Annotated in this window: 120 protein-coding genes, 4 tRNA genes, 2 pseudogenes and 1 riboswitch (2 of these 127 only partly in view); of the genes and pseudogenes, 44 read left to right on the top strand and 82 right to left on the bottom strand. The window is 68.6% G+C overall.

The annotated features are described in order from the left end of the window. From secY to AC5DRG_RS31970, 23 genes are all read right to left on the bottom strand, one after another. Positions 1-921, bottom strand: partial view of a preprotein translocase subunit SecY gene (gene secY, locus AC5DRG_RS32080; RefSeq protein WP_491802958.1) — the 5' portion only. The gene continues 393 nt to the left of window position 1, outside the view; the window shows 921 of its 1,314 coding nt (coding positions 1-921); it begins with the start codon at positions 919-921; the stop codon falls past the left edge of the window. Positions 922-1,156: 235 nt separating this feature from the next. Next, positions 1,157-1,612 (bottom strand): 50S ribosomal protein L15, encoded by a 456-nt coding sequence (gene rplO, locus AC5DRG_RS32075; RefSeq protein ID WP_067437940.1) that lies wholly within the window; start codon positions 1,610-1,612, stop codon positions 1,157-1,159. Positions 1,613-1,614: 2 nt separating this feature from the next. Next, the gene (rpmD, locus tag AC5DRG_RS32070) at positions 1,615-1,797 is read right to left on the bottom strand and encodes a 50S ribosomal protein L30 (RefSeq protein WP_006376032.1); all 183 of its coding nucleotides are present in this window, start codon (positions 1,795-1,797) and stop codon (positions 1,615-1,617) included. Continuing rightward, entirely contained in the window at positions 1,797-2,402 is a 606-nt protein-coding gene (gene rpsE, locus AC5DRG_RS32065; protein WP_005313527.1) for a 30S ribosomal protein S5, read from the bottom strand. Before rpsE ends, rpmD begins: the two co-directional genes overlap by 1 nt. 40 nt (positions 2,403-2,442) lie before the next feature. After that, on the bottom strand, positions 2,443-2,826 hold the full coding sequence (rplR, locus tag AC5DRG_RS32060; protein ID WP_103549188.1) for a 50S ribosomal protein L18: 384 nt from the start codon (positions 2,824-2,826) through the stop codon (positions 2,443-2,445). A gap of 3 nt (positions 2,827-2,829) precedes the next feature. Beyond that, entirely contained in the window at positions 2,830-3,369 is a 540-nt protein-coding gene (gene rplF, locus AC5DRG_RS32055; RefSeq protein WP_491802957.1) for a 50S ribosomal protein L6, read from the bottom strand. Between the two features lie 25 nt (positions 3,370-3,394). Then, positions 3,395-3,793, bottom strand: coding sequence for a 30S ribosomal protein S8 (gene rpsH / locus AC5DRG_RS32050; protein ID WP_007384075.1), 399 nt, complete (start codon positions 3,791-3,793; stop codon positions 3,395-3,397). Between the two features lie 215 nt (positions 3,794-4,008). After that, the gene (locus tag AC5DRG_RS32045) at positions 4,009-4,194 is read right to left on the bottom strand and encodes a type Z 30S ribosomal protein S14 (RefSeq protein ID WP_035800856.1); all 186 of its coding nucleotides are present in this window, start codon (positions 4,192-4,194) and stop codon (positions 4,009-4,011) included. A 5-nt stretch (positions 4,195-4,199) separates the two neighbouring features. Further along, complete coding sequence (gene rplE / locus AC5DRG_RS32040) at positions 4,200-4,757, bottom strand: 50S ribosomal protein L5 (protein ID WP_491802956.1); 558 nt, start codon at positions 4,755-4,757, stop codon at positions 4,200-4,202. Beyond that, positions 4,757-5,080: a 50S ribosomal protein L24 gene (gene rplX, locus AC5DRG_RS32035; protein ID WP_003992365.1), complete on the bottom strand. Its 324-nt coding sequence runs from the start codon at positions 5,078-5,080 to the stop codon at positions 4,757-4,759. Before rplX ends, rplE begins: the two co-directional genes overlap by 1 nt. A gap of 2 nt (positions 5,081-5,082) precedes the next feature. Continuing rightward, complete coding sequence (rplN, locus tag AC5DRG_RS32030) at positions 5,083-5,451, bottom strand: 50S ribosomal protein L14 (RefSeq protein WP_006376015.1); 369 nt, start codon at positions 5,449-5,451, stop codon at positions 5,083-5,085. A 110-nt stretch (positions 5,452-5,561) separates the two neighbouring features. Next, positions 5,562-5,849: a 30S ribosomal protein S17 gene (gene rpsQ, locus AC5DRG_RS32025; protein ID WP_491802954.1), complete on the bottom strand. Its 288-nt coding sequence runs from the start codon at positions 5,847-5,849 to the stop codon at positions 5,562-5,564. Next, positions 5,849-6,073 (bottom strand): 50S ribosomal protein L29, encoded by a 225-nt coding sequence (rpmC, locus tag AC5DRG_RS32020; protein WP_003998824.1) that lies wholly within the window; start codon positions 6,071-6,073, stop codon positions 5,849-5,851. The genes rpsQ and rpmC overlap by 1 nt, the downstream gene beginning before the upstream one ends. Beyond that, complete coding sequence (gene rplP, locus AC5DRG_RS32015) at positions 6,073-6,492, bottom strand: 50S ribosomal protein L16 (RefSeq protein WP_004927269.1); 420 nt, start codon at positions 6,490-6,492, stop codon at positions 6,073-6,075. Before rplP ends, rpmC begins: the two co-directional genes overlap by 1 nt. A 5-nt stretch (positions 6,493-6,497) precedes the next feature. Then, complete coding sequence (gene rpsC / locus AC5DRG_RS32010) at positions 6,498-7,352, bottom strand: 30S ribosomal protein S3 (RefSeq protein WP_329255924.1); 855 nt, start codon at positions 7,350-7,352, stop codon at positions 6,498-6,500. Then, entirely contained in the window at positions 7,352-7,699 is a 348-nt protein-coding gene (rplV, locus tag AC5DRG_RS32005; RefSeq protein WP_003974262.1) for a 50S ribosomal protein L22, read from the bottom strand. Before rplV ends, rpsC begins: the two co-directional genes overlap by 1 nt. Before the next feature lie 41 nt (positions 7,700-7,740). Next, positions 7,741-8,022, bottom strand: a complete 282-nt coding sequence (gene rpsS / locus AC5DRG_RS32000) for a 30S ribosomal protein S19 (protein WP_003948639.1) — start codon at positions 8,020-8,022, stop codon at positions 7,741-7,743. Positions 8,023-8,034: 12 nt separating this feature from the next. After that, positions 8,035-8,871 (bottom strand): 50S ribosomal protein L2, encoded by an 837-nt coding sequence (rplB, locus tag AC5DRG_RS31995; protein WP_356560317.1) that lies wholly within the window; start codon positions 8,869-8,871, stop codon positions 8,035-8,037. A 38-nt stretch (positions 8,872-8,909) separates the two neighbouring features. After that, positions 8,910-9,329 carry a 50S ribosomal protein L23 gene (gene rplW / locus AC5DRG_RS31990; RefSeq protein ID WP_491802953.1) on the bottom strand — a complete coding sequence of 140 codons (420 nt, stop codon included), beginning with the start codon at positions 9,327-9,329 and terminating at the stop codon, positions 8,910-8,912. Continuing rightward, the gene (rplD, locus tag AC5DRG_RS31985) at positions 9,329-9,985 is read right to left on the bottom strand and encodes a 50S ribosomal protein L4 (protein ID WP_491802952.1); all 657 of its coding nucleotides are present in this window, start codon (positions 9,983-9,985) and stop codon (positions 9,329-9,331) included. The genes rplW and rplD overlap by 1 nt, the downstream gene beginning before the upstream one ends. Before the next feature lie 5 nt (positions 9,986-9,990). After that, positions 9,991-10,635, bottom strand: coding sequence for a 50S ribosomal protein L3 (gene rplC, locus AC5DRG_RS31980; protein ID WP_356249902.1), 645 nt, complete (start codon positions 10,633-10,635; stop codon positions 9,991-9,993). A 17-nt stretch (positions 10,636-10,652) separates the two neighbouring features. Beyond that, positions 10,653-10,961: a 30S ribosomal protein S10 gene (gene rpsJ / locus AC5DRG_RS31975; RefSeq protein WP_003948644.1), complete on the bottom strand. Its 309-nt coding sequence runs from the start codon at positions 10,959-10,961 to the stop codon at positions 10,653-10,655. 443 nt (positions 10,962-11,404) lie between these two features. Beyond that, positions 11,405-12,079, bottom strand: coding sequence for a Pr6Pr family membrane protein (locus tag AC5DRG_RS31970; protein WP_491802951.1), 675 nt, complete (start codon positions 12,077-12,079; stop codon positions 11,405-11,407). Positions 12,080-12,217: 138 nt separating this feature from the next. Here AC5DRG_RS31970 and AC5DRG_RS31965 point away from each other — a divergent pair, with 138 nt between their 5' ends. Beyond that, on the top strand, positions 12,218-14,497 hold the full coding sequence (locus AC5DRG_RS31965) for a hypothetical protein (RefSeq protein WP_491802950.1): 2,280 nt from the start codon (positions 12,218-12,220) through the stop codon (positions 14,495-14,497). Here AC5DRG_RS31965 and AC5DRG_RS31960 read toward each other — a convergent pair. After that, positions 14,476-14,676 (bottom strand): DUF397 domain-containing protein, encoded by a 201-nt coding sequence (locus AC5DRG_RS31960; protein WP_491802949.1) that lies wholly within the window; start codon positions 14,674-14,676, stop codon positions 14,476-14,478. The genes AC5DRG_RS31965 and AC5DRG_RS31960 overlap by 22 nt on opposite strands. Then, entirely contained in the window at positions 14,673-15,542 is an 870-nt protein-coding gene (locus AC5DRG_RS31955; RefSeq protein WP_491802948.1) for a helix-turn-helix domain-containing protein, read from the bottom strand. The genes AC5DRG_RS31960 and AC5DRG_RS31955 overlap by 4 nt, the downstream gene beginning before the upstream one ends. A 140-nt stretch (positions 15,543-15,682) precedes the next feature. Here AC5DRG_RS31955 and AC5DRG_RS31950 point away from each other — a divergent pair. The 3 genes and pseudogenes from AC5DRG_RS31950 (at position 15,683) to AC5DRG_RS31940 (ending at position 17,643) form a co-directional block, all read left to right on the top strand. After that, positions 15,683-15,972: pseudogene (locus AC5DRG_RS31950) on the top strand (ATP-binding protein). Between the two features lie 284 nt (positions 15,973-16,256). Beyond that, a complete protein-coding gene (locus AC5DRG_RS31945; RefSeq protein ID WP_491802947.1) occupies positions 16,257-17,093 on the top strand; it encodes a helix-turn-helix domain-containing protein in 837 nt (278 codons plus the stop codon). Between the two features lie 49 nt (positions 17,094-17,142). After that, on the top strand, positions 17,143-17,643 hold the full coding sequence (locus AC5DRG_RS31940; protein WP_491802946.1) for a Uma2 family endonuclease: 501 nt from the start codon (positions 17,143-17,145) through the stop codon (positions 17,641-17,643). 34 nt (positions 17,644-17,677) lie between these two features. Here AC5DRG_RS31940 and AC5DRG_RS31935 read toward each other — a convergent pair whose 3' ends face one another. The 9 genes from AC5DRG_RS31935 to AC5DRG_RS31895 form a co-directional block, all read right to left on the bottom strand. After that, entirely contained in the window at positions 17,678-18,919 is a 1,242-nt protein-coding gene (locus AC5DRG_RS31935) for an acyltransferase family protein (RefSeq protein WP_491802945.1), read from the bottom strand. A gap of 288 nt (positions 18,920-19,207) precedes the next feature. Continuing rightward, positions 19,208-20,401: an elongation factor Tu gene (tuf, locus tag AC5DRG_RS31930; protein ID WP_491802944.1), complete on the bottom strand. Its 1,194-nt coding sequence runs from the start codon at positions 20,399-20,401 to the stop codon at positions 19,208-19,210. Positions 20,402-20,543: 142 nt separating this feature from the next. Beyond that, positions 20,544-22,673 (bottom strand): elongation factor G, encoded by a 2,130-nt coding sequence (gene fusA / locus AC5DRG_RS31925; protein ID WP_491802943.1) that lies wholly within the window; start codon positions 22,671-22,673, stop codon positions 20,544-20,546. A gap of 39 nt (positions 22,674-22,712) precedes the next feature. Next, positions 22,713-23,183 (bottom strand): 30S ribosomal protein S7, encoded by a 471-nt coding sequence (rpsG, locus tag AC5DRG_RS31920; protein WP_003992340.1) that lies wholly within the window; start codon positions 23,181-23,183, stop codon positions 22,713-22,715. A 3-nt stretch (positions 23,184-23,186) separates the two neighbouring features. Then, positions 23,187-23,558 carry a 30S ribosomal protein S12 gene (rpsL, locus tag AC5DRG_RS31915; RefSeq protein WP_003948652.1) on the bottom strand — a complete coding sequence of 124 codons (372 nt, stop codon included), beginning with the start codon at positions 23,556-23,558 and terminating at the stop codon, positions 23,187-23,189. 329 nt (positions 23,559-23,887) lie between these two features. Continuing rightward, positions 23,888-24,484: a DUF1707 and DUF4190 domain-containing protein gene (locus AC5DRG_RS31910; RefSeq protein WP_491802941.1), complete on the bottom strand. Its 597-nt coding sequence runs from the start codon at positions 24,482-24,484 to the stop codon at positions 23,888-23,890. A 63-nt stretch (positions 24,485-24,547) separates the two neighbouring features. Beyond that, entirely contained in the window at positions 24,548-24,754 is a 207-nt protein-coding gene (locus tag AC5DRG_RS31905; protein WP_491802940.1) for a MerR family transcriptional regulator, read from the bottom strand. A gap of 32 nt (positions 24,755-24,786) precedes the next feature. Further along, the gene (locus AC5DRG_RS31900) at positions 24,787-25,458 is read right to left on the bottom strand and encodes a hypothetical protein (protein WP_491802939.1); all 672 of its coding nucleotides are present in this window, start codon (positions 25,456-25,458) and stop codon (positions 24,787-24,789) included. Further along, positions 25,451-25,750 carry a WhiB family transcriptional regulator gene (locus tag AC5DRG_RS31895; protein ID WP_491802938.1) on the bottom strand — a complete coding sequence of 100 codons (300 nt, stop codon included), beginning with the start codon at positions 25,748-25,750 and terminating at the stop codon, positions 25,451-25,453. Before AC5DRG_RS31895 ends, AC5DRG_RS31900 begins: the two co-directional genes overlap by 8 nt. Positions 25,751-25,979: 229 nt before the next feature. Here AC5DRG_RS31895 and AC5DRG_RS31890 point away from each other — a divergent pair, with 229 nt between their 5' ends. From AC5DRG_RS31890 to AC5DRG_RS31870, 5 genes are all read left to right on the top strand, one after another. Then, entirely contained in the window at positions 25,980-26,519 is a 540-nt protein-coding gene (locus AC5DRG_RS31890; RefSeq protein ID WP_491802937.1) for a helix-turn-helix domain-containing protein, read from the top strand. Between the two features lie 315 nt (positions 26,520-26,834). Then, positions 26,835-27,248 (top strand): phage tail termination protein, encoded by a 414-nt coding sequence (locus tag AC5DRG_RS31885; protein WP_491802936.1) that lies wholly within the window; start codon positions 26,835-26,837, stop codon positions 27,246-27,248. 158 nt (positions 27,249-27,406) lie between these two features. Beyond that, the gene (locus AC5DRG_RS31880; protein ID WP_491802935.1) at positions 27,407-28,009 is read left to right on the top strand and encodes a phage tail tube protein; all 603 of its coding nucleotides are present in this window, start codon (positions 27,407-27,409) and stop codon (positions 28,007-28,009) included. A gap of 100 nt (positions 28,010-28,109) precedes the next feature. After that, positions 28,110-28,400 (top strand): hypothetical protein, encoded by a 291-nt coding sequence (locus tag AC5DRG_RS31875; RefSeq protein ID WP_266435082.1) that lies wholly within the window; start codon positions 28,110-28,112, stop codon positions 28,398-28,400. Between the two features lie 65 nt (positions 28,401-28,465). Beyond that, entirely contained in the window at positions 28,466-28,867 is a 402-nt protein-coding gene (locus AC5DRG_RS31870) for a hypothetical protein (RefSeq protein ID WP_491813219.1), read from the top strand. A 36-nt stretch (positions 28,868-28,903) separates the two neighbouring features. On the opposite strand, the gene AC5DRG_RS31865 is transcribed toward AC5DRG_RS31870, so the two are convergent. After that, positions 28,904-29,794, bottom strand: coding sequence for a hypothetical protein (locus AC5DRG_RS31865; RefSeq protein WP_491802934.1), 891 nt, complete (start codon positions 29,792-29,794; stop codon positions 28,904-28,906). Positions 29,795-30,109: 315 nt separating this feature from the next. Between AC5DRG_RS31865 and AC5DRG_RS31860 the strand changes: the two genes are divergently transcribed. Together AC5DRG_RS31860 and AC5DRG_RS31855 are read left to right on the top strand one after the other, a co-directional pair. Next, positions 30,110-30,304, top strand: coding sequence for a hypothetical protein (locus AC5DRG_RS31860; protein ID WP_491802933.1), 195 nt, complete (start codon positions 30,110-30,112; stop codon positions 30,302-30,304). A 47-nt stretch (positions 30,305-30,351) separates the two neighbouring features. Then, positions 30,352-30,537, top strand: coding sequence for a DUF397 domain-containing protein (locus tag AC5DRG_RS31855; RefSeq protein WP_491802932.1), 186 nt, complete (start codon positions 30,352-30,354; stop codon positions 30,535-30,537). A 395-nt stretch (positions 30,538-30,932) separates the two neighbouring features. Here AC5DRG_RS31855 and AC5DRG_RS31850 read toward each other — a convergent pair whose 3' ends face one another. After that, on the bottom strand, positions 30,933-31,181 hold the full coding sequence (locus tag AC5DRG_RS31850; RefSeq protein ID WP_491802931.1) for a hypothetical protein: 249 nt from the start codon (positions 31,179-31,181) through the stop codon (positions 30,933-30,935). A gap of 95 nt (positions 31,182-31,276) precedes the next feature. Here AC5DRG_RS31850 and AC5DRG_RS31845 point away from each other — a divergent pair, with 95 nt between their 5' ends. From AC5DRG_RS31845 to AC5DRG_RS31790, 12 genes are all read left to right on the top strand, one after another. Then, entirely contained in the window at positions 31,277-32,002 is a 726-nt protein-coding gene (locus AC5DRG_RS31845) for a hypothetical protein (RefSeq protein WP_491802930.1), read from the top strand. Positions 32,003-32,027: 25 nt separating this feature from the next. Further along, on the top strand, positions 32,028-33,221 hold the full coding sequence (locus AC5DRG_RS31840; protein ID WP_491802928.1) for a phage tail protein: 1,194 nt from the start codon (positions 32,028-32,030) through the stop codon (positions 33,219-33,221). Next, positions 33,218-34,510 (top strand): phage tail family protein, encoded by a 1,293-nt coding sequence (locus AC5DRG_RS31835; RefSeq protein WP_491802927.1) that lies wholly within the window; start codon positions 33,218-33,220, stop codon positions 34,508-34,510. Before AC5DRG_RS31840 ends, AC5DRG_RS31835 begins: the two co-directional genes overlap by 4 nt. 24 nt (positions 34,511-34,534) lie before the next feature. Then, positions 34,535-35,455: a phage distal tail protein gene (locus AC5DRG_RS31830; protein WP_491802925.1), complete on the top strand. Its 921-nt coding sequence runs from the start codon at positions 34,535-34,537 to the stop codon at positions 35,453-35,455. Between the two features lie 58 nt (positions 35,456-35,513). Next, the gene (locus AC5DRG_RS31825) at positions 35,514-36,734 is read left to right on the top strand and encodes a hypothetical protein (RefSeq protein WP_491802924.1); all 1,221 of its coding nucleotides are present in this window, start codon (positions 35,514-35,516) and stop codon (positions 36,732-36,734) included. A 40-nt stretch (positions 36,735-36,774) separates the two neighbouring features. Continuing rightward, entirely contained in the window at positions 36,775-37,971 is a 1,197-nt protein-coding gene (locus AC5DRG_RS31820) for a hypothetical protein (RefSeq protein WP_491802923.1), read from the top strand. A gap of 27 nt (positions 37,972-37,998) precedes the next feature. After that, positions 37,999-39,093 (top strand): hypothetical protein, encoded by a 1,095-nt coding sequence (locus tag AC5DRG_RS31815; RefSeq protein WP_491802922.1) that lies wholly within the window; start codon positions 37,999-38,001, stop codon positions 39,091-39,093. Further along, positions 39,090-40,232: a hypothetical protein gene (locus AC5DRG_RS31810; RefSeq protein WP_491802921.1), complete on the top strand. Its 1,143-nt coding sequence runs from the start codon at positions 39,090-39,092 to the stop codon at positions 40,230-40,232. Before AC5DRG_RS31815 ends, AC5DRG_RS31810 begins: the two co-directional genes overlap by 4 nt. Continuing rightward, positions 40,232-40,933 carry a hypothetical protein gene (locus tag AC5DRG_RS31805; protein ID WP_491802920.1) on the top strand — a complete coding sequence of 234 codons (702 nt, stop codon included), beginning with the start codon at positions 40,232-40,234 and terminating at the stop codon, positions 40,931-40,933. Before AC5DRG_RS31810 ends, AC5DRG_RS31805 begins: the two co-directional genes overlap by 1 nt. A gap of 18 nt (positions 40,934-40,951) precedes the next feature. Next, positions 40,952-41,359: an ATP-binding protein gene (locus AC5DRG_RS31800; protein ID WP_491802919.1), complete on the top strand. Its 408-nt coding sequence runs from the start codon at positions 40,952-40,954 to the stop codon at positions 41,357-41,359. A gap of 80 nt (positions 41,360-41,439) precedes the next feature. Beyond that, a complete protein-coding gene (locus AC5DRG_RS31795; RefSeq protein ID WP_491802918.1) occupies positions 41,440-42,318 on the top strand; it encodes a peptidoglycan-binding protein in 879 nt (292 codons plus the stop codon). Further along, positions 42,311-42,574 carry a hypothetical protein gene (locus AC5DRG_RS31790; protein ID WP_491802917.1) on the top strand — a complete coding sequence of 88 codons (264 nt, stop codon included), beginning with the start codon at positions 42,311-42,313 and terminating at the stop codon, positions 42,572-42,574. Before AC5DRG_RS31795 ends, AC5DRG_RS31790 begins: the two co-directional genes overlap by 8 nt. A 70-nt stretch (positions 42,575-42,644) precedes the next feature. Here AC5DRG_RS31790 and AC5DRG_RS31785 read toward each other — a convergent pair whose 3' ends face one another. The 10 genes from AC5DRG_RS31785 to AC5DRG_RS31740 all read right to left on the bottom strand — a co-directional run bounded on the left by AC5DRG_RS31785 (position 42,645) and on the right by AC5DRG_RS31740 (position 56,060). Then, entirely contained in the window at positions 42,645-46,544 is a 3,900-nt protein-coding gene (locus AC5DRG_RS31785; protein WP_491802916.1) for a DNA-directed RNA polymerase subunit beta', read from the bottom strand. Positions 46,545-46,639: 95 nt separating this feature from the next. Then, entirely contained in the window at positions 46,640-50,125 is a 3,486-nt protein-coding gene (rpoB, locus tag AC5DRG_RS31780; RefSeq protein WP_491802915.1) for a DNA-directed RNA polymerase subunit beta, read from the bottom strand. 608 nt (positions 50,126-50,733) lie between these two features. Further along, positions 50,734-51,117 (bottom strand): 50S ribosomal protein L7/L12, encoded by a 384-nt coding sequence (rplL, locus tag AC5DRG_RS31775; protein WP_491802913.1) that lies wholly within the window; start codon positions 51,115-51,117, stop codon positions 50,734-50,736. A gap of 127 nt (positions 51,118-51,244) precedes the next feature. After that, positions 51,245-51,775, bottom strand: a complete 531-nt coding sequence (gene rplJ / locus AC5DRG_RS31770) for a 50S ribosomal protein L10 (RefSeq protein WP_491802912.1) — start codon at positions 51,773-51,775, stop codon at positions 51,245-51,247. Positions 51,776-52,078: 303 nt separating this feature from the next. Beyond that, positions 52,079-52,948, bottom strand: coding sequence for an SCO4651 family lipoprotein (locus AC5DRG_RS31765; RefSeq protein WP_491802911.1), 870 nt, complete (start codon positions 52,946-52,948; stop codon positions 52,079-52,081). Between the two features lie 259 nt (positions 52,949-53,207). After that, positions 53,208-53,933 carry a 50S ribosomal protein L1 gene (gene rplA / locus AC5DRG_RS31760; RefSeq protein ID WP_491802909.1) on the bottom strand — a complete coding sequence of 242 codons (726 nt, stop codon included), beginning with the start codon at positions 53,931-53,933 and terminating at the stop codon, positions 53,208-53,210. A gap of 84 nt (positions 53,934-54,017) precedes the next feature. Further along, the gene (rplK, locus tag AC5DRG_RS31755) at positions 54,018-54,452 is read right to left on the bottom strand and encodes a 50S ribosomal protein L11 (protein ID WP_263211552.1); all 435 of its coding nucleotides are present in this window, start codon (positions 54,450-54,452) and stop codon (positions 54,018-54,020) included. A 201-nt stretch (positions 54,453-54,653) separates the two neighbouring features. Beyond that, a complete protein-coding gene (gene nusG, locus AC5DRG_RS31750) occupies positions 54,654-55,514 on the bottom strand; it encodes a transcription termination/antitermination protein NusG (protein WP_491802908.1) in 861 nt (286 codons plus the stop codon). A gap of 80 nt (positions 55,515-55,594) precedes the next feature. Then, on the bottom strand, positions 55,595-55,879 hold the full coding sequence (secE, locus tag AC5DRG_RS31745) for a preprotein translocase subunit SecE (RefSeq protein WP_491802907.1): 285 nt from the start codon (positions 55,877-55,879) through the stop codon (positions 55,595-55,597). Positions 55,880-55,987: 108 nt separating this feature from the next. Then, a tRNA-Trp gene (locus AC5DRG_RS31740) sits at positions 55,988-56,060 on the bottom strand. A gap of 281 nt (positions 56,061-56,341) precedes the next feature. Here AC5DRG_RS31740 and AC5DRG_RS31735 point away from each other — a divergent pair. Further along, entirely contained in the window at positions 56,342-57,568 is a 1,227-nt protein-coding gene (locus tag AC5DRG_RS31735) for a pyridoxal phosphate-dependent aminotransferase (RefSeq protein WP_491802906.1), read from the top strand. A gap of 130 nt (positions 57,569-57,698) precedes the next feature. After that, positions 57,699-58,739, top strand: a complete 1,041-nt coding sequence (locus AC5DRG_RS31730; protein ID WP_491802905.1) for an adenosine deaminase — start codon at positions 57,699-57,701, stop codon at positions 58,737-58,739. 73 nt (positions 58,740-58,812) lie between these two features. On the opposite strand, the gene AC5DRG_RS31725 is transcribed toward AC5DRG_RS31730, so the two are convergent. From AC5DRG_RS31725 to AC5DRG_RS31690, 8 genes are all read right to left on the bottom strand, one after another. Next, the gene (locus AC5DRG_RS31725) at positions 58,813-59,868 is read right to left on the bottom strand and encodes a UDP-N-acetylmuramate dehydrogenase (protein ID WP_491802904.1); all 1,056 of its coding nucleotides are present in this window, start codon (positions 59,866-59,868) and stop codon (positions 58,813-58,815) included. Between the two features lie 121 nt (positions 59,869-59,989). Continuing rightward, complete coding sequence (locus AC5DRG_RS31720) at positions 59,990-61,477, bottom strand: MFS transporter (RefSeq protein ID WP_491802903.1); 1,488 nt, start codon at positions 61,475-61,477, stop codon at positions 59,990-59,992. 94 nt (positions 61,478-61,571) lie between these two features. Next, the gene (locus tag AC5DRG_RS31715) at positions 61,572-62,141 is read right to left on the bottom strand and encodes a TetR/AcrR family transcriptional regulator (protein WP_491802902.1); all 570 of its coding nucleotides are present in this window, start codon (positions 62,139-62,141) and stop codon (positions 61,572-61,574) included. Positions 62,142-62,333: 192 nt separating this feature from the next. Further along, positions 62,334-62,762 (bottom strand): MaoC family dehydratase, encoded by a 429-nt coding sequence (locus AC5DRG_RS31710; RefSeq protein ID WP_491802901.1) that lies wholly within the window; start codon positions 62,760-62,762, stop codon positions 62,334-62,336. A gap of 4 nt (positions 62,763-62,766) precedes the next feature. After that, positions 62,767-63,303, bottom strand: a complete 537-nt coding sequence (locus AC5DRG_RS31705) for an FAS1-like dehydratase domain-containing protein (RefSeq protein WP_491802900.1) — start codon at positions 63,301-63,303, stop codon at positions 62,767-62,769. A gap of 108 nt (positions 63,304-63,411) precedes the next feature. Further along, positions 63,412-63,576, bottom strand: a complete 165-nt coding sequence (gene rpmG / locus AC5DRG_RS31700; RefSeq protein ID WP_003948671.1) for a 50S ribosomal protein L33 — start codon at positions 63,574-63,576, stop codon at positions 63,412-63,414. An 88-nt stretch (positions 63,577-63,664) separates the two neighbouring features. Continuing rightward, positions 63,665-63,737 (bottom strand) — tRNA-Met (locus AC5DRG_RS31695). Between the two features lie 46 nt (positions 63,738-63,783). Beyond that, positions 63,784-63,856, bottom strand: a tRNA-Thr gene (locus AC5DRG_RS31690). A 267-nt stretch (positions 63,857-64,123) separates the two neighbouring features. Here AC5DRG_RS31690 and AC5DRG_RS31685 point away from each other — a divergent pair. The 3 genes from AC5DRG_RS31685 to AC5DRG_RS31675 all read left to right on the top strand — a co-directional run bounded on the left by AC5DRG_RS31685 (position 64,124) and on the right by AC5DRG_RS31675 (position 66,848). Beyond that, entirely contained in the window at positions 64,124-65,470 is a 1,347-nt protein-coding gene (locus tag AC5DRG_RS31685) for an amidohydrolase family protein (protein ID WP_491802898.1), read from the top strand. A gap of 318 nt (positions 65,471-65,788) precedes the next feature. Next, on the top strand, positions 65,789-66,445 hold the full coding sequence (locus tag AC5DRG_RS31680; protein ID WP_491802897.1) for an SDR family oxidoreductase: 657 nt from the start codon (positions 65,789-65,791) through the stop codon (positions 66,443-66,445). A gap of 25 nt (positions 66,446-66,470) precedes the next feature. Continuing rightward, complete coding sequence (locus AC5DRG_RS31675) at positions 66,471-66,848, top strand: nuclear transport factor 2 family protein (protein WP_491802896.1); 378 nt, start codon at positions 66,471-66,473, stop codon at positions 66,846-66,848. Positions 66,849-66,879: 31 nt separating this feature from the next. On the opposite strand, the gene AC5DRG_RS31670 is transcribed toward AC5DRG_RS31675, so the two are convergent. Further along, a complete protein-coding gene (locus AC5DRG_RS31670) occupies positions 66,880-67,092 on the bottom strand; it encodes a hypothetical protein (protein WP_491802895.1) in 213 nt (70 codons plus the stop codon). A 187-nt stretch (positions 67,093-67,279) separates the two neighbouring features. After that, positions 67,280-67,361 (bottom strand) — tRNA-Tyr (locus AC5DRG_RS31665). Between the two features lie 223 nt (positions 67,362-67,584). Between AC5DRG_RS31665 and AC5DRG_RS31660 the strand changes: the two genes are divergently transcribed. Continuing rightward, entirely contained in the window at positions 67,585-68,073 is a 489-nt protein-coding gene (locus AC5DRG_RS31660; protein WP_491802894.1) for a YajQ family cyclic di-GMP-binding protein, read from the top strand. Positions 68,074-68,187: 114 nt separating this feature from the next. Here AC5DRG_RS31660 and AC5DRG_RS31655 read toward each other — a convergent pair whose 3' ends face one another. Continuing rightward, positions 68,188-68,454 carry a GlsB/YeaQ/YmgE family stress response membrane protein gene (locus tag AC5DRG_RS31655; RefSeq protein ID WP_491802893.1) on the bottom strand — a complete coding sequence of 89 codons (267 nt, stop codon included), beginning with the start codon at positions 68,452-68,454 and terminating at the stop codon, positions 68,188-68,190. 196 nt (positions 68,455-68,650) lie between these two features. Here AC5DRG_RS31655 and AC5DRG_RS31650 point away from each other — a divergent pair, with 196 nt between their 5' ends. Next, a complete protein-coding gene (locus AC5DRG_RS31650; protein WP_491802892.1) occupies positions 68,651-69,907 on the top strand; it encodes an APC family permease in 1,257 nt (418 codons plus the stop codon). A gap of 105 nt (positions 69,908-70,012) precedes the next feature. Here the strand turns inward: AC5DRG_RS31650 and AC5DRG_RS31645 are convergent, their stop codons facing one another. The 14 genes from AC5DRG_RS31645 to AC5DRG_RS31580 form a co-directional block, all read right to left on the bottom strand. After that, entirely contained in the window at positions 70,013-70,579 is a 567-nt protein-coding gene (locus AC5DRG_RS31645; protein WP_491802891.1) for an SMI1/KNR4 family protein, read from the bottom strand. Between the two features lie 71 nt (positions 70,580-70,650). Beyond that, positions 70,651-71,169 (bottom strand): barstar family protein, encoded by a 519-nt coding sequence (locus AC5DRG_RS31640; protein ID WP_491802890.1) that lies wholly within the window; start codon positions 71,167-71,169, stop codon positions 70,651-70,653. 85 nt (positions 71,170-71,254) lie between these two features. After that, positions 71,255-71,647 carry a YccF domain-containing protein gene (locus AC5DRG_RS31635; protein ID WP_491802889.1) on the bottom strand — a complete coding sequence of 131 codons (393 nt, stop codon included), beginning with the start codon at positions 71,645-71,647 and terminating at the stop codon, positions 71,255-71,257. Beyond that, positions 71,644-72,507 carry a zinc metalloprotease HtpX gene (htpX, locus tag AC5DRG_RS31630; protein WP_491802887.1) on the bottom strand — a complete coding sequence of 288 codons (864 nt, stop codon included), beginning with the start codon at positions 72,505-72,507 and terminating at the stop codon, positions 71,644-71,646. The genes AC5DRG_RS31635 and htpX overlap by 4 nt, the downstream gene beginning before the upstream one ends. 239 nt (positions 72,508-72,746) lie before the next feature. After that, the gene (locus AC5DRG_RS31625; protein WP_491802886.1) at positions 72,747-74,282 is read right to left on the bottom strand and encodes an NADH-quinone oxidoreductase subunit N; all 1,536 of its coding nucleotides are present in this window, start codon (positions 74,280-74,282) and stop codon (positions 72,747-72,749) included. After that, positions 74,279-75,853, bottom strand: coding sequence for an NADH-quinone oxidoreductase subunit M (locus tag AC5DRG_RS31620; protein ID WP_491802885.1), 1,575 nt, complete (start codon positions 75,851-75,853; stop codon positions 74,279-74,281). The genes AC5DRG_RS31625 and AC5DRG_RS31620 overlap by 4 nt, the downstream gene beginning before the upstream one ends. A gap of 6 nt (positions 75,854-75,859) precedes the next feature. Next, positions 75,860-77,854 (bottom strand): NADH-quinone oxidoreductase subunit 5 family protein, encoded by a 1,995-nt coding sequence (locus AC5DRG_RS31615; protein WP_491802884.1) that lies wholly within the window; start codon positions 77,852-77,854, stop codon positions 75,860-75,862. After that, a complete protein-coding gene (nuoK, locus tag AC5DRG_RS31610) occupies positions 77,851-78,240 on the bottom strand; it encodes an NADH-quinone oxidoreductase subunit NuoK (protein WP_491802883.1) in 390 nt (129 codons plus the stop codon). The genes AC5DRG_RS31615 and nuoK overlap by 4 nt, the downstream gene beginning before the upstream one ends. After that, positions 78,240-78,950, bottom strand: coding sequence for an NADH-quinone oxidoreductase subunit J family protein (locus AC5DRG_RS31605; protein WP_491802882.1), 711 nt, complete (start codon positions 78,948-78,950; stop codon positions 78,240-78,242). The genes nuoK and AC5DRG_RS31605 overlap by 1 nt, the downstream gene beginning before the upstream one ends. Continuing rightward, positions 78,947-79,516, bottom strand: coding sequence for a NuoI/complex I 23 kDa subunit family protein (locus AC5DRG_RS31600; RefSeq protein ID WP_491802881.1), 570 nt, complete (start codon positions 79,514-79,516; stop codon positions 78,947-78,949). The genes AC5DRG_RS31605 and AC5DRG_RS31600 overlap by 4 nt, the downstream gene beginning before the upstream one ends. Further along, the gene (locus AC5DRG_RS31595; RefSeq protein ID WP_491802880.1) at positions 79,516-80,484 is read right to left on the bottom strand and encodes a complex I subunit 1/NuoH family protein; all 969 of its coding nucleotides are present in this window, start codon (positions 80,482-80,484) and stop codon (positions 79,516-79,518) included. Before AC5DRG_RS31595 ends, AC5DRG_RS31600 begins: the two co-directional genes overlap by 1 nt. Then, positions 80,481-81,968 (bottom strand): NADH-quinone oxidoreductase subunit C, encoded by a 1,488-nt coding sequence (locus tag AC5DRG_RS31590; RefSeq protein ID WP_491802879.1) that lies wholly within the window; start codon positions 81,966-81,968, stop codon positions 80,481-80,483. Before AC5DRG_RS31590 ends, AC5DRG_RS31595 begins: the two co-directional genes overlap by 4 nt. After that, positions 81,965-82,612: an NADH-quinone oxidoreductase subunit B gene (locus AC5DRG_RS31585; protein WP_491802878.1), complete on the bottom strand. Its 648-nt coding sequence runs from the start codon at positions 82,610-82,612 to the stop codon at positions 81,965-81,967. Before AC5DRG_RS31585 ends, AC5DRG_RS31590 begins: the two co-directional genes overlap by 4 nt. Beyond that, a complete protein-coding gene (locus AC5DRG_RS31580; protein WP_491802877.1) occupies positions 82,603-83,010 on the bottom strand; it encodes an NADH-quinone oxidoreductase subunit A in 408 nt (135 codons plus the stop codon). The genes AC5DRG_RS31585 and AC5DRG_RS31580 overlap by 10 nt, the downstream gene beginning before the upstream one ends. Positions 83,011-83,216: 206 nt before the next feature. Here AC5DRG_RS31580 and AC5DRG_RS31575 point away from each other — a divergent pair, with 206 nt between their 5' ends. The 5 genes from AC5DRG_RS31575 to AC5DRG_RS31555 all read left to right on the top strand — a co-directional run bounded on the left by AC5DRG_RS31575 (position 83,217) and on the right by AC5DRG_RS31555 (position 90,111). Beyond that, positions 83,217-84,407 carry a sensor histidine kinase gene (locus AC5DRG_RS31575; protein ID WP_491802876.1) on the top strand — a complete coding sequence of 397 codons (1,191 nt, stop codon included), beginning with the start codon at positions 83,217-83,219 and terminating at the stop codon, positions 84,405-84,407. A gap of 121 nt (positions 84,408-84,528) precedes the next feature. Further along, a complete protein-coding gene (locus AC5DRG_RS31570) occupies positions 84,529-85,905 on the top strand; it encodes a sensor histidine kinase (protein ID WP_491802875.1) in 1,377 nt (458 codons plus the stop codon). A gap of 248 nt (positions 85,906-86,153) precedes the next feature. Then, complete coding sequence (locus tag AC5DRG_RS31565; RefSeq protein WP_491802873.1) at positions 86,154-86,843, top strand: LuxR C-terminal-related transcriptional regulator; 690 nt, start codon at positions 86,154-86,156, stop codon at positions 86,841-86,843. Between the two features lie 267 nt (positions 86,844-87,110). Further along, the gene (locus tag AC5DRG_RS31560) at positions 87,111-89,039 is read left to right on the top strand and encodes a 2-oxoacid:acceptor oxidoreductase subunit alpha (RefSeq protein WP_491802872.1); all 1,929 of its coding nucleotides are present in this window, start codon (positions 87,111-87,113) and stop codon (positions 89,037-89,039) included. Continuing rightward, complete coding sequence (locus AC5DRG_RS31555; RefSeq protein ID WP_491802871.1) at positions 89,032-90,111, top strand: 2-oxoacid:ferredoxin oxidoreductase subunit beta; 1,080 nt, start codon at positions 89,032-89,034, stop codon at positions 90,109-90,111. The genes AC5DRG_RS31560 and AC5DRG_RS31555 overlap by 8 nt, the downstream gene beginning before the upstream one ends. Before the next feature lie 69 nt (positions 90,112-90,180). On the opposite strand, the gene AC5DRG_RS31550 is transcribed toward AC5DRG_RS31555, so the two are convergent. The 3 genes from AC5DRG_RS31550 to AC5DRG_RS31540 all read right to left on the bottom strand — a co-directional run bounded on the left by AC5DRG_RS31550 (position 90,181) and on the right by AC5DRG_RS31540 (position 91,860). After that, positions 90,181-90,417 carry a hypothetical protein gene (locus AC5DRG_RS31550; RefSeq protein ID WP_491813218.1) on the bottom strand — a complete coding sequence of 79 codons (237 nt, stop codon included), beginning with the start codon at positions 90,415-90,417 and terminating at the stop codon, positions 90,181-90,183. Positions 90,418-90,682: 265 nt separating this feature from the next. Continuing rightward, on the bottom strand, positions 90,683-91,174 hold the full coding sequence (locus AC5DRG_RS31545) for a DUF6082 family protein (RefSeq protein WP_491813217.1): 492 nt from the start codon (positions 91,172-91,174) through the stop codon (positions 90,683-90,685). 275 nt (positions 91,175-91,449) lie between these two features. After that, positions 91,450-91,860: a winged helix-turn-helix transcriptional regulator gene (locus AC5DRG_RS31540; protein ID WP_491802870.1), complete on the bottom strand. Its 411-nt coding sequence runs from the start codon at positions 91,858-91,860 to the stop codon at positions 91,450-91,452. 91 nt (positions 91,861-91,951) lie between these two features. Here AC5DRG_RS31540 and AC5DRG_RS31535 point away from each other — a divergent pair, with 91 nt between their 5' ends. The 4 genes from AC5DRG_RS31535 to AC5DRG_RS31520 all read left to right on the top strand — a co-directional run bounded on the left by AC5DRG_RS31535 (position 91,952) and on the right by AC5DRG_RS31520 (position 95,608). Beyond that, entirely contained in the window at positions 91,952-92,806 is an 855-nt protein-coding gene (locus AC5DRG_RS31535) for an SDR family oxidoreductase (RefSeq protein WP_491802869.1), read from the top strand. A 141-nt stretch (positions 92,807-92,947) separates the two neighbouring features. Continuing rightward, complete coding sequence (rarD, locus tag AC5DRG_RS31530; protein WP_491802868.1) at positions 92,948-93,952, top strand: EamA family transporter RarD; 1,005 nt, start codon at positions 92,948-92,950, stop codon at positions 93,950-93,952. Positions 93,953-94,035: 83 nt separating this feature from the next. Then, positions 94,036-94,506, top strand: coding sequence for a VOC family protein (locus AC5DRG_RS31525; protein WP_491802867.1), 471 nt, complete (start codon positions 94,036-94,038; stop codon positions 94,504-94,506). Positions 94,507-94,654: 148 nt separating this feature from the next. Next, a complete protein-coding gene (locus AC5DRG_RS31520) occupies positions 94,655-95,608 on the top strand; it encodes a M28 family metallopeptidase (protein WP_491802866.1) in 954 nt (317 codons plus the stop codon). 31 nt (positions 95,609-95,639) lie between these two features. Here AC5DRG_RS31520 and AC5DRG_RS31515 read toward each other — a convergent pair whose 3' ends face one another. Then, positions 95,640-97,025 (bottom strand): tetratricopeptide repeat protein, encoded by a 1,386-nt coding sequence (locus AC5DRG_RS31515; RefSeq protein WP_491802865.1) that lies wholly within the window; start codon positions 97,023-97,025, stop codon positions 95,640-95,642. A 260-nt stretch (positions 97,026-97,285) separates the two neighbouring features. Between AC5DRG_RS31515 and AC5DRG_RS31510 the strand changes: the two genes are divergently transcribed. Further along, positions 97,286-97,813 carry a DUF6668 family protein gene (locus tag AC5DRG_RS31510; RefSeq protein ID WP_491802864.1) on the top strand — a complete coding sequence of 176 codons (528 nt, stop codon included), beginning with the start codon at positions 97,286-97,288 and terminating at the stop codon, positions 97,811-97,813. Between the two features lie 93 nt (positions 97,814-97,906). Then, on the top strand, positions 97,907-98,491 hold the full coding sequence (locus tag AC5DRG_RS31505; RefSeq protein ID WP_491813216.1) for a flavodoxin family protein: 585 nt from the start codon (positions 97,907-97,909) through the stop codon (positions 98,489-98,491). Positions 98,492-98,494: 3 nt separating this feature from the next. Here AC5DRG_RS31505 and AC5DRG_RS31500 read toward each other — a convergent pair whose 3' ends face one another. From AC5DRG_RS31500 to AC5DRG_RS31480, 5 genes are all read right to left on the bottom strand, one after another. Then, positions 98,495-99,421: an ABC transporter permease gene (locus AC5DRG_RS31500; RefSeq protein ID WP_491802863.1), complete on the bottom strand. Its 927-nt coding sequence runs from the start codon at positions 99,419-99,421 to the stop codon at positions 98,495-98,497. Further along, positions 99,408-100,403, bottom strand: coding sequence for an ABC transporter ATP-binding protein (locus AC5DRG_RS31495; RefSeq protein ID WP_491802862.1), 996 nt, complete (start codon positions 100,401-100,403; stop codon positions 99,408-99,410). Before AC5DRG_RS31495 ends, AC5DRG_RS31500 begins: the two co-directional genes overlap by 14 nt. 65 nt (positions 100,404-100,468) lie before the next feature. Beyond that, complete coding sequence (locus tag AC5DRG_RS31490) at positions 100,469-101,686, bottom strand: LolA family protein (protein ID WP_491802861.1); 1,218 nt, start codon at positions 101,684-101,686, stop codon at positions 100,469-100,471. Between the two features lie 285 nt (positions 101,687-101,971). Next, complete coding sequence (locus tag AC5DRG_RS31485; RefSeq protein ID WP_491802860.1) at positions 101,972-102,874, bottom strand: CHRD domain-containing protein; 903 nt, start codon at positions 102,872-102,874, stop codon at positions 101,972-101,974. Positions 102,875-103,087: 213 nt separating this feature from the next. After that, positions 103,088-104,098, bottom strand: a complete 1,011-nt coding sequence (locus AC5DRG_RS31480) for a polyprenyl synthetase family protein (protein WP_491802859.1) — start codon at positions 104,096-104,098, stop codon at positions 103,088-103,090. A 207-nt stretch (positions 104,099-104,305) separates the two neighbouring features. Here AC5DRG_RS31480 and AC5DRG_RS31475 point away from each other — a divergent pair. The 3 genes and pseudogenes from AC5DRG_RS31475 to AC5DRG_RS31465 form a co-directional block, all read left to right on the top strand. Beyond that, positions 104,306-105,478: pseudogene (locus AC5DRG_RS31475) on the top strand (peptide MFS transporter); the annotation flags it as partial. 51 nt (positions 105,479-105,529) lie between these two features. Beyond that, positions 105,530-107,554: a CocE/NonD family hydrolase gene (locus AC5DRG_RS31470; protein WP_491813215.1), complete on the top strand. Its 2,025-nt coding sequence runs from the start codon at positions 105,530-105,532 to the stop codon at positions 107,552-107,554. 279 nt (positions 107,555-107,833) lie between these two features. Further along, positions 107,834-108,013, top strand: a riboswitch (cyclic di-AMP (ydaO/yuaA leader). A gap of 3 nt (positions 108,014-108,016) precedes the next feature. Further along, a complete protein-coding gene (locus tag AC5DRG_RS31465) occupies positions 108,017-108,499 on the top strand; it encodes a transglycosylase SLT domain-containing protein (protein ID WP_491802858.1) in 483 nt (160 codons plus the stop codon). A gap of 134 nt (positions 108,500-108,633) precedes the next feature. Here AC5DRG_RS31465 and AC5DRG_RS31460 read toward each other — a convergent pair whose 3' ends face one another. Together AC5DRG_RS31460 and AC5DRG_RS31455 are read right to left on the bottom strand one after the other, a co-directional pair. Next, positions 108,634-109,446 carry an HAD family hydrolase gene (locus tag AC5DRG_RS31460; protein WP_491802857.1) on the bottom strand — a complete coding sequence of 271 codons (813 nt, stop codon included), beginning with the start codon at positions 109,444-109,446 and terminating at the stop codon, positions 108,634-108,636. A gap of 89 nt (positions 109,447-109,535) precedes the next feature. Beyond that, positions 109,536-109,554: the final stretch of a carboxymuconolactone decarboxylase family protein gene (locus AC5DRG_RS31455; RefSeq protein ID WP_491802856.1), read on the bottom strand. Its footprint extends 443 nt past the window's final position; 19 of the gene's 462 nt are visible here — the last part of the coding sequence; its start codon lies beyond the right edge, outside the window; the stop codon is at positions 109,536-109,538.

The following is a 109,554-nucleotide window of genomic DNA, read 5'->3' as shown; positions in this document are numbered from 1 at the left end:
CTCGATCCAGGTCTTCCAGCCCGAAGTGCCGCTGGAGAACTGCGCGATCAGTGCCGGGATGTAGAGCAGCGACGAAGCGAAGATGACGGGAATCACACCCGCCTGGTTCACCTTCAACGGGATGTAAGTGGACGTACCGCCGTAGGAACGGCGGCCGATCATGCGCTTCGCGTACTGGACCGGGATGCGGCGCTGGGCCTGCTCGACGAAGACCACCAGGCCGACCATGACCAGGCCGACGGCGATGACGGTGCCGAACTCGATCCAGCCGTCGGCGAGGGTGCCCTGCTTCTTGATGGCCCACAGCGCGGACGGGAAGGTCGCGGCGATCGAGATGAACATGAGGATCGACATGCCGTTGCCGATACCGCGGTCCGTGATGAGCTCGCCGAGCCACATGACCACGGCCGTACCGGCGGTCATGCAGACGACCATCGTGATCGTGGTGAAGATCGCGCGGTCCGGGACGATGCTCGACGCGGCCGAGCAGCCGGAGAAGAGCGCGCCGCTGCGGGCGGTGGCCACCAGGCCGGTGCCCTGCAGGATGGCGAGCGCCACGGTGAGGTAACGCGTGTACTGCGTGATCCTCGCCGTACCCGCCTGGCCCTCCTTCTTGAGGGCTTCCAGGCGCGGGATCACCACGGTCAGCAGCTGGAGAATGATGCTCGCCGTGATGTACGGCATGATGCCCAGCGCGAAGATCGTGATCTGCAGCAGGGCGCCACCGCTGAACATGTTGACCAGACCGAACAGGCCCTGGTTGCCGGATGCTTCATCGACACACTGCTGGACACTCTTGTAGTCGACGCCCGGGATCGGTACATGCGTACCGACCCGGTAGACCACGATGATCCCGAGTGTGAAGAGCAGCTTCTTGCGCAGGTCGGGCGTCCTGAACGCCCGGGCGAACGCGGTGAGCACGGTGCCTCCTGCGACCCCCGCGCTACTGCGTCAGAGGTGACGGTCTTGAGGTTCGACAATTAGGTAACGGTCAACTGCCGCTGTGGGTGCCCCATGTGAAGCACCCGATGAAAGTGGGCAGTGCAGGCCACCTTACCGGCGGGACTGCCCCCCTTGGAACGACCAACCGGGGATACCCCATTTGTAGGGGTATCCCCGGTCGGGATCGCTCAGGTCATCGAGACGCCTATTGCGTTCAGAGGAGCTCGGTGACGGTACCGCCGGCGGCGGTGATCTTCTCCTTGGCGGAGCCGGAGACGGCGTCGACCGTCACCTGCAGCGCCACGGAGATCTCGCCCTGGCCGAGGACCTTGACGAGGCTGTTCTTGCGAACGGCACCCTTGGCGACGAGACCCTCGACGGTGACCTCGCCACCCTCCGGGTACAGCGCGCCCAGCTTGTCGAGGTTCACGACCTGGTACTCGGTCTTGAACGGGTTCTTGAAGCCCTTGAGCTTCGGGAGACGCATGTGGAGGGGCATCTGGCCACCCTCGAAGCGCTCCGGAACCTGGTAACGGGCCTTGGTGCCCTTGGTACCACGACCGGCCGTCTTACCCTTCGACGCCTCACCACGACCCACACGGGTCTTGGCGGTCTTGGCGCCCGGGGCGGGACGGAGGTTGTGGATCTTGAGCGGGTTGTTCTCCGCCATGATCAGTCGACCTCCTCAACCGTCACGAGGTGGCGGACGGTGTGCACCATTCCGCGGAACTCGGGGCGGTCCTCCTTGACGACCACGGTGTTGATCCCCTTGAGACCAAGGGACCGCAGGGTGTCACGGTGGTTCTGCTTGCTGCCGATGTACGACTTCGTCTGCGTGACCTTGAGGCGAGCCATTACGCACCCGCCCCGGCACGTGCACGAAGGAGAGCCGCGGGGGCGACGTCCTCGAGGGGCAGACCGCGGCGGGCCGCGATCTCCTCGGGACGCTGCAGGCCCTTGAGGGCCGCCACGGTCGCGTGCACGATGTTGATCGCGTTGTCGGAGCCCAGGGACTTCGACAGGATGTCGTGAACGCCGGCGCACTCGAGCACGGCACGCACCGGGCCACCGGCGATAACGCCGGTACCGGGGGACGCGGGCTTGAGCAGCACGACGCCGGCAGCCTTCTCACCCTGGATCGGGTGCGGGATGGTGCCCTGGATACGGGGGACCTTGAAGAAGTGCTTCTTGGCCTCCTCAACACCCTTGGCGATGGCGGCCGGCACCTCCTTGGCCTTGCCGTAACCGACACCGACGGTGCCGTCACCATCGCCCACTACGACGAGCGCAGTGAAGCTGAAGCGACGACCACCCTTCACAACCTTGGCAACGCGGTTGATCGCGACGACGCGCTCAACGTAGGCGGTCTTCTCGGCAGCAGCAGCGCCACCGTCGCGACCCTTCCGGTCCCGCCGCTCGCCGCCACCGGCACCGCTTCCACGGCGCTGGGGTCCAGCCATTGGATTACCTCTCTCTGTTTCCGCTAGCTACGGAAGCGGCTCAGAACTTGAGTCCGGCTTCGCGGGCGGCGTCCGCCAGGGCGGCGATGCGCCCGGCGTACTGGTTACCACCACGGTCGAATACGACAGCCTCGACACCGGCGGCCTTGGCGCGCTCGGCGACCAGGGCCCCGACCGACTTGGCCTGCGCGGACTTGTCGCCCTCGCCGCCACGGATCGTGGTGTCCAGGGTCGACGCCGACGCGAGGGTGTGACCCTTAACGTCGTCGATGACCTGGGCCACGATGTGGCGGTTGGAGCGCGTCACGACCAGGCGCGGACGCTCAGCCGTACCCGAGATGTGCTTACGGATCCGGATGTGACGACGCTTGATGGCAGCACGCTTGTAAGCGTCGCCCTTAGCAATCTTGACACCGTATGCCATGGCTTACTTACCCGCCTTTCCGACCTTGCGGCGGATGACTTCGCCTTCGTACTTGACGCCCTTGGCCTTGTACGGGTCGGGCTTGCGCAGCTTGCGGATGTTGGCCGCAACCTCGCCGACCTTCTGCTTGTCGATGCCCTCGACCGAGAACCGCGTCGGGTTCTCGACCTTGAAGCTGATGCCCTCGGGCGCTTCGACGGTGATCGGGTGGCTGTAGCCGAGAGCGAACTCGAGGTTCGATCCCTTGGCCTGAACGCGGTAACCGACACCACTGATTTCGAGCTTCTTCACGTAACCCTCGGTCACGCCGGTGATCATGTTCGCCACCAGCGTGCGGGACAGGCCGTGCAGGGCCTTGTTCTGACGCTCGTCGTTGGGGCGGGTGACGTTGAGAACGCCGTCCTCACCCTTGGCGATGTCGATCGGCGCGGCAACGGTGTGGCTCAGGGTCCCCTTGGGGCCCTTCACCGAAACCGTACGGCCGTCGATGGTGACGTCCACGCCGGCGGGAACCGTGATGGGGAGCTTGCCAATACGCGACATAGCTGTTTCCTCCTGTTCCCTTCCGCTACCAGACGTAGGCGAGAACTTCTCCGCCTACGCCCTTCTTGCCGGCCTGCTTGTCGGTCAGGAGACCGTGCGACGTGGAGATGATCGCCACGCCGAGGCCACCCAGAACCTTGGGCAGGTTGGTGGACTTCGCGTACACCCGGAGACCGGGCTTGGAGATCCGCTTGATGCCCGCGATGGAGCGCTCACGGTTCGGGCCGAACTTCAGCTCGAGAACGAGGTTCTTGCCGACCTCGGCGTCCTCGACCTTCCAGCCTGTGATGAAGCCCTCCTGCTGGAGGATCTCCGCGATGTGAGACTTGATCTTCGACGCCGGCATCGTCACGGAGTCGTGGTATGCCGAGTTCGCGTTACGCAGACGCGTCAGCATGTCTGCGATCGGATCAGTCATGGTCATGAATTGGCCTTCGGCCTCTCTCGCCGTGGTTTCCTGGTGCGCCATCCCTCTCCCCGATCCGAGACGGGGCGGGTGCGGCACGGTGGACCTACGGCGTAGTAAGTCGTATGGGCGACAGTCAGGCGCCCAACCCTCCTAGCCTAAGCCATGAAGGGGTGGGCACCTGACCGAGCCCTTTGCTTACCGAGAGCCCTGGGAGTCCCTGATTACAGGGATTACCAGGAGCTCTTGGTCACGCCCGGCAGCTCGCCACGGTGAGCCATCTCACGAAGGCACACGCGGCACAGGCCGAACTTGCGGTACACGGAGTGCGGACGGCCACACCGCTGGCAGCGGGTGTACGCACGCACGGCGAACTTAGGCTTGCGAGCAGCCTTCGCGATCAGTGACTTCTTCGCCATCTCGCTCACGCCTCCTTGAAGGGGAAGCCGAGGTGACGAAGGAGCGCGCGGCCCTCAGCGTCGTTGGTCGCCGTGGTGACCACGGTGATGTCCATACCCCGGACACGGTCGATCTTGTCCTGGTCGATCTCGTGGAACATGACCTGCTCCGTGAGACCGAAGGTGTAGTTGCCACGCCCGTCGAACTGCTTGGGGGACAGACCGCGGAAGTCGCGGATGCGCGGAAGCGCGAGCGACAGGGTGCGGTCCAGGAACTCCCACATGCGGTCGCCACGGAGGGTGACGTGGGCACCGATCGGCTGACCCTCGCGCAGCTTGAACTGCGCGATGGACTTGCGGGCCTTGGTGATGGCCGGCTTCTGACCGGTGATCGTGGTCAGGTCACGGACGGCACCGTCCATGAGCTTGGAGTCACGGGCGGCGTCGCCGACACCCATGTTGACCACGATCTTGACGAGGCCGGGAATCTGCATGACGTTCTCGTAGGAGAACTCCTCCTGCAGCTTCGCCGAGATCTCCTCGCGGTACTTCGTCTTGAGACGCGGAGTCGTGGTGGTAGCCATCAGATGTCCTCACCCGTCCGCTTGGCAACGCGGATCTTGTTGCCCTCGTCGTCGAAGCGGTAACCGACACGCGTGACGACCTTGTTGCCGTCCTTCTCAACGACCAGCTGGACGTTGGAGACGTGGATCGGCGCCTCGGTCGTGACGATGCCACCGGCCTGCGAACCGCGAGCGGTCGGGCCGGCCTTGGTGTGCTTCTTGACCCGGTTGACACCCTCGACCAGGACACGGTCCTCGCGGGGGAAGGCCGCGATGACCTTGCCCTGCTTGCCCTTGTCCTTACCGGTGATGACCTGGACCAGGTCGCCCTTCTTGATCTTCATGCTTACAGCACCTCCGGCGCGAGCGAGATGATCTTCATGAACTTCTTCTCGCGCAGCTCCCGGCCCACCGGGCCGAAGATACGGGTGCCACGAGGGTCGCCGTCGTTCTTCAGAACAACAGCGGCGTTCTCGTCGAAGCGGATGTACGAGCCGTCCGGACGACGGCGCTCCTTGACGGTGCGAACGATGACGGCCTTGATGACGTCACCCTTCTTCACGTTGCCACCGGGGATCGCGTCCTTGACGGTGGCGACGATGACGTCACCGATGCCCGCGTAGCGGCGACCGGAGCCACCGAGGACACGGATGCAAAGGATTTCCTTCGCACCAGTGTTGTCGGCGACACGCAGTCGCGACTCCTGCTGGATCACGTCTATCTCCTGTTTGTCTGCCGGTTCCCGGGGCGAGTCAGCTACTCAGTAAGCAACTGACTCGCCCCGAGCCTGGCGGAACTGACCTGCGGGGTTAGCCCCGCAGGAAATTACTTGGCCTTCTCGAGGATCTCGACGATGCGCCAGCGCTTGCTCGCCGACAGCGGACGCGTCTCCATGATGAGGACGCGGTCGCCGACGCCGGCAGCGTTCTGCTCGTCGTGCGCCTTGAGCTTGTTCGTACGGCGGATGACCTTGCCGTACAGCGCGTGCTTGACGCGGTCCTCGACGGCGACGACGACGGTCTTGTCCATCTTGTCGCTGACGACGAGACCCTCACGGGTCTTGCGGAAGCCGCGGGCCTCTGCAGTCTGCTCAGTCACGTTGTTCTCACTCATCAGGCGCTCTCCACCGTTTCGATGCCCAGCTCGCGCTCACGCATCAGGGTGTAGATCCGCGCGATGTCCTTGCGGACGGCCTTCAGCCGACCGTGGTTCTCGAGCTGACCGGTCGCCGCCTGGAAGCGGAGGTTGAACAGCTCTTCCTTGGCTTCGCGGAGCTTCGCGAGAAGCTCCTCGTCACCCAGTTCGCGCAGCTCGGACGCCTTGGTACCGGCCGACATCACGCTTCACCTGCCTCGCGCTTGACGATCCGGCACTTCATCGGCAGCTTGTGCGCTGCGCGAGTGAGGGCCTCACGGGCGATCTTCTCGTTGGGGTAGGACAGCTCGAACATGACCCGTCCCGGGTGCACGTTCGCGATCCACCACTCGGGAGAACCCTTACCGGAACCCATGCGGGTCTCGGCAGGCTTCTTCGTGAGCGGGCGGTCCGGGTAGATGTTGATCCAGACCTTGCCGCCACGCTTGATGTGGCGGGTCATCGCGATACGAGCCGCCTCGATCTGGCGGTTGGTCACGTACGCCGGCGTGAGGGCCTGAATGCCGTACTCGCCGAACGCGACCGTCGTACCACCCTTGGCCTGACCGCGGCGCTTGGGGTGGTGCTGCTTGCGGTGCTTGACCCTACGGGGGATCAGCATGTCCCTCAGGCCTCCGTTCCGGTGCTCTCAGCCGGAGCGGCAGCGGCGGCGGGAGCGTCGGCCTTGGGGGCCTCGGCTGCCGGCGCGGACTGCTGCTGCGGCTTGCGGCCGCGGCCGCCACGCTCGCCACCACGGCCACCACCACGGGCCGGGCGGTCGCCGCCGCCACCGGCACCACCACGGGCCGGGCGGTTACCCGCACGGGCCGCGGCGTTCTCGGCGCGGACCTCGGCGATGTTCTTGACGTCGCCCTTGTAGATCCAGACCTTCACACCGATACGGCCGAAGGTCGTCTTGGCCTCGAAGAAGCCGTAGTCGACGTTCGCGCGGAGCGTGTGCAGGGGCACGCGGCCCTCGCGGTAGAACTCCGAGCGGGACATCTCGGCGCCGCCGAGGCGGCCACCGCACTGGATCTTGATGCCCTTGGCGCCGGCCTTCATCGCCGACTGCATGCTCTTACGCATGGCGCGGCGGAAGGAGACGCGGGAGGACAGCTGCTCGGCGACGGCCTGGGCCACCAGCTGAGCGTCCGTCTCCGGGTTCTTGACCTCAAGGATGTTGAGCTGGACCTGCTTGCCGGTCAGCTTCTCCAGGTCGCCGCGGATACGGTCGGCCTCGGCGCCACGGCGGCCGATGACGATGCCCGGACGCGCGGTGTGGATGTCGACGCGGACGCGGTCACGGGTGCGCTCGATCTCAACCTTCGAGATGCCGGCGCGCTCCATGCCGGACGTCATCATCCGACGGATGGCGACGTCTTCCTTGACGTAGTCCTTGTACAGCTTGTCGGCGTACCAACGGGACTTGAAGTCCGTGGTGATGCCGAGCCGGAACCCATGCGGGTTAACCTTCTGGCCCATTACCGGGTTCCTTCCTTGCTGCTGACGACCACGGTGATGTGGCTGGTCCGCTTGCGGATCCGGTAGGCACGGCCCTGGGCGCGCGGACGGAACCGCTTCAGGGTCGGACCCTCGTCGACGTACGCCTCGGAGATGAAGAGGCTGTCGGCGTCGGTGTGGTCGTAGTTGTGCGCGGCGTTGGCGATGGCGCTGTCAAGCACCTTGCCGACCGGCACGCTCGCGGCCTGCGGGGCGAAACGCAGGACCGCCTGAGCCTCCGTGGCATCCATGCCACGGATAAGGTCCACCACGCGGCGGGCCTTCATGGGCGTAACGCGGATGTACCGCGCCTGGGCCCTGGCTTCCATGGTTGTCCTTCCAGTGTCTGTCATGGTCATTCCACCCCGCGTTAGCGGCGCTTCGACTTCCGGTCGTCCTTGACGTGACCCCGGAAGGTGCGCGTCGGCGAGAACTCGCCGAGCTTGTGGCCGACCATCGACTCGGTGACAAACACCGGAATGTGGGTCTTGCCGTTGTGCACCGCGATCGTGTGGCCGAGCATGGCCGGGACGATCATCGAGCGACGGGACCAGGTCTTGATGACGTTCTTGGTGCCGGCTTCGTTCTGGACATCCACCTTCTTGATCAGGTGGTCGTCGACGAAGGGCCCCTTCTTGAGACTGCGCGGCATCTAAACCCGCTCCTAGCGCTTCTTGTTCGTCTTGCGGCGGCGGACGATGTACTTGTTCGAAGCCTTCTTCGGCGAACGAGTACGACCCTCCTTCTGACCCCACGGGGAGACCGGGTGGCGACCACCGGAGGTCTTGCCCTCACCACCACCGTGCGGGTGGTCGACCGGGTTCATCGCCACACCGCGAACGGTCGGACGAACGCCCAGCCAGCGCTTACGGCCGGCCTTGCCCCAGTTGATGTTGGACTGCTCGGCGTTGCCGACCTCGCCGACCGTGGCGCGGCAGCGCTGGTCGACCAGGCGGATCTCACCGGAGGGCATGCGGAGGTGGGCCATCGAGCCCTCCTTCGCGAGCAGCTGCACGGAGGCACCGGCGGAGCGGGCGAACTTGGCGCCGCCACCGGGACGGATCTCGATCGCGTGGATCGTGGTACCGACCGGGATGTTGCGGAGCGCCAGGTTGTTGCCCGGCTTGATGTCGGCCCCGGGACCGTTCTCGACGCGGTCACCCTGCTGCAGGTTGCGCGGGGCGAGGATGTAGCGCTTCTCGCCGTCCGCGTAGTGCAGCAGCGCGATGCGCGCGGTGCGGTTGGGGTCGTACTCGATGTGCGCGACCTTCGCCGGCACGCCGTCCTTGTCGTGACGACGGAAGTCGATCACTCGGTAGGCGCGCTTGTGTCCGCCACCCTGGTGGCGAACGGTCACACGACCGGCGTTGTTACGGCCGCCCTTGCTGTGCAGCGGGCGGACCAGCGACTTCTCCGGCGTGGACCGCGTGACCTCGACGAAGTCGGCGACGCTGGAGCCACGACGGCCCGGCGTAGTCGGCTTGTACTTGCGGATTCCCATTTCTCAGTCCTCGTCCGATATCGGACGATCCGACCCGCTTACGCGGTCGGACCGCCGAAGATGTCGATACGGTCGCCCTCAGCGAGGGTTACGATCGCGCGCTTGGTGGAAGCGCGCTGACCGAAACCGGTCTTGGTGCGCTTGCGCTTGCCCTGGCGGTTGATCGTGTTGACCCCGGTGACCTTGACCGAGAAGACCGCCTGGACGGCCTGCTTGATCTGGGTCTTGTTGGCGCCGGGCGCGACGATGAAGGTGTACTTGCCCTCGTCGAGGAGCGCGTAGCTCTTCTCCGACACCACCGGCTTCAGCAGCACGTCACGGGGGTCCGTGTACGACTTGCTGATCGGGGTGACGACGGTGTTCTTGCCCTCGGCCTCGTGGCGCTTCGCCTTGGCGACGCGCGCGGCCTTGGCGGCCTTGGCCGCCTTGGAGGCGATGCTCGGGTGACGCGTAGCCATCAGGCTTCGCTCCCTTCGGTGTCAGCGGCCTGGGGGCCAGACACGAAGGACTCGAAAGCGGCCTGGGTGAAGACCACGTCGTCCGAGACGAGAACGTCGTACGTGTTCAGCTGGCCCGGCTCCAGGATGTGGACCTGGGGCAGGTTGCGCGCGGAAAGCAGCGCGGCCTCGTCGGAGCGCTCGATGACCAGGAGCACGTTCTTGCGCTCGCTGACCTTGCCGAGGAAGCTCTTGGCGGCCTTGGTGGAGGGGGTCTCGCCCTCGATCACGCCGGTGATGACGTGGATGCGAGCGTTGCGGGCCCGGTCGGTGAGGGCGTGGCGCAGGGCCGCGGCCTTCATCTTCTTCGGGGTCCGCTGCGAGTAGTCACGCGGCGTGGGGCCGTGGACGACGCCACCGCCGGCGAACTGCGGCGCACGGGTCGAACCCTGGCGCGCGCGGCCGGTGCCCTTCTGGCGGTAAGGCTTCTTACCACCACCGCGGACCTCGCCACGACGCTTGACCTTGTGCGTGCCCTGACGGGCGGCGGCCAGCTGCGCGACGACGACCTGGTGAAGCAGCGGAACGCTGATCTTCTCTACGTCGAAGATCTCGGCCGGGAGCTCAATGGTCCCGGCGGTGTCGCCGGAGGGCGACAGAATGTCAATGGTGCTCATAGTCCTCAGGCCCCCTTGGCCGCGGTGCGGACCAGGACGAGGCCGCCGTTCGGACCAGGAACCGCGCCCTTGATGAGGAGCAGGCCCTTCTCCGCGTCAACGGCGTGAACGGTCAGGTTCTGGGTGGTGACCCGCTCGTTGCCCATACGACCCGCCATGCGGAGGCCCTTGAACACACGGCCCGGGGTGGCGCAGCCACCGATGGAACCGGGAGAGCGGTGCTTGCGCTGGGTGCCGTGACCGGCGCCGAGGCCCTTGAAGTTGTGACGCTTCATGACACCGGCGAAGCCCTTGCCCTTGCTCTTGCCCGTCACGTCGACCTTGACGCCGGCCTCGAACACCTCAGCGGTGATCTCCTGGCCGAGCGTGTACTCGGAGGCGTCCGCGGTGCGGATCTCGACGAGGTGGCGACGCGGCGTGACATCGGCCTTGGCGAAGTGACCCTTGAGGGGCTTGTTCACCTTGCGCGGGTCGATCTCGCCGAAGGCGATCTGGACCGACTCGTAGCCGTCACTGTCGTTGGTACGCACCTGGGTCACGACGTTGGGGCCGGCCTTGACGACGGTGACGGGAACAACACGGTTGTTCTCGTCCCACACCTGCGTCATGCCGAGCTTCTCGCCCAGGATGCCCTTGATCTGCTTAGCCATTCTCAGATCACCGATCCCTAGAGCTTGATCTCGATGTCGACGCCGGCCGGGAGGTCGAGTCGCATCAGAGAGTCAACGGTCTTGGGGGTCGGGTCGAGAATGTCGATCAGACGCTTGTGCGTGCGCATCTCGAAGTGCTCGCGCGAGTCCTTGTACTTGTGCGGCGACTTGATGACGCAGTACACGTTCTTCTCAGTGGGCAGCGGCACCGGGCCCGCGACCGACGCACCAGTGCGCGTCACCGTCTCGACGATCTTCTTCGCCGAGGAGTCGATGACCTCGTGGTCGTAGGCCTTGAGCCGGATGCGGATCTTCTGTCCCGCCATGGCTACTCAGTAGTCCTTTGTCTAGTGAAAACGCTCTGGAACCTGGGGGTTCGCGTCCCGTCCTCCGACCCACGCGGTCGGGTGTGTCGCGCTCCTGCCGCACAGATATCCGCTAACGGATTTCCCTACGAGGGACGCGGCTCGCCCGAAAGCAACCGCAGGACCGGGGGCGCTGTATTTAATGAAACGCGTACCCACCGGGCGCCTGGCCGGTGCCCCGCTGACACTTCCCGAAAGATTCCCGTACGTCCGCCCCAGCGCTGCCAGCAGGCAGTTAGGGCGACGAGTACTGTGGGACTCGCTTCCGGTCCTCCCGGCGGGAGGCGCGCAACATTGACACTCGACCGAGCAACTCCGACAGTCTGCCATATGGGGCAGGGGGCTGGCCAATCGAGCCGGAGAGAATACCCCGGGAGTGACGCAGGTCAAACCCCGTGGGCCCCCTACGGGGTGTCGGCGCGCGGATCCAAGGCCGGCCCGACCCTCCCCATCGCCCGAGTCCCGAGCCGGTCAAGCCCCACGACGGCCGCCGCGATCACCGTGAACTCGACGGTCAGCAGGGCGACTTGGCCGAACACCCAGCCGTAACCCTTGCTGGTCGGATCCAGGAAGAAGTACGGGTACGCCGACGGGAAGTCCGGGAAGAGCGCGGCGCGCACGAGGACCAGAGCCGCGTAGCCGAGCGGGAAGCAGAGCCACAAGGGCACGTCCCTCCACCGCGAGGCGTTGCGCGGCTTCAGCAACAGCCAGTCGAGGAGCACGAGCACCGGAGTGGTGTAGTGCACGAAGAACAACGCCCAGTTCCGCCGCAGATCCGACCCTGAGACCAGCCCGGGCAGCGGACTGACCCCGTGATTCAGCACGAAGTGCGCGACGAGCCCGGTGATCGAGATGTACAGCACGGCAGCACCCCGCAGCCGGGGAGCGGGCGCCTCGGTCGTACCGCGCCGCAGCATCCAGTACACGGCGCCGATGAAGTAGCCGAGCACGATGACATTGCTCTCGACGGTGAAATACACGAGCGAACTGGTATCGAGCACCAGCCCGAGCCCGGCCGACAACACGATCGCCACACGCCACCACAACGCGGGCCGCCACCGGACGGACGCGACGGACATACGGCCTCCCTGCCGGCTCCGGGCCCTCTGCGCGGGCCACGAGGACAGTACCCGCCGGTAACGGAAGCAGAGGACTCTATGAGCGCCTCGTGATCGCTCTGTAGCCACACCCCGAAGCCCGGTGCTCTCATGGACCGTATGCGGAGATGGGGGACCCGCCCGAGCGGCTGGTGGCTGCTCGTTGGCGTCGCTGTCGGGGTGTCGACGGTGTCCGGGTTGTCCAGGCTGCTGCCGGGAGTGGTCGGCGGAGCGGTGGTCGCCATGGCCGCGACGGTGGGAGGGGTTCTGGCGCAGCGCGGGCAGCAACTCGTCGAGGAGGGGACACGCCGGGCCGCCGAGGTCCGGACGAAGCTCATGCTGGACCGGCGAGGCCGGGTGCCGCGGGTCGAGGACGTCGAGGATCTGATCGCGATCGGCGTCCACCCTGCGGCCCCAGCGGGCGCCACGGACGTGGCCGGCGCGAGGGTTCCGCCGTTCGTACGCCGTGACCGCAGCGCCGAGATCGAGGAGGCCCTGCGCACGCACCGCTTTGTACTGATCGTCGGTGAATCCACCGCGGGCAAGTCACGGGCGGCTTTCGAGGCGGCCCGCAGGGTGCTCCCCCGGGCTGCCTTCGTCGTCCCCGATCCCGCCGAGCCGACGGCACTCCGATCTGCGGCGGCCGCGCTGCGGGGCGAGCGCGACTCCGTCGTGTGGCTGGACGACGTCGAAAGGTACCTGGGCACCGGCGGCCTCACTCCCTACCTACTCCGCGAGCTCACCCGGACGGGAATCGTCCTCGCGACGATCAGGGCTCAGGAGCGGGCCCAGTACATGGACGTACAGCCCCTGGCGCGCGAGGGGACCGACGGCCCGCGCGGGCGGACCGGGCGGGACGTCCTGGCCCAGGCATACGAGATCCGGCTCGACCGGCGCTGGCGGGAGGGCGAGGTGGCGCGGGCCCGGGAGTACGGGCAGGACGACCGCCTGGTCCGGGCGGTCGGCAGCGCCGGGCGCTACGGCATCGCCGAGTTCCTGGCCGCGGGGCCGCAGTTGCTGGCGGCATGGCAGGACGCCTGGGCTCCGGAAGGGCGGCATGTGCGCGGGGCCGCGCTGGTCGCCGCGGCGGTGGAGGCCCGTTGGGCGGGGTGGCACCGACCGCTTCCGGCCGCGCTGCTGCGGGAGCTTCACGAGCAGCATCTCGCCGCGCGAGGCGGGGCCGCGCTGCGTCCCGAGGGGTGGGAGGAGGCGCTCGCGTGGGCGACCACGCCGCTGTACGCGACTAGCAGCCTGCTCCTGCCTCAGGACTCGCCGGAGGAGAGCTACTACGTCTTCGACTACCTGGCCGACGCCACCGAGGTGGACACACCTGTGCTGGAGGGCACGTGGGGGTTGCTGATCGCTGCGGCGGACCCGGAGCTGTGCGAGGACATCGGGTGGGCGGCGACCTACCGGGCCAGACCTTCGGCGGCCGAGGAGGCATTCCAGAAGGCATGGGACAACGGGGTGCGGACAGCAGCCATCGGCCTGGCGCGCGCCCTCGGGGACGCGCTGCGGCACGAAGACGCCTGCCGGTTGCTGCGTACCGCGCTCGGCTCGGCCCCGGCGGACACCGACCCGGAAGTCCTGTTCGCGTTGCGCTCGGCGCTGGCCTGGCGGACCGGACAGGCGGGGAACACGCAGGAGGCCCTCGACCTGGCCACCGCCCTGCACGACGAGGCCCGGCGAAAGTACGGGGACGACCACCGGGAAACCCTGGAGACAGCGCTGGGTGTAGTCCGGTGGACAGGTCACTCCGGGCGGCCCCAGGAGGCGTTGGACCTCGCCCTCGCCGCGCAGGAACGCTCCCTGCGTGTCCTAGGCTCCAACGATCCCATGACCCTCTCCTGGCGCTTCGAGGTCGCGGTCATGACCCAGCTGAACGGTCGGTTCGCCGAGGCCGTCCGACTCTGGAGCGCACTGGTCGGCGACGCGGAGCGGCTGCTGGGCGGTGTATACAGCGATCTCAGGCATGACGCCCGCTGGAACCTCTCGTCCGCCGTACGCGAGACCGGCGACATCCCAGCGGCGCTGGACCTGCTGTCCGAGGTCGTCGAGGTCCGGGGCCTCATCTACGGCCACGATCAAGCGTGGACCTTCACTGGCCGTCTTGAGCTGGCCGCATGGACGGGTACGGCGGGGCAGCACTCCGCCGCGCTGGCTCTTCTGTCACCTGCCGTCGAGGACATGACCCGGGCCCTGGGCCACGACCACGTCCTCACCCTCGCCGGCCGCCATCAGCAAGCGCTGTGGTCCGCCGAATCCACCGCGTCCTTCCGGGAGTTGGCCGCCGACTGCGAACGCTCACTCGGCCCGGACCACCCGCTGACCCAGGACAGCCGAGCCCGCATCGACGACCCGAACAAGGAGGTCTGGTACTACTTGCCACCGTCCTGGTGACCGGCGTACGACACGAAGTCCGCCCACGCGGCCGGGGCGAGGGCGAGGCGGGGGCCCTGGGTGTGCTTGGAGTCGCGGACGTGGATGGTGTGCGGGGTGGTGGCTATCTCGACGCAGTCGTCGCCTTCACTGCTGCTGCTGAAGCTGCTCTTGAACCAGTGCAGTTCGGAGGTGCTCATAGGGCTCCCAGCGCTTGCTGAATGAAGGCTCTCGACTCCGCTGGTGAGAGAGCCTGAGCTCGGATGATGCCATACCGAAGTTCAAGGATCCGGAGCTGCCTGAGGTCCGAGACCGGGCGCCCGTTGAACGCGCCGTCGGAGCGCCCCACCGCCGAGCCGTCCTTGAACTTCAGCAGCTCGATCAGCCCACTCATGCCCGGGTGTCCCTCGTGCTTTGTGGGCATCACCTGGAGCTCGACGTTCGACAACTTGCCTACCTCCAGGAGGTGTTCGAGCTGCCGACGCAGCACCATTGTGCCGCCGATCGGGCGCTCAAGCGTCGCCTGTTCCTGAATGAAGCTCAGTTCAGGCGCAGGTGACCGCTCGTAGATGGAATGGCGCTGCACACGTGCAGCGACCAGCCGATCCAACTCGTCCGGTGAGTACGCGGGCCGCCTCACACCCAGCAGTGCTCGCGCGTACTCCGGCGTCTGCAACAGTCCATGGATGTTGTGGTTGCTGTAAAGCAACACCTCGACCGCCTTGTCCTCCTGCTTCTTCAGGTCCCGCACCTTCTTCGGGTACTGGGCCTTCTCCACGTCCTTCATGAACGCCCGCAGATGCCCACCCGCGTTCAGAACATCGTCGGCGCGGTCCAGGAACTCCACCCGGGGAATCCGCTCCCCGCGTTCGATCTTGCGGATCATGTCCTCGCCGTACCCCATGACGTCGGCGAATTCGGCCACCGTCATCCGGGCCTGTTCCCGGCAGAACTTGACGAGCCGCCCCACGGCCTCCACTAACGGCGCGCTCTCGTCGCCGGGTTGGAGATCCCAGCCAGCTTCGTCGACACCGTCGTTCTCGTTGCTCACGCTTTCGTCACTCATGGCCACCCACCTCCAACGCGCACCCGTACCCGTACGTCGTCCGAGACAGCCGAGACAAGGCAAGACAACGACGAGACAGCGCGGATACGTACAGGCGTCATCGCACGTCAAGGCAAACACGGTCGGCCACGCTGAGTGACATGAATCAAGAAACCGTCGAGCCCGAGGCCCAACTCGCCAACCCCATCCGCAACTTCAGCGCACTCCTGCCACCCACACCCCGCGGAGCCCGTCAGGCCCGCCTGCTGGCAGTGCGACAACTCATCGACTGGGGCCTCCCGTCGGACCCGGCGGAGCACGGGGCGATCTCGGTCCTACGTCTCAACACCCCACCGCAGACACCGAGTCAGGCCGTGGTCTCCTCCTCGTCGACGCCCTGGCCGACCGCTGGGGAGTGGCCGAAGGACCGGCACCCCGCAAAACCGTATAGGCCGAGGTCGACCTGCCACCGGTCCCCAGAAACGCGTGCTCCGGTGCGAGGGGCGACCTTTCCCAAGGACCACGAGGGTTAAAGAACCCCGCCAAACCCCACCCCTCCCTCCCGCCCATGTCACCGCGTCACCCTCACGGGTGAACATCACCAACTCAGCTGGATTTCGGCCCGGTTGCTTGCCTTACGCTCGCCGCAACACAACCGCAGACATGCAACGGCCCTCGCCGGGACGGCAATCCCAGTGCGAGGGCCTGACCACCAAGGAAGAGCGAAGCTTCCCGATGGATACGCAAGACCTTAGCGTGCCCCCGCACGCCCAGCCCGGTGTCACGGGCAAAAACCACCCCCACGCGGGCGGCCTGGAACACGACCACACCCGCCACACCACCCGCTTCACGGTGATCGGCAACCACCTGGCCCAACACCCGTCGCTGTCGGGCCTCGCGATCGGACTGGCCGTCTACATCCAGTCCCTCCCCACAGGTGCCCGCGTCGACATCAAAACCCTCGCCGCCCGCTTCCCCGAGGGCACCACCCGCATCGCCGCCGCCCTGCGCGAACTCGAAACCCACGGCTACCTGCGCCGCGAACGGAAACGCACCCCCGGCGGCCGCATCATCAGCCGCACGATCTCCTGCAACCAACCCGGACGCCACCGCGACGAGGCCCCCACCGTCCGCAGGACGCCGAGGAAGCCCGCACCCCGCAAGGCCCTCCCCGCCGTACCGCAGCCCGCGTACCCCTCCCCCACCCTCCTCCAGCAGGCCACCGACCTCCTCGCCGGCCTCCGCCGCGACGCCCCCGGCCTCTTCCTCTCCACCACCGACGCGGAGCACCTGGCCCCCGGTGTGGCCGCCTGGCTGGAGCGCGACGTCAGCCCCAACGCCGTACGCCAAGCCCTGACCACGGACCTCCCGGAGCCCCTGTGCCGCCCGGCAGCCCTCCTGGCCCACCGCCTCGCCGCCCAGCTGCCACCCCCACCCCCGTTCCGGGCCCCGGCATCACCACCGCCCGCCCGACACCCACTCCGCAACTGCGACGCCTGCGACCGCGCCTTCCGCTCACCCGAACCCGGCCGCTGCCGCGACTGCCGATCCGATCTCCTGGGGGCCGCCTAGCATGAGCTCGCCCCACCTCTACCGAGCCATGCGGGATGCCGTTCAATCGATGGACGACACCCTCCCCGGCAGGTTCGAGATCACCAAGGAGGGGATCATCCACGACCTCCTGACGCCGAACGCCCCTCACGAGCTGACCCGGCTGACCCTCCGCAAACGGCTGGAGACAGTCATGCCGGAAGAGCTGGTCGCCCACTCCGGGACACCGGACGTGGAGGCCGAATCCGAGGGCATCATGCGCCGTCCCGACGTCGTAGCGATCGCCTGGTCAGACATGGATGTCCCTGGCTCCTTCGATCCGCGCACGCTGATCGCCGCCATCGAAGTCGTATCCCGCTCCAACCCGGACAACGACCGGGTCACCAAACTGCGCGACTACCCCCTGATCGGCATCCCGCTGTACGCGATCTTCGACCCCCGCACCGGCACAGGCGCCGTCCTCTCCGACATCCACCCGACCCCCGACGGCCCCCGCTACGCCACGCGCAAGGACTCGACGGAGGACGTGCCCCGCTACACGGCCGAGACCAAGGGCGGCGGACAGCCGTAGAGCTGGACCGGCCGTACGACGGGCCGCAGCCCGCCTAACCCCCCGCGTTCCGCAGCCGTGCGAACGACGTGTCCAGTCCCCTCTTCACCACCCGTGCCAGCGGCGCTTCCACGAAGCGGTGGACGGCCCAGCTCAGGGCCAGGAAGCCGGCGATCACGACCACGACCACCAGGCGGGCGTCCATCGTGTCCTTGAGGCGGTTGATCAGGGTCGTGCCGGCCGCGTAGTGCATCAGGTAGAGCGGATAGGTCAGCGCGCCTGCCGTGACCAGCCATTTCCACTGGATGCGGTCGGTGTAGCCCAGGGCGACGGCGACCATGAAGAGCAGGAACACCGTGAAGATCACCGTGGCTCCGCGCCAGCCCGACACGTGCTCGACCGTGTCGATCCGGTGGCCCAGTTCCATCTGGCCCATCAGCCAGGCCATGCCGAGGATGCCCCACAGGAGCAGGTCCTGGCCGAAGCGGTACATGAGGTAGAGGGCGAGGCCGGCGATGAAGTACCAGGCGCCGTCCGGGTTGGCGGCCAGCTCCAGCAGGTGCAGCTGTGACACCGGCGCGAGCATCGCGGCGGCGCCCCACACGCAGCAGAACGTGACGACCTTGCGGTACGTCAGCCCCGTCGCGACGACGACCAGGAAGAGGAGGTAGAAGCGGAGCTCCGACCAGAGCGTCCAGTAGACCGAGTCGACGTTGGCGACGCCCGAACCGGCTTGCAGCATCGTGAAGTTGAGCAGGACCTCGCGCAGCCGTAGCCGCTCCCACACCCCCGGCAGCGCGAACAGGACGGCCGTGGTGAACACGATGGCGAACCAGTAGGCCGGGTAGAGCCGGATCACGCGGGAGACGAAGAACTGCCGCGGGGTGCGCCCCCAGCACGACATGCAGATCACGAAGCCGCTGATCACGAAGAAGATCTCGACGCCGATCCAGCCGTAGGTCGCGACGTGGAACACCGTCGGCATGATCTCGGAGACGGGCCGCTCCCAGATCAGGTTGTGCGGCCGGTTGACCCTGGCGGTGCCCGCGTAGTGGTGTACGGCCACCATCAGGGCGGCGACCAGGCGTATGCCGTCGATGACGTACAGCCGGGGCCGCGCTTCCCGGCGGCGGGGCACGACGGAGCCCTGGGGTCGCTTCGGCCCGGACCCTGGTGGGCGGTCGGCCACCGCGACCCCGCCCGGCCGGCCCGCCGTCTCCGCGGCCACCGGCAACGGCTGCTGGAACCTGTCCGCACGCTGTACGGGAATCCACGATCGGCTGTCAAAGCCGCCCATCAACAAGCCATCCTCACGAGTCCGTCATCGGCCCCCCGGGCCCCGGAACGACTCAGACTACGGCCGTATCAGGCTTCTCATAGGAAACTTTGGGAAGGAATCGATCGACGACCACAGGACCTTCGCCGAGTTATTCCTGTGTGACCCATTGGCGTTTCCTGAACGTTCACTTGCCGTGCACTGTGCGTGATGGCCCCGCAGACTCGACAGCAAAAGGGCCCGTACGACCGAAGTCGTGCGGGCCCCTTCGAGACCTACCAGTCAGAGACCGGTCGGGTCAGTCCAAGATCACTTCGTGATCTTGATGACCTGGCCGGCGCCCACGGTCCGGCCACCCTCGCGGATGGCGAACTTCAGGCCCTCTTCCATGGCGACGGGCTGGATGAGCTCCACCTTCATCTCGGTGTTGTCACCCGGCATGACCATCTCGGTGCCCTCGGGGAGGGTCACGACGCCGGTCACGTCCGTCGTACGGAAGTAGAACTGCGGACGGTAGTTGTTGAAGAACGGCGTGTGGCGGCCACCCTCGTCCTTGGACAGGATGTAGGCCTGGGCCTCGAACTCGGTGTGCGGCGTGACCGAACCGGGCTTGATGATGACCTGGCCGCGCTCGACGTCCTCGCGCTTGATGCCACGGAGGAGCAGACCGACGTTCTCGCCCGCCTGGCCCTCGTCGAGCAGCTTGCGGAACATCTCGATGCCGGTGACCGTGGTGGTGGTCTTCTCCTGCTTGATGCCGATGATGTCAACGGTCTCGTTGACCTTCAGGACACCACGCTCGATACGGCCGGTGACGACCGTACCGCGACCGGTGATCGTGAAGACGTCCTCGACGGGCATGAGGAACGGCTTGTCGACGTCACGCTCGGGGGTCGGGATCGACTCGTCGACGGCGGCCATCAGGTTGAGGACCGACTCGCCCCACTCCTTGTCGCCCTCAAGAGCCTTGAGCGCCGAGACCTTGACGACCGGCAGGTCGTCGCCCGGGAACTCGTACTCGGAGAGGAGCTCACGGACCTCGAGCTCGACGAGCTCCAGGATCTCCTCGTCGTCCACCATGTCGGCCTTGTTCAGGGCGACGACGATGTACGGAACGCCGACCTGGCGGGCCAGGAGCACGTGCTCCTTGGTCTGCGGCATCGGGCCGTCGGTGGCGGCGACAACGAGGATGGCGCCGTCCATCTGCGCCGCACCCGTGATCATGTTCTTGATGTAGTCCGCGTGACCGGGGCAGTCGACGTGGGCGTAGTGACGCGTCTCCGTCTGGTACTCGACGTGCGCGATGGAGATCGTGATACCGCGCTGGCGCTCCTCAGGAGCCTTGTCGATCTGGTCGAAGGCCGAGGCCTCGTTCAGGTCCGGGTACGCGTCGTGCAGCACCTTGGTAATGGCGGCCGTGAGGGTCGTCTTACCGTGGTCGATGTGACCGATGGTGCCGATGTTGACGTGCGGCTTAGTCCGCTCGAACTTCGCCTTCGCCACTGGGTCCTCCTGTGGAGTGGTTCTGGTACGCCTTACTCATCGGCGCCAGGTGATCTTTGCTGGGATGCCGCCCGCCGGGGTTTTCCCTCCCGGGTCATCCCCGGCGGTCGGTGTCAAGCCTAAAGCGTGTAAACGGGGTGTGTTACTCGCCCTTGGCCTTCGCGATGATCTCCTCGGCGACGTTCCGGGGAACCTCGGCGTAGGAGTCGAACTGCATCGAGTAGCTTGCGCGACCCGAGGTCTTGCTGCGGAGGTCACCGACGTAGCCGAACATCTCCGAGAGGGGCACGAGGCCCTTCACGACGCGGGCACCGGCACGCTCCTCCATGGCCTGGATCTGACCACGGCGGGAGTTGATGTCGCCGATGACCTCACCCATGTAGTCCTCGGGCGTGGTGACCTCGACGGCCATCATCGGCTCAAGAAGTACGGGCGAAGCCTTGCGCGCGGCCTCCTTGAAGGCCTGCGAACCGGCGATCTTGAACGCGAGCTCGGAGGAGTCGACCTCGTGGTAGGCACCGTCGAGAAGCGTGACGCGGACGCCCGTCATCTCGTAGCCGGCCAGGATGCCGAACTGCATGGCCTCCTGCGCACCGGCGTCCACCGACGGGATGTACTCCCGCGGGATACGGCCACCGGTGACCTTGTTCACGAACTCGTACGCCGGACCGTCGGTCTCGGTGATCGGCTCGATCGCGATCTGCACCTTGGCGAACTGACCGGTACCACCGGTCTGCTTCTTGTGGGTGTAGTCCACGCGCTCGACGGCCTTGCGGATCGTCTCGCGGTACGCGACCTGCGGCTTGCCGACGTTGGCCTCGACCTTGAACTCACGGCGCATACGGTCGACCAGCACCTCGAGGTGCAGCTCGCCCATACCACCGATGATGGTCTGGCCGGTCTCCTCGTCCGAGTGAACCTGGAAGGAGGGGTCCTCCTCCGCGAGACGCTGGATGGCTACACCCAGCTTCTCCTGGTCACCCTTGGACTTGGGCTCGATGGCGACCTGAATGACCGGCGCCGGGAAGTCCATGGACTCCAGGATGACCGGGTTCTTGTCGTCGGACAGCGTCTCACCGGTGGTGGTCTGCTTCAGGCCCATGACGGCGACGATGTCACCGGCGCCCACCGACTCGATCTCCTCACGCTTGTTCGCGTGCATGCGGTAGATCTTGCCGATGCGCTCCTTCTTGCCCTTGACGGAGTTCAGCACGGCGGTGCCGGACTCCAGGCGGCCCGAGTAGACCCGGACGAAGGTGAGCTTGCCGAGGTGCGGGTCGCTCATGATCTTGAACGCCAGCGCGGACAGCGGCTCGTCGTCGGACGGCTTGCGCTTGACGACCAGCTCGGGGTCCTTCACGTCGTGGCCCTCGATGGCCTCGACGTCGAGCGGGGTCGGCAGGTAGCGCACGACCGCGTCGAGCAGGGGCTGAACGCCCTTGTTCTTGAACGCGGTGCCACAGAACACCGGGGTGACCGTGGTGTCGTTGGACTTGCCGGACGCGATGGTGATGCGACGGATCGCGGCGTACAGCTGCTCCTCGGTGGGCTCCTGGCCCTCCAGGTACAGCTCCATGATCTCTTCGTCGTTCTCGGCGACGCCCTCGATCAGCTTGCCGCGGTACTCCTCGGCAGCCTCGATGTGCGTGGCCGGGATGTCGACGACGTCGTACATCTCGCCCTTGGCGGCCTCGGCGGACCACACGAGCGCCTTCATGCGGACCAGGTCCACAACGCCCTTGAAGTCCATCTCGGCGCCGATCGGCAGCTGCATGACGAGCGGCTGGGCGCCCAGGCGGTCCGAGATCATGTCCACGCAGCGGTGGAACTCGGCGCCGGTACGGTCCAGCTTGTTCACGAAGCAGATGCGCGGCACGCCGTAACGGTCGGCCTGACGCCACACCGTCTCGGACTGCGGCTCGACACCGGCGACACCGTCGAACACCGTGACGGCACCGTCGAGGACGCGGAGCGAACGCTCCACCTCGACCGTGAAGTCGACGTGCCCGGGGGTGTCGATGATGTTGATCGTGTAGTCGTTGTCCTCAAGCGGCCAGTGACAGGTGGTGGCAGCAGAGGTGATCGTGATGCCACGCTCCTGCTCCTGCTCCATCCAGTCCATGGTGGCGGCGCCGTCGTGGACTTCACCGATCTTGTAGCTGACGCCGGTGTAGAAGAGGATCCGCTCGGTGGTGGTCGTCTTGCCCGCGTCGATGTGGGCCATGATCCCGATGTTCCGGACCCTGGCCAGGTCAAGTGAAGTGGTAGCCATAAGGCTTCAGTCTTCTCTCGGTCTCGATGTGGGTAGCGACTACCAGCGGTAGTGCGCGAAGGCCTTGTTGGACTCGGCCATCTTGTGGGTGTCCTCGCGCTTCTTCACAGCGGCACCGAGGCCGTTGGAGGCGTCGAGGAGCTCGTTGAGCAGGCGCTCCGTCATGGTCTTCTCACGACGGGCACGGGAGTAACCGACCAGCCAGCGCAGCGCGAGCGTGTTGGCGCGACCGGGCTTGACCTCGATCGGAACCTGGTACGTCGCACCACCGACACGGCGGGACTTGACCTCAAGGGTCGGCTTGATGTTCTCCAGCGCGCGCTTCAGCGTGATGATCGGGTCGTTGCCCGTCTTCTCACGCAGACCCTCCATGGCGCCGTAGACGATGCGCTCGGCGGTGGAGCGCTTGCCGTTCAGCAGCACCTTGTTGATCAGGGAGGTCACCAGAGGGGAACCGTAGACCGGGTCGATGATGACCGGGCGCTTCGGGGCGGGGCCCTTACGAGGCATTTTCTACTTCTCCTTCTTGGCGCCGTAGCGGCTGCGGGCCTGCTTGCGGTTCTTCACACCCTGGGTGTCAAGGGAACCGCGGATGATCTTGTAGCGAACACCCGGCAGGTCCTTCACACGGCCACCACGCACGAGCACGATGGAGTGCTCCTGCAGGTTGTGTCCCTCACCCGGAATGTAAGCGGTGACCTCGATCCCGCTGGTCAGACGCACACGCGCGACCTTGCGCAGGGCCGAGTTCGGCTTCTTCGGGGTGGTCGTGAACACACGCGTGCAGACGCCGCGACGCTGAGGGGAACCCTCGAGTGCGGGCGTCTTGTTCTTCTCGACCTTGTCCTGCCGGCCCTTCCGGACCAGCTGCTGGATCGTAGGCACTACTTCTCCGGTTTCTGTGTGCCGATGGTGAAGCTAACCTGGAACGTCGCCGACCCACGCGGTCGGGTGTGTCGAATCCCGCAGAATCCCGCCGCGAGGCGGGAAGGGCGCGGATTGCGGTGGCCAGTGACGGCTCCCAAAGTGCGGTTTGAAGGCACGCACGGAAGCCAGGGCACACCCCAGGCACAAGGTCTGAGCGTACCTACCGCAATGACTCCGGTCAAAACAAATGGGCGGCACCGGGTTTATCGAGCGGCGCATGCCGTACGTCCACTGCCCCGCCGCCTGCTATTCGGCCATCCCTGGCCCGCTCGTCACCCCGCTGCGCTTCAGCCGGACGCCGATGCGACCGCCGCCACGAAGAGGACCGCCAGGAACACGCCCCAGGCCGCGACGGACAGCCAGCCGAGGACGAGACCGGTCAACGCGAGCCCGTCACCGCCCTCGCCCTTGCGGCGTATCTCGGTGCGGGCCACATGTCCCAGGATCACGGCGGGCAGGCCGGTGAGGCCGAACGTCGCCATGGTGAGCACCCCGCAGACCAGCGAGCCGATGGCCTTGCCGTTCGTGGGCGGCGCCGGGGCGGGCAGGAACGTGTGGGGCACCGGCGCGTTCGCCGCGAGCAGCGGCGCGGGGCCCTGCGGCAGGTCGGCGACGAGGAGCGCCAGCTCACCCACCGTGCGCGCCTTGTACGCTCTCGCGGTCCGCTGCTCGAACTCGTCCTGCTCCAGCCGCCCTTCGCCGAAGCCCGCCCTGAGCACGTCAACGGTGCGCTCTCGGTCGGCGGACGAGGCGAGCATCGACGGGCTGCTCTGCCCCTGCTGGACATGCGGACGGTTCTGCCCTTGCCACGGCTGTCCTGCCTGGCCTGGCTGCCACTGCGACGGGTACGACACGGCCACCCCCCGGGCGCTGAATGCCTCCATAATGCTCCAACGCGCGCGAATCGGCACCGGTTCCCACAAGCGGTCACCGAGAGAGGTTCCCGGCTAATTCCGGTCGCGCCCCCGAGCGGCCCGCTCGGCGGCGAAGACATCCTCAAGGCGGAAGAGCTGCGCACGACCCGCCCGGCCGGCGGCCTTGAGATGGCCGAGCTGGACCCACTTGCGGATGGTGGCGGGGGCGACGCCGACCTCGCCGGCGGCCAGAGGGCCGGGTATGAGGGCGGGACGACCATCCCGGGACGGCGTACCCATCGGTGCATTCGTCGGTGCATTCATCGGCGTACTCATCGGTCGGCCCGCTCCCACTCCCCCTCGGCCCAGGTGTGCCGATGGGCGGGATCGTCGTGGCAGCCGCAGTCGGGGTCCGTGCAACGGCACGCCGGGTTGATACAGAGGACGGCTCGGCGATCGGGGAACGCCCGTAGAGAGACCGAGTCGCACCAGGGGCAGCGCCCGGACACCCGTACGACTGTTTCGGTGTCCCCCAATGTGCGCGCACAGCGGCGGGCCATGCGCCGGGTCTCGTCACGTACGTGCGCGGCCAGGGAGGCGTCGGCCGCGATGTCGTCGAGGAGAGCCTCGATACGACGCAACCGCTCGGGCACGGGGGAACGGCGCGGTCGGGGCAGACCGAGCCGGTCACACACGGCCTCCTCCAGTTCGATCACCCCGTCGGTGATGTCGCGGATGGCGTCGGAGACGTGCAGTCGGAGAGGGGCCGAGGTATGCCCGGGGGCTACGAGGCCGTGGCACTGCTGGAGGAGCAGGGCTTCCTCGCGCTCCTCGCGGAGGCGGGCGCCGAGGTCGGCGGGGACTGGGGTGGAGGGGCGGCGGGCGGGTGAGGTGCGGCCGGGGACGAGTTCGGCGGAGAGTTCCGGGAACTGCTGGAGCAGGGTGGTTATCCAGAGGGCGGCGTGGGCGGTGGGGCGGTCGCCGGTCGAGCGTTCCTCAGGCAAGTGAGTCTCCCCGGAGTGCGGCGAGCGCGGGCGGGAGCAGGTGTGCCGGTACGTCGACCGGGCGGCCTGAGCGCCAGAGGCGGCCGCCGCAGACGCCGTCGAACCCGTTCTCGGCCGGGGCCACCACCTCCTCGCAGGCACGACGGACGGGGCAGACCGCGCAGGCGGCCAGTGCGGGGGCGGCCTCCTTGGCCTTCTTGGCGAAGACGACCCGCGGGGAGAACCCGGCGCAGGCAGCCGCGGACTGCCAACCCGGCCGGCGAACCGGTGGGCAGGAACTGGCTAGGGACATGGAGCCTCCCTGTCGGCGTGAACGAGCCGTACGAAGTGAACGCCCCCTACAGTTACAGATTGCGTGCGCGCGCGCAATGCATTTCGATCACGCTCCGGATGCGCCCGACCACACAACCGCCCGAATCGCTCGAACCGCGGCGATTTTCCGCATTGCTTGCACGAGAGCACGTAATTCCGTGCGCGCAAGCAAGCTAAACTCGCCTCACCCCCGAAGAAAGCGAGCAGACATGACCAGCCAGGATCTGGACGCGTTCGCGGCGTGGGTCGAGGCCCTGATGCGCGACCGCGGCTACGACATCGACAGCCCACGCGGCGGCGGCAAGTCCAAGATCGCGGACGAGGCGGGCGTCCACCGCGCCGCCGTAACCCGTCTGCTCCAGCGCCAGAGCATGCCGGACCTCGAAACCACCCGCCGGCTGGCCCGCGTGCTCGGCGTACCGGTCCGCGACATGCTCATCCGCTCCGGCCGCCTGACCGCGGAGGAACTGGCCGATCCCCACACCTACTTGGCCGCCCCCGCCCCGAGCGCGGAGTTCGGCCGCCGCCCCACCCTGGAGGAGGTCGCGGACCTGCTGGGCGTACCGGCCGACCGACGGGACATGTTCGTCAGGGTGGTGGAGCAGTTCCTGCCGAACGAGACGGAGGCCGGGACGGGTGCCGGTGCCGGCACCGTCGCCGAGACCGCGGGTGTGAGGCAGAGCCACGCCCGCCCGGAAGCGCGGATGGCGGCGGAGGCGGCGACGGGGACTTCCGCGAGCTCCGACTGACGCTTCTCCGGCGGTACGTCGTTCAAGGGCACCCGTGGGCCGACGGGTGCGCGGAGTCGTATGTAGACCCCTCCCCCCCACTACTCCCCCACCTCCCCCGCCCTCGCTCTTCCCCCTCCCCTCACAATCACCTCGCCAATTTAGTTGCGTGCGCGCACGCTCATCTGTCACAGTTGGTGCAGCGGCGGAGCTGCGCCCGCAACGCGGGATCGCACCCGTCGCCGTACGCCGGGCCGAGGCGCCGCTTCCCCCCGCCGCCCCCTCGCGGCGCCCGCCCGGCGTCCTTCCCCCTTCTCACGACGAGGTGACTTCGGCATGACCACACCCACTCCACCGAGTGCCTTCCCCGACGTCGAGGCCCTGGTCGTCGACATCCTGGAGGCCGACTCCACCCTCTCCACGGCCCTTGTCGCCGTCGATCCGCCGTCGGACTTCGCCGGGACGACCGCCGCCGTCCTGGTCAACCGGCGCGGCGGTGCCTGGATCGGTGAGCTGCACGTCGACCAGCCGCTCATCGAGCTGGAGGTGTACGGCCCGACCAAGCAGGAGGCGCACGTGCTGGCCAACGCGGCCCGGCGCGCTCTGATGGCCGCGGCCGGCAACACGTACGGCACGAACGTCATCACCGAGGTGGAGGAACAGGACGGCCCGCGCTGGCTGCCCGACTACCTCTACTCCGCGGCGAACCGCTACGTGTGCGTGCTCAAGGTGTTCCTGAACGTGTACTGAAACGTGCACTGAGACACCGGCTGACGCACGACCCGATACAGCACTCGCCGCACCCCAGACCGAAGGCCCCGCCACCCACCCGGCGGGGCCTTCGCCGTACCCGGACCACCGGGGACGACACCTCGCACCACCAACCCCCTATATAAGGAGAACCCGCCATGGCAGGCACCAACTCCTCCGAGATCCGCATCGCCGGCGTAGGCCGCCTCTATGTCGCCACCGCCGACACCGACGTCCCGACCACCTTCTCCACCGACACCACCACCGACTGGGCGACCGGCTGGAAGAACCTCGGCTTCACCTCCGGTGAGGGCGTCACCTTCAGCAAGAAGGACAAGCTGGAGCCGGTCGACGTGTGGCAGGCCGTCAGCCCTGTGCACTTCGTGTACTCGGACCGGGACCTGACGCTGAAGTTCTCGCTGATGCAGTTCAACGAGGACACGCTGCCGTTCTTCATGGGCGGCGGCGCGGTCGAGGCCGTCACCGGTTCGACGGGCGTCTACAAGTACGACATCGCCGACCGCCCGTACGCCGACGTACGCGCCCTCGGCCTGGAGTTCACCGACGTCCGCGCCAGCGACGGCACCACCGTGACCTACCGCTTCGGCATCCCGCGCGGCCAGGTCACGGCGGCGGACGACATCAAGCTGGCCCGCAAGTCCGCGGCCCAGCTCGGCATCACCTACACGGCGATGGCGGCCGCCGACGGTTCGGCGCTCGCCAGCTTCGTGATGAAGGACGCCTCGTACGCGGCGGCCTGACCCACCGGGGTGGGGCGGGCGCCGACCCGCCCCACCCCGGGCCCCCGCACCATTCACCAGCCTTCAAAGACTTCACGGACTCCAAGGAGTACGCATCACCATGGCCCGATTCGACGTCAACGCAGCCCGCGCCCAGCGCCTCGAAGCCCTCGGCCGCACCTGGTCGTTCGAGCTCGACGGCGAGACCTTCACCCTGCCCACCGAACTGACCCGGGCCACCGCCCGAGCCCTGCGCAAGCTCGACGACAACGACGTGGACGGGCTGCTCGGACTGCTCATGGGTGAGCAGCAGTTCGCCCGCTTCGAACGGTACGAGATCACCATGCAGGACATCGCCGCCATCCTGGAGGCCTACGGCAAGGAGACGGGGCTCGGCCTGGGGGAAGGCTGAGCCTCGTCGGGTTCGTTGACGAACACGCCGAGGCCCTGGAGGCGGACCTGCTCCGCTACTACGGCATCGACCTCCTCGACTGGCACCGCGATCGGCTCTCCTCCCGCCGGCTCGCGGTGCTCGTCAAACACCTGCCGCGCGACAGTGCCCTCAACCGGGACCTGCACGGTGAGGCCGCCGAGTGGTCGGTGACGGACCATCTGCTGGCCGCGACCGTGGACCATCTGGCCGCCGCCAACTGGATGTTCATGTGCGTCAACTCATCCGAGGACGGTGACCAGCCGGAGCCCCCGGTACCGGTCCCGCGCCCGGGCGATGCGGCGGAGGAGGAAGGGGAGGAACGGGGAGAGGGAGAAGAAGGAGAACAGGGCGGGTTCGAGGTGGGGCGATCGCCGGCCGACGATCGGGGAACACCGGGAGACGGTTCGACGCCGTCCGCGGTCCAACTCGCCCGGTTCTTCGCCTGATTGGGGCGGGGCCCCGGCTCAACGGGGCCCTCGCGTCTATTCGTCCCGCCCGTCCCGCTCGTCCAGCGCACCCCGGTTCCGGCCCGTGGCCCTGCCCTTGCCTTCCAACTCGTCGGCGAGGACTCGGGCCTTGTCCGAGAGCCGGGGGCGATCCTCGTCCCGGGGCCCTGGCGCGTCGGGCTGCTCCTGCTGACGCCGGCCTTTGTCCCGTACGACGCCGCCGTCGCCGGCACGTGCCAGCGGGGGCACGCTGGGCCGCCCGTTGCGCCGCACGACCGGTCGCCGGTCGACAGGCGCCGAGCGCTTCTCCCGCACGTCGCGGGCGGAGATCAGGATGTCGGCCGGGGGCACGCTGTCGGGCCCGGGTCCCGGTTCGAACTCTGGCTCTACCTCGGGCCCAGGCTCGGGTGGCACAACCTGGGCGGAGTCACGCACACCCTCACCGGCATCGTCGTACGACGACTCCTCACGCCTGTTTCTCGGCGCCGGCACCCCGTCGACCACCGACCGCTCCCGCTCGCCCCGCTCCTCTACCCGCGTCATCTCCGAAGGAGGACGCAGGAGTTGGAGGTACGGCAGCGGGATGACCTCGCCGCCCCGCTCACCCTCGGGCCGCCTGGTGCGGCGCGGCCGGCGGCCGATGCGCGCGTCGTCGTGGCCCTGGACGTACGCGGCCGTGATCCGTTCCTCGTAGGCACGCCGTATGCCGGGGAGTTGCTCCGCGACCACGTCGGCCCAGGCCGCGCCGTAGGCGCCCAGTTCGCGCCGGTCGAGTTCGGCCCGGGGAAGGACGATGAGGTCCTGGGGGTCGTAACCGAGTCGGTGGACGAGTTCGGAGACCCGGGCGATGAGATGCGGCAGATCGGCGGACTGTTCCAGCCAGTCGATCACATGCTCGTGCCGCGCGTTGCTCGCGTCCGCATCCACCCCGTAGGCCTTGCTCTCGTCCCCTGCCCCATCGCGCCCCCCCGCCGCGAGAACGGCCGTCGGCAGCCGTCCACCGTCGTATGCCAGACCCTCAGTTCCCTTTGCGGGCCTGACTGTTCACGCTGCATTCACCGACGGCGAGAACGGCCGGATCCTACTCCACGAACCTGACAGAACCTTCACCGGTTCATGCATCACCGCAGGTCCGGACCGTGCGGGACGGAGACTCCTCGGCAAACACGGGACGGCACCACAGGATGACTCGTACACTAGTTCGAACACGCGTCCAGCGGACACACCGGAAAGCAGGCCGAAATGGCGACGACTGGCACGAGCAACCACCCGCAACAGCCGACGGACACCTACACCCGCCTCGCCCACCTCCTGCACGCCCCCACACCCAGCCGCGAGGTCCTGCTCGACCAGGTGTACGAGGAGCTGCTCACCCGGGAGTCCCGTGCCTACGCGGCCGGCTGGACGGACGCGCTGACGGAGGCGCGGCGGGCATAGCCCCTCACCAGGGCCGAGGGTGACACGGATCCGCCGCGAGGGCGAAGGTGCACCAGACCTGCTTCTCGTCGAAGCCAGTACGGTGCCACCCCCACCGCCGCGCCAACGCCGGACACCGCATCGCCATACGCGACTCCAAGCGCCCGGAACTGCCCTGTGCCTCGGTGGGACGAGAGGCGTGGACGGAGTTCACGGGCGCCCTGGGGACAGGCCGGCTGCGAAGGGAACCGTAGGAGTACGGCGGTTCAGGCGCGCCAACGCACCGCAGCAAACGGTCCCAGCGACTGCCGTGCCGATCACGCGAACTTTCAAAACCCAGCGGCCCGGCGTCGCAGCGGATCACCGGCGAAGATGGCCGAGGCCGTAACACGGCTGCCAAAGCCGGCAGCATCCGAGGAAGGCCCCCGAGAGCGTGGCCACCTTGCGCAGCTCCGCGAGAACGGACTCCGCTCCGCCGGCCACCGCACCCATCGTCGCCGGACTCCGCGAGAGGTCCTACGAGCCGTTCGCCTGTCCTCCGACTCCACTTTGGGTCAGCTTCGACAGAGCGGATTTCAGCAGCGGGTGGCAGCAACAACGGCTGCGATAACGACACCTGTCATTTTGTGCTGGATCACATCGAACCGCCTCACATGACCCACACATAGAAATCGGCACCAAGCAGAACAACGGCAAGCAGGGCAGAAATTACAGCCTGCTTACGCATCCGCGCCAGACCCTGCGGATCCTCCGCGACCTTGCGTTCTCTCGCCAAGAAAATGAACGCCCCGAAGAACACCACACAAAGAAATCCGACCGCCCCCAGAGCCAGGCCGAGGATTCTTGCCACCACCGTGGTGTCACTTGCTGCAACAACCGCGAGCATAAAGAGTTCCACCCCCCTGAACGGAAAACGCAACGCGCAGCACCATACACCACCAATTACCCCACGAAAAGGAAGTGCAGCAAATGGCCGGTCACACAATAGATGAGGTGTACGACAAAGCCGTATCTATCGATGAGAAGGTGGACAAACTTCCCAGTGGCGGCGGCTCGCAGGCCGTCACCACGAAAGAACTCAACGATCAGGTGGCCAAACTCAAGACAGCGATCGAGGAAGGTCCGAAGGAAAAAGCCAAGGACTGGAAGGACGCTCTCGGAGAGATTCCAATCTTCAAAGAGCTCCTTGCGCTTTTCAAAGCAATTGACGGATGGGTGGCCGGACTAATTCTCACCGTGGTCGCCGTGAAGGCCCTGTTCTCCGTCATCGGTCTACAGTTCCTCGACGTCAAGAAGGCGTTCGCCGCATTTACCCGTAACCGCACGGGCGGGAGAGAATTCACAACAAACGACGGTGGCCGCATGACCTTGGCGGCACCGGAGCAACCACTTCAAACAAATCTCCCCTCACTTGATGCCGTCAACCAGGTTAAGCGGGCCATACAGCAACTGAACGAGGAGGTTCACACATACAACTCCAACGCTCGCGAATTGCCGTCAGCCAGAACCATGAAGGCAACTTCTAAAGCTGCGGAGAAGCTTTCGCCAGCAATTGCCCGCCTCGGCGGCTCCCTGCGTGATTTCCCGCATAACAAGCTACCGGATGCGGAGAGGTTGAACGCAACCGCATCGGCCGCTCGCAATTTGACTACCGACATGGCAGGACTCCGACAGCGCCTGCAAGAGGCATCGCAGGCACTTTCTCCAGGTGCTGCGTGATCCGGCCGAGCAAGGGAGGATTGAAATGTCGCTCGTAGGTTCGTTGAAGAAGGCATCCGGATCCCTACAAGACTTCAAGTCCAAGGCATCCAGCGCCGCGACCGCCGCCAAGGGGATCGGAACCGCCGGTCAGGCCGGAGCCACCCAGCTCAAGGCCCTCAAGACAGCCGCCGACGGCTCCGGAAAGGAGCTCAAGGACCTCAAAACGGCCTCTGACCAAGCCGAGAAGTCCATCAGCAAGGCCGGTAAAACCGGCTCTACCGCCGGCAAGAACCTAGGCAAGTACGAGTCCGGGGCCAGCAAGGCGGCCAAGGGCCAGGACAAGATGAACAAGTCGATGAAGGGCAACTTCTTCGGCATGCTCATGGATCTGCTGATGCCGCTGATCGAGAAGGTCGTCGAGATGGCGACCAAGTCGAAGACCATGCAGAAGGTCCTCAAGACGGCGTTCGGTGCCATCAAGTCCGTGATCAGCAGCGTCATGAAGGCCATCGGGCCGATCATGAAGAACGCCGCCAAGCTGATCAAGTCGGTCTGGAGCGGGATCAAGAAGGCGATCTCGGCCGTCGTCAAGGCCGTGGCCACCGTCATCAAGACCTACGTCGGCATCTGGAAGAAGGTCATCAGCACCGCGCTGAAGGCCATCAAGACGGTCGTCTCAGGCGTGTGGAAGGGCATCAAGGCCGTCATCTCGCCCGTCGTCAACTGGATCAAGTCCGCGATCCCCAACGCCTTCCGCGCCGTCAAGGACAAGCTGTCCAGCGTCTGGGGCGGGCTGAAGGGCATCGCGAGCCGGGCCTTCGACGGCATCAAGAGTGCGGTGAAGGGCCCGATCAACGCCGTCATCGGCATCGTCAACTCCGCGATCGGCGCCCTCAACCGCATCAAGGTGTCCATCCCCGGCTGGGTCCCGATGGTCGGCGGCAAGACCTTCGGCGTCAGCCTGCCGAAGATCCCCGCGCTGGCGACCGGCGGTGTCGTCATGCCGCGTTCCGGCGGCGTGCCGGCGATCCTCGCCGAGGCCGGTGAGGCGGAGGCCGTACTGCCGCTGAGCAAGCTGGACCGGCTGCTGAAGCGGGCCGCGGCACAGGGTTCTGCGTACGGCGGCGCGGCCGGAACCGGAGGCGCACTGCACATCGAGCACTACTACGCCGCCGAGACCAGCAGCCCCCAGCGCACCGCCGACGCCCTGATGTTCCTGGCGAAGGCCCGCGGATGAGTGCCGCCTCCATATCGGCGGGCGGCGTGGCCCTGCCGGCCAATCCGTTCGCCGGAGTCACGCCGGTCATCACCTCCTTCCGGACGAAGGTGACCCAGACCCAGGCCGGCCTCCGCACCCTCACCGACCGCCTCAAGGGCGCCGCCACCGCCGTAGACCGCATCCGTCCCGCCGCCGACCAGGGCGCCGCCACCTTGCGCCAGGTCAAGACGAACGCCGACGCCGCCGCCCGTTCCGTCACCAAGGCCGGGCAGACCGCCACCACCGCCGCACCCGGGATCAAGGCGGCCGGCAGCGGCGCCAAGCGCTCCGGGAAGACCCTCGGCAGGCTCACGTCCACCGCCGGCGGCATCCTGGCGCTGGCCGCCGGTCTCATCGACATCGCCGGCATCGTCGGCGACCTCATGGGCGCCTTCGGCACCGCCATGACCATCGGCTCCGGCGTCATGCTCGTCATCAACGCCCTCACCCGCGCCAACCCCATCGGTTTCGTCACCGGCCTGCTGCTCCCGGTCGCCGCCTGGCTGCTGGACCTCGCGATGAACTCCGAGACCGGCCAGCGCCTCATGGAGCAGCTCGCCAAGCTCGTACTGACGTACGTCGAGGGCTACTTGACCCTCATGACCCCGCTGCTCAAAGCGATCGCGAGCGCGGTGAACACGTACGTCACCGGCTATCTGCTCCTCATCACGACCGCGATCTCCGCCATCAGCACGCTCCTCGGCACCGCCTTCGCCGCCGTCAGGGCGCTCGCCACCGGCGACACCCGCGCACTCAGCGGCAAGGTGTCGTCGCTGTGGCGGGGGTTCAAGGACGCGGTCAGGCCGGCGCTGGACTGGATCACCAAGGACATCCCCCGGATGTTCACCCGGATCAAGGAGGCGACCTCCAACACCCTGGGCGCGATAGGGAAGTTCGTCACCACGGGCGCGCAGACCGTCGCCGGTGTCGTCAAGGGCCCGATCAGCGGGCTCATCGCCTTCGCCAACCGGGTCATCGACGGGCTCAACAGCCTGAGCTTCTCGATCCTCGGCAAGAAGTTCGGCGTCGACCTGGACAAGATCCCGATGCTCGCCGAGGGCGGCGTCGCGATCCCCGGCGCCTCCCGCCGGGCGGGCCGGGTGCTGCCGCTCACCGCCCTGGAGCGGCAGCGGGCACTCGCCCGGCGGCACCGGTCCCGGTCCCAACTCCCTCACCACGTCCGGGAGTTCCACGAGAGCGCGGGCGCGGGCCCCCGAGGCACCGCCGAGGACCTTCTCTTCCTCGCGAGGGCATACGCACGTACCTGAACCCGAGAATGAGGTGACGGCCCCATGGCCGACATAACCACAACCGCATACACCGACGACGTACCCCCCGGCTCACTCATCACCCGCGACGGGCAGATGCAGTGGGCCGGACTGCTGCTCGGCCCCGGCACGCCGTACGAGATCGACCGCGGCGGCCTCAGCGGCTGGGAGGACCTGCCCGAGTACGACACCTCCGACGCCGACCACCCCACCGCGCACGGCGCCTGGCCGGGCACCCGCTACGCCAAGCCCCGCAAGGTCGCCGGCACCCTGTGGACCGTTCCGCCGGAGAACGGCACCGAGTCCTCGCTCGCCGCGATGCGCGTCCTGCGCCAGGCCCTGCTGCTCGGCGACGCGGAGCGCTGGCTGGCGGTGCGGCTGCACGGCGAGACGCTGGCCGTGCGGGCCCGGGTCAGCCAGCGCGTGCTGGCCGCCGACCGGACATACACCACACAGGGCGTGTCCAAGGCGTCCGTGCAGTGGTACGCCACCGACCCGCGCCGCTACTCGGTCACCGAACAGACCGCGGTCACCGGCGCCCCGCAGCCCGAGAGCGGCCTCACCTGGCCGCTGACCTGGCCGCTGTACTGGGGCCAGGCGTCCTCCACCGGAGACGTCAACGCCGACAACACCGGCTCGGCCCCCACCCACCCGGTGCTCACCTTCAACGGCCCCTGCGCCAACCCGACCGTCACCGACCGCACCTCGACCCGCCGCCTGCGCTACGACATCTCCCTCGCCGCCGGTGACGAGCTGGTCGTCGACACCGCGGCCGGCACGGTCACCCTCAACGGCACCGCCTCGCGCCGCCACACCGCGGCCGCCGACAGCAGCCCCGAGGAACTGTTCGCCTTCGAACCGGGCCGCGCGCAGCTGGCGTTCCGGCCGGACGAGTACGACACCGGCGCCCGGATGACCGTCCGCTGGCGCGACGCCGAATGGTGACCCACCCCGTGCCCCAGCCCGTGATCCAGCCCGTGATCCAGCCCAGAGGAGAACACGCATGAACCTGCGCAGCTCATGGGTGGCCGAGACCGGCCAGACCCGCGAAGACACCCGCCTCACCCAGCTGGGCGCGACGACCCCGAGCAACCCCATCGAGGTCCGCTCCGGCATCCTGCCCGGGTCCTACGACGGCCAGTACCGCGCCTCCGGCTTCTGGATGGAGGGCACCGCCGGCACCATGAAGGCGACCGTGCACGAGGGCCGGGCGGTCATCCAGGCCGACGGCAACCAGGGCGCCTACCCGGTCACCCTCCCCGAGACGCTGTCCCTCACCTTCTCCGACGGCGACGCCTCCAACGCCCGCTTCGACCTCGTCGTACTCCGTATCTACGACGACCTGTACGACGACTCCGGCTTCACCAAGGCCGCCGTCGAGATCATCAAGGGCACCCCGTCCGCGACCCCCGTCGAACCCGCGCTCCCGGACATCGCGCTGCCGATCTACCGGGTCACCGTGCGGGCCGGCATCAGCGCCGGCACCGGCGGCGTCAACTGGAACAACGACGTCGAGGACCTGCGGACGACCGTCGTCGCCATCGGCGGCATCCTCCCGGCGTACGGGGAGACCGGCAACGGCGCCTACCCCGGCCAGTACCGCGACTCCGGCGGCACACTGCAGCGCTGGGACGGGTCCGCGTGGGTCTCCTACCCGAGTGCCCTCGGCGGCATCGCCCCGGTCGGCGCGGTCACCACGGCCGGCTACACCGGCCAGTACCGGGACAGTTCCGCCGGGTACCTCCAGCGCTGGAACGGCTCGACCTGGGCGCTGCCGTTCCAGCCGGTGCCGACCTGGACCGACTACACACCGGTGTGGGGCGCGGAGGCCGGCACCGCGCCCGTCATCGGCAACGGAACGCTGGCGGGCTCGTACGTGAAGATGGGCACGCTCGTCCACGTGCGGATCTATCTGAAGATCGGCTCGACGACGAACCTGTCCGCCATGGACGCCAACGGGAACTGGTACTTCTCGCTGCCGGCGGCGCCGTCCGCCAAGGACTGGAAGCTGGACGGACGTGTGCTCACCGTCCTCGGCTTCGACAGCTCCGCGAGCCTCTTCTACCAGGGCAGCTCGCTGCTCTCGCTGAACAACGGCGGCGTGGCCCGTTCGCTGCGGGACTCCCTGAAGATCGCCGTCGACATCTGGGACAAGTCGTACCCCTTCGAGTGGGCCACCGGGGACGTGCTGTCGATCCACGGCACGTACGAGTCCGCCGCCTGAGCCGACACAGCCCGCAGACCGAGCGAAGGACTCTCCGACCATGACACTGCACTCCGGCTGGCTGAGCCCCACCGGCCAGACCAGACAAGCCACCCGCCACACCGCCCTCGGCGCCACCACCCCGGCCGGCCCTCTCCAGTCCCGCTCCGGCATCCTGCCGGGGACCTACGACGGGAAGTACCGGGTCGGCGCCCTGTGGATGAGCGGCAAGACGGGCACGATGTCCGCCGTCGTCTACCACGGCAGGGCCGTCATCCAGGGCACCACCACTCAGGGTGCCTACCCGGTCGCCCTCGACGAGGACATCACCATCACGTTCGCCGACGGCGACGCGCTGAACGGCCGTATCGACCTGGTGGTCCTGCGGGTCTACGACGACGCCTACGACGGTTCCGGCCGCACCGAGGCCGTCGTCGAGATCGTCCAGGGCACCCCGACCGCCACCCCCGCCGCACCGGCCGTCCCGAACCTGGCGCTGCCGCTGTTCCAGGTCTCCGTCCCGGCCGGAACCAGCGCGGGCAGCGGCGGCATCGCCTGGGCGACCGCCCTCACCGACCTGCGTACCACGCTGGTTTCGACCGGCGGCATCCTCCCGGTCTACAACAACGCGGCGGTGGCCGGGAGTTACCCCGGCCAGTACCAGGACGACGACAGCTCCGGTTACCTCCAGCGGTGGAACGGCACCGAGTGGGTCAGGTATCCGAAGGCGATCGGCGGCATCGCGCCCAACGGCGCGGTCACCATGGGCAGTTACACCGGCCAGTACCGCGACTCCGCCTCCGGCGTCCTCCAGCGCTGGAACGGCTCGGCGTGGACGACGGCGGTCATTCCTTTGCCGTTCGCGCAGTCCCTGGACGCCGGCTACACCACGTCCACCACCTACACGGCCGCCCTCACCGAGAGCGCCATCACCGCGCTCACTCTCACCTTCACCGCTCCGCCCACCGGCGCCGTACTGCTCCACTACGGCGCGCGCATGCTGACCCAGGGCAGCACCACCGCCACGGCGTTCATGGCCCCGCAGGTCACCCAGGGCAGCACTGTCGTGCTCAGCGCGGACGACGAGAACTGCGCCTCCCACGGAGGCACCGTCTACTCGTCGGTCTCGACGGTACGGCGGGTGGGCGCGCTCACACCCGGCACGAGCTACACGGTGACCGCCATGCACCGCTCCAGCGACGCGGCGGTCATCTGCCATTTCGACAACATCTACCTGCGCGCCGAGCCCGTCGGCTGACCCTCCCCTCCCGAAAGGAGTCACCCCATGGCCATACGTTCCGGCTGGCTGTCCCCGGACGGCCAGACCCGCGAGACCACCAGGCTCACCTCGCTCGGTGCCCTCACCCCGTCCTCCCCCGTCGCGACCCGCTCCGGCGTCCTGCCGGGGTCGGCCACCGGCCAGTACCGCATCTCCGGCTTCACCCTGACCGGCAGCACGGGCACCATGAACGCCTCGGTCAGCCCCGGCCGCGCCGTCATACAGTCCACCGACGCCCGAGGCGCCTACCCACTCGCGATGACCGAGTACCAGAACATCGTCTTCGCCGACGGCGACGCCCAGGGCCGGATCGACCTGCTCGTGCTGCGCGTCTACGACGACGCCTACGACGGCTCCGGCCGCACCGAGGCCGTCATCGAGATCATCAAGGGCACCCCGGCCGCCCTCCCGACCGTGCCCGCCGTCCCGGACCTGTCGCTCCCGCTGTACGAGGTCACCGTGCCGGCCGGCACGAGCGCGGGCACCGGCGGCATCGCCTGGAGCACCGCCCTCGTCGGCCGGCGCACCGCCACGGTCGGCGTGGGCGGCATCCTCCCCGTCACCACCGACACCGCCATCGGCTCCTACCCGGGCCAGTACCGCGATGCCAACGGCCAGCTCCAGCGCTGGAGCGGCACCGCCTGGACCGACTACCCGGTCCTGCCGACCTGGCAGAGCTGGACGCCCACGTGGACGACCAGCACGGGCAACGCGACGCCGTCGTACGGCGACGCCACGGTCGACTGCCGGTACGTGAAATTCGGTACGACCGTGCACGCCAGCTTCGTGATCCAGTTCGGCAGCACCACCAACTTCGGCACCAGCCCCACCGTCTCGGACAAGTGGCGGTTCTCCCTGCCGGTGGCCGCGTCGACGGCCCGCTCCTGCATCGGCTTCGCCGACCTCGGCGCGACCAACGACAACCGGGCCATCTCTCGGGTGCTCTGCGCCACCACCAGCACCTTCGGACTGATGATCTCCTCGGGCCAGCCCAGCGCCGTCGCGTTCACCAAGACCGGTGCCGTGGACGCCCTTTCGCCCTGGACCTGGGCCAGCAGTTACGCCATCCGCGGCACCGTCACCTACGAGGCCGCCGCATGAGCACGACCAGCACGAACACCCCGTACCGCGCGATCTTCTGCGACCTGCTCACCGACCGCCCCATCGACATCCTGCCCCTACGGGACGTCACCGTCGACGACTACATCGGCAAGGCCGGTTCCCTCTCCGGCACCGTCCCCCTCCCCAACGCCGAGCTGGCCGCCCGCGCCCGCCGCATCGAGGAGGGCCGCACCTCGGTCTATCTCCAGCGCGGCGACGACCTGTGGTGGGGCGGCATCATCTGGACGTCCACCCTGCAGAGCGACACCCGGGGCGTCCTCAGCCTCGGCATCCAGGCGGCCACCTTCGAGTCGTACGCGGGCCGCCGCCGCATCCGCGAGGATCTCGCGTTCAGCGGCGAGGACCAGCTGGAGGTGGCCCGCAAGCTGTGGCGGCACCTCCAGACCGGAACCGTCGACGCCGCCGCCGAACCCACCGAGGTCGGCGGCGACATCGGCGTCACGACCGGGGACGAGACCTCCGCGCAGACCGCCACCGTCTCCTACCGCGACGGCGACGAGGCGGTCTACTTGGAGGCGCTCGACGCGCTCGCCGCCGTGGACAACGGCTTCGAGCACCACATCGCCGTCTACCGCGACCCGTCCACCGGAGCGCGGGTGCGCCGGCTGCGGCTGGGCAGCCCGCAGATCCGGATCGGAACCACCGACCTCCTGATGGACCGGCCGGGGACGATCCTGTCGTACTCCTTTCCGCGCGACGCCACCCGCGGCGGAACCACCGCCCGGACGCGCGGGGCCTCGGTCAACGACAACCAGGCCGCGGAGTCCTACCCGCAGTGCTCCGACATACAGACCGCCGGCGACCTGATCACCAAGGCGGGCTACCCGCGCATCGACCTGTCCTCCGACCACACCGAGGTCACCAGCAAGGACACCCTGAACTCGCTGGCCAAGGCCGAACTGGCGTCGGCCACCGCGGCTGTGGTGATCCCGGAGATCAGCGTCCGCCTCGACGACCTGGTCCCGCCCGCCCTGCTCGGCCGGACCGTCCGTATCCGCATCGACGACGAGTGGTGGGCCGAGGGCCTGGACGCCCGCTACCGGATCATCGGCGTCAAGGTGAGCCCGGCCCAGCGCGGCCGCCCCGACACCGCCGATCTCTACCTGGAGGAGGTCTGATGCCCCAGCTCCCCGAGGACATCATCGACCGGCTCACCCAGATGGAACGCCGCATCCAGCAGCTGTCCACCGCCGTCAACGGCCTGCCCGCCCTCAACAAGGGCTCCGGCGCGGGCGGTTACATCTCCGTACGGACCCCGGACAACAGCTCCGAGGTGTTCCGGGTCGGCAAGTGGACGAACGACGAGTTCGGCCTCGCGATCCGCCGCCAGACCGGCAAGCTGGCCCTGAGCGTGTACAACGGCGACGGCACCAGCACCTCCCAGCAGCCGCTGCGGGTCCACGATGTCAACGGCCGCGAGATCTTCTCCGACGACATCGACACCGGCGGCCTCGCCCGGCCCTGGCTGGCGATGCTGCCCCCGCAGGATCTGACGCCGAGCCGCTGGCCGCAGACCACCTCGACCTCGTGGACGACGGTCGCGAGGTCGTACAACATCGTGTGGCAGCCGAAGATGCGGCTCATCGTCGCCACCTCGGTCAGTTCCGGCGCCACCGGCTCGGTACGGGTGCTCGTCGACGGCAGCCAGTGGGGCGACACCGTCGCCGCCGGCTCGGCTCTCGACCACAGCGACGCGATCCCCGGCGACTTCGCCACCGTCTTCGGCACCCGGCTCACGTTCGAGATCCAGGCCATGGTGACGTCCACCTCCGGCACGGTCTACGTCCAACCACAACTCATGTACGGCCGCCAGAGCTGACCCCGAGGAAGGCATCGCATGGACATCGACACGACACAGCCCTGGGGCATCGCCATCGACTACGCGGGCCGCGCCACGCTCGCCGAGGCCGGCCACACCATCCACATCAACATCACCGACGACAGTCTCAGCAACATCATCGAACCCGACTCGATGACCGGCAGGTACCCGACCGTCAGCGTCACCGCCCAGTTCACCGAAACCGGCGGCAACGGCGTTGTCCTGCGCGGATACGGCCGCGTCAGCATCTCCCCCACGGGCACGGACCCGGTCACCCCCGACCGGACCGCCGCGCAGACGGCCGTGACCACCGCGGTCGCCGACTTCCAGGCGAACACGGCGAAGTACGCGGCCCTGTGCGCCACTTGGACAAGCCCGAGCACCCCGGACCCGGAAACGGACACGGAAGCTGCCACCACCACCTGACGCACCGCCGCACCACATCGCCCCGAGCCGCTCCCGGCCGGGGTTTTCTCATGCCCGAACTCCCCCAGGAGGCACCGCCCATGGCCAACCCCCTCTCCGCCGACGCCCTCGTGTCCGCCTTGCGGGCCGAGGGCGTCACCGTCGTCGAGCACGCCGGCTGGCGCACCAACAACCGCAATCACAAGGGAAGTTGGGGTCCGGTCAACGGCGTCGTCGTCCACCACACCGTCACCTCCGGCACCACCGCCACCGTCAACCTCTGCTTCGACGGCCGCTCCGACCTGCCCGGCCCCCTCTGCCACGGCGTGATCGCCAAGGACGGCACGGTCCACCTCGTGGGCAACGGCCGCGCCAACCACGCGGGCAGCGGCGACGGCGACGTCCTGAACGCCGTCATCGCCGAGAGCGCCACCCTGCCCGCGCCCAACGAGAACGATACCGACGGCAACGTCCACTTCTACGGCTTCGAGTGCGTCAACCTCGGCGACGGCAAGGACCCGTGGCCGGCGGCCCAGCTGGAGGCCGTCGTGCGGGCCTCCGCCGCCCTGTGCCGGGCGCACGGCTGGAGCGCCCGGTCCGTGATCGGCCACAAGGAGTGGACCAGCGCCAAGATCGACCCACGCGGCTTCGCGATGGCGGACCTGCGCTCCCGGATCACGGCGCGGCTCGACAAGAAGGTCACCGCTTCCCCCGCCTACCAACCCTTCCCCGGCACAGCCTGGTTCAAAAACACCCCCAAGTCCCCCGTCATCACGGCGATGGGCAAGCGACTGACAGCCGTCGGCTGCTCCGCCTACGCGTCCGGCCCCGGCCCCCAGTGGACCGAAGCCGACCGCAAGTCGTACGCCAGGTGGCAGCGCAAGCTCGGCTACACCGGCACCGCCGCCGACGGCTGGCCGGGCGCCAAGTCCTGGGCCGCGCTCAAGGTGCCCTACGCCTCAGGAGGCGCGGATGGGTGACCCGGATCCGAACGACCCGATCGCCGTCGCCCTGGAACTGGAGCGGCTGCGCGGCACCTTGGAGGCGGGCTTCGCCCGCGTCGACGGCTCCCTGGCCCTCCTGGTGCAGCGCAGCGACCAGACCGACAGGCAACTCGCCGACCACGAACAGCGGTTGGACGCGCTGGAGCGCTCCCGCTGGCCCCTCGCCAGCGTCGGCGTCGTCGCCGCGCTCACCACCGCCGCCGTGGCCGTCGTAGAACTGACCGGCCGCTAGGAAGAGAAACGCCGAAGGGCGGCCACCCCGTACGAAACGGGGTGGCCGCCCTTCAACTCAGTTCAACCACTCACTGGTTGTACGGACCGTAGTCGTAGTCCTCCAGCGGAACGGCCTGGCCGGAGCCCGTGCCGAACGGCGAGTAGTCGATGTCGTCGTAGCCGACGGCCGAGTACATCGCGGCCTTGGCCTCTTCGGTCGGCTCGACCCGGATGTTGCGGTAGCGGGACAGGCCCGTACCGGCCGGGATGAGCTTACCGATGATGACGTTCTCCTTGAGGCCGATCAGGGAGTCGGACTTGGCGTTGATCGCCGCGTCCGTCAGAACCCTGGTCGTCTCCTGGAAGGACGCCGCCGACAGCCACGACTCGGTCGCCAGCGAGGCCTTGGTGATACCCATCAGCTGCGGACGGCCGGAGGCCGGGTGGCCGCCTTCCTGCACCACACGACGGTTCTCGGTCTCGAAGCGGCCGCGCTCGACGAGCTCGCCCGGGAGCAGCTCGGCGTCGCCCGACTCGATGATCGTCACTCGGCGCAGCATCTGCCGGATGATGATCTCGATGTGCTTGTCGTGGATCGACACACCCTGCGAGTTGTAGACCTTCTGGACCTCGCCGACCAGGTGGACCTGGACGGCACGCTGACCCAGAATGCGCAGCACGTCGTGCGGGTTGGTGGCACCCACGGTGAGCTTCTGGCCCACCTCGACGTGCTCGCCCTCGCTGACCAGAAGACGGGCACGCTTCGAGATCGGGAACGCCGTCTCGTCGCTGCCGTCGTCCGGGGTGACGACGATCTTCTTGGTCTTCTCGGTCTCCTCGATCCGGATGCGGCCCTGGGCCTCGGAGATCGGGGCGACACCCTTGGGCGTACGAGCCTCGAAGAGCTCGACGACACGGGGCAGACCCTGGGTGATGTCGTCACCGGCCACACCACCGGTGTGGAAGGTACGCATCGTCAGCTGGGTACCGGGCTCACCGATGGACTGGGCGGCGATGATGCCGACCGCCTCACCGATGTCGACCAGCTTGCCGGTGGCCAGCGAGCGGCCGTAGCACATGGCGCAGGTGCCGACCTGGGACTCGCAGGTCAGGATCGAACGGGTCTTGACCTCCTCGACACCGTGGTGCACCAGCTGGTCGATGAGGACATCGCCGAGGTCGACGTTGGCCGGCGCGATCACCTTGCCGTCGATGACGACGTCCTCGGCGAGCATGCGGGCGTAGACGCTGGTCTCGACGTCGTCCGCCTTGCGCAGCACGCCGCTGGCGTCCTTCGAGGCGATCCGCAGCTTCAGACCGCGCTCGGTGCCGCAGTCCTCCTCGCGGATGATGACGTCCTGCGAGACGTCCACCAGACGACGGGTCAGGTAACCCGAGTCGGCGGTACGCAGGGCGGTGTCGGCCAGACCCTTTCGGGCACCGTGCGTGGAGATGAAGTACTCCAGGACGGACAGACCCTCACGGAACGAGGCCTTGATGGGACGAGGGATCGTCTCGTTCTTGGCGTTCGACACGAGACCACGCATACCGGCGATCTGACGCATCTGCATCATGTTGCCTCGTGCACCCGAGTTCACCATCATGAAGATCGGGTTGGTCTTCGGGAAGTTCTCGTTCATCGCCTCGGCGACCTCGTTGGTCGCCTGGGTCCAGATCTGGATGAGCTCCTGTGTGCGCTCTTCCTTGGTGATCAGACCGCGCTCGTACTGCTTCTGGACCTTCTCGTCCTTGGCCTCGTACCCGGCGACGATCGCCTTCTTCGCCTCGGGAACGACGACGTCGGAGATGGCCACGGTGACGCCGGAACGGGTCGCCCAGAAGAAGCCGGCCGCCTTCAGGTTGTCGAGCGTCGCCGCCACGATGACCTTGGGGTAGCGCTCGGCGAGGTCGTTGACGATCTCGGAGAGCTGCTTCTTGCCGACCTCGTAGTCGACGAACGGGTAGTCCTCGGGCAGCAGCTCGTTGAAGAGCGCGCGGCCCAGGGTCGTCCGCAGCCGGAACGAGTCACCCTGCTGCCACTCCGGCTCGCCCTCCTCCTGCGTCGGCGGGGTCCAGCCGCGCGGCGGGATGGTGCCCACCGGGAAGCGGATGTCCACGCGCGACTGCAGCGAGAGCTCGCCCGAGTCGAACGCCATGATCGCCTCGGCCACGGAGGAGAAGGAGCGCTCTTCGCCCTTCACGTTCCGCATCTCGCCGTCGGTGGTGAGGAAGAACAGACCGAGGACCATGTCCTGGGTCGGCATCGTCACCGGACGGCCGTCGGCCGGCTTGAGGATGTTGTTCGAGGACAGCATCAGGATGCGGGCCTCGGCCTGCGCCTCCGCGGAGAGCGGAAGGTGTACGGCCATCTGGTCACCGTCGAAGTCCGCGTTGAACGCGGTGCAGACGAGCGGGTGGATCTGGATGGCCTTGCCCTCGACCAGCTGCGGCTCGAAGGCCTGGATGCCCAGGCGGTGCAGGGTGGGCGCACGGTTCAGCAGAACCGGGTGCTCGGCGATGACCTCTTCGAGGACGTCGTACACGACCGTGCGGCCGCGCTCGACCATGCGCTTCGCGCTCTTGATGTTCTGCGCGTGGTTGAGGTCCACGAGCCGCTTCATCACGAACGGCTTGAAGAGCTCCAGCGCCATCGCCTTCGGCAGACCGCACTGGTGCAGCTTGAGCTGCGGACCGACGACGATCACGGAACGCGCGGAGTAGTCCACGCGCTTGCCGAGCAGGTTCTGACGGAATCGACCCTGCTTGCCCTTGAGCATGTCGGACAGCGACTTCAGCGGACGGTTGCCGGGGCCCGTGACCGGGCGACCACGACGGCCGTTGTCGAAGAGCGCGTCGACGGCCTCCTGAAGCATGCGCTTCTCGTTGTTCACGATGATCTCGGGAGCACCGAGGTCAAGGAGTCGCTTCAGACGGTTGTTGCGGTTGATCACACGGCGGTACAGGTCGTTCAGGTCGGAGGTCGCGAAGCGGCCACCGTCCAGCTGCACCATCGGGCGAAGGTCCGGCGGGATGACCGGGACGCAGTCGAGGACCATGCCCTTGGGGCTGTTGGAGGTCTGCAGGAAGGCAGACACGACCTTCAGCCGCTTCAGCGCACGGGTCTTCTTCTGGCCCTTGCCGGTACGGATGATCTCGCGGAGGCGCTCGGCCTCCTCGTCCAGGTCGAAGGACTCCAGGCGCTTCTGCAGCGCCGCGGCACCCATCGAACCGTCGAAGTACGTGCCGAAGCGGTCACGCAGCTCGCGGTAGAGGAGCTCGTCGCCCTCCAGGTCCTGGACCTTGAGGTTCTTGAACCGGGTCCAGACCTCGTCGAGACGGTCGATCTCGCGCTGCGAACGGTCGCGCAGCTGCTTCATCTCCCGCTCGGCACCTTCGCGCACCTTGCGGCGCACGTCGGCCTTGGCGCCCTCGGCCTCCAGCTCGCCCAGGTCGCTTTCCAGCTTCTTGGCGCGGGCTTCGAGGTCGGAGTCGCGGCGGTTCTCGACCTGCTGACGCTCGACGGAGACGTGGGCCTCCAGCGAGGGCAGGTCGCGGGTGCGACGCTCGTCGTCGACGTACGTGATCATGTACGCCGCGAAGTAGATGACCTTCTCCAGGTCCTTCGGGGCGAGGTCGAGCAGGTAGCCGAGGCGCGACGGAACGCCCTTGAAGTACCAGATGTGCGTGACGGGGGCGGCCAGTTCGATGTGGCCCATCCGCTCACGACGCACCTTGGCGCGAGTGACCTCGACGCCGCAGCGCTCACAGATGATGCCCTTGAACCGGACACGCTTGTACTTGCCGCAGTAGCACTCCCAGTCCCGGGTCGGACCGAAGATCTTCTCGCAGAAGAGTCCGTCCTTTTCGGGCTTGAGGGTGCGGTAGTTGATGGTCTCGGGCTTCTTGACCTCGCCGTGGCTCCACTGACGGATGTCGTCAGCGGTGGCCAGACCGATCCGGAGCTCATCGAAGAAGTTGACGTCGAGCACTATGCGTCAATCCCTCTCAGGGTTGTAAGTCTTAGGGGTCTGATACGGGGGTCCAGGGGCCGGAGACCTGTGAGGCACAGGTCTCCGGACTCCCGTCAGACCTCTTCGACGCTGCTCGGCTCGCGCCGGGACAGGTCGATGCCGAGCTCTTCCGCCGCGCGGAAGACGTCCTCGTCGGTGTCGCGCATCTCGATGGACATGCCGTCCGAGGACAGCACCTCCACGTTGAGGCACAGGGACTGCATCTCCTTGATGAGCACCTTGAAGGACTCGGGGATGCCGGGCTCGGGGATGTTCTCGCCCTTGACGATGGCCTCGTAGACCTTCACGCGGCCGGTGACGTCGTCGGACTTGATGGTCAGCAGCTCCTGGAGGGCGTAAGCGGCGCCGTACGCCTCCAGCGCCCACACCTCCATCTCACCGAAGCGCTGGCCACCGAACTGGGCCTTACCACCCAGCGGCTGCTGGGTGATCATCGAGTACGGACCGGTCGAGCGGGCGTGCAGCTTGTCGTCGACCAGGTGGTGGAGCTTGAGGATGTACATGTAGCCGACCGAGATCGGCTCCGGGAACGGCTCGCCGGAGCGGCCGTCGAACAGCGGCGCCTTACCGGTCGGGAGCACCATGCGCTCGCCGTCGCGGTTCGGGATCGTGTGCTGCAGCAGACCCGCGAGCTCGTCCTCACGCGCACCGTCGAAGACCGGGGTGGCGACGTTGGTGCCGGGGGCGACCACGTCGGCCTCGATCGCCTGCAGGCGCTGCGCCCACTCGTCCCCGAGTCCGGAGACGTCCCAGCCGCGGCTGGCGAGCCAGCCGAGGTGGATCTCCAGGACCTGTCCCGGGTTCATTCGGGACGGGACACCCAGCGGGTTGAGGATGATGTCGACCGGGGTGCCGTCCTCCAGGAACGGCATGTCCTCGATCGGCAGGATCTTCGAGATGACGCCCTTGTTGCCGTGGCGGCCGGCGAGCTTGTCACCGTCCGTGATCTTGCGCTTCTGCGCCACGTAGACACGAACCAGCTGGTTCACGCCCGGCGGCAGCTCGTCGCCCTCTTCACGGTCGAAGACGCGGACGCCGATGACCTTGCCGATCTCACCGTGCGGCACCTTCAGCGAGGTGTCGCGCACCTCGCGCGCCTTCTCACCGAAGATCGCGCGGAGCAGGCGCTCCTCGGGCGTCAGCTCGGTCTCGCCCTTGGGCGTGACCTTGCCGACGAGGATGTCGCCGGCGACGACCTCGGCACCGATACGGATGATGCCGCGCTCGTCGAGGTCGGCGAGGACCTCCTCGGAGACGTTCGGGATGTCCCGGGTGATCTCCTCGGGGCCGAGCTTGGTGTCACGGGCGTCGACCTCGTGCTCCTCGATGTGGATCGAGGAGAGGACGTCGTCCTGGACGAGGCGCTGCGACAGGATGATCGCGTCCTCGTAGTTGTGACCCTCCCACGGCATGAAGGCGACGAGCAGGTTCTTGCCCAGCGCCATCTCGCCTTCCTGGGTGGCCGGACCGTCGGCGAGAACCTGGTTCTCGACGACCCGGTCGCCCTCGTCCACGACAACCTTCTGGTTGACCGAGGTGCCCTGGTTGGAGCGCGAGAACTTCGCGACGCGGTACGTGGTGTACGTGCCGTCGTCGTTGGCGACGGTGACGTAGTCCGCGGAGACCTCCTGGACCACACCCGCCTTCTCGGCCTTGATGACGTCGCCGGCGTCGACGGCGCAGCGGTACTCCATGCCCGTACCGACGAGGGGGGCCTCGGCGGTGATCAGCGGCACGGCCTGGCGCATCATGTTCGCGCCCATGAGGGCACGGTTGGCGTCGTCGTGCTCCAGGAAGGGGATCATCGCGGTGGCGACGGACACCATCTGGCGCGGCGAGACGTCCATGTAGTCGACGTCGTCGCCCGGGATGTAGTCGATCTCTCCGCCACGGCGGCGGACCAGGACGCGGGACTCCTCGAAGCGCATGTCGTCGGTGAGGATCGCGTTGGCCTGCGCGATGACGAATCGGTCCTCTTCGTCAGCCGTGAGGTAGTCGACCTCGTCGGTGACGACACCGCCGGTGACCTTGCGGTACGGGGTCTCGACGAAACCGAACGCGTTGACGCGGCCGTAGGAGGCGAGCGAGCCGATCAGACCGATGTTCGGGCCTTCAGGGGTCTCGATCGGACACATGCGGCCGTAGTGCGAGGGGTGCACGTCACGGACCTCGAAGCCGGCCCGCTCACGGGAGAGACCACCCGGGCCAAGAGCCGACAGACGGCGCTTGTGGGTGAGACCCGACAGCGGGTTGTTCTGGTCCATGAACTGCGACAGCTGGCTGGTGCCGAAGAACTCCTTGATGGAGGCGACGACCGGCCGGATGTTGATCAGGGTCTGCGGCGTGATCGCCTCGACGTCCTGAGTCGTCATCCGCTCGCGGACCACGCGCTCCATACGTGCCAGACCCGTACGGACCTGGTTCTGGATGAGCTCGCCGACATTGCGCAGACGGCGGTTGCCGAAGTGGTCGATGTCGTCGGTCTCGACGACGATCGAGTTGCCGTTGTCGCCAACGGTCTCGGTCTCACCGGCGTGCAGCTTCACCAGGTACTTGATCGTCGAGATGACGTCCTCGACGGTCAGGACACCGGCGTCCAGCGGAGCCTCGCTGCCCAGCTTCTTGTTGACCTTGTAGCGGCCGACCTTGGCGAGGTCGTAACGCTTCGGGTTGAAGTAGAGGTTCTCAAGAAGCGTCTGCGCGGCCTCGCGGGTCGGGGGCTCGCCCGGACGCAGCTTGCGGTAGATGTCCAACAGCGCGTCGTCCTGGCCCTGGGTGTGGTCCTTCTCCAGGGTGGCGCGCATGGACTCGTACTCGCCGAACTCCTCCAGGATCTGCTCGGTGGTCCAACCGAGAGCCTTGAGCAGGACGGTGACGGACTGCTTGCGCTTGCGGTCGATGCGGACACCGACCATGTCGCGCTTGTCGATCTCCAGCTCCAGCCAGGCACCCCGGGAGGGGATGACCTTGGCCGAGAAGATGTCCTTGTCGGACGTCTTGTCGATGGAGGAGTCGAAGTAGACACCCGGCGAACGGACCAGCTGGGACACCACGACACGCTCGGTGCCGTTGATGACGAAGGTGCCCTTGTTGGTCATGAGCGGGAAGTCGCCCATGAAGACCGTCTGGGACTTGATCTCGCCGGTCTCGTTGTTGGTGAACTCGGCGGTGACGAAGAGCGGGGCCGCGTACGTGAAGTCGCGTTCCTTGCACTCGTCGATGCTGTTCTTGGGAGGCTCGAAACGGTGGTCGCGGAAGGTCAGCGACATCGACCCGGAGAAGTCCTCGATCGGAGAGATCTCCTCGAAGATCTCCTCCAGACCGGACTTGGTGGGGACGTCCTGACCGGACTCCAGAGCCGCCTCGACCCGACTCTGCCAGGCGGTGTTCCCGAGCAGCCAGTCAAAGCTCTCGGTCTGCAGCGCGAGCAGGTTCGGAACCTCGAGGGGCTCCTTGATCTTTGCAAAGGAGATGCGCAGCGGGGCGGTGCTGGCGCCGTTGTTCATATTCGCGGTCGAGGCAGTGCGCGAGGCGGCCAAGAGGGGGTCCTTCCGAGGGCTCGGACTCACTACGCGCGTACCGGTCCCCATACTCGGACACAGAGACAGACTGCCCTGATTGGTCAAAAGGCCAGGTCAGGGACGGTTCGGTCGTCGGTGTTCAAGCGAGGGCATGCCCCTGGTGACGGGCAGGGGACAGCTAACAGGCAGCGCAAAGGGTCAGTGTAGCCACTCGGCACACTGATGTCCAGTGCGGGTTTTTCGAGACCCTCGTCGTTCTCGACACCTGCGCAAGCCCACGCCCTCAATGCACGTTGATACTGCCCTCTTCGTCGTCGATCCATGCCTCGGATCCGGATCGTTGTGACGACGCGTCCTGAGAATTGCGCGCTGACTGCGGTTCGTCAAGGCCTCTCTTGCCCAAACCGGGTGCTGCCATCGTCACGTGCAGCCGACTGCCAGGGGCCCTTGGAGGCACAACGAAGATCACGATACCCCCCGCGGCCGTCCCCGCAAGGGAGCCGCCGCGCCAGTCCCCGGAACGCCGAAGAGCGACCACCCAGATGGATGATCGCTCTTCGGTGCGTCAGCGTTACAGCCCTAGGGCCGCAACAGCGCGCGCCGGATCCATACGGACCCGAGAGGTGTTACTTGACCTCGACGGAGGCGCCGGCGCCCTTGAGGGACTCGGCAGCCTTCTCGGCGGCCTCCTTGGCGACCTTCTCGAGAACGGGCTTCGGGGCGCCGTCCACGAGGTCCTTGGCCTCCTTCAGACCCAGGGAGGTCAGCTCACGCACGACCTTGATGACCTGGATCTTCTTCTCGCCGGCACCCGTGAGGATGACGTCGAACTCGTCCTGCTCCTCGACGGCCTCGGCGGCGGCGGCCGGGCCGGCCGGGCCGGCGACGGCGACGGCCGCGGCGGCGGTGACGTCGAACTTCTCCTCGAAGGCCTTCACGAACTCGGAGAGCTCGATGAGGGTCATCTCTTCGAACTGCGCGAGCAGGTCATCCTGGCTGAGCTTCGCCATGGTGGGCGATCCTTCCACTAATTCGGCTGGTGCCGTGTGTACATGTCTGGCGGGCGTACGTTCGGGCCCGCTACGACCGTCGCTGCCTTCGTCGCCTCAGGCGGCCGCGGTCATTTCGAGCGCCGAATTACTCGGCACCGCCCTGCTCGGCCTGCTTGGCGCGAAGGGCGTCCACAGTGCGGACGAGCTTCGACGGGAGCGCCTGGAAGACCTGAGCAGCCTGAGTCTGCTTGCCCTTGAAGGCGCCCGCCAGCTTGGCGAGCAGAACCTCGCGGGACTCGAGGTCCGCAAGCTTCTTGATCTCGTCGGCGGACAGCGCCTTGCCGTCAAGGACACCGCCCTTGATGACGAGGTTCGGGTTGTCCTTGGCGAAGTCACGAAGACCCTTGGCCGACTCCACCGGGTCACCGGTGACGAAGGCGACCGCCGTCGGACCGTTGAACAGGTCGTCGAGCGTCGTGATCCCGGCCTCGTTGGCCGCAATCTTGGTCAGCGTGTTCTTCACCACGGCGTACTGGGCGTTCTCACCGAGCGAACGACGCAGCGTCTTGAGCTGCGCCACGGTGAGACCCCGGTACTCGGTCAGCACAGCAGCGTTCGAGCTACGGAACTGCTCCGTGAGCTCGGCTACCGCGGCAGCCTTGTCGGGCCTTGCCATAGAGCGTCGGCCTCCTTCCGGGTGATGAGGACCGCTCAGAAGGGGCTGGGACAAACAAAACGCCCCGGCGCAGGCGCACGGGGCGTGACTCGACCGGACGAACTCCGCGAGCGGAGCAGATCTGGGAGCAACTTCCACATTCACCTGCGCGGGTCGTCCGCAGTTCAGCGGATCCTTCGGTCACCGAGCCCTCTCACGAGCACACGGCAACGACCAGCGGTCTTTGGCTTCTGGGGAAGCGTACGCGAACGCATCACTGTCAAGCAAATCCGCCCGTACGGCTCACCCCTGGACGTCTCCGCCCTACGCGCCCGGCGTGGCTGTGGGCGTGCTTGTGGGCGTGACCATCAGGTCCTCGAAGTCGGCGGTGTCCGAGGCCTGGGGCCGCTCCACCACGACGCGCACGCCGTAGTCGCCGTAGTACGCCGTGGAGGACATCCGGCCGGTCGTGAACTCGCCCCTCTCGACCTTCTTGACCAGCAGGTCACGGCCGTCGACCCAGATGTCGACGGTCTCGGAGGTGACCCCGGCCTGCTCCAACTGTTGGCGCAGGGCGTCGGTTTCCTTGAGGTCGGCCACGTCCACCGTGCCGGTGTAGTGCGTGGTGAGCTTGCCACGCACCCGCTCCTCGCCGACCTTGTGGAGGTCCCCGGAGGCAAGCAGGAGTTTGACCGGCTGGACGGGCGCGGTGTTCTGCAACTGCTCCTTGAGGTACGTCCCCGAGCCGCCCGGGAGGCCGGCCAGGTCGGCGTAGGCGTACCTGACCCAGTGCTTGCCGCGCATCTGCTGGGAGAACCGGTCGCCGACCTTGGCGTAGTAGGCGTCGGGCAGCAGCCGGGCCTCCATCGAGGTGCTGCTCACCTTGCGCATGGCGTCGGCGAGTTGGCCGCCGGTGTAGGTGATGGTGAGCCTGCCGGTCGAGCCGTCGGCCCAGCCGAGGGTGCCGTCGGTCGTCATGGAGAGCATGTCGCCCATGACCGTCGTGGAGGTGATCCGGGCGGAGCCGGCCTTTCCGGTGGCGGTCCGGACGGCTCGGAGCGCGGCCACCGAGGCGGGGTCCGCGCTACCGCGCCTGTCGTCGTCATGCCCCTGCGAGCCGTCCGAGAGGGTGCACGCGGCCGCCGTCGCGAGCACGACCGCGAAGATCATCGGCCCCGCGATCCTGTGCGTCATCCGTACCCCCCTTGTGCGGCCCGTGATCGTCACGCTAACCCCGGGCCCGGACAAAGGCACCCTCCTCCCCGGAAAAGGCAACGGGCCCCGCACCTGGGAAGGTTGCGGGGCCCGTGCTCGTAAGACGCGTACGCGACGCGGCTACCGGGGTGAGCGCTTAGGGCCTGTCCGGCGGATCCTGTCGCAGACGCGGGGTCTGGCACGCACATCTGCCGCGTTGTCGCCTTCCTGCGACCTGATCCGCCGGACAGGCCCTAACTCAGACGGCGGCCGGGTCCTCCTCGACGAGGAGGTTGCGGGTGCGGTTCGGGTCGACCGGAATGCCAGGGCCGATCGTGGTGCTGATCGCGGCCTTCTTGATGTAGCGACCCTTGGCGGCGGACGGCTTCAGACGGAGGATCTCCTCCAGCGCGGCGCCGTAGTTCTCCACCAGCTGGGTGTCGTCGAAGGACGACTTGCCGATGATGAAGTGCAGGTTCGAGTGCTTGTCGACGCGGAACTCGATCTTGCCACCCTTGATCTCGGTGACAGCCTTGGCGACGTCCGGGGTCACGGTGCCGGTCTTGGGGTTCGGCATGAGACCACGGGGACCGAGCACGCGGCCGAGGCGGCCGACCTTGCCCATGAGGTCCGGGGTGGCGACGACGGCGTCGAAGTCCAGACGCCCCTTCGCGACCTCGTCGATCAGTTCGTCGGAGCCGACGATGTCGGCGCCCGCGGCCTCCGCGGCCGCAGCACGGTCACCGGTCGCGAAGACCAGGACCCGGGCGGTCTTGCCGGTGCCGTGCGGCAGGTTCACGGTGCCACGGACCATCTGGTCGGCCTTGCGCGGGTCGACACCCAGACGGAAGGCGACCTCGACGGTGCCGTCGAACTTGGTCGTGGAGGTCTCCTTGGCGAGACGGACGGCCTCGAGCGGGGCGTAGAGCTTGTCCCGGTCGATCTTGGCGTCCGCAGCGCGGAGAGACTTGCTGCGCTTGCTCACTACTGCTCCTGTGTGTTCTGAGGAGTCGTGGTACGGGCCGAGCAGGCCCTGCCACGTACTACCGAAGACTTACGAGGTTGGGGCTCAGCCCTCGACCGTGACGCCCATGGAACGCGCGGTGCCGGCGATGATCTTCGCGGCGGCGTCCAGGTCGTTGGCGTTGAGGTCGGGCATCTTGGTGGTGGCGATCTCGCGGACCTGCGCCTGGGTGATCTTGGCGACCTTGGTCTTGTGCGGCTCGCCGGAGCCCTTCTCGATACCCGCGGCCTTGAGGATCATCTTGGCGGCCGGCGGAGTCTTGGTCACGAAGGTGAAGGAACGGTCCTCGTAGACCGTGATCTCCACCGGGATGACCCAGCCACGCTGCGACTCGGTCGCGGCGTTGTAGGCCTTGCAGAACTCCATGATGTTGACGCCGTGCTGGCCCAGCGCGGGACCGACCGGCGGCGCCGGGTTGGCCGCACCGGCCTGGATCTGGAGCTTGATAAGCCCCGTGACCTTCTTCTTCTTGGGAGGCATTGCTCTCCGGGTCCTTTCGATTCGGGTCTACCCGCCTCCGGGTCGCGTCCCGGCTGCAGGCATACCGCACAACGATAACGGGTATTAGCGCGTGGCCAAAAACGAGAAAGGTCAGGGGGCTCCTTTGAGCCCGCCTGACCTGACCCACCCAGGGGCGCGGGGAACTGCGCGACCAGCCCCCACGCACCCGCGGCCGAAGTACTAGTTCTTCTGAATCTGATCGAACGAAAGCTCGACCGGAGTCTCGCGACCGAAGATCTCCACCAGACCCTTGACCTTCTTCGAGTCGGCGTTGATCTCGTTGATGGTGGCCTGCAGCGTGGCGAACGGGCCGTCGGTGACGGTGACCGAGTCGCCGACCTCGAAGTCCAGCACCTGGACCTCGACCTTGCGCTGCGGAACCGGCTTGCCCTCGGCCTCGGCGGCCTCACGAGCGGCCTTCTCCTCGGCCTCCGGGGCGAGCATCTTGACGATCTCGTCCAGGGTCAGCGGGTACGGGTCGTAGGCGTTGCCCACGAAGCCGGTTACGCCGGGGGTGTTGCGGACGACGCCCCAGGACTCGTTCGTCAGGTCCATGCGGACGAGGACGTAGCCGGGGAGCTTGTTCTGGCGGATCGTCTTGCGGTCGCCGTTCTTGATCTGGACGACCTCTTCCTGCGGCACCTCGGCCGCGAAGATGTAGTCCTCGACGTTCAGCGAGACGGCGCGCTGCTCCAGGTTGGTCTTCACACGGTTCTCGTAGCCGGCGTAGGTGTGGATCACGTACCACTCGCCGGGCAGCGTGCGGAGTTCCTCGCGGAGGGCGGTGACGGGGTCGACCGGCTCGGCCGGCTCTTCCTCGACGTCCTCTTCCGCATCCTCGACGGCCTCGATGTCTCCGCCGGACTCTTCCTCGGCGTCCTCGTCCTCGACGTGGAGTGCGGCTTCCTCGGCGGGCTCGCCCGCTTCGGCGTCGGCAGCCTCGACCTCGTCCAGGTCCTCGTCCGCGCCCTCGACGATGTCGAGCTCGTCATCCACTGACTCGTCCGGCTCGACGGCGTCGTTCAGGTTCTGGTCAGACACGGTGGCTGCTTCTTCCTGGATACATAGGGGTGGAACATGCGAAAGGGGCGCCGGTTACCTCGGCGCCCTTCGCTCTAGGCTCAGCCGAATACGTACTTGGCGGCGTGGTCGAGCCCATAGTCAATCACGGTCACCAGGCCGATCATGATGACGACGAAGACAATCACCACTGTCGTGTACGTCGTCAGCTGGTTACGCGTCGGCCAGACGACCTTGCGGAGTTCCGCGACGATCTGGCGGTAGAAGAGAGCAAGGCGCTTCAGCGGGCCCTTCTTGGCACGCTTGCCACCCTTGCGGGTCTTCTTCGACTCCGGAGCCTCATCTTGGGCATCAGGCATGTCGATGGAGCCCACGGCGTCCGTCACTCGTCCTCACCTGATTCCGGGTCGTGGCCGTGCCGCGCCCGGTCTGAGCCGCACGGCAGTGCATTGCTGGACGTACATGCGCACACATCCTGGCGAAGGTGTGTGTAGCAGGGCCGGAGGGACTTGAACCCCCAACCGCTGGTTTTGGAGACCAGTGCTCTACCAATTGAGCTACGACCCTTTGTGTGTCCCCCAACGTACCGCATCCGCCCGGGTGCACGGTGTGCACCGGATGGCTGTGGACTGTTGAAGGCCAACGAGGTGAGAGTGTACGTGCTTCGGGGCCGGTCGTCGAACAGAAAGCGCCCGTAGGGGCCTTGTTCACGGAAGATCGCCTGGCGGGCGGCGAAGATCGCGCAGGCCGCGGCCCGGTTCCGGACTGTTGTTCAGTGCTGTCCACGGTTCTGTTCAGTCTGTGAAACCGGTGTGCCGGGGGCGTTTCCGGTCTGAAACGATGGGCCCATGAGCCCTGCAACCCCTCCCACCGAGCGCCGGGTCTCCGCCCGAGTCGGCGCGATCTCCGAGTCCGCCACCCTCGCCGTGGACGCCAAGGCCAAGGCCCTCAAGGCCGCCGGGCGCCCGGTGATCGGCTTCGGCGCCGGCGAGCCCGACTTCCCGACGCCGGACTACATCGTCCAGGCCGCCATCGAGGCCTGCTCGAACCCGAAGTACCACCGCTACACCCCGGCCGGCGGTCTGCCCGAGCTGAAGGCCGCGATCGCCGCGAAGACGCTGCGCGACTCCGGCTATGAGGTGGAGGCGGCCCAGGTCCTGGTCACCAACGGCGGCAAGCAGGCCATCTACGAGGCCTTCGCCGCGATCCTCGACCCGGGCGACGAGGTCATCGTCCCGGCCCCGTACTGGACGACGTACCCGGAGTCGATCCGCCTCGCCGGCGGTGTCCCGGTGGATGTGGTCGCGGACGAGACGACGGGTTACCGGGTCTCGGTCGAGCAGCTGGAGGCGGCGCGGACGGAGAACACGAAGGTCCTTCTCTTCGTCTCGCCCTCCAACCCGACCGGCGCCGTCTACACGCGCGAGCAGATCGAGGAGATCGGCCGCTGGGCCGCCGAGAAGGGCCTGTGGGTCCTGACCGACGAAATCTACGAGCACCTTGTGTACGGCGACGCGGAGTTCCACTCGCTGCCGGTGGTCGTGCCCGAGCTGGCCGACAAGTGCATCGTCGTCAACGGTGTCGCCAAGACGTACGCGATGACCGGCTGGCGGGTGGGCTGGCTCATCGGCCCGAAGGACGTCGTCAAGGCCGCGACGAACCTCCAGTCGCACGCCACGTCCAACGTGTCGAACGTCGCGCAGGTCGCCGCCCTCGCCGCCGTCTCGGGTGACCTGGAGGCGGTCGCGAAGATGCGTGAGGCCTTCGACCGGCGCCGCAAGACGATCGTGCGGATGCTCAACGAGATCGACGGCGTGGTGTGCCCGGAGCCGGAGGGCGCCTTCTACGCGTACCCGTCGGTGAAGGGTCTGCTGGGCAAGGAGATCCGCGGGAAGCGTCCCCAGGACACGGTCGAGCTGGCCGCGCTGATCCTGGAAGAGGTCGAGGTCGCGGTCGTTCCGGGCGAGGCCTTCGGCACTCCGGGCTATGTGCGACTGTCGTACGCGCTGGGTGACGAGGATCTCGTCGAGGGCGTGAGCCGCATCCAGAAGCTCCTGGCGGAGGCCACGGACTGACGTTTTCGTGCCTCTACGCGCGCGTGCGGGCCGTTTCCCTTCGGGGAGGCGGCCCGCTTCTTCGTGCGAGCAAGACCACGATCGGGGAAAGCGGTACCGGGACGGCGGGAACGTACGGCAGGATCCTGGAATGGAGCGCGTACGTGATCTCTCTGAGCTGCCGAAAGCCCATCTGCACCTGCACTTCACCGGGTCGATGCGGGCCACCACCGTGCTGGAACTCGCCGACAAGTACGGCGTGAGACTGCCCGAGGCGCTCATCGAGGCGCTGACCAGCGGGGAGCCGCCGAGGCTTCGGGCGACCGATGAGCGGGGCTGGTTCCGCTTCCAGCGGCTGTACGACGCGGCGCGGTCGTGTGTGCGGCAGCCGGAGGACATTCAGCGGCTGGTGCGGGAGGCCGCGGAGGAGGACCTGCGAGACGGTTCGGGTTGGCTGGAGATCCAGGTGGACCCGACGTCGTACGCACCACGCCTGGGCGGTCTCATCCCGGCGCTGGAGGTCATCCTCGACGCGGTGGACACGACGGTGCGGGAGACCGGCCTTGGGATGCGGGTGCTGGTGGCCGCGAACCGGATGAAGCATCCGCTGGACGCGCGCACGCTGGCCCGCCTTGCGGTGCGGTACGCGGACCGGGGCATCATCGGGTTCGGGCTCTCCAACGACGAACGGCGGGGCATGGCGCGGGACTTCGACCGCGCGTTCGCGATCGCGCGCGAGGGGGGTCTGCTGGCGGCGCCGCACGGCGGCGAGCTGACTGGCCCGGCGTCGGTCCGTGACTGCCTGGACGACCTGCACGCCTCGCGCATCGGGCACGGTGTACGGGCGGCGGAGGACCCCCGCCTGATGAAGCGCCTGGCGGACCGGCAGGTGACGTGCGAGGTGTGCCCGGCGTCGAATGTCGCACTGGGCGTCTACGAGAAGCCGGAGGACGTCCCGCTGAGGACGCTCTTCGAGGCAGGTGTCCCGCTGGCCCTGGGCGCCGACGACCCACTGCTGTTCGGCTCCCGCCTGGCCGCCCAGTACGAGATCGCCCGCCGCTACCACGACTTCACTGACGCGGAACTGGCGGAACTGGCCCGGCAGTCGGTACGTGGGTCGGCAGCGCCGGAGGACGTGAAGGCGAAGCTGTTGTCGGGGGTGGATGCCTGGCTGGCGGGTGGGCCCGCGTAGGCGCCTCGGATTTCAGTGCCGGTCCAGGCAATAGAGCGGTGCCGTGAGTGGGCGACGAAGGCGAGCGGGCCCGCTAGAGGCTGACGCCGACCGTCACCGGTTCGTTGACCAGGGTGATCCCGAAGGCCTCGTGGACGCCGGCGACGACCTCGCGGGCCAGCGTGAGCAGGTCCTCCGTGGTTGCCGCGCCGCGGTTGGTGAGGGCGAGGGTGTGCTTGGTGGAGATGCGGGCGGGGCCGGTGCCGTAGCCCTTGGTGAAGCCCGCCTTGTCGATCAGCCAGGCCGCGGAGGTCTTGGTGTGGCCCTCCCCCGCCGGGTAGGCCGGGGGCTCCGCGCCGTCGCCGAGCCGCTCCCGCACGCGCGCGTGGAACTCGGTGAACTGGTCCTGGGTGAGGATCGGGTTGGTGAAGAAGGAACCGGCCGACCAGGTGTCGTGGTCCTCGGGGTCCAGGACCATGCCCTTGCCCGAGCGCAGCTTCAGCACGGTCTCGCGGGCTGCGGCGAGCGGCACGCGATCGCCGGCTTCCACGCCGAGTGCCCGGGCGGTCTCGGCGTACTTGACGGGGGCGGAGAGCCCTTGCGCGTCCTCCAGCTCGAAGCGGATGCGCAGGACGACATGGCGCTCGGGGTCGGCCTTGAAGCGGCTGTGGCGGTAGGAGAAGGCGCACTCGGCGTTCGCGAGGGTGACCGTCTCGCGGCTCTCGCGGTCGTAGGCGATCACCTCGGTGATCGTGGACGAGACCTCCTGGCCGTAGGCCCCTACGTTCTGGATCGGGGTCGCACCGGCCGAGCCGGGGATGCCGGCCAGGCACTCGATGCCCGCGAGCCCGGCCTCGACGCTGCGGGCGACGGCGTCGGTCCACACCTCGCCTGCCGCGAGCTCCAGCCGGGTGCCGTCGAGGTCGAAGCCCTTGGTGGCGATGACGAGCGCGGTGCCCGCGAAGCCCTTGTCGCCGATGACCAGGTTCGAACCGCCGCCGATGACCAGCAGCGGCGTCCCGCTGTCGTCGGCCTCGCGGACGGCGTCGATCACCTCGGCGTCGGTCGTCGCGGTGATGAGCCGGGTCGCGGGACCACCCAGCCGGAAGGTGGTCAGCGGGGCGAGGGGGGCGTCGTGGATTTCCTGCACGCGCCCAAGACTACGAGAAGCCACTGACACTCCCGGCACGCGCGCGAACGGCCCCGCCGGTCACTCTCCGGTCGGGGCCGTTCTGGTGGGTCGTAGCGGGATGTGGGCTGTCGTACGCGGTTCAGTGGGCGGCCGTCTCCAGGGCGGGCGCCGGGGCTTCCTCGGATTCGGTGACGAGTTGCGCCGCGCGGCGCCTGGTCGGGATCAGCAGGGCCGCGATCCCGGCGAGGGCCACCACGCCGGCCCCGGTGACCAGGGCGGGCTTCAGGCCGTCGACGAAGGTCTGGCCGGTCTCGTAGCCGCCCTGGGCCGCGAAGATCGACGCCATGACGGCGATACCGAGGGCGCCGCCGACCTCGCGCAGGGCGTTGTTGGCGCCGGAGGCGATGCCCTGTTCGCTGGGGCGGACGCTGGACATCACCAGGTTGGCGGCGGGGGCGAAGTAGAGGGCCATTCCGATGCCGCTGATGATCAGGCCGGGCAGCTGGATGGCGTAGGAGGCATCGGCGGTGACCACGGAGGCCATGTAGCCGAGGCCGGCGGCCTGGAGGAAGAGGCCGGCGGCGACGACCGGGCGGCCGCCGATGCGGTCGGAGAGGATGCCGGCGATCGGCGCGACGAGCATCGGCATACCGGTCCAGGGCAGCATCCTGAGGCCCGCCTCGGTGGGCGAGTAGCCGAGGACGCCCTGCATGTACTGGCTGAGCAGGAAGATCGAACCGAACATGCCGAGGAACATCAGCAGGCTGGCCGCGTTGATGCCGGCGAAGGCACGAGAGCGGAACAGCCGCATGGGCAGCATGGGGTTCTTGGCGTGCATGCCGTGCAGGACGAAGCCGGTGAGCAGCGCGCCGCCCGCGAACAGGCCGGTCAGGACAACGGAGTCGGTCCAGCCGTCGGCGGGGCCGCGGACCAGGCCGTAGACGATCCCGAAGAGGCCGCCGCTGGCGAGCAGGGTGCCGGTGACGTCGAGCGGGGCGCCGGTGCCGTGCGACTCGGCGAGGCGGAGGCGGGCCAGCGGCAGCAGGGCCACGCCCAGCGGCACGTTCAGCCAGAAGATCCACTGCCAGGAGATGTGCTCGGTGAGGCTGCCGCCGATGAGGGGTCCGGAGGCGACCGCGAGTCCGTTCACCGCGCCCCAGATGCCGTACGCCATCCCGCGCTTGGCGGCGGGAACCGCTGCCGTGAGCAGGGTCAGCGTGAGCGGCATCATGATCGCCGCGCCGACGCCCTGGACCGCGCGGGCAGCGATCAGGGAGTCGATCCCGGGCGCCATGGCCGCGGCGGCTGAGGCGCCGGTGAAGACGGTGATGCCGGCGAGGAAGAGCCGACGGCGCCCGAAGCGGTCGCCGAGCGCCGCGCCGAACATCAGCAGGACGGCGAAGGTGAGCGTGTAGGCGCTCACGGTCCATTCCAGGTCGTCCAGCGCTCCTCCGAGATCCTTGCGGATGGAGGGCAGGGCGGTGGTGACGACCAGGTTGTCGAGGGCCGCCATGAATCCGGCGACGCTTGTGATGACGAGGGCCCAGGCCATTCCCCCGCGACGGGTGGGACGCGCGGTCGGTTCTGACTGTCCGGGCTGTTCCGGGTGTGCGGTCTGCTGTGACATCTCTCCCCCAGAGGGTTCTCACCAGCGATGGTTAGTTATTGATTACTAACTTTCACGATCATGAAGAAGCGCGGAAATCCACTTCCCCGCTCCCCTACGCCTCCAGCCGACCCTTGAGCCGAGCCGACGGATACATCCCCTGCCAGACCTGATGCTCGGGCGGAAAACCCATGGCCATCAGGGTGTTGATGAGCATTCCGTACGCCAGGAAGGTCGTCGTCTCGTTGATGTCGGCCCCCAGCGGCAGATGCACGGTGTCCCAGAGCTTCATCCAGCCGGCCCGTACGACCTCACCGAACTCAGGCTCCCCTTCCGCTTCGGCGGCGGCGACCGCGATGTACGTCTGCATCTGCATCTGGAGCCTCTCGGGGTGCTCCGTGATCAGCTGTACGTACGCGTTCGCCATGGCATGCAGGGCTTCCTCGCCCTGCAGCCCCTCGGCCGCTTCCTCGAAGACCCGGCACGTGTCGTCCATGCACCTCCGCGAGGCTGCGGCGAAGATCGCCTTCTTGCCCGGGAAGAGCCGGAAGAGATACGGCTGCGAGACACCGACCCGCTTGGCGATCGCCTCGGTGGAGGTGCCGTAGTAGCCCCTCTGCGCGAACTCGGCGATCGCCGCGCGAATGACGCTCTCGCGCCTCTCTTCTGCGCTCATCCTGGCCATGTGAGTAAGTTAGTACTCAATCACTAACTACGTCAAGGGCTTACGGAAGGACTTACGGATGGGCTTACGGTGCCTTACGGAACCCAGCCGGCGCCGAGGACGTTGTGGCTGGTAGGGGACCTGATCCAAGTAAGGGGCACCCCACGATGGAGGGCACCCCTTACTTGACCCGAACCCGTTGGCCGGCCGCGCTCAGCCCAGCCGCACGACCGCCCGGGACATGCCCAGCACCTTCTGTCCGGCGCTCGTCGCCGTCAGGTCGACGCGGACCGTGTTGTCGTCGAGCTTGGCCGCGACCTTGCCGCTGACCTCGATGGTCGCGCCCTGGTCGTCGTTCGGGACGACAACCGGCTTGGTGAAGCGGACGCCGTACTCGATGACCGCGCCGGGGTCGCCTGCCCAGTCGGTGATCACGCGGACCGCCTCCGCCATGGTGAACATGCCGTGCGCGATGACGTCCGGCAGGCCGACCCCCTTGGCGAACTTCTCGTTCCAGTGGATCGGGTTGAAGTCCCCGGAGGCGCCCGCGTATTGGACGAGGGTGGCGCGGGTGACGGAGAAGGTCTGGGCGGGGAGTTCGGTGCCGACCTCGACGTCCGCGTACTGGATCTTGGCAGTCATCCGGTCACGCCGCCCCTTCCGCGGTCTTCGCCGCATCCTCGGTCGCCGCAGCTTCCTCAGTCTTCGCCGCTTCCTCAGTCTTCGCCGCTGCTTCGGTCTCCGCCGCGCGGGCCACGAGCTTGGTCCAGGCGGTGACGACGTGCTCGCCGGCCTCGTCGTGGACTTCGCCGCGGATGTCGATGATGTCGTTGCCCGCCATGGACTTGATGGCCTCGATGGTCGAGGTGACGGCGAGCCGGTCGCCCGCGCGCACCGGGCGGGTGTAGGCGAACTTCTGGTCGCCGTGCACCACCCGGCTGTAGTCCAGGCCGAGCTGGGGGTCCTGGACGACCTGTCCCGCGGCCTTGAAGGTGATCGAGAACACGAAGGTCGGGGGTGCGATCACATCGGGATGCCCGAGCGCCTTGGCGGCCTCCGGGTCCGTGTACGCGGGGTTGGCGTCCCCCACTGCCTCCGCGAACTCACGGATCTTCTCCCGGCCCACCTCGTAGGGGTCGGTGGGCGGGTAGCTCCGCCCCACGAAGGACTGGTCGAGCGCCATGGCCCGGCACCTCCTGATGTCTACTGCGGTTGACCGGCCGGTAACCGGGGCCGGAACGACGCGAGGCCGCCCCCCGACTGCGGGGGCGGCCTCGCGTACGAGCCTGATTTATCGCGTTTCGCGGTGCGCGGTGTGCGCATTGCAACGCGGGCAGTGCTTCTTCATCTCCAGTCGGTCCGGGTTGTTACGCCGGTTCTTCTTGGTGATGTAGTTCCGCTCCTTGCACTCCACGCAGGCCAGCGTGATCTTCGGGCGGACGTCGGTGGCAGCCACAGGAGTGCTCCTTGACGAACGGATGGGACGATGAACGCATAAAAGAGTAGCCGATCGAAGGACCGACCCCACAATCGGCTACTGTCAGTAGCGGTGACCGGACTTGAACCGGTGACACAGCGATTATGAGCCGCTTGCTCTACCGACTGAGCTACACCGCTGTGATGCGATCGGTTCCCACCTTGCGGAAGGAACCTCTCACACCAGAGCCCCAATACGGAATCGAACCGTAGACCTTCTCCTTACCATGGAGACGCTCTACCGACTGAGCTATTGGGGCGAGCGATGAAGACATTACACGCTCGGCCGCCGTTCACCCAAATCCGTTTCGTGGCACCGGGCCCGGCCTGTTCCGAGCTCCGTTCGTGCCTCGTTCCCCAAGTCTCACAGGGGCATCGGCCGCCACTCGCGCAGCGCTCGCAAGGCGAGGACCACACCGGTACGACTATTGCCTTCCTCCCCGCCACGCGCTGATCACCGCCCTAGGCTCGACTCACTCTGCGTGATCTTGCGTCCCCCGGCGCAGTCCCCGAGCCCCTGGAGCGCGATGCCCGACAGCCAGCCGCAGCCGCCCCATTCGTCCGGCTCCTCCCCCTCGTCGTCGTCCTCATCTGACTCATCCGGCTCATCCAGCTCATCCGGGTCGACAGGCTCGTCCGGGCAGATCGACCCGGCCGTCTTCGGACAGACCGACCCGGCCGCCCTCTTGCTGTGCGGAGCGCGGCTCACCGACGGCCGGACCGTGGACGTACGGCTGAGCGGCGGGCGTATCGAGGCGGTCGGCACGGCCGGCAGTCTGGCGGTGGGCGGGGCGGGTGGCAGTGGGGCCCGGGTGGACCTCCGCGGCTATCTCCTCCTGCCGTCCCCGGCCGAACCGCACGCCCACGGCGACACCGCGCTGTCGGCCGACGCCGACGGACCGGTCTCGTACGAACCCGATGACGTCCAGCGCCGGGTGACGGAGGCCGCGCTGGTCCAGCTCGCGCATGGGGCGACCGCGCTGCGGGGCCACGTGCGCGTGGGCGACGTCCAGGGGCTGGGCGCGCTGGCCGCCGTTTTGCAGGCGCGGCGTTCGCTGCGCGGGCTCGCCGAGTTGACGGCTGTGGCGATGCCTCGGGTGCTGACCGGGGTGGCGGGGGCCGACGGGCTGTCGATGCTGCGGGACGCGGTGAAAATGGGCGCGACCGTGGTGGGTGGTTGTCCTGATCTGGACCCCGATCCGACGGGCTACGTGGAGGCGGTCCTGGAGGTCGCCTCCGAACACGGCTGTCCCGTCGACCTGCACACGGACGCCGCCGACCCGGCCCGCCTGGCCCGGCTGGCGGCGATGGCGGGCGGTCTGCGCCCCAGGGTGACGCTGGGCCCGTGCGGCGGTCTCGACCGCCTGCCCGCCGAGGCGGCCTCGCGCATCGCCGACCAACTCGCGGCGGCCGGGGTGACGGTGGTGTGCCTGCCGCAGGGCGGCTGCGGGGCCGTCGACCGACGCGGCACGGCTCCCGTACGGCTGCTGCGCGCGGCCGGGGTACGGGTCGCGGCGGGCAGCGGGGCCCTGCGGGACGTGTCGAATCCGGTGGGCCGCGGCGACCCCTTGGAGGCGGCGTACCTGCTGGCCTCGCGATACGGGCTGCGTCCCGAGGACGCGTACGACGCGGTGAGCACGTCGGCACGGGCGGTCCTGGGCCTGCCCGAGGTACGGGTGGAGGCGGGCTTCCCCGCCGAACTGCTGGCGGTGCGCGGGGAGGGGTTGGCGGGGGCGCTGTCGTTGGGCTACAGCCGGATCGTGGTGCATCGGGGGCGCGTGGTGGCGCGGACGAGCGCGGTGCGGGAGTACTGCGACTCGGCGGCCGCGGCGGAGTTGGGGCTGCCTCGGCAGGGGCGTGGGGATGTGTCTTGAGGGGGCGTGTGGGACGGGCGCGTGAGACCGGCGTGTAGGGCGGCGCGCGAGACCGGGTGGGGGTGGTGGGCGCTGGAGTTGGGGTCGCGTGGTGCGGCTTGGGGCGCGTGGTGCTGGGGTGCGCTGGGGGCGTGTGCCTTGGGGCGTGGGAATTCAGATGTCCGCCGTCAGGCGCGCGCTGTGAGGCCTGAGCAGTGACGCGTGCGCCGTGGAGCGTGCGCCGAGAGGCTTGAACCATGGAGCGTGCGCCGCGAGGCGTGGCGAGGCGTGGCTGAAGTCGTGCGGCGGATGCGGTCGTCCGGGCGTACGGTCGAAGACATGCGCATTGTCATCGCCGGAGGTCATGGTCAGATCGCGCTGCGGCTGGAGCGGCTGCTCGCCGCGCGCGGAGACGAGGTTGCGGGGATCATCCGCCGTTCCGAACAGGGAGGCGATCTACGGGCGGCCGGCGCGGAACCGGTCCTGCTCGACCTAGAATCGGCCTCGGTCGAGGAGGCCGCGGCGCATCTCCAGGGCGCTGACGCGGCGGTTTTCGCGGCGGGCGCGGGCCCGGGCAGCGGCGTGGCCCGCAAGGACACGGTGGACCGGGGGGCAGCGGTGCTGTTCGCGGACGCCGCGGTCCGGGCGGGGGTACGGCGTTTCGTCGTCGTGTCGTCGATGGGCGCGGATCCTGCGCACGAGGGGAACGACGTCTTCGACGTGTACCTGCGCGCCAAGGGCGAGGCCGACGCGTACGTCAGCGCCCTGGACGCCCTGGACTGGACGGTCCTGCGCCCGGGTGCACTGACGAACGACGCCGGCACGGGCCTCGTACGTCTGGAGGCCCAGACCGGCCGCGGCGCGATCCCGCGGGACGACGTGGCGGCCGTACTGGCGGAGTTGGTGGACTCTCCGGCGACGGCCGGCCTGACGCTGGAGTTGATCGGCGGGTCGACGCCGGTGTCGGTGGCGGTGAAGTCGGTGGCCGGGAACTGAGGGTGCTGAAGGTGGCTGGGGATTGATGTCCGAGGGGGTACCGGCCGCGCGGGAGGCTTTGCTGCGGCGGATGTACGAGGTCTTCTCGACCGACGAGCGCGACGCCTTCGTCCCGCGCTGCCTGGCGCCGGACGTGGACTGGCCGAACGTCCTGGACGGCGTCCGGCTGCACGGCCGCGAGGAGGTACGGGCGTACTGGGCCCGGCAGTTCGCGGCCGGCCATCCGCTCGTACGACTGGAGGGCCTGCGCCTTGACGAGGACGGCGAGGCGGTGGTGGCGACCGTACGTCCTGGCCTGCGCGACGGCGCGGGCGACGACCTGTGGGCGGACCGGCCGGTCGAGCATGTGTACCGCTTCGACGGGGACGGGCTGGTGACGCGGATGGACGTCCGGGAGCCCTGAGCATCGGACGGTCGCGCCCCTCGTGGGCGCCTCAGAAGAGCGGCAGCTGCCCGGGAAACTCGGCGACGACATACCCGTCCAACGACGGCTGAGCAGCCCCGAGTTGCGCCTGCCTCCGCGACCCCGGGCAGGACACGAGCTCCCCGCTCTCCCGCGCCCCGGGCGGATCATGCCGCGCGAACCGTCCCGCGACGACAGCGATCTCGCGACGACATTCGGGGCAGAGTCTGCGACGAGTGGACATGGGGTCAGTGTGCCCCGGGCGGGGACATCTGCGGCGACGCCCTCTCGCGAGGCGCTGCGGACGGGCCGGGCCCCGCGCCGCATGATCCGCCCCGCTTCCGCCCACAGGGGATCAGCCCAGGTCCACGCAAACGAAGAGACCCCCTCCGCTCTGCGTTTCCGCAGTTCGGAGGGGGTCTTCCCCAGTGTGGCGGCGCCAGGATTCGAACCTGGGAAGGCGAAGCCGGCAGATTTACAGTCTGCTCCCTTTGGCCGCTCGGGCACACCGCCTGGGTTGATGCCCTTCGAACCGCTTTTTGGCGGTGCTCCGTGGCAACGACGTAAACGATACCTGATGCACCGGGGTGCTTCGCCACTCGATTGATCAGCACTCGGAGGGGAGCGGGTGGCTAGGCTTAGCCGGATGCGGCCCGGGACTACGCCGGGCTCGGCGGTCCCCCACGTACGCCGATACGCACCCCGATACGCACCCCGATACAAGGAGCCAAAGGACATGGCCGACTCCAGTTTCGACATCGTCTCGAAGGTCGAGCGGCAGGAGGTCGACAACGCCCTCAACCAGACCGCCAAGGAGATCTCCCAGCGCTACGACTTCAAGGGCGTGGGAGCCTCGATCGCGTGGTCCGGTGAGAAAATCCTCATGGAGGCGAACTCCGAGGACCGGGTGAAGGCTGTCCTCGACGTCTTCGAGTCCAAGCTGATCAAGCGCGGCATCTCCCTGAAGGCGCTGGACGCGGGCGAGCCCCAGCTGTCCGGCAAGGAGTACAAGATCTTCGCGTCGATCGAGGAGGGCATCTCCCAGGACAACGCGAAGAAGGTGGCGAAGATCATCCGTGACGAGGGTCCCAAGGGCATCAAGGCCCAGGTGCAGGGCGACGAGCTGCGCGTCAGCTCGAAGAGCCGCGACGACCTCCAGGCCGTGATCGCCCTTCTGAAGGGCAAGGACTTCGACTTCGCCCTGCAGTTCGTGAACTACCGCTAGGTCCGCGGGAACCGCTCGACGGTTCCGGCACGTTGCTCGTTGCGCGTACGAGGAAGGGTGGGCACCGCCGGGTGCCCACCCTTCTCGCCTGCTGGCTGCGGTCCGGGGGTGTGCTCAGTCGCGCGAGTTGCCGAACAGGAGGCGATAGGCGACCAGGAGGACGAGCGAGCCGCCGATCGCCGCCGCCCATGTGGTGCCGTCGTAGAAGTTCTTGGTGATCGGGTGGTCCAGCCAGCGGGCGGATATCCAGCCGCCGATGAACGCGCCCGCGATGCCGATGACGGTCGTTCCGATGAAGCCGCCCGGGTCGCGGCCCGGCAGCAGGAATTTGGCGATGGCTCCGGCCAACAGCCCCAGAATGATCCAGCCGATGATGCCCATGCCGTGAACCTGCCCTCCCACGCTGTGCCCGAACTGTCCCAGCACTGTGATTTCTGTCCGGGCAGGCTGTGCGGTTGTTGCTCGTCGGTCGCTGTCCTACGCGTCTTAGTGCCGTGCCGTGCCGTGTCATGGCGTGTCGTGAAGAAGGACGTCACGGCTGCGCCCTGCGGTTGCACTGATCAGTAGGGTGCGCCTCATGACACAGTCCGGTTCTGAACTGCGGCGCACTCTCGGGGTCGGGGACGCGGTGGTCATCGGGCTCGGTTCGATGGTCGGGGCAGGGATCTTCGCCGCCCTGGCACCCGCGGCACGCGCGGCCGGGTCTGGACTGCTGCTCGGGCTCGCGGTCGCCGCCGTGGTCGCCTACTGCAACGCCACGTCGTCGGCACGGCTGGCCGCCCTGTATCCGGCTTCGGGCGGCACGTATGTCTACGGGCGCGAGCGGCTCGGCGCGTTCTGGGGTTATCTCGCGGGCTGGTCGTTCGTCGTCGGTAAAACGGCCTCCTGTGCGGCGATGGCGCTGACGGTGGGGGCGTACGTCTGGCCGGAGCAGGCGCACGCGGTGGCGGTCGCGGCCGTGGTCGCGCTGACCGCGGTGAACTACGGCGGCGTCCAGAAGTCGGCCTGGCTGACGCGGGCGATCGTGGCGGTGGTGCTGGCGGTCCTCGCTTCCGTGGTCGTCGTATGTCTCGGGTCCGGGGAGTCCGACGCCGGGCGGCTGGACGTCGGGACCTCGGGCGGGGTGGGCGGTGTACTGCAGGCGGCCGGGCTGCTGTTCTTCGCGTTCGCCGGCTATGCGCGGATCGCGACCCTCGGTGAGGAGGTACGGGATCCCGCGCGCACCATCCCCCGGGCGATCCCGTTGGCTCTGGGCATCGCGCTGGCGGTGTACGTGTGTGTGGCGGTGGCTGTCCTTTCCGTTCTGGGGTCGGGTGGTCTCGGGCTCGCCGGTGCGCCGCTGGCCGACGCGGTGCGAGCCGCGGGCGTGCCGGGGTTGGTGCCCGTGGTGCGGGTCGGTGCCGCCGTGGCCGCGCTCGGTTCACTGCTCGCGCTGATCCTCGGCGTCTCGCGGACGACGTTGGCCATGGCCCGGGACCGGCATCTGCCCGGGGCGCTGGCCGCCGTCCATCCGCGCTTCCAGGTGCCGCACCGGGCGGAGCTGGCCGTGGGCGCGGTGGTCGTCGCGCTCGCCGCGACGGTGGACGTGCGGGGCGCTATCGGCTTCTCCTCCTTCGGTGTGCTGGCGTACTACGCGGTGGCCAACGCGTCGGCCTGGACGCTCGGTTCGGCTCCGGCGACGCGGGTGGTGCCGGCGGTGGGTCTTGTCGGGTGCGTGACGCTGGCCTTCGCGCTGCCGGGGGTTTCGGTCGTCGTGGGCGCGGGTGTGCTGGCGGTTGGCGTGGTCGCGTATGGCGTACGGCGGTGGGTGCTGGGGCGTCGCGGGGCGTCGTGAGATCGCCCGCCGGCTCCGGCTGGTTGGCGGGGCCTTCGTGGGATGTTCATCGGGAACCGAGAGGGTGGCGCATGCGGGACGCCACGGTTGCGGCCACCGTTATGGCTACGGCGCGTCCGCCTGGGCCGTGCGTATCCGGAAGTCGGCCCAAGGGGCCATCTCCAGTTCCTCGTTCATCTCCTCGTACCAGCCTCTGCCGTCGACCCATGCGCTCAGCCAGTCCTTGAGACAGGGCGCGTCCACCAGCCAGGCGTGGTCGGCGTCGTCGGCGTTCGGCTCGAAGAGCAGGACGGTGGGCTCCGGGGCGAGGCAGTCCACGCACGCGTACATGGCGCAGCCCCAGTGGGATATCGGCAGGACGCCTTCGGGCCAGGGCCACTCGGGGTCCCGGCGGCCGCTCTCGCGGTTGGCGAGGTACTGGCGGACAGCGGCGGGCTCGCCGGCGGGCGGGCTGTCGAGCAGGGGCAACAGGCCGTACTCCGGACCGAATCCGCCGTCCCCTATGCGGAGGTAGAGCTCGGCGAGCAACGGGGCCAGGCGGAAGCCCAGAGTGGCCTCGGCGACGGCCAGCGTGGCGGTGTCCACGGGCTCGGGAAGTGAAGGCCAGCCCCATGGACGGGTGTTGTGGGCCTTGGCCTCCACCCGTGTCAGCAACTGCTCGATCTCGGTCATGGATTCATCATGCAGGTCGGCACTGACACTCGGGCCGGCCTGTGGACAACCGACGGGCTGTGGACAACCCGTCACGCGAGGCGGACGTCGACGCCCTTCTCGGTGAGGACGGCTAGCAGTTCCTCGAAGACGGGCGGGCGGTGGTCGGTCTGCGGGGTGGCGCCGAGGCAGGTACGGGCTACCTCGGCGTCGTGCCAGATCAGGGTGAACGGCGGGGCGGCGCCCCAGTGCCCGCAGAGGCAGTCCCGCAGGGCGTCCAAGGCCCAGCCGAAGTAGCCGCCCGGTCCGTTCACGGCCTCGCCGATGGCGCAGAAGAAGCCGGGCTTGTCGGTGATGTGCCGGCCGTCGAGATGGAAGACGGTGCCCGGCGGTTGGTCCTGCTGGCCGTAGACGTGGTTCTCCCTGGCTGTGTGGAGCCAGAACTGGCGACCCTCGGCGTCGCACCCGGCCCAGCGGTTGGGTTCGCAGGGGCGGCCGTCCTCCCACAGGTTCCATACCCCGCGGGCCGCGAGCGGGGGTCTCTCCGACCACGGGTCGAGCGTGAGGTCGACGAGGCCCGGGCCGCGCGCGGAGGGGATCCAGGCCCGCAATTCGCCCTCCGTCGCCGTTGGACTCGGCCTCTCCGTCGTACGCCAGCAGGACGTACTTTGGCGCCGCCACCCCCCGAAGCCTCCGTCAGCGCGAGGCGAACGGCTGGTCCGTAGGCACGATTTCGCGGCCCAGCGGGAGCAGCGAGATCGGGATCAGCTTAAAGTTTGCGATGCCGAACGGGATGCCGATGATCGTGATGCACAGGGCGATGCCGGTGACGATGTGCGCGAGGGCCAGCCACCAGCCCGCGAGGACCAGCCACAGGACGTTGCCGACGCAGGAGGGGGCGCCCGCGTCACGGCGCTCGACGGTCGTGTACCCGAATGGCCACAGGGCGTATACGCCGATACGAAATGCGGCAATGCCAAACGGAATGCCGATGATCGTGATGCAGAGCAGCGCGCCCGCCAGCATGTATCCGAGGAACAGCCAGAAGCCGCTGATGACGAGCCAGATGACGTTCAGAATGGTTTTCACTGGTGGCGACCTGCCATCTTCTCGAGCCGGGCGATCCGCTCCGCCATCGGCGGGTGTGTCGAGAACATCTTGGAGAGTCCCTGCCCCGGGCGGAAGGGGTTCGCGATCATCATGTGGCTCGCGGTCTCGATACGGGGCTCGGGGGGCAGCGGGAGTTGCTTGGTGCCCGCTTCGAGTTTGCGCAGGGCGCTGGCGAGGGCGAGCGGGTCGCCGGTGAGTTGGGCGCCGGACGCGTCGGCCTCGTACTCCCTGGAGCGGCTGATGGCCAGTTGGATGAGGGAGGCCGCGAGCGGCCCGAGGATCATGATCATCAGCATGCCCAGGATGCCCGGGCCGTCGTCGTCGTTCGACCGGCCGATCGGGATCAGCCACGCGAAGTTGACCAGGAACATGATCACGGAGGCGAGGGCGCCGGCCACCGACGAGATCAGGATGTCGCGGTTGTAGACGTGGCTCAGCTCGTGGCCGATGACGCCGCGCAGCTCACGCTCGTCCAGGATCCGCAGGATGCCTTCGGTGCAGCACACGGCGGCGTTGCGCGGGTTGCGGCCCGTCGCGAACGCGTTGGGCGCTTCCGTCGGGGAGATGTACAGACGCGGCATGGGCTGGCGGGCCTGTGTGGAGAGCTCGCGGACTATGCGATACAGCGCCGGGGCCTCGAATTCGCTGACCGGGCGGGCGCGCATCGCGCGTAGCGCCAGCTTGTCGCTGTTCCAGTACGCGTACGCGTTGGTGCCCAGCGCGATCAGGACAGCGACGACGAGCCCCATGCGGCCGAAGAAGCTGCCGATGACGATGATGAGTGCGGACAGTCCCCCGAGGAGTACTGCGGTCCTGAGCCCGTTGTGCCGGCGGTGCACGGTACGCCCTCCAAGTCGTGCAGCAGGGGAACCCTTTGCTTGCTGATCTGTCATGCCACTGGTGCCGTGGTGTCACGTCCAGTGGACCCTCCCGTACTGGTCAACGCCAGGCGAGAGCCACTAGTTCCCTTGTGCGTGCGGGCGCCCGGGTGGGCCGTCCGGGTGACGGGGGTGCTGGCCTGCACGCGCGCGTGAGGGATCTACGGCTCACGCGCGCGTGAGGGAAGCGGCAGGCGGGCTCAGAACAGGCCGGTGTCGGCGAAGCGCAGGACCAGCTGGGGTGCTCCGGACAGGGCGATGCTGAGGACGCCGGTGAGGGCGATCGCGGCCGTGAGGGGGGCCGGGACCCGGTGCTTCGCGGGCTCGCCCTCGGGGGCGCGGAACAGTAGGGCCGTCCACTGGAGGTAGTAGAAGAGCGCGATCACGACGTTGACGGCCATGACCACCGCGAGCCAGCCCAGGCCCGCGTCGACGGCCGCGGAGAAGACGGTGACCTTCGCGAAGAGGCCGATGATGCCGGGCGGGAGTCCGGCGAGGCAGAGCAGGAAGAAGGCCAGGAGGAGGGCGGCCAGGGGGTTGGTCGCGTACAGGCCGCGGTAGTCGGTGATGCGGTTGAGGGAGCTCGTACGGCCCACCAGTGCGGCCACCGCGAAGGCGCCGAGGTTCACGGCGGCGTACATGAGGGCGTACGCGACGGTGGAGCCGATCGACTTCTCGGCGTCCTCGGAGTAGCCGGCGGCCGCGATCGGCACCAGGAGGTAGCCGGCCTGGCCGACGGACGACCAGGCGAGCAGCCGTACCGCGCTGTACGCGCGCGTGGCTTGCTGGCGCAGGGCTCCGACGTTGCCGACGGTCATGGTGAGGGCAGCCAGCACTGCCAGTGCCGGGCCCCAGACATCGGCGTACGACGGGAAGGCGACGACCGTCACCAGGATCAGGCCGGAGAAGCCGACCGCCTTGCCGACGACCGACAGGTAGGCGGCGACCGGGAGGGGCGCTCCCACGTAGGTGTCGGGGACCCAGAAGTGGAAGGGGACGGCGGCCGTCTTGAAGGCGAAGCCGATGAGGGTGAGGACGACGCCGGTCTGGGCGAGCGTGTGGAGTTGTCCGTCGACGTGCTGGATCCGGTCGGCGACCTGGGCGAGGTACAGGGTGCCCGTGGAGGCGTACACGAAGCTGATGCCCATCAGACTGACCGCGGTCGCCGTCACGGATGACAGGAAGAACTTCAGGGCCGCTTCTGAGGACTTCCGGTCGCCGTGCCGGATGCCGACGAGTGCGAAGGCGGGCAGGGAGGCGACTTCCAGTGCGACGACGAGGGTCGCGAGGTCGCGGGAGGCGGGCAGGAGGGCGGCGCCCGCGGCGGAGGAGAGCAGCAGGAACCAGAACTCCCCTTCGGGGAGTCCCTTGTTGGCGTCCTTCATGGCGGTGACCGAGAGGATGGCCGCGAGAAGGGCTCCGCCGAGGACCAGGAACTGGATGACGAGGGTGAAGCGGTCGGCGGTGTAGCTGCAGACGTTCGCCTCGCCGGTCAGGCAGAACGTGGAGCGGTCGGCGTCCAGGAGAGGCAGCAGCGTCAGGGCGGATACGGCAAGGCCGGCGACCGAGGCCCAGCCGAGCAGCGGCTTCTTGGCGTCGCCGACGAACAGGTCGGCCACCAGGACGACGAGTCCGACGACCGCCGCGATGGTGGGCGGCGCGATGGCGAGCCAGTCGACGGACTGGACCACGGACTGGGCCAGGGGCTCCGCCGCGGTCTGGGCCAGGGAGCTCATCGGGGGCCTCCTGCGAGGAGCTGCTGCACGGCCGGGTCGGTCAGGCCGAGAAGGGCCTTCGGCCACAGCCCTGCGACGACGGTAAGGGCGACGAGCGGGGTCCAGGCCGCGAACTCGTACGTCTGGATGTCGGCGAGTTTCGGTCCTTCGTGCTGGGCGGCGCCCATGCAGACGCGGCGGACCACGACGAGCATGTACGCGGCGGTGAGGAGGGTGCCGAACGCGGCGATCGTCATGAAAGTGAGGAACGCGGGGCGGCTGAGGTCGGGGGCGGGCTTGAACGCGCCGAACAGCGCGAGCATCTCGCCCCAGAACCCGGCCAGGCCCGGCAGGCCGAGTGAGGCGACGGCGGCGAAGGCGACCAGGCCGCCGAGGCGGGGGGCCTTGCCGTAGAGCGCGGCGCCGGTCTTGTCGGCGAGGGCGTCGAGGTCGGTCGTGCCCGTGCGGTCCTTCAGCGCGCCTACCAGGAAGAAGAGGAGGCCGGTGATGAGGCCGTGGGCGATGTTGGCGAAGAGCGCGCCGTTCACGCCGGTCGGGGTCATCGTGGCGATGCCGAGCAGGACGAAACCCATGTGGCCGACGGAGGAGTAGGCGATCAGGCGCTTGAGGTCGCCCTTCGCGCCTTCCTTGGCGAGGGCCAGGCAGGCCAGGGATCCGTAGATGATTCCGACGACGGCGAAGGCTGCGAGATACGGCGCGAAGGTCCGCATCCCGTCGGGCGTGATCGGCAGGAGAATGCGGACGAACCCGTAGGTGCCCATCTTCAGCAGGACGCCGGCCAGCAGGACCGAGCCGACGGTCGGTGCTGCGGTGTGGGCGTCGGGCAGCCAGCTGTGCAGCGGCCACATCGGCGTCTTGACCGCGAGCCCGATTCCGATCGCCAGAACGGCGATGACCTGCACGGATGTGGTCAGCGACCGGCCGTTGTCAGTGGCGAGTGCCACCATGTCGAATGTGCCCGCCTTGATTCCGATCAGGAGCAGGCCGAGCAGCATGACCACGGAACCGAGCAGCGTGAAGAGGATGAACTTCCAGGCGGCCTGGGTCCGTTGCTCACCGCCCCAGCGGGCGATGAGGAAGTACATCGGGATGAGGACCATCTCGAAGGCGAGGAAGAAGAGAAGCAGGTCGAGGACGGCGAAGGTGGCGAGGGTGCCGGCCTCAAGGACGAGCAGCAGTGCGACGAAGGCCTTCGGGGACGGGCCCGCAGGCATCTTGAAGTAGGAGTAGAGCGCGCAGAGGAAGGTCAGGAGCGCGGTCAGGACCAGAAGGGGGAGGGAGATGCCGTCGATGCCGAGGTGGATGCGCACGTCGAGTGCGGGGATCCAGCTGATGTCCGTGCTGGCCTGCATCTTCGACGGGTGGTCGTGGTCGAAGCCGAGCGCCAGGACGATCGCGGCGATGAGCACGGCACCGGTGACGGTCACGCCGTGGCGGAGCACCGCCTGCTCGGGCGACTTCCCCTTCAGCCCGGGCGGGGCAGGCAGGAGAGCGGCGGCGGCGCCGAGGAGCGGGCCGACGACGATGAATGCCAGAAGGAACTGCATCACGGACTCGTTGATATCGATCACGCCTGCTCACGCTCCCGTGGCGACGAGGACGACGGCGACCGTCAGGACGACGGTGCCGGCGAGCAGCGCGCTCACATAGGTCTGCAGATTGCCGGTCTGGGCCCGCCGTACGAGGGCACCCAGCAGGCGGGGTGCGGCGCCGGCGCCGCGTACGTAGGTGTCGACGACCTCGCGGTCGAGGAACCGGACGAGGCTCGCGCCGGCCTGGACCGGCCGGACGAACAGCGCCGCGTACACGGCGTCGAGGTGGAAGCCGACGGCCGCGTGGCGGTGCAGCGGGCCGAGCAGGAGGCGGCCCGGGTCCGCCGGGTCGGGCGCCGAGGCCACATCGCCGTATGCGGGGGCGTGACTGGCGATGGCCTCCGCCTCGACCAGTCCGGCGTCGCCTTCGGGGTGAGCGGCGACCGCGCCCAGGGGCACGCGGGCCGCGAGCTCGGTGGTGTGCCGCCAGGCTCCGTAGGTGAGGATGCCGCCGACCAGGGCCACGCCCGTGCCGAGGACGGAGGTGGTCAGCGTCGGGGCGAGGTCGCGGTCGTCGAACCAGTCGGGGAGCGCGCCGTAGGCGAGAGCGCCGAGTGCGAGGGAGGGCACGGCGAGCACCCACAGCACGGCGTTCATGACCACCGGCTGCCTGCCGTGATCGGGGGCCTCGGCGCCCCGGCCCCGGAAGGCGAGCAGCCACAGGCGCATCGCGTACGCGGCGGTGAGCAGCGCCGTGAGCAGGCCTGCGATGAGGACGATCCAGCCCGCTGCGCCGGGGATGCCGTCGGCGTGGCCGGTGGCGACGTGTTCGGCGGCGCCGAGGACGGACTCCTTGGAGAAGAAGCCGCTGAACGGCGGGATCGCGGCGAGCGCGAGGAGCGCCACGGTCATCGTCCAGTAGGCGTCGGGGACGCGGGCGCGCAGGTTGCCCATGCGGGACATGGCGGCCAACGAGTTGGTGCCGGCGGCGTGGATGATCACGCCGGCCGCGAGGAACAGCAGCGCCTTGAAGGCGCCGTGGGACAGGAGGTGGAAGACGGCGGCGCCACGGTCGCCGACGGCGAGGGCGCCGGTCATGTAGCCGAGTTGGCCGATCGTCGAGTAGGCGAGGACGCGCTTGATGTCGTCCTGGGCGAGTGCGGCGAGCGCCGAGCCGGCCATCGTGACGGCGGCCATGACGGCGAGGACGACCATCGCGGCCGAGGAGGCCTCGAAGACCGGGAGGAGACGGGCGACGAAGTAGACACCGGCGGCGACCATCGTCGCGGCGTGGATCAGCGCGGAGACGGGCGTGGGGCCCGCCATCGCGTCGGGGAGCCAGGTGTGCAGCGGGAACTGCGCCGACTTGCCCGCCACGCCGGCCAGGAGCAGCAGGGCGATCAGCGTCGGGTGGTCGATGCCGCCGGTCGCGACGGAACCGAGGACCTTCGTGATGCGGAAGGACCCCGCGTCGGTGGCAAGGGCGAACAAGCCGATGAGGAAGGGGACATCGCCGAGCTTGGTGACCAGGAAGGCCTTGATGGAGGCGGCGCGTGCCTCGGGGGTCTCCCAGTAGTGGCCGACCAGGAAGTAGGAGCAGATGCCCATGATTTCCCAGCCGACCAGCAGCACGATCAGGTCGCCTGAGTAGACGACCAGGAGCATCGCGGAGGTGAAGAGGGAGACGAGGGCGGCGTACGAGGGGTAGCGCGGGTCGTCGCGCAGGTAGCCGGTCGAGTAGAGCTGCACGCAGGTGGCGACGAGGCCGACGAGGACGGCGACGAGGGCGGCGTAGCCGTCGATGTGCAGGGCGAGTTCGATGGGGATCGAGCCGGTGGGCGTGAGCTCGGTGGCGGCGTCGATGGCCTGGTCGCCGCTCTGGCGTACGGCGACGACCGCGGCGAGGGCGAGGGCCGCGAGCGTCGGCAGGACGGCGAGCGGGCGGACGAAGCCGGGGGCCGTGCGGCCGAGCAGTAGGCCGGCCGCGGCTCCCAGGAACGGGAGAAGGGGGACGAGGACGGCGAGGGTGGTCGTGGTCACGCGGTGGCCTCAGCCTTCTCGGCCGCGCCGGCTGCCGGGCCGTCGGATTCGTGGCCCTCGGATTCGTGGCCCTCGGCGGTGTCGCGGAGCTTGTCGATGTCCGCGGTGCCGCGGTTGCGGTGGACGGCGAGGACGATCGCCAGGCCGATGCCGATCTCGGCGGCGGCGATGGCGATGGTGAACAGGGTCAGGGCCTGGCCGGAGTGCAGGGTCTCCGCGGCGGCCTTGCTGAGCCAGACGTCGAAAGCGACGAGGTTCAGATTGACGGCGTTGAGCATCAGCTCGACGGACATCAGGACGAGGATCGCGTTGCGGCGGGCGAGGACTCCGTACAGGCCCGTGCAGAAGAGAAGGGCGGAGAGCACGGCGGGATAGGCGAGGTGCATCAGCGGGCGCCTTCCTGCTCGACCGGGTTGGTTCCCTCGACCGGCTTGTTTCGCTCGACCGGCTTGTTTCGCTCGATCGGGTGATTCCGGGAATCCGGGACAGATGGGGAACTGCCGGTCACGGCTCGGGAGTTCACAGGGGGAGAGCTTGACTCCGCCTTCGCCTTGCGGGACAGGACGATCGCCCCGACCAGCGCGGCGAGGAGGAGGACGGAGAGGGCTTCGAAGGGGAGGACCCAGTTCTGGAAGAGGCTCGCGCCGGTGGCCTCGGTGGAGCCGGCGGCCGGACCGTCCAGGTCGATCCAGGTGGCGCGGAAGGCATCGACGACGACCCACACCAGGGCGGCCGCGGCGGCGACGGCCACGGTGAGGGCGGCCCAGCGGTTGCCGGAGTCGGCGTCCGGGGAACGGCCGATGGGGGCCTTGGTGAGCATCAGACCGAAGAGAAGGAGGACGACGACGGAACCGACGTAGATGAGGACTTGCACCCAGGCGATGAACTCGGCCGTGAGCAGGAGGTATTCGACGGCGATGCCGCCGAGGGCCACCACGAGCCACAGAGCGGCGTGCACCAGCTGCTTGGTGGTGACGGTGACGAGTGCGGCGCCGAAGGTGACCAGGCCGACGAGGAGGAAGGCGATCTCGACACCGGTCGGGGAGAGGAAGCCGTGCGGGGCGGTGGCGGTCACGGTTGCTGCGGCGAGGGTCACGACTGTCCCTCCTGTGGCTCGGTCGACTCGGTCGGCTCGGCCAGCGCGGCCGCCAGCTTCTCGGCGGTCTTGCGGGCGGCGGCGAGCTCCTTGGGTTCCTCGGCGGCGGGGTCGAGGGCGGGCGGGGCCGGGACCGTCCACATCCACTCGCGGAGTTTGTCGCGCTCGTGGGTGAGTTCGTGGATGTCGGTCTCCGCGTACTCGAACTCCGGGGACCAGAACAGGGCGTCGAAAGGACAGACCTCGATGCAGATACCGCAGTACATGCACAGGGCGAAGTCGATGGCGAAGCGGTCGAGGACGTTGCGGCTGCGCTCGCGGCCACCGGGGGCGGCGGGCGGGACCGTCTCCTTGTGGGAGTCGATGTAGATGCACCAGTCCGGGCACTCGCGGGCGCACAGCATGCAGACCGTGCAGTTCTCCTCGAACAGGCCGATGACGCCTCGGGTGCGGGGCGGTAGGTCGGGCTGGGTGTCCGGGTACTGAGCGGTGACGGTCTTCTTCGTCATCGTGCGGAGGGTGACGGCCAGGCCCTTGGCGAGGCCCGCACCGGGGATCGAGGCCATCAGAGGAACACCACCTTCACGATGCCGGTGAGCGCGATCTGGGCGAGAGAAAGGGGGACAAGGAGGGTCCAGGCGAGCTTCTGGAGCTGGTCCTCACGCAGACGGGGGTAGGTGACGCGCAGCCAGATCACAACGAAGGCGAGTACGGCCGTCTTCAGCAGGGTCCAGACCCAGCCGAGGCCGTCAGCACCCCAGGGGCCGTGCCAGCCGCCCAGGAAGAGGACGGTGGTCAGGCCGCACAGGACGACGATTCCGGCGTACTCCGCGAGGAGGAACAGAGCGAAGCGGAGGCCGGTGTATTCGGTGTACGCGCCGAAGATGATCTCCGAGTCGGCGACGGGCATGTCGAAGGGAGGGCGTTGCAACTCGGCGAGGCCGGCTACGAAGAAGACGATTGCGCCGACGATCTGCCAGGGCAGCCACCACCACTCGAAGGCGGCGACGATGCCGGGGAGGGAGACCGTGCCGGCCGCCATGGCGACGGAGGCGGCGGTGAGCAGCATCGGGAGTTCGTAGGCAAGGAGTTGGGCGGCCGTGCGGAGGCCGCCGAGGAGGGAGAACTTGTTGGCCGACGCCCAGCCGGCCATGAGGGAGCCGAGGACGCCCACGCCCATGACGGCGAGCACGAAGAAGATGCCGGCATCGACGACCTCCCCGACCGCGCCCTCGCCCGGGCCGATCGGGATGGCGAGAAGGACGAGGAGGTACGGGAGGAGGGCTACGGCGGGGGCGAGTTGGAAGATACGTCGGTCCGCGCCGGCCGGGACCACGTCCTCCTTCTGCGCGAACTTCACGCCGTCCGCGACGAGTTGGGCCCAGCCGTGGAAGCCGCCGGCGTACATCGGGCCGAGGCGGCCCTGCATGTGGGCCATCACCTTGTGCTCGGTCTGACCGACGATCAGGGGGAAGGTGAGGAAGACGACGAAGACGATCAGGAGTCGCAGGGTGACGTCGAGCGCGTCGTTCACTGCGGGCCTCCTGGAGGGTCGTCGGGGGTGCGGGGTTTGGAAGGCTTGGGGGGCTCGGGGGGTGAGGAGTCGGGGGCCGGGGCTTCGGTGGCCGGCGCCTCGGTGGCCGGGGCTTTGGGGCTCCGGTCTGCTGGAACCCGGTCGTCGACGGTCGGGTTCTCGGGAGCCGTCCCGTTCTCGATGCCCTGGACCTCAGTGTTCCGGCCCTCGGCGGTCGGCCCCTCGGAGTCGGGTTCCTCGGTGGCCGGTTCTTCGGTAGCCGGCTCCTCGGTAGGGGATTCGGCGTCGGTCGACGGTGTCGGGGCCGGGGTGGCCTTCGGCGACGGGGCTGGTGTCGGCGTGGTCTCCGTCGGCGGTTGCTCCGCATGGCGCGACGCCGGGGTCGGCTCGGCGGACTTCGGCTCGGGTTCGTCGAAGGCGGGCCGGGCGTGGTGCCAGGGGGCGTCCGCGCTGCGGGGGGCCGTCGGCGGCTTGGGGCTGCTGGTCTCCTCCGTCGCCGGGGCTTCCGTCGCCGGGGTCTCGGCCACCAGGGCCTCCGACGCCGAGGTGTCGGTGACTGCGGCCTCCGTCGCCGGGGCATCCGTCGCCGAGGTCTCCGTCACCCGGACCTCTGTCACCGGAGCCTGGTCCACCGAACCCTCCGTCACCGCGGCCGGGTTCACCACACCTTCCCGTCCCACGACCGAGTTCCCCGAACCCTCCCCTCCCGAGGCCGGACCCAACGAACCCTCCCCCGCCGTCCCCTCTGTTGCCGGCGTACCCGCCGTCTGGCTGGCCGAGCCCTCCGAAGCCGTGCGGGCGCGGCGCACCGGACGCTCGCCGGCCGCACGCACCGGACGCTCGCCGGGTGTGCGGGCGGGACGATCGCCGGCCGCGCGGGCCGGGCCTCGGGCTGGGCGGGCCGGGGCCGGGGGAAGTTGGCCCTTTTGGGGTCCCCATTCGTTCGGGTCGGGGACGCCTGGGGGGAGCATTTGGCGGCGTTTGGGGGCGCCGTGTTCCGACTCGCCCGGTTCCTTGGCGCCGGGCCAGGCCTTGACTACGCGGGCGGCGAGGACGAAGTCCTTGCGGAGGGGGTGGCCTTCGAAGTTCTCCGGGAGGAGGAGGTGGTCCAGGGCCGGGTGGCCCTCGAAACGCACGCCGAACATCTCGTGGGTCTCGCGCTCGTGCCAGGCCGCGCCCGCGTACACGTCGACGAGAGAAGGGAGTACCGGGGATTCGTGCGGGACTGTCGTACGTACGAGAAGACGGCGGACCGGCGACAGGGCCACGACATGGGCCGAGACGCGGAAACCCGTGCCCGGTTCGTCGACCGCGCTCAGCCAGTCGAAGTAGGTGCAGGACAGGTCGTCGCGGGCGATGCGCAGGGCGTCGGTCCAGGAGGTGGGAGGTACGTCGACCGTGAGGATGTCGTAGGACTCCTCGGCCGTGGCGTTCGGGCCGAAGAGTTCCTCGGCGGGGGCCGGCAGCCAGCCGACGGACGTCATCGCTCCTCCCCCGCGATCGGCGACGCGGTCCCGGCCTCGGCCGGGGGCCGCACCAGGTCGCTCTGGAGGGCGGCCGCCGACGGGCGGGTCGCGCCGGAGCCGCTGCCGTACCGCTCCGCCAGGGACTCCCGGGCGATCTTCTCCTGGAGTTTCAGGATTCCCTGGAGCAGGGCTTCCGGGCGGGGCGGGCAGCCGGGGACGTAGACGTCGACCGGGATGATCTGGTCGACGCCCTTCGTCACGGAGTAGGAGTCCCAGTACGGGCCGCCGCAGTTGCTGCAGGCGCCGAAGGAGATGACGTACTTCGGCTCGGGCATCTGCTCGTACAGGCGCTTCACGGCCGGCGCCATCTTGTCCGTGACCGTGCCCGACACCACCATCAGGTCGGCCTGGCGCGGGCCGGGCGCGAAGGGGATGACGCCGAGGCGGATGAAGTCGTGGCGGGCCATGGAGGCCGCGATGAACTCGATCGCGCAGCAGGCGAGGCCGAAGTTGAAGACCCAGAGCGAGTAGCGGCGGCCCCAGTTGAGGACGACCTTCATGGGCTCGGGGGCCAGGCGGGCGAGGGCGCCCAGCCGTTTCGGCTCCGGAAGCAGCACGGGCTCCGGAGGAGTCGCTGGAGTCGCTTCTGGCGTCACGTCCATGCCAGGACGCCCTTCTTGTATGCGTACAGCAGGCCCACGGCCAGGAAGCCGAGGAAGATGAACATCTCGACGAGGGTCGTCGCGCCGTAGCCGTCGGCGGCGAAGACCGTTGCCCAGGGGAAGAGGAAGATCGAGTCGACGGCGAAGATGACGTACAGGAAGGCGTAGACGTAGTAGCGGACCTGGGTGTGGGCCCAGCCCTCGCCGACGGGGTCGACTCCGCACTCGTACGTCAGGAGCTTCTCGGGGGTGGGGACCACGGGCCGCAGCAGACGGCCGGCTCCGAACGCGACGGCGACGAACAGTACGCCGACCACGGCGAGCAACCCGACGACCGAGTAGGACTGGAAGTACTCCGTCGCGACTACGACGGTCGAATCACGCACGTCCGTCCGCACGTCCGTCCCTCACTCCCTGACCTCGTGACTCACGTGACCCAGGTGAACCCTGCGTTCGACGATCTGTACGCACGGGAGTCTAGGCCCTGATAAAGAGACGGTAAGCAGGCCGTCACACCTCGGTATGCGGGGGTGGGGTTTTCCCCCGTCGATCCCTGCGGTCGACCTCATGGCGCCGGGGCGCGCCGCGCGGCACGCTAGCCCATATGACCGCACGCATCCCCGCCACCGGCACAGCCGGCTCCGGCGCCTCCGACCGCCTTCCGCCGGTCCGTTTCGCCTACGACGGACACACCTGGAAGGAGATCGCGTATCTGCTGGCCAACCTGCCGATGGCGCTGTTCGGCTTCGTCTACGTGGTGACCGTGGTGTCCACGGGCGCCTGGCTGACCTTCACGGTCATCGGGTTCCCGCTGCTCGCGGCCGGTCTGATGGGCGCACGGCAGATCGGCAAGTTCGAGCGGGGGCGGGCGAGGATGCTGCTCGGGCTGCGGATCGACGAGCCGAGCCCGTTGCCGCTCCGCAAGAGCGGCGGGACCCTGCAGCAGCTGTGGATGATGGTGAAGGACCCGGTCGGCTGGCGCACGGTGCTGTACGACCTGATACGGCTGCCCTGGGGCATCGTCACCTTCACCGTCGCGCTGACCTCGCTGTTCGTGGCGTGGCCGGTGCTGCCGTTCATCGCGCGCGGGCTCACCAACGCCGACCGGGCGATGGTGCGCGGGCTGCTGTCGCCCTCCGACGAACTGGAGCGGCGTATCGCCGAGTTGGAGTCCGACCGGGGGGTCGTCGTCGACACGGCCGCCGCCGATCTGCGGCGCATCGAACGCGACCTGCACGACGGCGCGCAGGCCCGCCTCGTCAACCTGGCCATGGGGCTCGGCCTCGCCAAGGAGAAACTCCTGGAGGACCCCGACGCGGCCGCCGTCATGGTCTCGGAGGCGCACGGCGAGGTGAAACTCGCGTTGCAGGAACTGCGCGACCTCGCGCGCGGCATCCATCCCGCGGTGCTGACGGACCGGGGCCTGGACGCCGCCCTGTCCGCGGTCGCCTCCCGCTGCACCGTGCCGGTCAAGGTGACCGCCGACCTGGATGCCAGACCGGCCGCCGCGATCGAGGGCATCGCCTACTTCACCGTTTCCGAGCTCCTCCAGAACATCAGCAAGCACAGCGCGGCGAGGTCCGCCTCGGTCGATGTGTGGCGCTCGGACGACCGGCTGCTCATCCAGGTGTGGGACGACGGCCGCGGCGGCGCGCGCCTCGACGGCGGCACCGGCATGAAGGGCCTCGCCGACCGCCTGGACGCGGTCGACGGCCTGTTCGTCCTCGAATCACCGCCCGGCGGCCCTACGACCGTCACCGCGGAGCTGCCCTGGCGAGAGCGGGAGATCTACTAGCGGCAGGTAGGGAAAACCCCCCGCCCAAGACGCCGACGAACTCCATGGTCCGCGCCGCCGACGCCCAGCAGTGTGGAGGTACGACACCACAGCCGCACGACGACTAGAACGGACGACGCCGATGGCCACGGAGTACGGACAGGGACAGGGGTACGGGTACCAGGACGGGCCCGGATTCGGTGGGCCCGGATTCCGCGAGGCGGGCGCCGGGGAGCCGCGGCACCGGATTCCCGCCGGGCTTCGGGCACCGTTCGAGGCGCGCACCTGGCGTGAGTTCTCGTACGTGCTGCTGAGCCTGCCGATCAGCGTCCTGCTCTTCACGTTCGCCGTCACGATGGTGTCGTTGGGGGCGGGGCTGCTGGTGACGTTCCTCGGGATCCCGGTGCTGGCGGCGGGGCTGGCCGGGTGCCGGGGGTTCGGGGCGGTGGAGCGGGCGCGGGCGCGCCGGCTGCTTGGCCTTGAGGTGGCCGAGCCGGAGCCCTTGCGGGTGCGGAAGAACGGCCTGATGGCCTGGATGGGGGCCGTCCTCAAGAGCGGCACGTCGTGGCGGAACCTGCTGTACGCGGTGCTGCACCTGCCCTGGGCGGTGTTCTCCTTCGCCGTCGCCGTGAACTTCTGGGTGTACGGCTGGGCGCTGCTGACGTATCCGCTGTGGTTCTGGCTTTTCCCCATGTACGGCGGGCAGGACGGACTGCAGCTCTACGGCGACCAGACCCACCGGATCTATCTCGACAACCCCTTCGAGATCGGCGTGACCGCGTTGGTGGGGCTGTTGTTCACGCTGGCCACGCCGTGGATCGTGCGGGCCTTGACGATGGTGGACCGGGTGATGGTGCACGGGCTGCTCGGGCCGTCGCGGCTGGCGACGCGGGTGGTCGAGCTGGAGTCCGACCGGGGCGTGGTCGTGGACGCCGCGGCCGCTGACCTGCGGCGTATCGAGCGGGATCTGCATGATGGGGCGCAGGCTCGGCTAGTGGCGTTGGCCATGGATCTGGGGCTGGCGAAGGAGAAGCTGGCGGAGGATCCGGAGGCGGCGGCTCGGATGGTGGACGAGGCGCATGGTGAGGTGAAGACGGCGTTGCAGGAGCTGCGGGATCTGGCGCGGGGGATTCATCCTGCGGTGCTGACGGATCGGGGGCTGGATGCGGCGCTCTCCGCGGTGGCGTCGCGTTGCACTGTGCCGGTACAGGTGGAGGTGGATCTGCCTCAGCGGCCGGCGCCGGCCATCGAGGGGATCGCGTACTTCACGGTGTCCGAGCTGTTGCAGAACATCAGTAAGCATTCCAGGGCCACGTGGGCGGGCGTGGATGTGTGGCGGGTGGAGAACCGGCTGATGTTGCAGGTCGTGGACAACGGGGTGGGCGGTGCGGATGCGGGCGCCGGCTCCGGGCTGGCGGGGCTTGCGGGGCGGCTCGACGCGGTGGACGGGATTCTGGTGGTGGACTCGCCGGTCGGGGGGCCGACGAGGGTCACCGCGGAGTTGCCTTGGCGGGGGTGACGCATTGAGGTGGGCGGCGGGAGGTTTGCGCCCCCGCCGCCCTCACCCGTCCCATCCTCCAGGGGCGGCGCCCCTTCGACCCCGCCCCTTCGACCCCGCCCCCTGGACCCCGCCCTCTGGACCCCCGCTCCTCAAACGCCGGAGGGGCTGGATTTGCGGCCTAATCCCGTTGCCCAGGCGCACCCGCGTCCGAATGCTGGAATGCTGGACTGTGCCGTTTGGGCGGGTCGTGTGGGTGGGCGTGGGCTATGGGGGGCCGAATCATCGTGGAGGACAGGGTGCGGGTGGTCATCGCCGAGGATTCAGTGCTGCTCAGGGAGGGCCTGACCCGGTTGTTGACCGACCGTGGGCACGATGTCGTGGCGGGGGTCGGGGACGCCGAGGCGCTGATCAAGACCATTGCCGACCTGGACGCGCAGAGCGCGCTGCCGGACGTCGTCGTGGCGGACGTACGGATGCCGCCTACGCACACGGACGAGGGGGTGCGGGCGGCCGTACAGCTGCGCAAGGCGCATCCCGGACTCGGTGTGCTCGTGTTGTCACAGTATGTGGAGGAGCAGTACGCCACCGAACTGCTGGCCGGTTCCAGCCATGGCGTGGGATACCTGCTCAAGGACCGGGTGGCCGAGGTGCGGGAGTTCGTGGACGCGGTGGTGCGGGTGGCCCGGGGAGGTACCGCACTGGACCCGGAGGTGGTCGCCCAGCTGCTCGGACGCAGCCGGAAGCAGGACGTGCTCGTGCGGCTCACCCCGCGGGAGCGGGAGGTGCTGGGGCTGATGGCCGAAGGGCGTACGAACTCGGCGATCGCGAAACAGCTGGTCGTGAGCGACGGGGCGGTCGAAAAGCACGTCAGCAACATCTTCCTGAAGCTGGGACTGTCGCAAAGTGACGGGGATCACCGGCGCGTTCTGGCCGTTCTCACCTATCTGAACTCCTGACCGCCTGACAGCGTGTCACTCGAAGAGACCTGAGAGCCGAAGACCAGACGAAGTCCAACCGAAGAACCATCCAGCAGCGGGGAGCGTCTTCAAAGGAAGCGCCGGGGGGCGAGAAATCATGACAAGTCAGGGCGACAGGCCGTCTCAAAACGCCATCCATCATGCGAACGTCCGAGGGAAGGCGACCCTTACGGACGTAGGGTTGATCCTGGGAAGGCCTGCGGGAGGGCCGCTCCCCGACAGCCGCCCCGAGGGAGGTCCAGTTCAGTGACCAGCCAGGTCAGCAGCCCAGCGGAACAGGCCGACGAAACACTCGTAGGAGAGCAGCGCAAACCGGCCGGGGCGAAGGACGTACGCCGCCTCGACCGGGTGATCATCCGGTTCGCGGGGGACTCCGGTGACGGGATGCAGCTCACGGGTGATCGTTTCACCTCCGAGACCGCGTCCTTCGGGAACGACCTTTCGACCCTTCCCAACTTCCCCGCCGAGATCCGAGCGCCCGCAGGCACCCTGCCGGGCGTTTCGTCTTTCCAGCTGCATTTCGCCGACCACGACATCCTCACTCCGGGCGACGCGCCGAACGTGCTGGTGGCGATGAACCCCGCCGCGCTGAAGGCGAACATCGAGGACCTGCCGCGCGGGGCGGAGATCATCGTCAACACGGACGAGTTCACCAAGCGGGCGATGCAGAAGGTCGGTTACGCGGCCAACCCCCTGGAGGACGGCTCCCTCGACGGCTACCACCTGCACCCGGTGCCGCTGACGACGCTGACGGTCGAGGCCCTGAAGGAGTTCGACCTCACGCGCAAGGAGGCCGAGCGCAGCAAGAACATGTTCGCGCTCGGGCTGCTCAGCTGGATGTACCACCGGCCCACCGAGGGCACCGAGAAGTTCCTGAAGTCCAAGTTCGCCAAGAAGCCCGACATCGCGGCCGCGAACATCGCCGCGTTCCGCGCGGGCTGGAACTTCGGCGAGACGACCGAGGACTTCGCCGTCTCCTACGAGGTCGCGCCGGCCGCCACCGCATTCCCCGTCGGCACCTATCGCAACATCTCCGGGAACCTCGCCCTGTCCTACGGACTGGTCGCCGCGTCCCGACAGGCGGACCTGCCGCTGTTCCTCGGCTCGTACCCGATCACCCCGGCCTCCGACATCCTGCACGAGCTGAGCCGGCACAAGAACTTCGGCGTACGGACCTTCCAGGCCGAGGACGAGATCGCGGGCATCGGCGCCGCCCTGGGCGCGGCCTTCGGCGGCTCGCTGGCCATCACCACCACCTCCGGTCCGGGCGTGGCGCTGAAGTCCGAGACCATCGGACTCGCCGTCTCCCTCGAACTGCCCCTGCTCGTCATCGACATCCAGCGCGGCGGGCCCTCCACCGGTCTGCCGACCAAGACCGAGCAGGCGGACCTCCTCCAGGCCATGTTCGGCCGCAACGGCGAGGCGCCGGTCCCGGTGATCGCGCCGCGCACCCCGGCCGACTGCTTCGACGCGGCGCTGGAGGCGGCGCGGATCGCGCTGTCGTACCGCACGCCCGTGTTCCTGCTCTCGGACGGCTACCTGGCCAACGGCAGCGAGCCCTGGCGCATCCCGGACGTCGACGAACTCCCGGACCTGCGCGTGCAGTTCGCCCAGGGCCCGAACCACACCCTCGACGACGGCACCGAGGTCTTCTGGCCGTACAAACGCGACCCGCAGACCCTCGCCCGCCCGTGGGCGATCCCCGGCACGCCGGGCCTCGAACACCGCATCGGCGGCATCGAGAAGCAGGACGGCTCGGGCAACATCTCCTACGACCCCGCCAACCACGAGCTCATGGTCCGCACCCGCCAGGCCAAGATCGACGGCATCGACGTACCGGATCTGGAGGTCGACGACCCGCACGGGGCGCGGACCCTGGTTCTGGGCTGGGGCTCGACGTACGGACCGATCACGGCGGCCGTACGACGTCTGCGCGGGGCCGGGGAGTCGATCGCGCAGGCCCATCTGCGCCACCTCAACCCCTTCCCGCACAACCTCGGCGCGGTCCTGAAGGCCTACGACAAGGTGGTGATCCCCGAGATGAACCTCGGTCAGCTCGCCACCCTGGTCCGGGCGAAGTTCCTGGTGGACGCGCACTCGTACAACCAGGTGAACGGTATGCCGTTCAAGGCTGAGCAGCTCGCCACGGCTCTCAAGGAGGCCATCGATGGCTGAGACGTCCACGGAAGGCACGGGCACGATCGAGGCGCTTTCGCTCGTTCCCAAGGCCGAGGCCCGCCAGTCCATGAAGGACTTCAAGTCCGATCAGGAAGTGCGCTGGTGCCCCGGCTGCGGTGACTACGCGATCCTGGCCGCCGTCCAGGGCTTCATGCCGGAACTGGGGCTGGCCAAGGAGAACATCGTCTTCGTCTCGGGCATCGGCTGCTCGTCCCGTTTCCCGTACTACATGAACACGTACGGCATGCACTCCATCCACGGCCGCGCACCCGCGATCGCGACCGGACTCGCCTCCAGCAGGCGGGACTTGAGCGTGTGGGTGGTGACCGGTGACGGCGACGCGCTGTCGATCGGCGGCAACCACCTGATCCACGCCCTGCGCCGGAACGTCAACCTGAAGATCCTCCTCTTCAACAACCGGATCTACGGCCTGACGAAGGGCCAGTACTCCCCGACCTCCGAGGTCGGCAAGATCACGAAGTCGACACCGATGGGCTCCCTGGACGCGCCCTTCAACCCCGTGTCCCTCGCGATCGGCGCGGAGGCGTCCTTCGTGGCCCGCACGATCGACTCCGACCGCAAGCACCTGACAGAGGTGCTGCGCGAGGCTGCCGCCCACCCCGGCACCGCTCTGGTCGAGATCTACCAGAACTGCAACATCTTCAACGACGGCGCCTTCGAGGCCCTGAAGGACAGGCAGTCGGCGGAGGAGGCGGTGATCCGCCTGAAGCACGGCGAGCCGATCCGGTTCGGGGCGGACGGTTCGCGGGGCGTGGTGCGGGATGCGGCGACGGGTGACCTGAAGGTGGTCACGGTGACGCCGCAGAACGAAGACCAGGTCCTCATCCACGACGCCCACGCCACATCCCCGACCACCGCCTTCGCCCTGTCCCGCCTGGCCGACCCGGACACGCTGCATCACACGCCGATCGGGGTGCTGCGGTCGGTGGAGCGGGCGGTGTATGACACGCAGATGTCGGACCAGTTGGATTCGGCGATTGAGCAGAACGGGAAGGGTGACCTGGCGGCTCTGCTGGCGGGCGGGGATACCTGGACTGTCGTGGGCTGAGCGGCGGTTGACCACGCGACCGAGGGCCTGGGTGCGGGCTGGCACCCAGGCCCTCGGTCATGTGCGGTGTCACGCGTCGGGGATGTCTCTCTTGGCACGGAGGAGTGTGTCACGGGTGATCACGACGATGCGCTCATAATCGGCGCGGGCCGCGTCGGCGGGGAGGAGGGCGTCCATGTCCTCGGTCTTGTCCGTGCCGATCACGGCAAAACTTCCGTCACTCAGCTCGAAGATGTCCGGGCAGGTCTCTCCGGTGACGCTGCCTCGCTGACGGGGCGAATCCCCGATACGACGGACGATTCTCAAGGACACACGGGCTCCCTTTGGGCTCACCCCCTTGCCACAACGCACTTGTCCGCTCCCACCAAGCGACGAGGGAGGACAGCACGCAGTGGAAGGACCACTGAATCTGACTTGGCGTCAGCAGGGGATAGGAAAAGCGCCGTCCGCGTTTCCGCGGAGGCGCACCATGATGCCCAGCCGACCGTCACAGTATGCACGCGTCGGTGAAATTACGTAACTCATAGTAACCATGTCTGCATGTCGACACCCGTCTGGGGCATCACCACACTCACGCTGTCGAGCCCGACGAGGATTCGGGGCCGACAACCCACCACTCATCCGGATCATCTGCCAGCTCTTCCATCAGGACGTCCACAGCCTGCCCCACCTTGGCCTCCAGGGAATCCGGCGGCAGGCTGAGTCGATGTTCCGCCGTGCGACGCCAGTAGTCAGCGAACACCGGGTTACGGCCGAGCACCCTCAGGTGGCCGATCAACTCGTCCCAGTCGAACATGCCGATGCGGTGCGCCAGCACAACCGTCGCATACTCGCGGTTTGCGAAGAGCAGCTGTCGCCGCTGCCGCTCGGTCACCGCCTTGAGCGTACTCAACGTCTCCGCGAGCGCGGGGTCATCCATGGCCTGACTCGACTGGGCGATGACCAAGCGGTGGTACTGGATCAAATTCGCATGGTGGATCTCGTGCCTCAGACGCGCCAACTCCCGCACGAGGCCCCGGACGAGTTCCTCTTGGTGCCGGCGTCGACTGAACCCGATCCGCATCGCAGAACCGATCCGCCGCAGAGGACGTATCAGAGTGGGCATGTCAACCCCCGTATCAGGCATCCAACCTCTTGCCCGCAGACGTGCGAGCAACGCGAGACCGGGTGCGCGATGGACACGAAATCCGCCTCCAGCATGCCCGGCGGCTCAAGTCGGCGCGGGAGGCGGAGAGGGGGCGCATGGGTGGACGTACCGCTCATGTCAACCGACGCCCTGACTTTCGTGTGCCCAGCGAGCGCCGTCCGCATTCATTCAGTGGGCCCCGACCAGAGACGTCATCCCTGTTCAGCCCGCCCCTTCGCCGCGTCATACACCTCCCGCGCCTCCAGCACCTCCCCCATCCGCCGCTGGGTCCACATCGCCAGCCCCCGCACCTGTTCAGCCGCCTCGCGGCCCAGGTCGGTCAGGGAGTAGTCGACCCTTGGCGGGATCACCGGCTTGGCGTCGCGGTGGATCAGGCCGTCTCGTTCCAGGGTTTGCAGGGTCTGCGCCAGCATCTTTTCGCTGACGCGGCCGATCGCCCGGCGCAGCTCGCTGAAGCGGTAGGGACGGTCGAGGAGCTCGATCAGGATCAGGACGCCCCAGCGGGACGTCACGTGTTCCAGGACCAGGCGGTACGGGCACATCGCCTCGCCCGCGACGTACCTGATCGGCTGCTTGGTCACTGCCTCTGCGCTTACGGCCATGCCAGTACCTTACTTCAAAGTGGGTACTTTCGCAGAGTTAGCGCTTCTCCTAGGGTTAGTGGCAGACGCAGCCCACAAGGAGAGCCGAATCATGAGCATCGTCGTTACCGGAGCCACGGGACACCTCGGCAAGCACGTCATAGAGCAGTTGCTGGAGAAGGTTCCGGCCGACCAGGTCACCGCCGTCGTCCGCGACGAGGCCAAGGCCGCCGACTTCGCGGCCCGCGGCGTGAAGATCGCCGTCGCCGACTACAACGCCCCCGAGACCTTCGACGGCCTGTTCGCCGCCGGCGACAAGGTGCTGCTGATCTCCGGCAGCGAGTTCGACAAGGGCCGCGTCGGGCAGCACACGGTCGTTCTCAACGCCGCCAAGGCCGCCGGCGTCGCGCTCCTCGCCTACACCAGCGCCCCCGGCAGCCTGACCGCCGCCCTGGCCGACGACCACCGGGGCACCGAGCAGGTGATCCTGGAGTCGGGCGTGCCGTACACCCTGCTGCGCAACGGTTGGTACAACGAGAACTACACCGAGCAGCTGGCCCCCGTGCTGGAGCACAGCGCCGTGGTCAACGCCGCCGGTGACGGCAAGGTCTCCTCCGCCTCCCGCGCCGACTACGCGGGTGCCGCGGTCGCGGTGCTGACCGGCGAGGGGCACGAGAACAAGACGTATGAGCTGGGCGGCGACGAGGCCTGGGGCTTCGCCGAGTACGCGGCCGAGCTGAGCAAGCAGACCGGCAAGGAGATCGCCCACAACTCCGTTCCCGCCGAGGCACTCGTCGGCATCCTCACCGGTGCAGGGCTGCCCGAGGTGTTCGCCATCATCCTCGCGGGCGTGGACAAGTCCATCGAGAAGGGCGAACTGGTCGTCGCCTCCGGTGACCTCTCCCGGCTGACCGGGCGTCCGACCACCCCGATCGCCGAGTCGATCACCGCCGCGCTCAAGGGCTGACGGCACCGGCTTACTCCCCTGGTGGGGGCCCGGCAGTACCCGACCCCCGCCTGTCATGACCGTATGCCGAAACGGGCATGACAGGCGGGGGCGCTCGGCGTTACCTTCTTGCGGGCGAGGACGACGTGAGAAGGAGGACCCGTGACCGGGAAGTCGAGGGGCGAGCGGCACATAGGTCTGCTGAACGGCTTCGCGGCATACGGGATGTGGGGCCTTGTCCCGCTGTTCTGGCCCCTGCTCAAGCCCGCCGGGGCGGCGGAGATCCTGGCCCACCGGATGGTGTGGTCGCTCGCCTTCGTCGCCGTCGCGCTCGTCGTCGTACGACGCTGGGCCTGGGTCGGCGAGCTGCTGCGGCAGCCGCGCAAGCTGGCGCTGGTCACCGTCGCCGCCGCGGTCATCACCGTCAACTGGGGCGTCTACATCTGGGCCGTGAACAACGGGCAGGTGGTCGAGGCCTCGCTCGGGTACTTCATCAACCCGCTGGTCACCATCGCGATCGGCGTGCTCCTCCTCAAGGAACGGCTGCGGCCCGTGCAGTGGGCCGCCGTCGGCGTCGGTTTCAGCGCCGTACTCGTGCTCACGATCGGGTACGGGCGCCCGCCGTGGATCTCCCTCACCCTCGCCTTCTCCTTCGCCACCTACGGGCTGGTGAAGAAGAAGGTCAACCTCGGCGGCGTCGAGTCGCTGGCCGCCGAGACCGCGATCCAGTTCCTGCCCGCGCTCGGCTATCTGCTGTGGCTCGCGGGACACGGTGACTCGACCTTCGGCACCGAGGGCGCGGGGCACGCCGCCCTGCTCGCCTCGACCGGCATCGTCACCGCACTCCCCCTCGTCTGCTTCGGCGCGGCCGCGATCCGAGTACCCCTGTCGACGCTGGGGCTGCTGCAGTATCTGGCGCCGGTCTTCCAGTTCCTGCTCGGCGTCCTCTACTTCCACGAGTCGATGCCGCCCGAGCGGTGGGCCGGTTTCGCGCTGGTGTGGCTGGCGTTGTCGCTGCTGACCGCCGACGCGTGGCGCTCCGCGCGTCGGGCGGCCCGGGCGCGGGCCGAGGTGACTCCGACGGGGGCTGTCAGCGCCGTACGGGATGCCGCGCCCGTGGCTTCGGGATCGGGGCCGACTCCGGCTCCGCTGGATTCCACGCCGTAGCCGGAGGCGCAGGCGAGGTGCCGGGGCGCTGTCCCGGCGAGTCCATTGCACGCTCGCTCCCGTAGCCACTAAGAGTGGTTGCCATGACGCAGACACCCACACCCACGCCCCTGCACTGGAAGCTCGTCATCGACGCCGGCGACCCGCACACCCAGGCCGACTTCTGGGCCGCCGCGCTCCACTACGAGGCCGAGGACAACAGCGCGCTCGTCGAACGGCTGCTGGAGCTCGGCGCGCTGCCGGGTGCGGCCACCGTCGAGTTCCATGGCCGCCCGGCCTTCCGGGACCTGATCGCCGTACGGCATCCGGACGACCCGTACGACAAGGACAGCGGGACCGGGCTGGGGCGGCGGCTGCTGTTCCAGCGGGTGCCGGAGGCGAAGACCGTCAAGAACCGGCTGCATCTCGATCTGCATGTGGGCGGGGAGCGGCGCTCGGGTGAGGTCGCGCGGCTGGTGGGGCTGGGGGCGAGTGTGGTGCGGGAGGTGAAGGAGCCGGGCGGCGAGTGGGTGGTGATGGCCGATCCGGAGGGGAACGAGTTCTGCGTGCAGTAGCAGCCGCCCCACCCACAGACCCTGCACCGCTATTCGAACTCCCTGTCCAAATAGCGCTCTTGACGGAGAGTTGGCCTCAGCTTCACGATCCTGGCACCCCATTCACTGTGGAATCCCTGTGATTCCCAAGGAATTCGGAGCCCCCCACATGAAGCTCTCCGTTTCCGGGCGTACGACGACGGCTGCCGTCGTCGCGGCCCTCACGCTGCTGGCCGGCGGATCCATAGCCGGCGCGGCACCCGCGTCCGAGCCCGTCGTAGCGGTCGCCGCGCCCGACATCCCCGTGGCCAACGTCAAGGCCCATCTCACCCAGCTGCAGTCCATCGCCACCGCCAACGGCGGCAACCGCGCGCACGGCCGCACCGGCTACAAGGCCTCCCTCGACTATGTGAAGGCCAAGCTGGACGCCGCCGGATTCACCACCACCATCCAGCAGTTCACGTCCTCAAGCCGCACCGGCTACAACCTGATCGCCGACTGGCCCGGCGGTGACACCGACCAGGTCGTCATGTCCGGCTCCCACCTGGACAGCGTCACGTCCGGGGCCGGGATCAACGACAACGGGTCCGGTTCGGCGGCGGTCCTGGAGACCGCGCTCGCCGTCTCCCGCGCCGGCTTCCAGCCCACAAAGCATCTGCGTTTCGCCTGGTGGGGCGCGGAGGAGCTGGGCCTGGTCGGCTCGCGCTACTACGTCAACAACCTCTCCACCGCGAACCGTTCACGCATCAGCGGCTATCTGAACTTCGACATGATCGGCTCGCCGAACCCCGGCTACTTCGTCTACGACGACGACCCGACGATCGAGCAGACCTTCAAGGACTACTACGCGGGCCTCGGCATCGCGACCGAGATCGAGACCGAGGGCGACGGCCGCAGCGACCACGCGCCCTTCAAGAACGTGGGCGTCCCGGTCGGCGGCCTGTTCAGCGGCGCCGACTACACGAAGACGACCGCGCAGGCGACCAAGTGGGGCGGTACGTCGGGGCTGGCCTTCGACCGCTGCTACCACTCCTCCTGCGACACGACGTCCAACATCAACGACACCGCGCTGGACCGCAACAGCGACGCCATCGCCTACGCGGTGTGGCAGTTGTCGCAGTAAGGCCGCAACTCCCCCGTCCGCAACTCCCCGTCTACGAACCCGACTTGCGGGCGCGCTCAGCCAGCCGGCCCATCCGCGCCCGCGCCGACTCCAGTTTCTCGATCTCGTCGGCCGCGGGGCCTTCCTCGGCCGTCAACTCGGTCCACAGGCCGATCAGTTCACGGCCGAGGTCGAGCCCCTGCTCCGGGTCGCGCACCGCGCGCCAGGCGGCGGCCGCGCTCTGGATGTTGCCGTACGCGGCATCGGCGTCCAGCGCGCGGCGGCGGATCCTGGCCACGTCCACGGAGAGCCGGAAGGCGTGGAGGGGTTCGTCGTTCAAGTAGGCGATGTACGCGGTGAGTTCGCGCAGCCGGAGCACCTCGGGGTGCTCCGGCCCCAGCGCCCCGGACGCGTCCGTCACGGTCCGCTCGGCCAACTCCGAGGCCGCCTCGATCCGGCCCGCCTGCACGGCCTCGTTGATCCGCGCCAGCGGCTCGGTGAGGAACGCGGCGCCTTCTCCGGTGGCGGTCATCGGCTCGTCCCCGAGAAGGGCCTCGGCCACCGCGTCGAAGCCACGGGCCGGGGTCGGGGTGGGGTCCGGCTCGCGGTCCAGGCCGAGTTCGGGATCGCGGACCGGAGCGGGAGTGGGTGCAGGAGTGGCAACGGGCAGCGGCAACGGCAGCGGTGCCGGAGCCACGTCCGGCCTCGCGTCCATGACCGGCGGCGGGCCGAACTCGCCCGTCGGCGCCTGGACCGTACCCGGCGCCACGTCCTGAACCGATTCCGCCACCGTCCGCAGCGGAAACGTGGGCGAGGCCTCCCCCAACTGCTTCGGCTCCGCCAACGCCCGGAACCGGAACGTCGGAGCCGCTTCCCGCACCGGCTCCAACTGCGGCGCCGGACGCACCCCCGACCCCACCTCGGGCGCCGCCCACTTCGGCGCCGGCGCATCCTGCGGCTCCCGCACTTCTCGCGCCCCCTGCGGCTCTACGGCCCCTGCGGGCACCCCGGGCGGCAAAGCCGGCGTGGGTGCGGGCGGGGGCGGCGGCAGCAGTGCCGGGGGCGGTGGCGGTCCCGCCGGCTCGGGCCGGGCCGCCGGCGTCTCGCCCGGCGCTCCCATCGGCGCCGGCTCCCCCGTGAAGCTGCTGGTGCCGTCCGGGTCCACCTGGAGCGGAACGACGTAGCCGATGCGCTCGTCGTGGATGTTGGCGAGGACGGGGCGGCCGGTGGCGAGGGCGATGCGGTGGAGGTGGTTCAGGACGGCGTGCTGGATCTCCTCGCCGGACGCCGCGACGACGGGGACGCCACCGAGCGACGCGCTGCCGGCGCCCGGGCCCGCGCCGCGTGGCACGTGGACGTCGATCGGCGCGACCGCGGGGGTCGCGGAACGGGCGGCTCGCTTCTGTTCCCGCTTCTGCTCGCGGCTGAGTCGAGACATCGGTTCCCTCACTCGGATGCGTCGGTCGGGCGGCGCACGGCGTGTTCGGGTTCCATGGTGCTCCCTCCGACCGTCGGGCTTCCGCTCCCCGGCGTCAAGATCGTCTCGTACAGGTGTCGTACCCGTACTGTCGAGTCTCCCCGCCCCCTCCTGGTACTCACGTCACCACAGCGTCACAGGCTCGTCCCAGCTGCCGATTCCCCATGACGCGATCATGTCCGCAGCCGTGATGATCGGGGACGACGAGTAAGGAGAGCGCCATGGGGACGGACGCGCGACAGGGTCCGGAGATCTGGCTCCGCGGACCGGTAAATCCGGAGGGACCGGACGGACAGGCCGGACCGGTAGGACTCGACGGGGCCTCCGGCCGAGCCGCCTCGCCCTCCGCACGGCAGTTCTCCTGGGTCGCCACCCACGGCGGCGCGGGCGCCACCACGCTCGCCGCCGTCTACGGCGGTCACGACTGCGGACGTGACTGGCCCGGGCCCCAGGACCCGACCTCGGTACTGCTCGTCGCGCGGACGCATGCCGCCGGGCTGGCGTCCGTGCTGCGCACCCTGGAGGTGTTCCGGCGGGGGGAGGCGCCACCGGGGCTCGACCTCGACGCCGTCGTGCTCGTCGTGGACGCGCCCGGGCGGCTGCCGCGTCAACTCGCCGAGCAGATGAAGCTGATCGAGTCGCTCATAGACGTCTACCGCGTCCCGTGGGTACCGGCCTGGCGCATCAACGACCTCAGCGGCCGGCCACCCCGCGAGACGCAGCCGCTGGCCCGCCTCACGGGCAGGTAGACGGGGCCGCGGATATCCCCCTGGACAGATGAATGCGCGCGCATATAATGCACATGCGTGCAATCCTCGTACGCCCATCATCTGGGGGATGCCATGAACCGCCGTTTCCTGTTCGTACTGGGCAGCGCCCGCCGCGAGGGCAACACCGAGCTGCTCGCCCGTCACGCCGCCGAGCAGCTGCCCCCGGACGTGGAGCAGCAGTGGCTGGACCTCTCCACGCTCGCGCCCCCCGACTTCCAGGACCTGCGGCACGACAGCGATCACGTCCGACCCCACGAAGGGCCCGCGGCACTGCTCCTCGACGCCACGCTCGCGGCGACGGACATCGTGATCGTGTCGCCGCTGTACTGGTACTCGGTGTCCGGCCAGACCAAGCGCTACCTGGACTACTGGTCGGGCTGGCTGCGCACCCCGGGCATCGACTTCAAGGCGACCCTGGCCAGGCGTACCCTCTGGGGCGTCACCGTCCTCGCGGACGACGAGCCGGCGGTCGCGGCCCCGCTGATCGGCACGCTCAACAACTCGGCCGCGTACATGAAGATGCGCTTCGGCGGGGTCCTGCTCGGCAACGGCAGCAAGGCCGGCGACGTGCTGAAGGACACGGAGGCGCTGACACGCGCGAAGACGTTCTTCGCGCAGGAGGCACCGCTCGCCCGCTTCCCGCACGAGGAGGCCTAGCTCTTACGTCGTGATGTCCTTCGCCGAGAACCGCGCCCAGGCCGCCGAACCGAACACCGCCGCGTACAGGCCTTGCAGGCCGAGGTTCTTGACCAGGTCGTCCCAGTAGACCGGTTCGCGCATGAGGTCGGCGAAGGACAGCCAGTAGTGGGAGAAGAAGTACGGCTGTATCGCGTGGAGTTGGGGTATCTGGTCGAGGATCTGGATGGTGATCAGCAGGCCTACGGTGGTCGCCATCGCCGCGATGCCGCTGTTGGTCAGCGTCGAGATGAACAGGCCGAGCGCCGCGACACCGACCAGTGAGGCGGCGACGACCAGGGCGATCAACAGGGCCCGGGCCAGGCCCTCGGCGAAGCTGATCCGGGTGCCGGAGATGGTCGTCAGATCACCGAGTGGGAAGAGGATGGCGCCGACCGCCAGCGCCGAGACCGCGACCACGAGGGTGGCGACCAGGCAGAAGGTCATCGTCGTCGCGTACTTGGTGAGCAGGAGGCGGGTACGGCCGGCGGGTGCGACCAGGAGATAGCGGAGCGTGCCCGCGTTGGCCTCGCCCGCGATCGCGTCGCCCGCTATGACGCCGATCGCCATCGGCAGGAAGAACGGGAGGGTCGCGGCCAGCGCGGTGAACACGAGGAACAGCCCATTGTTGGTGATCTGCGAGATGAAGGCCGGGCCCTGGCCTCCGCCGCCCCCGCCCGGGCCCCCGCCCGAACCGTCGTCGCCCGTCTCGATCTTCACGGCGATCCCGACCAGGACCGGCACGGCGGCCAGCACGCCGAGCAGCGCGAGGGTCCGCCAGCGCCTGAAGGTCGTGACGAGCTCGCTGCGGAAGAGCCCGAGGGTCCACAACGGGCTTGCCTTACGAGGCACTTGGAGATCGGGCGCCTCACTGGACCCGACCAGCTCGACCTGCGACTCAACCTGCGACATCGAAGCCCTCCCCCGTCAGGGCCACGAAGGCGTCTTCCAGTGAGGCTCGTTCGACTCCGAAGCCTCTGACGCGGACGCCTGCCTTCACCAACGCGGCGTTCAGGTCGGCCAGTTCGCGGTCCGGTGGCTCTGTGGTCACCCTGTCCTCGGTGATGACCACGTCCGACGTCCCCTGCTCCTTCAGTACCCGCGCCGCCTCCCCCGTGTCCGGGGTCGTGACGACCAGCCGGCCCCGCGCGCCCGCCGCCAGGTCCGCGACCGCGCCCTGGATGATGAGCCGCCCCTGTGCCATCACGGCCGCGTGCGTGCAGACCTGCTCGATCTCGTCCAGGAGGTGGGAGGAGAGGAAGACGGTCGTGCCGTCGGACGCCAACTCCCTGACCAGGGAGCGGATTTCGCGCATGCCCTGCGGGTCGAGCCCGTTGGTCGGCTCGTCGAGCACGAGCAGTCGGCGCGGCTGGAGCAGGGCCGCGGCCAGTCCAAGGCGTTGCTTCATCCCCAGGGAGTACGCCTTCGCCTTCTTGCCCGCGGCGGCCGTCAGGCCCACCCGGTCCAGCGCGGCCGCGACGCGGATACGCCGGGTGCGCGGGTCGGCGGTCGGGTCGGCGGCGTCGTAGCGGATGAGGTTGTCGCGGCCGGAGAGGAAGCCGTACAGGGCGGGGCCCTCGATGAGGGCGCCGACATGCGGCAGCACGGCGCGCGAGGAGCGGGGCATGGGGCGCCCCAGTACGCGTGCCGTGCCGGATGTGGGCGCGATGAGGCCCATCAGCATGCGGATGGTGGTGGTCTTGCCGGAGCCGTTGGGACCGAGGAAGCCGAAGACGCTGCCCGCCGGGACGGTCAGGTCGAGACCGTCGACGGCGAGCTGCCCGCCGCGGAATCGCTTGGTGAGCCCGCGGGTGTGGATGACAGCGTCGCCTACGTCGCTGACACTGCCGGCCGCGTCACTCTCCTGCTGCTCCGTGGCGGACGGTTCGCCCATCGGCTCCCCCGATTCGTCGTATTCGCAGTGCTCGTACGGTACTTACCGGCCGCTGCCGACCGTTCTTACTTCCCCGCGTTGGCCGCCTTCACCAGGGCGTCCTTGGTGACCGTGCCGACGTAGACCTTGCCGTCGTCGGTGATCAGGGCGTTGACCAGGCGGGTCTTGAAGACCGTGCCCGAGCCGAACTTGCCGCTCACCTTGTCGCCGAGCGAGTCGAGGAAGCCGCCGAACTGGCCGCCGACCTCGGAGCCGGAGGGCATGCCCTCGCCGCCGGTGTCGAAGGTGGCGACGGAGTTCCAGCCCTCGCCGATGACCTTGAGCCCTTCGAGGCCCTCGGACATCTCCGCGCCGGACCTGTCGGTCTTGTCAGCCTTGTCGGAGTGGTCCCCGGCCGCGATCTCGCCGTCCTCCGTCACCTTCGCGCCCTTGGGCGGGGTGAAGTCGAAGGTCGACGCGGCCGGCTTGGCGAAGGTGACCTGGGTGAAGCCCGCGTCCACGACCGCGGCACCGCCGCTCGCCGGGGTCAGCGTGAACTTCAGTGGCAGCCCCGTCTTGGCATCCACGGCCACGCTGATCGCACCGACCGTGGAACCGGACTGCTTCGGCTTGATGAGCAGCTTGTAGGCGTCCCGGCCCGCGACCTGCACGGTGCCGTCGACGGTGACGGAGGTGGTGTCGTCGACCGACTTGAGGGCTTCCTCGGTGAGGTCCTTGGGCGTGGCCGGAGCCTCGTCCGCCCCGTCCTTCGCCGCGCTGTCGGAGACGGTGGCGTGGTAGACCTCGTTGGACTCGCTGTCGTAGCCCCAGACGTCCTTGCCGTTGTGGATGAGGCTGTACTCGGCGGCGTCCTCCAGCAGCGAGATCTTCGTCTTCTCCGGGCCGTCGGCCGCGACGCGCACGGTGTGCGTGCCGGTGGCCAGCTCCATGAGCTTGGACGTCGGATCGGCGGACGATCCGTCGCCCCCGGACTGCGCGAGCCCGGAGCCCAGGCTGCTCTCCAGCCCGCCGAGGTCGGGCAGACCCAGATCGGTGCTGATCTTCACCGTGCCGGACAGCTGCTCCACGCCCGAATCGGCGATCTTCTCGATGAGTTGCTGTGCGGTGATCTTCGGCAGGTCGGGGTCGCCGGAGTCGGCCAGCGCCGGGACGAGCCCGATGGCTGCCGCCGCCACTCCCATCACGGTGACCGGAACGACGTATCGCGCCGCTGTGCGCCGCCCGGCCCGGAGGTCGTCGACCTCCCCGGCGCTGGTGCTGTCGTCGGATTCGTACGGTGCCATGTGTGCCTTACCTCCGTCGTCGGCGGCGGCTGTACCTCTCGACTCGCGTCCTCGAACTCGTCGAACTCGTCCCACCCTGAGCCGCCATTCTCACCCGAATCGGCGAGGAGTGGTGTTTCCCGTGGTCTCCAGTTGACCAAATCGGCCGCCGGGAAACGTCAGACCGCGGGCTCAACTCCGCGTACACCCACGGGATGACATGAGGAGGCGGCGCCTCCCCCAACCCGTAGGGGTTGGTACGTGGGGGAGGCGCCGCCTGTCTGCGCGAAGGGCCGAACTACCGCCTCAGCCCTGCAGGAACACGTAGTCGGCCTGGTACGGCACGCCGACGATGTCGCCCGGCGTACAGGAGCCGGCCGGGGCGACGCCGCCGACGGTGTTCAGGCGCAGGATCTCGGTGGCGTGGGCGAGCAGCCCGCGGTCCTTGCCGGACTGGGTGGCCTTGATGTCGAGCTCCGGGATGTTCCCCGTGCCGTTGGGCGTCCTGGTGAGGACCGCGCCGGTGACCGCGCTGCCGTCGGGCGCGATCCACTGCGGGGTACCGGAGTTGGGCGCCACGAAGGAGTGCGCGATACGTCCGGCGAGCACGGCACTGACGTCCCGCTGACCGAAGGCGTAGCCGCCGCCCTCGACCGCCTTGCACTCGTAGATCTGCTTGCCCTTGATCACCGACGCCTGGAAGTTGTGCAGGGCGTCGCGGAAGTCGAAGGCGGCGACGGTGACCTTGTGCAGCTGACCGCGGACGGCACCGCCCGGGAACTCGGCCGTGTGCAGGTTGGCGTAGAAGGAACCGGGGTCGGAGGTCAGCGATTCGAGCAGGGCGGCGTCCTCGACCTTGACGGTCCCGGTGACGGTGTGACCCTTGCCCTTCTTGCCGGTGAGCACCTTGCTGAAGTCGATCTTGACGCCGCCGTTGGTGCCCTTGGCGCCCTGGTGAATGTGCAGCGAGGTCGGCTTGCCGATGCCGCGCCACTTCACGGCGACGGACACCTTGTCCCCCTCGACCTTGACGAACTCCAGCGCGGCCCCATCCTCGTCCCCGACGGGCACCTCGTTGGCGCCGCTGAGGCTGGTGGCCAGGATGGTGGCGGTGCCGGTGTCTTCGGCGGCGAAGGCGGGAGTCACTGAGGCGGCGACACCACCGGCGACGGCCAGAACGGCAGCGGTGACGGCCAGGCTCTTACGCATTCTTTTTTCTCCCGTTTTTGCGGCCGACGCCCCCTGCGTCGGCTTCCGGCATGGATACGGAAGAAATCCGAGATTGAACTCAGCCCACAATCGTGACCTACGTCACACCTTCCAGCCCGTCCGGCGTTTGAGGACAAGGCCCGTTCAGGGCCGAAAGGGGGGCTGGGGGCGCAGCCCCCAGGGACGGGACGGGAAGGGGCGGAGGGGGCGAAATCACCCGGCCCGATGGACCACCGCGTCGCACAACTCCACCAGCGCCGCCTTGGCATCACACTCCCGGAGCGGAGCAAGAGCCGACCGAGCCTCCTCCGCATACCGCACGGTGTCCCGCCGAGCCTGCTCCAACGCGGGATGCGCCCGCAGCCCCGCCAACGCCTCGGAGAGCCGCGCATCGTCACTCAGATCGGAATCCAGCAGCTCACACAGCGCGATGTCCTCCGCAAGCCCCAACCGAGCCGCCCGCTCCCGCAGCCGCAGCACCGGCAACGTCGGGATCCCCTCCCGAAGATCCGTCCCCGGCGTCTTCCCGGACTCGTGCGAGTCGGACGCGATGTCCAGCACGTCGTCCGCGAGCTGGAAGGCGACCCCGAGCCGCTCGCCGTACTGCGTCAGCACATCCACAACCGTCTCGTCGGCCCCGGACATCATCGCCCCGAACCGGCACGACACGGCGACCAGCGATCCGGTCTTGCCGCCGAGCACATCGAGGTAGTGGTCGACGGGATCCCGCCCGTCGGACGGCCCCGCCGTCTCCAGGATCTGCCCGGTCACGAGCCGCTCGAACGCCTCGGCCTGCACCCGCACCGCCTCCGGCCCGAGGTCGGCCAGCGTGTGCGAGGCACGGGCGAACAGAAAGTCCCCGGTGAGGACCGCGACCGAGTTGCCCCAGCGGATGTTGGCGCTGGGCACCCCGCGCCGCACGGCCGCCTCGTCCATCACGTCGTCGTGGTACAGCGTCGCGAGGTGGGTCAGCTCCACCACCACCGCCGACGGCACGACCCCCGGCGCGTACGGATCCCCGAACTGCGCGGCGAGCATCACGAGCAGCGGCCTGAACCGCTTCCCGCCCGCGCGCACGAGGTGCTGGGCGGCCTCCGTGATGAAGGGGACCTCGCTCTTGGTCGCTTCGAGCAGGCCCTCCTCGACAGCCGCCAATCCGGCCTGGACATCGGCTTCCAGAGCCTGGTCCCGCACGCTCAGCCCGAACGGCCCGACGACGGTCACGAGGGGTCTCCTGTCTGCTGGTGTCTACTGGCGGTTACGCGGTATGTCGATAGGTCGCTGCCTTCACTCAAGTCAGCGTATCCGGTTCGGTTTCGATCACCGAGGCCGCCCACCGGTCCACCCCGGGCGGTATTGGATCACGACCGGTATGTTTCTGATCAGCCCATAAGAACGGACATTTATCGACTTACAGGGAAGTAGTGATCCGTGTCCCGAACCACGGTGGATGTCGAGCCCGGCGGTCAGCCCCCGCCCGAGGACGACAAGGCCTTCTTCGGCCGGCCGAAGGGCCTGCTCACGCTCTCCGGCCCGGAGGTCTGGGAGCGCTTCTCGTTCCTCGGTATGCAGGCCATCCTCGTCCTCTACTTCGCCGACACCGTCGCCAACGGCGGCATGGGCATGTCCTCCGGCACCGCGGCCTCCGTCTCCGCGGCCTACGGCACCCTGGTCTACCTCGTCTCGGTCGCGGGCGGCTGGCTGGCCGACCGCATGCTCGGCTCGTACCGGGCGGTTCTGTGGGGCGGCATCCTGATCGCCTGTGGCCACTACAGCATGGCTGTCCCCACCTCCACCATGACCTGGGCGGGCCTGGGGCTGATCAGTGCGGGCACCGGCCTGCTGAAGCCCAACGTGGCCACCATGGTCGGCAAGCTCTACCGCACCGACGACGACCGCCGTGACGCCGTTTTCGCGCTCTACTACATGGCGATCAACATCGGCGCCTTCGCGGGCCCGCTGATCACCGGCTGGCTCGGCGACCGCCAGGGCTGGCACAGGGGTTTCTCGGCGGCCGCGATCGGCATGACGTTCGGCCTGATCCAGTACGTCGCGGGCCGCCGTCACCTGGCCGGGCGCAGGAACGCCGCCGAATTCGCCCTGGCTCCGGAAGCGATGCGCCGCGCGGTCCGCCTGATCGTCGTGGGCGTCATGGCCGTAGCGGTCGTGGCGACAGCCCTCGCCGCCGCCGGCTGGCTGACCATGGACCGCTTCGTCGACCTGCTCACCCTCATCTCGGTGATCGCCCCGGTCGTCTACTTCGCGGTGATGTTCGGGAGCCCGCGCGTGACGCCCGCCGAACGCGGCCGCCTGCGCCCGTACATCGTCCTGTTCCTGGCTTCTACGGTCTTCAACTTCATCCTCTTCCAGGCGTACTCGACGATGACGCTGCTGGCCGCCTCGAACGCCGAGACGACGATCCTCGGCCTCGACTTCCCGGCCAGCTGGTACGCCTCCGCGCTGGGCGCCTTCGAGGTGGGTCTGGCGCCCTTCGTGGCCGCGCTCTGGGTCCGCATGGGCCACGGCCAGCCGCACGCCTCCAACAAGATCGCGGTCGCCGCGGGCCTCGCCGTGATGGCCGCCGCCCCATGGCTGCGCCGCACGATGCACCCCGTCCACTGAGGCAACCCGCCCACTGAGGCAACTGGGATGAGCATGCACATCCGTACGTCCTTCCCCTACGAGACCACTCACGAGGACCTCGTCATCCCGCTGGCTGGGGGCACCTCCCACGCTTTCGGCAGTGGGGGAGGAACACTCCTCTACGCGCGCGTGTGGCGCCCTCTGACGGACGAACCCGTGCCGGCGCTCCTGGAGTACCTCCCGTACCGCCTGACCGACTGGACAGCCCCACGCGACTTCCAGCGCCACCCCTGGTACGCGGGCCACGGCTACGCCTCCGTCCGGGTCGACATCCGCGGGCACGGCAACAGCGAGGGCATGCCGGGCGACGAGTACGACGGGCAGGAGCTGGCCGACGGGGTCGAGGTGGTGAACTGGCTGGCGGCGCAGCCCTGGTGCTCCGGGCGGGTCGGCATGTTCGGCATCTCCTGGGGCGGCTTCAACTCCCTCCAGATCGCGGCCCTCGCGCCCGAGCCGCTCAAGGCGATCGTCACGGTCTGCTCGACGGACGACCGCTATGACAACGACGTGCACTACACGGGAGGTTCCGTCCTCGCCGTGGACATGCACGCGTGGGCGGCGACCATGCTCGCCTTCGTGTCCCGGCCGCCCGACCCGCACTACGTCGGCGAGTCCTGGCGCGACATGTGGCTCAAGCGCCTGGAGCGGGTGGACCCCTTCCTGCACACCTGGCTGGCCCACCAGACGCGGGACGACTACTGGCGCCACGGCAGCGTCTGCGAGGACTACGGCGCGATCGACGCCGCCGTCCTGGCCGTGGGCGGCTGGCACGACCCGTACCGCGACACGGTCCTGCGCCTGGTCGAACACCTCCCGCCGGACCGCGTACGCGGCCTGATCGGCCCCTGGTCGCACCAGTACCCCGACCGCGGCCTCCCGCCCGGCCCGGCGATCGGCTTCCTCCAGGAGACCCTGCGCTGGTGGGACCAGCACCTGAAGGGCATCGACACCGGCATCATGTCCGAGTCCCTCCTGCGCGCGTACATCAGCGACTCGCACCCCCCGGCGACGGTCTACGAGACCCTCCCGGGCCGCTGGGTGGGCGAACCGGCCTGGCCCTCCCCCAACGTCACGACCATCTCGTACGGCCTTCAGGGCGCCCCTCTTCCGGTCCGTTCCCCCATGCACACGGGCGTCGACGCGGGCCGCTTCTTTCCCTTCGGCAACGACGGCGACCTGCCGCCGGACCAGCGGGACGAGGACGCGAGGTCGGTCTGCTTCGAGTTCGAAGTGCCGGAGGAGGCCTGGGTGTTGGGGCGGCCGAGGGTGCGGCTGCGGCTGACGTCGGAGGTGGGGCGCGGCCAGGTGGTCGCCCGGGTCTGCGACGTGGCGCCGGACGGCTCGTCGACCCTGGTCACCCGGGGTGTGCTGAACCTGTCGGCGCGGCAGGGGCGCGACCGGGCCGTGGCGTGGCCGCCGGGCGCCACGGAGGAGGTGACCTTCGAGCTCAACGGCATCGGTCACGTCTTCCCGCCGGGGCACCGCATCCGCCTCGCGGTCTCCTCGGCGTACTGGCCGTGGATCTGGCCCCAGCCGGAGTCGGCGGCGGGCTTCACGCTGGATCCGGCGGGCAGTGCGCTGGAACTGCCGGTACGAAACCACGAGTTGACGCCGGGGATCCGCTTCGAGGAACCGGAGGAGGCGGAGCCGATCGGCGTGAACTACCCGGCCACGCTGGACGAACCGCGCCCCGAGCGACTGGTCGTCCGCGATGTCGCGAAGGGCGAGTGGCGCCTGGAGGTCGACCCGCGCTACGGCGGTACGCGCGTGTACCCCGACGGTCTGGAATTCACCGAGGACGCGCTGGAGACGTACACGATCAACGAGTCGGACCCCCTGTCGGCCCGCACCCGCTCGGACTGGTCGATCCGGCTGCACCGCCCCGAGATGGCCTGGGACACGACGGTCACCACTCGCTCGGAGATCGCCTGCGACGCGACGGCCTTCGTCACCTCCAACGAGGTGGTCTGCACGGAGGGCGGCGAGGTCGTCTTTCACCGGACATGGGAGAAGCGGATCCCACGGACAGCCGGTTAACCACTACTTGGGCTTCATTGCCCGATTTGCCGCTCTTGCGAACGCCCGTGAGTTGGGTCACTCACGGGCATTCACGCTTTCATGCACCGGAACCCGCCCCTCCCCTTGCGCCGATGGGCAATTGAGGCTTGGCGACCGCAAAGGATCAAGCACCGCATAAGCCTCACAACAAGGTCAACAGGCATGTTCTGTGAATCCGGTACTTGTTCCGGACATGTGCTGTCGCATACGTTCCCGGCCTGTCGGGCGGAACGCCGAATCCTGCCGCCGCTCGCCACACACTCATCGACGACCACTCGCACGGCAGGAGCGGGGGACCCAGGTAAGTCGCCGGACCCGGACGTCTTCGGACATACCGGTACGGCTTGGGGTTAAGTCGTGTCGCTCTACGGCGGCACGGCCGGGCACCTCCCAGCCCGCACCCGACAGCTCACCTCGCAGGCGCCGGAGAGGAAATCCGCCATGCCCGCTGCCGCTCAATACCGTCTCAAGCGCCCCAACCGCCTCGCCCGCAAGCTCGCCGTCCTCGGCACCGGAGCCGCCGTACTGGCCCTCCCGCTCATCGGCGCGACCACCGCGTCCGCGGCCACCACGACCACGGTCACGGCCACCTCGCTGGGATACGCGAACAACCTCGACGGCTGGATCCGGGCCTCCCTCCAGGTCATGGCGCAGAACGGAATCCCCGGGACGTACGACGGCATCTATCGCAACGTCATCCGTGAGTCCTCGGGCAACCCGTACGCCATCAACAACTGGGACTCCAACGCGGCCGCCGGCACCCCGTCCAAGGGCCTGCTCCAGGTGATCGACCCGACCTTCAACGCCTACCACGTGGCCGGCACGTCGTGGGACTCCTACGACCCGGTCGCGAACATCACCGCGGCCTGCAACTACGCGGCGGCGCGGTACGGCTCGATCGACAACGTCTACGGGGCGTACTAGCTCCGCCGGTAGAGCCGCGATGGGTGGTGCCGGGATGTGTCGTCTTGCGTCTGCGGCTTCGTCGTGGCTGGTCGCGCAGTTCCCCGCGCCCCTTGGGCCCTTCGGGCCTTCGGGGCTTCGGGGGTTCGGGGGTTTCAGAGCTGCGGGAACAGTCTTTCCAGGACTACGGCGATGCCGTCGTCCTCGTTCGACAGGGTGATCTCGTCGGCCACCGCCTTGAGTTCGGGATGGGCGTTGGCCATGGCGACGCCGTGGGCGGCCCAGTCGAACATCGGGATGTCGTTGGGCATGTCCCCGAAGGCGATCGTCCGGTCCGGGCTCAGGCCCAGGTGCCGGGCCGCCAGCGCCAGCCCCGTCGCCTTGGTGATGCCGCATGGCTGGAGTTCGACGGTCCCGGGCCCCGACATCGTGACGGTGGCGAGGGAACCCACCACTCCGCGCGCCGTCGACGCCAACTCGTCGTCGGACAGGGACGGGTGGCGCAGCAGGACCTTGCTGATGGGCTCGCCCCAGAGGTCGTCACGCTTCCCGACCTGTACCGCGGGCAGCGTCGGATGGGGCATCAGATACCCCGGTTCGATGAGCGTGAGCCCGTCGACGCCGTCCTGGTCGACGGCCGCGTACACCTGCCCGACCTCGGCCTCGATCTTGCCCAGCGCGGTCTCGGCCAACTCCCGGTCCAGGGTGACGGACCACAGCAGACGGTCCGCGCCGGCGTCGTACAACTGCGCGCCCTGCCCGCACACCGCGAGCCCCCCGCTGCCGAGGTCATCGAGCAGCGGGCGCACTCTCGGCGCCGGCCGTCCGGTCACGACGAGGTGCTGCGCACCGGCTTCAACCACCCTCGCCAGCACGGAAAGGGACCGGTCGGAGAGGGTGTCGTCGCCGCGCAGCAGCGTTCCGTCCAGGTCAGTGGCGATGAGTGAATATGCGATGGGTGCGGCCATGATCAGAGAATACGGACAGGACGCCCCACCGACTCGGCGCGAACCGGACGACAGCGACGCTCACTGCCGTCCCGGCCGCCCCACGCGGTTCATCCCCAAGTGGTGCCC

Source organism: Streptomyces sp. JLBG701 (assembly GCF_058544905.1).
This window is presented reverse-complemented; position numbering and strand designations above follow the sequence as displayed.

Excerpts from the sequence above, each read along its gene's own strand:
- AC5DRG_RS31815 (WP_491802922.1), top strand. The coding sequence starts at position 37,999 with ATGGCCATACGTTCCGGCTGGCTGTCCCCGGACGGCCAGACCCGCGAG.
- rplO (WP_067437940.1), bottom strand. The coding sequence starts at position 1,612 with ATGGCGGAGAACAACCCGCTCAAGATCCACAACCTCCGTCCCGCCCCG.
- AC5DRG_RS31895 (WP_491802938.1), bottom strand. The coding sequence starts at position 25,750 with ATGTCCCTAGCCAGTTCCTGCCCACCGGTTCGCCGGCCGGGTTGGCAG.
- AC5DRG_RS31805 (WP_491802920.1), top strand. The coding sequence starts at position 40,232 with ATGCCCCAGCTCCCCGAGGACATCATCGACCGGCTCACCCAGATGGAA.
- rpmD (WP_006376032.1), bottom strand. The coding sequence starts at position 1,797 with ATGGCTCGCCTCAAGGTCACGCAGACGAAGTCGTACATCGGCAGCAAG.
- fusA (WP_491802943.1), bottom strand. The coding sequence starts at position 22,673 with ATGGCTACCACTTCACTTGACCTGGCCAGGGTCCGGAACATCGGGATC.
- AC5DRG_RS31810 (WP_491802921.1), top strand. The coding sequence starts at position 39,090 with ATGAGCACGACCAGCACGAACACCCCGTACCGCGCGATCTTCTGCGAC.
- AC5DRG_RS31540 (WP_491802870.1), bottom strand. The coding sequence starts at position 91,860 with ATGGCCGTAAGCGCAGAGGCAGTGACCAAGCAGCCGATCAGGTACGTC.
- AC5DRG_RS31820 (WP_491802923.1), top strand. The coding sequence starts at position 36,775 with ATGACACTGCACTCCGGCTGGCTGAGCCCCACCGGCCAGACCAGACAA.
- AC5DRG_RS31625 (WP_491802886.1), bottom strand. The coding sequence starts at position 74,282 with ATGAGCTCCCTGGCCCAGACCGCGGCGGAGCCCCTGGCCCAGTCCGTG.
- rplD (WP_491802952.1), bottom strand. The coding sequence starts at position 9,985 with ATGAGCACCATTGACATTCTGTCGCCCTCCGGCGACACCGCCGGGACC.
- nuoK (WP_491802883.1), bottom strand. The coding sequence starts at position 78,240 with ATGCACCTCGCCTATCCCGCCGTGCTCTCCGCCCTTCTCTTCTGCACG.
- rplK (WP_263211552.1), bottom strand. The coding sequence starts at position 54,452 with ATGCCTCCCAAGAAGAAGAAGGTCACGGGGCTTATCAAGCTCCAGATC.
- AC5DRG_RS31660 (WP_491802894.1), top strand. The coding sequence starts at position 67,585 with ATGGCCGACTCCAGTTTCGACATCGTCTCGAAGGTCGAGCGGCAGGAG.
- AC5DRG_RS31875 (WP_266435082.1), top strand. The coding sequence starts at position 28,110 with ATGGCCCGATTCGACGTCAACGCAGCCCGCGCCCAGCGCCTCGAAGCC.
- AC5DRG_RS31800 (WP_491802919.1), top strand. The coding sequence starts at position 40,952 with ATGGACATCGACACGACACAGCCCTGGGGCATCGCCATCGACTACGCG.
- AC5DRG_RS31565 (WP_491802873.1), top strand. The coding sequence starts at position 86,154 with ATGGGGGGCCGAATCATCGTGGAGGACAGGGTGCGGGTGGTCATCGCC.
- AC5DRG_RS31715 (WP_491802902.1), bottom strand. The coding sequence starts at position 62,141 with ATGGCCAGGATGAGCGCAGAAGAGAGGCGCGAGAGCGTCATTCGCGCG.
- AC5DRG_RS31970 (WP_491802951.1), bottom strand. The coding sequence starts at position 12,079 with ATGTCCGTCGCGTCCGTCCGGTGGCGGCCCGCGTTGTGGTGGCGTGTG.
- AC5DRG_RS31910 (WP_491802941.1), bottom strand. The coding sequence starts at position 24,484 with ATGGAGGCATTCAGCGCCCGGGGGGTGGCCGTGTCGTACCCGTCGCAG.
- AC5DRG_RS31465 (WP_491802858.1), top strand. The coding sequence starts at position 108,017 with ATGCCCGCTGCCGCTCAATACCGTCTCAAGCGCCCCAACCGCCTCGCC.
- AC5DRG_RS31470 (WP_491813215.1), top strand. The coding sequence starts at position 105,530 with ATGCACATCCGTACGTCCTTCCCCTACGAGACCACTCACGAGGACCTC.
- AC5DRG_RS31935 (WP_491802945.1), bottom strand. The coding sequence starts at position 18,919 with ATGGGCGGCTTTGACAGCCGATCGTGGATTCCCGTACAGCGTGCGGAC.
- AC5DRG_RS32045 (WP_035800856.1), bottom strand. The coding sequence starts at position 4,194 with ATGGCGAAGAAGTCACTGATCGCGAAGGCTGCTCGCAAGCCTAAGTTC.
- rplJ (WP_491802912.1), bottom strand. The coding sequence starts at position 51,775 with ATGGCAAGGCCCGACAAGGCTGCCGCGGTAGCCGAGCTCACGGAGCAG.
- AC5DRG_RS31585 (WP_491802878.1), bottom strand. The coding sequence starts at position 82,612 with ATGGACGTGACGCCAGAAGCGACTCCAGCGACTCCTCCGGAGCCCGTG.
- rplC (WP_356249902.1), bottom strand. The coding sequence starts at position 10,635 with ATGGCTAAGCAGATCAAGGGCATCCTGGGCGAGAAGCTCGGCATGACG.
- rplP (WP_004927269.1), bottom strand. The coding sequence starts at position 6,492 with ATGCTGATCCCCCGTAGGGTCAAGCACCGCAAGCAGCACCACCCCAAG.
- rplF (WP_491802957.1), bottom strand. The coding sequence starts at position 3,369 with ATGTCGCGTATTGGCAAGCTCCCCATCACGGTTCCCGCCGGCGTGGAC.
- AC5DRG_RS31890 (WP_491802937.1), top strand. The coding sequence starts at position 25,980 with ATGACCAGCCAGGATCTGGACGCGTTCGCGGCGTGGGTCGAGGCCCTG.
- AC5DRG_RS31730 (WP_491802905.1), top strand. The coding sequence starts at position 57,699 with ATGGAGCGCGTACGTGATCTCTCTGAGCTGCCGAAAGCCCATCTGCAC.
- AC5DRG_RS31945 (WP_491802947.1), top strand. The coding sequence starts at position 16,257 with ATGGATACGCAAGACCTTAGCGTGCCCCCGCACGCCCAGCCCGGTGTC.
- AC5DRG_RS31570 (WP_491802875.1), top strand. The coding sequence starts at position 84,529 with ATGGCCACGGAGTACGGACAGGGACAGGGGTACGGGTACCAGGACGGG.
- AC5DRG_RS31675 (WP_491802896.1), top strand. The coding sequence starts at position 66,471 with ATGTCCGAGGGGGTACCGGCCGCGCGGGAGGCTTTGCTGCGGCGGATG.
- AC5DRG_RS31710 (WP_491802901.1), bottom strand. The coding sequence starts at position 62,762 with ATGACTGCCAAGATCCAGTACGCGGACGTCGAGGTCGGCACCGAACTC.
- AC5DRG_RS31515 (WP_491802865.1), bottom strand. The coding sequence starts at position 97,025 with ATGTCTCGACTCAGCCGCGAGCAGAAGCGGGAACAGAAGCGAGCCGCC.
- AC5DRG_RS31645 (WP_491802891.1), bottom strand. The coding sequence starts at position 70,579 with ATGACCGAGATCGAGCAGTTGCTGACACGGGTGGAGGCCAAGGCCCAC.
- AC5DRG_RS31960 (WP_491802949.1), bottom strand. The coding sequence starts at position 14,676 with ATGAGCACCTCCGAACTGCACTGGTTCAAGAGCAGCTTCAGCAGCAGC.
- rplL (WP_491802913.1), bottom strand. The coding sequence starts at position 51,117 with ATGGCGAAGCTCAGCCAGGATGACCTGCTCGCGCAGTTCGAAGAGATG.
- AC5DRG_RS31655 (WP_491802893.1), bottom strand. The coding sequence starts at position 68,454 with ATGGGCATCATCGGCTGGATCATTCTGGGGCTGTTGGCCGGAGCCATC.
- AC5DRG_RS31765 (WP_491802911.1), bottom strand. The coding sequence starts at position 52,948 with ATGACGCACAGGATCGCGGGGCCGATGATCTTCGCGGTCGTGCTCGCG.
- AC5DRG_RS31885 (WP_491802936.1), top strand. The coding sequence starts at position 26,835 with ATGACCACACCCACTCCACCGAGTGCCTTCCCCGACGTCGAGGCCCTG.
- AC5DRG_RS31505 (WP_491813216.1), top strand. The coding sequence starts at position 97,907 with ATGAACCGCCGTTTCCTGTTCGTACTGGGCAGCGCCCGCCGCGAGGGC.
- rpsE (WP_005313527.1), bottom strand. The coding sequence starts at position 2,402 with ATGGCTGGACCCCAGCGCCGTGGAAGCGGTGCCGGTGGCGGCGAGCGG.
- AC5DRG_RS31720 (WP_491802903.1), bottom strand. The coding sequence starts at position 61,477 with ATGTCACAGCAGACCGCACACCCGGAACAGCCCGGACAGTCAGAACCG.
- AC5DRG_RS31525 (WP_491802867.1), top strand. The coding sequence starts at position 94,036 with ATGACGCAGACACCCACACCCACGCCCCTGCACTGGAAGCTCGTCATC.
- AC5DRG_RS31600 (WP_491802881.1), bottom strand. The coding sequence starts at position 79,516 with ATGGCCTCGATCCCCGGTGCGGGCCTCGCCAAGGGCCTGGCCGTCACC.
- AC5DRG_RS31705 (WP_491802900.1), bottom strand. The coding sequence starts at position 63,303 with ATGGCGCTCGACCAGTCCTTCGTGGGGCGGAGCTACCCGCCCACCGAC.
- rplV (WP_003974262.1), bottom strand. The coding sequence starts at position 7,699 with ATGGAAGCCAGGGCCCAGGCGCGGTACATCCGCGTTACGCCCATGAAG.
- AC5DRG_RS31650 (WP_491802892.1), top strand. The coding sequence starts at position 68,651 with ATGACACAGTCCGGTTCTGAACTGCGGCGCACTCTCGGGGTCGGGGAC.
- AC5DRG_RS31510 (WP_491802864.1), top strand. The coding sequence starts at position 97,286 with ATGGGGACGGACGCGCGACAGGGTCCGGAGATCTGGCTCCGCGGACCG.
- rpsJ (WP_003948644.1), bottom strand. The coding sequence starts at position 10,961 with ATGGCGGGACAGAAGATCCGCATCCGGCTCAAGGCCTACGACCACGAG.
- AC5DRG_RS31860 (WP_491802933.1), top strand. The coding sequence starts at position 30,110 with ATGGCGACGACTGGCACGAGCAACCACCCGCAACAGCCGACGGACACC.
- AC5DRG_RS31795 (WP_491802918.1), top strand. The coding sequence starts at position 41,440 with ATGGCCAACCCCCTCTCCGCCGACGCCCTCGTGTCCGCCTTGCGGGCC.
- AC5DRG_RS31835 (WP_491802927.1), top strand. The coding sequence starts at position 33,218 with ATGAGTGCCGCCTCCATATCGGCGGGCGGCGTGGCCCTGCCGGCCAAT.
- AC5DRG_RS31590 (WP_491802879.1), bottom strand. The coding sequence starts at position 81,968 with ATGACGTCCGTCGGCTGGCTGCCGGCCCCCGCCGAGGAACTCTTCGGC.
- AC5DRG_RS31520 (WP_491802866.1), top strand. The coding sequence starts at position 94,655 with ATGAAGCTCTCCGTTTCCGGGCGTACGACGACGGCTGCCGTCGTCGCG.
- AC5DRG_RS31840 (WP_491802928.1), top strand. The coding sequence starts at position 32,028 with ATGTCGCTCGTAGGTTCGTTGAAGAAGGCATCCGGATCCCTACAAGAC.
- AC5DRG_RS31735 (WP_491802906.1), top strand. The coding sequence starts at position 56,342 with ATGAGCCCTGCAACCCCTCCCACCGAGCGCCGGGTCTCCGCCCGAGTC.
- AC5DRG_RS31790 (WP_491802917.1), top strand. The coding sequence starts at position 42,311 with ATGGGTGACCCGGATCCGAACGACCCGATCGCCGTCGCCCTGGAACTG.
- rpsC (WP_329255924.1), bottom strand. The coding sequence starts at position 7,352 with ATGGGCCAGAAGGTTAACCCGCATGGGTTCCGGCTCGGCATCACCACG.
- AC5DRG_RS31575 (WP_491802876.1), top strand. The coding sequence starts at position 83,217 with ATGACCGCACGCATCCCCGCCACCGGCACAGCCGGCTCCGGCGCCTCC.
- AC5DRG_RS31905 (WP_491802940.1), bottom strand. The coding sequence starts at position 24,754 with ATGGGTACGCCGTCCCGGGATGGTCGTCCCGCCCTCATACCCGGCCCT.
- rpsS (WP_003948639.1), bottom strand. The coding sequence starts at position 8,022 with ATGCCGCGCAGTCTCAAGAAGGGGCCCTTCGTCGACGACCACCTGATC.
- AC5DRG_RS31495 (WP_491802862.1), bottom strand. The coding sequence starts at position 100,403 with ATGGGCGAACCGTCCGCCACGGAGCAGCAGGAGAGTGACGCGGCCGGC.
- AC5DRG_RS31830 (WP_491802925.1), top strand. The coding sequence starts at position 34,535 with ATGGCCGACATAACCACAACCGCATACACCGACGACGTACCCCCCGGC.
- AC5DRG_RS31535 (WP_491802869.1), top strand. The coding sequence starts at position 91,952 with ATGAGCATCGTCGTTACCGGAGCCACGGGACACCTCGGCAAGCACGTC.
- rpsG (WP_003992340.1), bottom strand. The coding sequence starts at position 23,183 with ATGCCTCGTAAGGGCCCCGCCCCGAAGCGCCCGGTCATCATCGACCCG.
- AC5DRG_RS31685 (WP_491802898.1), top strand. The coding sequence starts at position 64,124 with ATGCCCGACAGCCAGCCGCAGCCGCCCCATTCGTCCGGCTCCTCCCCC.
- rplR (WP_103549188.1), bottom strand. The coding sequence starts at position 2,826 with ATGGCATACGGTGTCAAGATTGCTAAGGGCGACGCTTACAAGCGTGCT.
- AC5DRG_RS31545 (WP_491813217.1), bottom strand. The coding sequence starts at position 91,174 with ATGCGGATCGGGTTCAGTCGACGCCGGCACCAAGAGGAACTCGTCCGG.
- rplB (WP_356560317.1), bottom strand. The coding sequence starts at position 8,871 with ATGGGAATCCGCAAGTACAAGCCGACTACGCCGGGCCGTCGTGGCTCC.
- AC5DRG_RS31490 (WP_491802861.1), bottom strand. The coding sequence starts at position 101,686 with ATGGCACCGTACGAATCCGACGACAGCACCAGCGCCGGGGAGGTCGAC.
- rplX (WP_003992365.1), bottom strand. The coding sequence starts at position 5,080 with ATGAAGATCAAGAAGGGCGACCTGGTCCAGGTCATCACCGGTAAGGAC.
- AC5DRG_RS31670 (WP_491802895.1), bottom strand. The coding sequence starts at position 67,092 with ATGTCCACTCGTCGCAGACTCTGCCCCGAATGTCGTCGCGAGATCGCT.
- AC5DRG_RS31955 (WP_491802948.1), bottom strand. The coding sequence starts at position 15,542 with ATGAGTGACGAAAGCGTGAGCAACGAGAACGACGGTGTCGACGAAGCT.
- AC5DRG_RS31485 (WP_491802860.1), bottom strand. The coding sequence starts at position 102,874 with ATGCGTAAGAGCCTGGCCGTCACCGCTGCCGTTCTGGCCGTCGCCGGT.
- rpsQ (WP_491802954.1), bottom strand. The coding sequence starts at position 5,849 with ATGAGTGAGAACAACGTGACTGAGCAGACTGCAGAGGCCCGCGGCTTC.
- AC5DRG_RS31500 (WP_491802863.1), bottom strand. The coding sequence starts at position 99,421 with ATGTCGCAGGTTGAGTCGCAGGTCGAGCTGGTCGGGTCCAGTGAGGCG.
- rpsH (WP_007384075.1), bottom strand. The coding sequence starts at position 3,793 with ATGACCATGACTGATCCGATCGCAGACATGCTGACGCGTCTGCGTAAC.
- AC5DRG_RS31680 (WP_491802897.1), top strand. The coding sequence starts at position 65,789 with ATGCGCATTGTCATCGCCGGAGGTCATGGTCAGATCGCGCTGCGGCTG.
- AC5DRG_RS31555 (WP_491802871.1), top strand. The coding sequence starts at position 89,032 with ATGGCTGAGACGTCCACGGAAGGCACGGGCACGATCGAGGCGCTTTCG.
- rpmC (WP_003998824.1), bottom strand. The coding sequence starts at position 6,073 with ATGTCGGCCGGTACCAAGGCGTCCGAGCTGCGCGAACTGGGTGACGAG.
- rplE (WP_491802956.1), bottom strand. The coding sequence starts at position 4,757 with ATGGCTACCACCACGACTCCGCGTCTCAAGACGAAGTACCGCGAGGAG.
- AC5DRG_RS31460 (WP_491802857.1), bottom strand. The coding sequence starts at position 109,446 with ATGGCCGCACCCATCGCATATTCACTCATCGCCACTGACCTGGACGGA.
- AC5DRG_RS31940 (WP_491802946.1), top strand. The coding sequence starts at position 17,143 with ATGGACGACACCCTCCCCGGCAGGTTCGAGATCACCAAGGAGGGGATC.
- AC5DRG_RS31965 (WP_491802950.1), top strand. The coding sequence starts at position 12,218 with ATGCGGAGATGGGGGACCCGCCCGAGCGGCTGGTGGCTGCTCGTTGGC.
- rplW (WP_491802953.1), bottom strand. The coding sequence starts at position 9,329 with ATGGCTACGCGTCACCCGAGCATCGCCTCCAAGGCGGCCAAGGCCGCC.
- AC5DRG_RS31825 (WP_491802924.1), top strand. The coding sequence starts at position 35,514 with ATGAACCTGCGCAGCTCATGGGTGGCCGAGACCGGCCAGACCCGCGAA.
- AC5DRG_RS31880 (WP_491802935.1), top strand. The coding sequence starts at position 27,407 with ATGGCAGGCACCAACTCCTCCGAGATCCGCATCGCCGGCGTAGGCCGC.